Origin of the sequence: Qipengyuania aquimaris, assembly GCF_020171965.1 — a bacterium.
GTDB classification, from domain to species: domain Bacteria; phylum Pseudomonadota; class Alphaproteobacteria; order Sphingomonadales; family Sphingomonadaceae; genus Qipengyuania; species Qipengyuania aquimaris_A.
This window is the reverse complement of sequence record NZ_JAIUZK010000001.1, coordinates 1,413,765-1,524,197: the sequence shown is the minus strand read 5'-3', so window position 1 is coordinate 1,524,197 and position 110,433 is coordinate 1,413,765. Positions and strand designations below refer to the sequence as shown.

Below are 110,433 nucleotides of genomic sequence, written 5' to 3'. Positions count from 1 at the left end.
AGGCTCTTCGCACCGTGCTCCTGACCGCAGGCGTTATCGCCACGGCAGGCTGCGCGACCGGTAGCGGAAACGACTTCATGGCGGACACCAGCTGGGGCGAAGCAAATCGTCGCACGATGGCCGCCCAGGTTATCGATCCCAATCCTGTATACGAAACCGCGATCCCGCCGACGACTGCCCAGAACGCGGTCGCCGCAATCGATCGCTACTACGACGATGCCGTCAAGGAGCCCGACGAGGTCTCCACGACTGAGTCGCCGGAATAAGCCGGACATGAAACAATGGTTAGTGCAAAAAACCTTCTAAACAGGTTCCATAAGGAAGAGCGCGGCGCAGTCGCCGCGACCTATGCGCTAGCCATTATCCCACTCATCGCCATGGCCGGCGTCGGCATGGATTATGCCCGGCTTATGGGCATGGATTCCGAATTGCAGAACGGCGCCGATCAGGCCGCCCTTGCCGCCGCGACACAGCTCGATGGCAAGACAGGCGCTTGTAGCCGCGCCGCTAATGCCGCGGTTTCGCTGGTCTCCAACCTCTCACTTCTCGGCAGCGGGAACAGTGCGGTGACAGTGCCTACCGAAACGGCGTGTGACGCAACGGGGCAGGTCCGCTTCTATCGCGACAAGGCGAAGACACAGGCGGCAAACAGCGATGCCACCGCACGCTATGTGGAAGTCGACGTCAATGCAAAAACGGTCGACTATGCCCTTCTGCCGGTCACTGGTCTGCTTTCCGGCGCCACTCTCGATGCAACTGCATTTGCAGGATTGGGATCGGCCATCTGCCGTGTCCCTCCGCTTATGATGTGCAGTCCCGATCCTACCAGGCCGTTCGATGCTGCAGCAAAGCGCGGCATGGGCGTGCAAATGACCGGCCAGGGCGGCAACAGCTGGGCTCCTGGCGATTTCGGCTTCCTTGAAGTCGGCCAAGGCCAGCTTTCGGATCTCGTCGACGCGCTCGCCCTTGATATCGGTGCATTGAAATGTGCGCCGATTGACGGTGGGACGGACCCGGAAACCGGGAATGCACAGGTCTTGTTCAGCGCGATCAACACCCGCTTCGATATCGGTGATGGCAATGGCGGCCAGCTGAGTGTCTGCAATTCGGGGGCTTGTCCGCCTGCTCGCAATGTCGTGAAGGACGTGGTGAAGCAGAACGCAAACACCAACCCGAATTCCTGCCGCCTGAACAACAATGCCTGGGAATTGCCGCCTGTAGGCCGGCGTTTCCGGCCCGGTACTGGAACCGGCACAGAGCCGCGCACGGCATCTTTCGATGCCGACGGCATTATCGACGCGATGGGCCTTTCGCGCGACCTTTGCCATTACAATAGCTATGGGGTGACGTGCACGTCTCAGAATGGCGGCTTGAGCAATCGCTTCGGCAGCAAGCAGTGGGCGATTGCGGAGTATTTCGCGAAGAACCACGGGACAGGCATTCCCGCAACGCTTCCCGGCGGTGTGAACGCGACCAGGTATCAGGTTTATCGCTGGGAAATCGACAATAACGTCATTCCGCACGACATCGCAGCGGGCAGCGGCAGGCAGTACGGTCGTCCGATATGCCTCCCCGGCACCTCAACCATCGACCGTCGCGTGCTGACGATCGCGGTCGTAAAGAATTGCGACGCTCTCAGGGGCGGATCTACCGCCGTGGAGGTCGACGAGTGGGTCGATATGTTCCTCGTCGAACCGATCGTGGACGACAGTACGGAAGTGGCAAATGGCCGCATTCGTGACGGCGTCTACATGGAAGTCATCAGGGAAGCGGCCGTCGGTGGCGGTGCGGGCAATCCTACGCCCCAGGCCATCCGCAAAGACGTGCCGTATCTGATCGAATGACCTATTCCCGCGCCTTCTTGCCCTCCCAGAGCGGTGCCGCAGCTTCGGAAATGGCCTTGGTCCTGCCGCTGCTCCTGGCGATCATGTTCGGCGGGTTCGAGGCCGGTCACTACTTCTATACCGAACACAAGATCATTAAGGCAGTGCGCGAAGGCGCGCGGTACGCCGGTCGCCTCGGCTTCACCGGTGCAGGCTATTCCTGCCAGACTGCCGGCGGACCGACCGCATGGACTGCAGCTGGCAATCCCTCCCTTTCGAATACGCGGGCAGTCACCGTCTACGGCTCGACCGATACGAGCGGAAACCCCCGCATTGCGAACTGGGCGCTGACCGACGTCACCGTCGAATACCAGTGCAACTCCGCCTTCAACGGCGGGATTTATAGTGCTCAAGCTTCGGGTGGCCCGGTTGTGCGGGTCACCGCCACTGCGAGCTATCCCTCGTTGTTCAACCAGCTTGGTTTCATCGATGGCTCTGCCACGGTGAATGCAAGCGCTCAGGCACCGGTGAACGGCATATGAGCGTTCTGGCCAAATATGTCCGCGACGATCGCGGCGGGGCGGCAGCGGAATTCGCGCTGATCGTGCCGATCATGCTCGTTTTCCTGCTCGGTATTCTCGATGTCGGCTTCTACGCGTGGCAGATAAACCGCGCGGAAAAAGCGACCCAGATGGGCGCGCGTTACGCGGTGGTCACCGAAATGGTCCCCAATGGCCTGGAGACCTACAGCTTCGTCCTCGATGGAAGCACTGTGCAGGGCACCGCGGTTTCGCAAACCGCCTTCCCCGGCGTGGCCTGCACGTCGACGGCATGTACGTGCAAGGCCTCGTGTTCCTTCACACCGGGTTTCGACGCTACGGCCTTCAACAATATCGCAGACCGCATGCGCTTGTTCAAAAGTGAAATAACAAACGCCAACGTAAAGATAGATTACGATTGGTCAGGGCTCGGATACGCGGGCGATCCTAATGGTCCGGAGGTCGCGCCTATCGTGACCGTCCGGCTTGAATCCATGCAGCATCGCCCACTCCTTTCTTTCCTTCTCGGAACTGTCGATCTTCCCGATTTTGCTTACTCGCTGACGGCTGAAGACAGTTCGGGCAATGTCTCGAATTGAGAGCGCCATGACCGATTTTTCTGACACCTACGAAACGGACAACGGGATGACCCTTCCAGAAGGCGTGCATGTGTTCGCGCGTAAAGAGGCGCTGGGCAATGTCGCCATCCTCGAAGATTCGGTGACCTTGCACCGCCTGGGCACCGCCGAGGATTTTCCGGAGCAGGCCGTCGCCCAAGCAGCGATCGCGGTGGTCGAGATCGATTCCGATGATCCGGCGTCGCTTGCCCGTCTCGAACGCTTGCGGGCCAAACGTCCGAGCCTTCCCGTCATCGCCGGGTTGCAGGACGCACCGGTAAGAACGGTCCGCTCCTTGCTGCGCAAGGGCGTTTCCGATGTGCTGGAATTGCCCTTCTCCAGCGAAGAACTGATTGCTGCCATTGTAGACGTTTCGCGCGATGCGAAGCCGTCTGCGCCTGCGGTTCCGACCAAGCTGGCACCGGTTGTCGCGGTACTCGGCGCAGCTGGCGGTGTCGGGGCGACCACCGTCGCGACCCAACTGGCCACGATGCTGAGTTCGCGTTTCGGCGAAGGCGCGCGTACTGCTCTCGTCGACCTGTCATTGCAGAGCGGCGATGCCGGAGCTTATCTCGACCAGCGTCCGCGGATGACGATCAGTCACCTGTTCGACGCTATCGACAAGATCGACGACGACCTCATGCGGTCGGTTGCCGTGGACTGCGGTGACGATCTCGATCTGTTTGCCGCTCCCGACGATATCGACCCGATCGAAAGTGCATCGGCCGATGCGATCGCAAGGATGATCCGCGAAACGCGCAAGCGTTACAGCGCTGTGGTGCTCGACATGCCCGCGACCTTGCCGAACTGGGCGATGCCGATCCTGCTTTCGGCGGATGAAGTCGTGCTGGTCGGCGTGGGTCGCATCGCTGCGCTGCGTCACGTGAAACGCAAGCTGTCGCTGCTCCAGATGCTCGGCCGCGAACGACAGAACATCTCCATTGTGCTCAACCGGATTTCGGGCGGTTTATTTAAACGTTCCGATGTGTCCCAAATGGAGGACCTGCTCGGATATGACGTTGCGCAGACGCTAGAGGAAGATACGCAGTTGGTCGAAGAGGCGCAGCTGCAAGGCGTGGGTGTCTCGACGCTACAGAAGCGTGCGCGACTATCTCGCCAGATTGCCGACCTGGCCACTTCGATCAGTGCGAAGATCGGGAAGGAATACTGAGATGTGGAAGACCAAACTCGACGAGACGTCGCACGAGGCGCCGGTCACCCAGCAGAATGACGCCGACCTGATTTCTGCCGAGGATGAGGAACGCATCCTTTTTGGCAAGAAGGACGAGCATACCGAAAAGATGCTCAGGCTGAAGCTGTCGATCCATCACAGCCTGCTCGATCGCCTGAACTTGGCCATGCTCGACCAGACCCCGACCGAGCAGATCAAGGCGCAGATTTCCAGCATCCTACCCGAATTGCTGGCCGACTTCGACGAACCGCTCAATCGCGAAGAGCGTGAAAAGCTGGTGCAGGAACTGGTCGACGAACTGATGGGTCTCGGCCCGCTCGAGCCGCTTCTTGCCGACGAAACGATTACCGACATCCTGGTCAATGGCCCTGAAACGGTCTTCGTGGAAAAGCGCGGGATGCTCCAGCCGGTGCCAACAAGGTTCCAGGACGAAAAACACCTGATGCGCGTGATCCAGAAGATCGTCAGCGCGGTCGGTCGCCGGGTCGACGAAAGCTCGCCCTTCGTGGACGCCCGCCTCGCCGACGGCTCGCGTGTAAACGCCATCGTCGCACCGCTTGCGCTCGACGGTTCGCTGGTTTCCATTCGTAAATTCGCCAAGAGCCCGATCAGCATTGCCAAGATGATCGATCTGGGCAGCGTTCCCGAGCAGATGGCTCCGGTGTTCGAAGCGATCGTCAAATCGCGGCGCAACGTGCTTATCTCCGGCGGTACCGGTTCGGGTAAGACGACGCTGCTCAATGCCATGTCGTCCTACATCGACGAGGCGGAACGCATCGTCACCATCGAGGACTCCGCCGAACTCCAGCTGCAGCAGGCGCACGTCGCCCGCCTCGAAACACGTCCGGCGAACATCGAAGGAAAAGGCGAGGTAACCCAGCGCGATCTCGTCAAGAACGCCCTTCGTATGCGTCCCGACCGCATTATCGTGGGCGAGGTCCGCGCCGGCGAAGCCTTCGACATGTTGCAGGCCATGAACACCGGCCACGACGGCTCGATGACCACGGTCCACGCCAACACCCCCCGCGACGCGCTGAGCCGTGTCGAGCAGATGATCGGCATGAGCGGCATCGACATCACGTCGAAGAGCTCCCGCGCCCAGATCGCCTCGGCCATCAACGTCGTCGTCCAGGTCGGACGGCTTTCCGATGGCCGCCGCAAGATCAAGAGCTTGTCCGAAATTACCGGCATGGAAGGGGAAACGATCACCATGCAGGAAATCTTCCGCTTCCGCATGACGGGACGCGCAGATGACGGTTCGGTCCTCGGCCATTTCGAGGCCACCGGCATCCGGCCCAAGTTCCTCGACGAGGCAGAAGCTCACGGCATGCATCTTTCGCCCGAACTATTCCGTCCGGACATGAAGCTGGGCTGATGACGACCGAAATCATCCGCATCGTCTTCCTGCTGGCGATTTTCGCCGCAGCCTTCCTCCTGTTCCAGACTGTCGGCCGGGCCGTCGCGGCCCGCAGGGCACATACTGTCGCCACCAATCGACGCATGTCCCTGATCCAGAAAGGCACGGCACGCGAGGACCTGTACGGAGAATTGCTGAAGAACCGGCCTCGCGAACACGAAGCGCTACCTCCGCTGCTGCGACGCATGGCGATCGGCTTCGAGCATATGATCTACACGTCCGGCATCAGCTGGAGCATTTCGCAGGTCTTGGTCGCGATGGCAGTTGCCATCGGTCTTCTCTTCATCATCGCGTTGGGGATTGCTGTAGGTGCCGGAGCGGAAATCGGCTTCGGGGCCATCCAGCTGTGCCTTTTGTTTGCGATCGCAGCAGGGGCAGGCATCCCGTATTTCATCCTCAAGCAGGTCGCGAATAGCCGTCGCAAGACCATGGAAAAGCAGTTCCCGGTTGCGCTCGACATTTTCGTGAGGGCCCTGCGTTCAGGGCACCCTGTCGCCTCCGCAATCGAGCTGCTGACCCAAGAGATGGAAGACCCGATCGGTTCGGAATTCGGCCTTGTGAGCGACGAGATCACTTATGGTGCAGATTTGACCACTGCCCTTGATTCAATGGCTGACCGCTGGAAACTGGAAGACATGCGCATGTTCGTCGTCTCGCTCTCGGTCCAGAGCGAAACGGGCGGCAACCTTGCGGAAATTCTCGAGAACCTGGCCGGCGTGATTCGCGATCGTGCAGCCATGTACATGAAGGTCCGCGCCCTGAGTTCGGAAGGGCGAATGACCGGCTGGATGCTCAGTATCCTGCCGATCTTTGCATTTGTGACGACCTTCCTCGGGGCACCCGAATTCTATCTCGATGTCGCGGAAGACCCGATTTTCATCTTTGGCTCGATCTTCCTGATCCTGCTCTATTTCGTCGGTGTCTTCGCCATTCGCAAACTCGTCGATCTGAAGGTCTGATATGCTCGAACTCGCAGCCACAAGCCTTGTCGTGCGCCTCCTCGTCCTCGCGCTGATTTTCGCGTTGGTGACGGGAGTGATCCTGATCGTCGTGAATGGCGTCGAAGCACGTCGCCGGGCCAGCCAGCAAATCGCGCGCCTGGATTCCCATGCCGCGTCGAACGAGAAAGCAAATCTCGTCCGCTCGGATTCCGACAGCCGCTGGGCAAAGATTGCCGACAGCATCGAACGCACCGGCCTGAGCCTTACCGATCCGAAGAACCACAAGCTTGAAAAGCAGCTCAAGATGGCGGGCTATTCCAGCCCCAGCGCACCGCGAGTCTACACGATGGTTCGCATTGGAATGGTGTTCCTGTTCCCGGGTCTTTTCCTGCTGCTGATTTCTTTCAGCTCGGAACCGCCCGGGCTGCTGAACATCTACCTCTATTGCTCGATCCTGGCTGCTCTCGGCCTCTACATTCCCAACCTCTTCATTCGCGCCAAGGCGGACCGCCGGAAATCCGAAATCATCAACGGATTTCCCGACGCGCTGGACCTCGTGCTGGTGTGCGTCGAAGCGGGGCTCGGCCTTGAATCCGCGCTCGATCGAGTGGGCCGCGAAATGACGAGGTCTCACCCTCTCATCGCCCACCTGATGATCGAGACCGTCCTGATGACCCGTGCCGGTGCTTCGCGCGAGACCGCCTTGCGCCAACTGGCGGATTCCTCGGGTGTCGATGAAATCCGCTCGTTCGCGACGCTGCTGATCCAGTCAGACAAGCTGGGTACGAGCATCGCCAACACCTTGCGCGTCTATGCCAACGAGATGCGTGAAGCGCGCAGGATGCGCGCCGAGGAAAAGGCCCACCGCATCCCTGTTCTGATTTCCATTCCGCTTGTCGCTTGCATGTTGCCGACGATGATCGGCGTGCTGGTCCTGCCGGCAGTCATCATGTTCGTGCGCGACATCGGTCCCGCTATGTCTGGAGGAGGATAAGATGAAGAAAGTTCCTGCAACACTGGCCGCACTTGCGGTCGTCATGCCGCTGTCTGGCTGCCAGAGCTTCATCAACGCCTTCAACTTCGGCGACCATACCCGCTCCACCCAGCCGCTGTTCGGTCAGGCGGACCTTGAAGAAGGTCGTCGGCTTCTTGCCGAAGGACAGTACGGCAACGCTATCCCCGCCTTGCAGCGTGCTGCCCTGAATCGCCAGACCGCACCTGATGCGGCCAACGCGCTCGGCGTGGCCTATGCGCGCATCGGTCGAGGCGACCTTGCGGAACGATATTTCCGCGCAGCAGTGACGCTCGCACCCCAGGATGCAAAATTTGCAGCCAATCTGGAGCGCTTCTATGCCAGCGACCTTGCCCAGGATATGCGAACGCTCCACGCTCAACGCGAAGAAGCCCGCAAGGCCTATGCAGAATTCGCGCAGTCCGAAGCGTCGATTGCAGCACAGCCAATCAATGAGGAACGCCTGGTCCAGAGTGGGGGCGAGCAGCGCAAGATCACTCTCGAACGCGGCACGGCGACCGCTCGCATCGCGCTCGACGGCGCAGAGCCAGGCAAGGCCCGTGTAAGGGTCCGCACCGCCAAGGCAGGGGAAACCCCCGCCGCATCGAGCCCGTCGGTTCGTGTTCGCGTCAGCGGCGAGCCGGTCCGCCCGCGCGCTTCCGCACGTCCGACCGAAGTACGCATCCAGTCGTCGGGCAACTATCCGATGCGCGTCCGCATCGGGGCCGATCATCCAAATGAACGGACCGTCGCAAACGGGTATCCCATGCGTGTAAGCCTCAGGGGTCCCAAGACCGACGAGCGTAAGGACTAACGAAGGAAGATGGCCCTCGCGACTATCTCGTTCGGCGTTCTCGCCGCGCTTTCCTCTGTCGGTGCGATCACCGACATCGTCACTCGCAAACTTCCGAATATCCTTTCGCTTGTCCTGGTGTTGGCCGGGCTGGGGTTTGCATTGGCGATAGGAGGCTGGGCCGCACTGGGCTGGCATGCCCTTCATGTCGCCGTCGCCTTCGTGATCGGTTATTTCATGTTCGTCTGGAACATCTTCGGCGCGGGAGACGGTAAATTCTACGCCGGCTCGGCCGCGTTCTTCCCGATCATGGATGCTCCGGCCCTGGCGCTCTGTATCGTCCTGGCGGGCGGCGTCCTCGCCCTTTTCTGGTTTACCTTGAAGCGTTTCATCAAAGGCATGAAGCGCCGCAAAGATGACTTCGCGAAGCTGCCCTACGGTGTCGCCATCGCAGTGGGTTCCGTCGGATACGCCGCTCTAACCACGCTTGGATGAGCATGGAGGCGGATCTGGCAAATGCGCGACCGAGGGGGGCAAGGCAAAAAGCCACCTTCCTCGGTGTCGCAATAGTCCTGGTACTCGCCGGGTTTGCCATTTTCGCTGCTCCATCATGGCAATCCGCGTCCAAAGATAAGGCGGGGATATTCCGAGTTGCCCTTCAGCCCAACCAGACCAAGACGCGCCTGCCTGAAATCCAGCCTCTTTCACAGAATGGGCAGACAGTTGAGGACGAGCCGGCTCAAACAGCTGAAATCCGTGGCCCGGACGAATTGCCCACCCCTGAAGCGCCAAGAGTAGACTTGGCGAGCGATACTCTATCCCCTGACCTGATGAAGCTTTCGTACAAGCTCGAACCGGCATTCGATGGTGGGCCTGACGGCATGCTGGTGCAGAAGAACCTCGTCCGGGAAGGAAGGGGGGAGACGAGCCTGCCGATTTTCCTGATGGGCGGGACACGCATCGAAATCGATCGTGATGCCTTGGCCCACGCCCTGACTAAACTTGGCCTCGACCAGCAAGCCGTTTCGTTGCCCGAGCAAAAGCGCCTGACTTTGGAGGCTGTGCGGGGTTCCGGCGTGGATCTCGCCTATGACGCAATCCGGGACCGGCTCGTACTCAACAACGCACCGGACGAAGCCCGGCCTTAAGAAGGGTCAATCTTCTTCGCCCCAGTCGATCCGGACATCGATGCGGCTTTCGTCGACACCTGCCGCCTCCGCTATCCGGCGGCGGGCATCGCGCACTATATCCGCCAGCGATCCGGTTTCGAGGTCATCGGATGCCCGCACGGCCGGTGCGCCATAGACCAGTTCAAGCTCCGAAATACCGAGTTCGACAGCAAGCCTCTGCATCGTGGTATGGCGCGGACGTACTCTGTCGCTTTCCCATTTCCACAAGGTCGGTTTGCTCACTCCCGCCAAGCCAGCGAGCGCGCGCATGGATAAGCCTCGATTTTTGCGCAGGCGCTTGATGCGCTCGCCTAGCGTTTCATTGTCGACGCCATGCAGTTCGTCGGAATGGCCGGATGCGAAATCCGCCGCTTCGACTTCCTCGTCGGAGAGCTGTTTGGCGAAACTGCAGCCGTAGAGCTGGTCGTCGAACCAGACCACCTTGGCGATCACCGGTCCGATTTTCGGAAGGACGACCTCGAGCGGATCGTCGAGCGAAAGGCTCGCGGCTGTCTTCACCAGCATTCCGCTCGGGGAGAGGTTGAGGACTTCGGCGTCGAATGCCCGTCCCGACTGGCCCACACCAGTACGAAGCCGCAGGACAAGACGTCGCGCCCGCCGACGCGGGTCTCCTTCTTGCGCGACACTTTCCGCAGTCTCGACTTCTTCCGACACCCTAACTTCCCGCATTATCCATGGACACAGCCCATGATCGACCCAAAGCCGTAGTGTGGCAAAGCGGTGCCAGTTTGTCACCGCGTAATCGCCGGGCGCTTACAGCCATTGGTTCCCACTTTCACTTATCTTACCAGACAGCGATGCAGGACGCGCGTTCCATTGCACCCACGTCATCGGACGTCGAAGGCTGGAGCGGCGAATTTCGCGCGACCTTGAAGTTGGGGTGGCCCCTGGCAGCAGCAAACCTGCTCCAGATGCTGACCTACGCGGTAGACGTCATTTTCATCGCTCGGCTTGGTGAAGGGCAATTGGCGGCTTCGGCGCTTGCCATCGCCCTGTTCGGCCTGGTGATGTGGGCATTATCGGGGCTTACCGGCGCTGTGGCTCCGGTGGCCGCCGCCGAATTGGGAGCGCGCGCACCTGCTCTGCGGCCGGTGCGACGCAGCGTGCGCATGGCCTTGTGGCTGGCGGCAATCGCCGGGACACTGGGAATGGGATTGTGCCTATCGCTCGGCCCGCTGATGCGCGTCACCGGTCAAGAGCCGCAAATCATCGCACTCGCGATCGAATATAACGCGATACTCGTGCTCTCACTCATCCCGATGCTGTTCAACAATGTGTTGCGCAGTTTCGTCTCGACGCTCGACCGTCCGATCCTGGCCACCGCCATCACGGCGGGTGGCATATTCGTCAACGCGCTCGCCAACTATGCCTTCATTTTCGGCAATCTCGGCGCTCCCGAGCTTGGCCTTCGCGGCGCAGCAGTGGCGACCATCATCACGACGCTGACGACGCTTGCCGCCTACGTCCTGGTGATCCGCCTCGATCCGCGCCTTCATCGCTACCGCGTATTCGGCAGGTGGTGGTCGCCCGACTGGGCGCGGTTCCTGCTGATCGTCCGGATCGGCGCACCGATCGCCCTGACGATCACGGCGGAAGCGGGCATCTTCGGGGCAGCTGCATTCCTGATGGGCAATATCGGGGCGGCGCAGCTTGCCGCGCATACGGTAGCGCTGCAGATCGCGGCCCTCGCTTTCCAGGTCCCGTTCGGCATCGGCCAGGCTGCAACGATCCGGGTCGGCTATTTCTATGGGGCGCGGGATCGAGAAGGGATGAAGCGCGCAGGATGGATGTCGATCTGGGTCGGGACGGGGTTCATGGTGATAACGGCCCTCGCCATGATCCTGATCCCCAAGCCGCTGATCGCTATCTACGTCGATCCGTGGGATCCGAAGAATGCAGTCCTGGTCGGTTTTGCGCTCAAATACATCGTCATCGCCGCGGCATTCCAGCTATTCGATGGAATGCAGGCGGTCGCGGCCGGGGCTTTGCGCGGCCTGCAAGACACCCGCGTCCCGATGTGGATAGCGGCCTTTTCCTATTGGGTCCCCGGGATTGGTACTGCGCTCGTCCTTGGATTCTACACGCCGCTCGAAGGCATAGGCGTGTGGATCGGCCTTGCGACCGGCCTCGTATTTGCGGCCGTGCTTTTGGGTTGGCGCTGGCATCGCAGGGACGAATTGGGGCTCACCACCTTCGCCCGGTGAGAGGTCTGGCGTCGCGCTTGAACGGCGAAAGCGACATGCCCCTGTTGGCACTCCCCAGGGGCGATCCAAATTTAGAAAATTTCCGTTCCGCGACCTGTTGACTCGGCCGTGGCGCATCCCCATTTGCGCCCCGCTGGCACTCTCGACGTGGGAGTGCCAAATCAGGTATTCACTCTCAGTAGAAAGGTCATCACCATGGCATTTCGTCCGTTGCACGACCGAGTTCTCGTGCGCCGCATCGAAGCAGAAGAAAAGACCGCAGGCGGGATCATCATTCCCGACAGCGCCAAGGAAAAGCCGAGCGAAGGCGAAGTCGTCGCCGTCGGCAACGGTTCCAAGGCGGAAGACGGCACCGTGACCCCGCTCGACGTGAAGGCGGGTGACCGCGTTCTCTTCGGCAAGTGGTCCGGCACCGAGGTCAAGCTCGACGGCGAAGACCTGCTGATCATGAAGGAAAGCGACATCATGGGAATCATCGGCTGATCGCCGACCCTACCGCTTTCTAACGATACCCAAGTATTCCAGGAGAAACACCAATGGCAGCCAAGGACGTAAAGTTCGGCCGTGACGCGCGCGAAGGCATCCTGCGCGGCGTCGACACCCTCGCCAACGCCGTGAAGGTCACGCTGGGCCCCAAGGGCCGCAACGTCGTGATCGACAAGAGCTTCGGCGCCCCCCGCATCACCAAGGACGGCGTTTCCGTCGCCAAGGAAATCGAACTGAAGGACAAGTTCGAGAACATGGGCGCGCAGATGATCAAGGAAGTCGCATCGAAGGCGAACGACGCCGCCGGTGACGGCACCACCACTGCAACCGTTCTTGCCCAGTCGATCGTGACCGAAGGCATGAAGTCGGTCGCAGCGGGCATGAACCCGATGGACCTCAAGCGCGGCATCGACCTCGCAGTCAGCAAGGTCGTCGAAGATCTCGCCGGTCGTTCGAAGGAAGTTTCGGGCAGCGAAGAAATCGCGCAGGTCGGCATCATCTCGGCCAATGGCGACCGTGAAGTCGGCGAAAAGATCGCCGAAGCCATGGAAAAGGTCGGCAAGGAAGGCGTGATCACCGTCGACGAGAGCAAGGGTCTCGAATTCGAGCTCGAAACCGTCGAAGGCATGCAGTTCGACCGCGGCTACCTGTCGCCCTACTTCATCACCAACCCGGAAAAGATGACGGTCGAACTCGAAAACCCGTACATCCTGATCCACGAAAAGAAGCTGTCGAACCTGCAGGCGATGCTTCCGGTTCTGGAAGCGGCTGTCCAGTCGGGCCGTCCGCTCCTGATCATCGCGGAAGACATCGAAGGCGAAGCGCTGGCCACCCTCGTGGTCAACAAGCTGCGCGGCGGCCTCAAGGTTGCAGCGGTCAAGGCTCCGGGCTTCGGCGATCGTCGCAAGGCGATGCTGCAGGACATCTCGATCCTGACCAAGGGCGAAATGATCAGCGAAGACCTCGGCATTAAGCTCGAGAACGTCACGCTCGGCATGCTCGGTGAAGCCAAGCGCGTCACCATCGACAAGGACAACACGACCATCGTCGACGGTGCCGGCTCGGAAGACGACATCAAGGCCCGCGTTTCGGAAATCCGCACGCAGATCGAGAACACCTCGTCGGATTACGACCGTGAAAAGCTGCAGGAACGTCTCGCGAAGCTTGCTGGCGGTGTGGCCGTCATCAAGGTCGGCGGTGCTACCGAAGTCGAAGTGAAGGAACGCAAGGACCGCGTCGATGACGCGCTGCACGCAACCCGCGCAGCCGTTGAAGAAGGCATCGTCCCGGGCGGCGGTACCGCCCTGCTCTACGCGACGAAGGCTCTCGACGGCCTCGAAGGCGCCAATGACGACCAGACCCGCGGTATCGACATCATCCGTCGTGCGCTGCAGGCTCCGGTTCGCCAGATCGCGACCAACGCCGGTCATGACGGTGCGGTTGTCGCAGGCAAGCTGACCGACGCCAACGACACCTCGCTCGGCTTCAACGCTGCTACCGACACCTACGAAAATCTCGTAGCTGCCGGCGTGATCGACCCGACCAAGGTCGTGCGCACCGCGCTGCAGGACGCAGCTTCGGTTGCCGGCCTGCTGATCACCACGGAAGCTGCCATCGTCGACCAGCCGGAAGACAAGAGCGGCGCGCCCACAATGCCCGACATGGGCGGCATGGGCGGAATGGGCGGCATGGGCTTTTAAGCCCAACCGACCAGCCGACAGGCTAAGAAGAGGCCCGGCAGGAGCGATCCTGCCGGGCCTTTTTCTTTTGCTTGTGCCTTGGCCCCCGCGACCTGAGGGCTATCAGCTCTCCGCAGCCTCAGCGGCAGTTGCGCCCTCGATATCTGCGTCCGGCGAATTCGGGTCGACGCAGACCTTGGCGATGAGTGGCAAGTGATCGGAACCCACGTCCTCGCCGATCTCCAGCTCCTCGACCTTCACGCCGTTCTTCACGAAGATCTGGTCGAGCGGCCAACCGACGAAGGAATAGTCGGCCGGGAAAGTGGGGTAGCTGCCACGCCCGGCGCGAGGGTCGAAATAGCGACCCTCGCGTGCGAAGCGCGATGTCGTATCCGACCACGGCACGTCGTTGAAATCACCAATGGCGAGGACATTCTCAAGCTCGTCCGGTGTCATGGCGCCCGCCCTGGCGATATTCGCATCGCGCGTTGCGGTCGATTCACTCGGCAACGGGGGCCTGGGATGCAGACCGATCACTTCGAAGCGCGCGCCGTCGCCCATGCGAAGCGTCGCATAGAGCGTTGGCGTGTTGGAGCTGGTGTTCGCGACCATTTCGGCCCGATCGGTCCGCAACCTCGTGGCGAATGCCATCCCGTATTTATTCTCCAGCGGCATACCCAGGCGATAGGAATAGCGCGACAGCTGCGGGGCAAGTTCTTCGACCCACTTCTCGTTCGTTTCCATCAGCAGGAGAATGTCGGGGTCGACGCTATCGATCAGTTGCGCCGTGCGGTCATACTGATCGTTCGACTGCAGCACATTGAAAGCGAGCACGCGGGCACAGCTCATCCCGTCTACCTCGTCCGGCAGAGCGACCTGCGGCGAGGCGAGGAACGTGTAAGGCCATAGCCGCCACAGGTTGATGCCGATGGTCGCGAAAGCCAGCACCAAGGCCGTGATCCATCGGGGCCGTGCAAGGAATATTGCCGCAATCCCGAATATTCCGGCGAGCAACATCATCGGCTCGCGCAGGAAGTCGAGCATGCGGACAGTGCCGCGATTGGTATCGTAAAGCGACACCAGCGTAAGGATCAGGAAAAGCGCGAGAAATGCGAAGATCGCTTTCCCGGCAAGGCTCAGATTTTTCAAAGATAATCCCCCGCAGCCTCAAAAAATGGCTCGGGGTCTATACCTCGGCGCTACGCGATTGTTCCGCTTCGGGGGGCGATCAGCCCCCCTTGCGGCTTTCTTCTACGGCTCTGACCACCTCGTCGGGCCAGGTGACCTGCGTCTGGGTTTGCGGGTTGAACAATCCGCCCTCGAACTGCGCCGCTTCCGCCGCCGCGATCTCCTCCGCAGTGAGGAACTCGCTCGGCTCAAGCGCGAAGATGTCGAGCCCGCGGGTAATTTCGGTCGCGTAGATACGTCCGTTATACCAATAGGCCGACCAGTAACCGCCGGTGACCAACTGGTCTTCATCGATCGGTCCGCGATCGAAATAAGCGATCTCGAACGGGTTTGCCGCGTCGGTGAAGTCGATCACCGAAATGCCGCCCTGGTACCAGGCCTGCACGAAGATATCGCGGCCCGGGACAGGAATGATCGAGCCATTGTGCGCGACGCAGTTTTCCTTGTCGCTCTGCGGTGCGGGCAGCTTGTAGGTGCCGCGATATTCCAGCTTGCCGTCCTCGAGCGCATAGAATGCGTTGGCACCCCAATCCATCGGATCGCCTGCCTGGCAGCGCGGACGACCGCCCCCGCCCCATTCATCGGTAAACAGAACCGTGGTTCCGTCATTGCTGAATGTGGCGGAGTGCCAATAAGCGAAGCCCTTGTCGGTGACGTCGGCGATCCGGACCGGTTTGCGCGGATTGGAAATGTCCATGATGATGCCATTGCCCGAGCAGGCACCGGCGGCGAGATTCTTGGCCGGGAACACCGTGATGTCGTGACACTGGTTGGTCACATTGGTTTCCTGCGTGCCTTCACCGTGATTGCCGCCGCGCCACAGGCCGGCAATTTGCCCATCGGTCGCGAAGACGCGCGGACTATCGACGATGCGGGCCGCAGAAGGATTGGCGACCGGGATCTCGATCACGTCGATGCTGAACAGCGCGGTCTCGTCACCTGCGGTATCGAAGCATCCGGCCAGTTCCTCGTCATCGCGAACATAGGATGTGCCCGAATTGTAGAGGACGATCGTCTCGTCATCGGCAGAGACGATCGAATGGGTGTGACTGCCGCGACAGGTCTGGACCAGCCCGACCTGGCGGGGCCGCGTGATGTCCGAAATGTCGAAGATGCGGATACCACGGAAACGGTCTTCGCTGACCTTTCCATCCACGCCCTGAAGGCCGCAATCGACGCGGGCGCGGCTGTCCTGCACGCTCATGACCAGAAGGTCGCCGACGATGGAGACGTCACCCTGTCCGCCCGGACAGACCGTGGAGCTTACCAGCTGGGGCACGCCGTCATTGCCGAGGCGGTATGCGTTGAAGCCGTGATAGCTACCTGCAACCAACAGATCGCCCGAAAATGCCATGTCGGTGTTGGCGAAGTCCAGCAGCGATCCGCGCTTGCCGAACTGCGGCTCGTCCTCTTCCTCGTCATCCTTCTTTGCGTCGCTCTCTTCTTCGTCCTTTTCGATCAGCGGCTGCAATTGCGCCGGGTTCTTGGGGTCGAAGAAGCCCGCGGGCTTGGGCTGGGCCGCGACAAGGCGCAGGCCGGAGATTGCCTCGCCCGCGTCACGCAGGCCGGCAGTCAGTGTCGCTCTCGGATCGCTGGACAGCTGGGCGAGCAGCGCGTTCATACGGTCGATCTCGGCCTGCTGGTCGCTGACCACGTCATTGGTGAACTCGAACATCACCGGCTCGTAGGCACTGCCGGGCGCTTCGTGCAGGGTCTTGACCATGGTGAGCGCGCCCTTGTGATGCTCGATCATCAGACGCAGGAACTGGCGGTCGAAATCCGTTCCGCTCGATGCCGCGAGTTCGGCCATCTGGGCAGGCGTCGCCATGCCTTTCATGATCGAATGACCCGCGTGACCTGCGTGCATGGAATGGTCCATCGCAACCGCTTCGCCGCGCGCTTCCAGCCACTCGGTCATGAAGGCGATTTCGTCCTTCTGCGTGGCGAGGATACCGGCGGCGATCTTGCTCACCGCGTCATTGCTGGTGCGGTCCTGGGCAAGTTCCGCCATCTGGACCGCTTGACGGTGGTGGGTGATCATGCCCTGCATGAACACGACATCGCCAGGCGAGTAGGAGGTATCTGCAAGCGCAATCGCTTCTTCACGGTCGATCACGCGCGGAGCTTCGCCCGGCGCTCCGGGCAGAACGATCGGCACTTCCTGCGCCAGTGCTGCGTGCGAAGTCGTGAGCAGCATGCCCGCAGCCATGGTGCAAAGTGTCGTTTTCATGTCAGTCCTCTGCGAATCCCAAACCCTTGGCGCGCATAGTCCCGACCGCGTCGGGCGGGTCAAGCGCAAAGGCCGCGGGCACAAGTCGCTGGTCGATAATCATGGGCAGTCCGGCGAAGTGCGCCAATGATCGGCGCTTGGCGGACCAAATCGGACGCTGGCTCGTTGGTAGGGAGAGAACCTAAAAAGCATCCGAGGAGAAACCGATGAAAGTGCCCCACAAGGCGCATGTCGCAATCGTAGACGGCGAAAGCTTCACGATCATGAGGAATACCGGCAAGCCGTTCGAGCCCAAGCTCGGCGACGCCTCGAAGCCGGACCTGAGCCCAAGCAATTTCAGCGCAGGAGTGCGCCACCAGGACGATATCGGCCAGCGCACCGGCGCTACCGATCTCAGTGAACTGGCCCATGGCGCAGCCGCAGCAGAATGGCTCAATGCCAAGGCGATCTCGGGAGAGATTACCGACGTGCTGGTGATTGCAGATCCCAAGACGCTGGGCGAGATGCGTCGCCATTATCACAGCGAGCTCGAAAAACGCCTCGTGGGTGAAATCAACAAGACCGTAACCGGCGAAACCACCGAGCAAATCGAGAAGGTTATTGCTGCCTCCTGATCGCAGACACCAAGCACCAGACAGCATCGAGCGCCCGCGCGACACATTCTGTCGCGCGGGCGCTTGCGTTTCCGTCCCGGCTTTCGTTAAGCAACGCCTAACCAAGGACTTGCTACACAGATGGACATGCGGATGAGGAAACTAGGCAAGATACTTGTTACGGCGGCTCTCGCAGTCGGTGCGGCCACCGGCGCGAATGCGCAAACCACCAGCTACCAGGCACAGTTCGACCAGATGCTCGGCACGCAAGAGCGCGCGCCGCAGACGTTCGAGGCAATTTACGAAAACGCGCTCGAGCAGACCATTGCGGAACTGGCCGACGGTTCGAAGGGCCGTATTGGTGTTGCCGCAGTCGATTTGTCGACCGGCAAGACGGTTTCGGTTCTGGGCGACCAGCTTTTCCCGATGGCGAGTACCAGCAAGATCGCCGTTGCAGCGACTTTTCTCGAAGGTGTCGAGAAGGGCAAGTGGAGCCTGACCAGCGAATTTCCGCTGCTGCTCCCGCGCCGCTCCGCGAAATTCTCCAGCCCGCGTGCACCGGTCTACGAAGGCCAGTACATGAAGGCGATCGACCTGATCGAAATTATGATCACCCGCTCCAGCAACCCGGCAACCGACGCGCTGCTGCGTGTCGTCGGCGGACCCGAGGCGGTCAATGACTGGATGCGCAGGCAGGGTATCGATGAATTCAGCATCGATCGGGACATCGCCACCCTCGTGCGCGACGACGGCGAATACGATCCGGCCCAGCATATCGATCCGCGCGATGCAGCGACCCCCAAGGCGATGCTCGAACTCCTGACCGGCCTCTACCAGGGCAAGTACCTGTCAGCGGAAAGCCGCCGCGTGCTGCTGGGTGCGATGAGCCGTACGCGCACGGGCAAGCGCCGTATTCCGGCCCTCATGCCCGCCAGCGTGAAGGTTAGCCACAAGACCGGTTCGCTGAATAACACTTCGAGCGACGTCGGTATTCTCGAAACCCCCGATGGCCGGGCTGTGGCGGTCGCCATCTATGTGACGGGCCAGGGCTCGCGCCTCAACCGCGAGGCCAAGATCGCCCAGATCGCCCGTGCTTTGCACGATGGGTATTCTGCCCAGAACGGCCAACGCAAGCGTGTATGGACCAACGCGGAACACAACGGCGGTTGAGCCCCTCGTTTGCATCGAAAACCGGGCGGACACGAAAAAGGGCGGCGCCTTGCGGCACCGCCCTTCTTGTTTCGTCGGTTAACCGGCGAAGCGTGCTGGATTAGTCAGCAGCAGCTTCAGCTTCGGTTTCGCCTTCGACTTCAGCTTCGACTTCAGCAGCAGCTGCGTCAGCTTCAGCAGCAACTTCTTCACCAGCTGCTTCCATGGATTCGCCAGCGGCTTCCATGTTTGCTTCTGCGTCTGCAGCAGCCGATTCAGCGGTGTCAGCAGCTGCGTCTTCGGTAGCTTCCGAGCAAGCAGCGAGCGAGAGAGCAGCAGCCGAAGCGGCAGCAACAAGAGCGATCTTACGCATAAAGATAATTCCTTAAACAGCGAGTTTATGGGCCGGGGAGCCAGTAATCCGTCCCCCGACGCAAGGCCCGAATTCGGGCCTCACAGTGTCTAAATAATGGCGGGATTGTGGCACTGCAAGCAAATTCGCCACATTCATGCCCGATTTGCCATCCATTTGCCGGAATTCCGCCATTTCACGGCCACATTTTTTCGCGTGCTTTGCGCTCCCCAAAGTGCCGACTCGCTGCTAGTCACACTTGCGATGGCCGATAAAAACCACCTCTATCTTGTCGACGGATCCGCCTACATATTCAGGGCGTACCACCGCTTGCCTCCCCTGACCGATCCAGAAGGCACCCCGGTAGGTGCAGTTTACGGCTACACGACCATGCTGTGGAAGCTGGCCGAAGATCTCGACAAGGCGGACGGCCCCACCCACCTTGCAGTGGTGCTCGACAAGTCGAGTCATTCCTTCCGCAACGAAATTTACGACCAGTACAAGGCCAACCGGCCCGATCCGCCGGAAGACCTTGTCCCCCAGTTCCCGCTGATCCGCGACGCGACCCGCGCATTCTCGTTGCCCTGCATCGAAGAACCCGATGTCGAGGCGGACGACATGATCGCTTCCTATGCCCGCGCCGCGCAGGCCCAAGGGTGGGACGTCACTATCGTTTCGTCGGACAAGGACCTCATGCAATTGGTCGGCGAAGAGAACGGCGCGCGGATCGACATGCTCGATACGATGAAGAACGCCCGCATCTATATCGAGGAAGTCGAGGAAAAGTTCGGCGTTCGCCCCGAGAAGGTCGGCGATGTCCTCGCATTGATGGGGGACTCGGTCGACAACATCCCTGGCATCTTCGGGGTCGGCCCCAAGACCGCAAGCAAGTTGATCGCCGAACACGGCGACCTGACGTCCGCGCTCGATGCTGCCGAAGACATGAAGAAGAGCAAGCTCAAGGAACGCCTGATCGAGCATCGCGAGGATGCCGAACTCAGCCGCGTGCTTGTGACGCTCAAGGAAGACTGCGGTCTTCCGGTCGAGCTTGACGACATGAAGCTGGATGGCGTGCCGAGCGAGCCGCTTGCCGCTTTCCTCGAAAAGCACGGCTTCACCAGCCTCTTGCGCCGCCTCGAAGCGGGCAGCGGGAGCCCGGGCAAGTCGAATGATCTCAATCCCGCCAAGCAGGAAACTGCCGGAGCCGCGTCGGCGCCCGAAGGTTCCGTCCAGCCGCTGCCCGAAATGCCTGCTGTCGACCGGTCGGCCTATGAGTGCGTGCAGACGCTCGACCGGCTCGAGGACTGGATCGACCGCGCCCAGAAAGCTCGCCTGCTGGCAGTCGATACCGAGACCAGCGCGCTGGACAGCATGGCCGCCGATCTCGTCGGCATCAGCCTTGCGATCGGCCCGAACGAGGCGTGCTATATCCCGCTCGCCCATGGCGGATCCGATATGTTTGCCGAGAAGCCCGACCAGATCGGTCTCGACGAAGCGCTGGACGCGCTGCGACCCCTGCTCGCTTCGGATGCGGTCATCAAGGTCCTGCACAACGGCAAATACGACCTCAACGTCCTTTCGCGATACGACGTTGCCGTATCGCCGGTCGAAGATACCATGGTCATCAGCTTCGATCTCGATGCCGGTCGCGGGCTCGACGGGATCGGCGGTGGTCACGGCATGGACGAATTGGCGGATCGCCACCTTTCGCACACCTGCCTCACCTTCAAGGAGATCTGCGGCACGGGCAAGAAAGCGATCCCCTTCGGCGAGGTCCCGCTCGACAAGGCGACCGAATATGCGGCCGAAGATGCCGATGTAACGTGGCGCCTCTACCAGCACCTCAAGCGCCGCCTCCCACAGGAGGGCGGCACGGCGATTTACGAGCGGGTCGATCGCCCGCTGGTACCGGTCGTCGCACGCATGGAACAGCGTGGTATCAAGGTAGACCGCGCGCGGCTCGCCGGACTGTCGCAGGAATTTGCGACCGAAACAGGGCGACTGGAAGGCGAAATCCACGAGCTTGCGGGCAAGGAGTTTACCGTCGGCAGTCCCAAGCAACTGGGCGACGTGCTCTTCGATGCGCTTGGATACAAGGGGGGCAAGAAGGGCAAGAGCGGCCAGTATTCGACCGATCAGTCCGTGCTGGAGCGGCTGTCGGGCGAAGGCGCCAAGATTGCGGACAAGGTCCTCGAATGGCGGCAGCTCACCAAGCTCAAGTCGACCTACACCGATGCTCTTCAGGAAGCGATCAATCCGAAGACCGGCCGCGTCCATACCAGCTATAGCCTGGTCGGCGCGCAGACGGGGCGCCTGTCATCGACCGATCCGAACCTGCAGAACATCCCCATCCGCACCGCAATTGGCCGCCAGATCCGCGAAGCTTTCGTTGCCGAGGAAGGCAACGTCCTCCTCGCCGCCGACTATTCGCAGATCGAACTTCGCCTCGCTGCACACATGGCCGATGTCGGACCGCTCAAGGATGCCTTCGCCAATGGCGAAGACATCCACGCCCGCACCGCAACCGAGATGTTCGGCGAAGTGACGCGCGACACCCGCGCACGGGCAAAGACGATCAATTTTGCGATCCTTTACGGTATCTCGCGCTGGGGGCTGGCTGGCCGCCTCGGCGTCGAACCCGACGAAGCGCAGGACATGATCGAAACCTATTTCCAGCGTTTCCCGGGCATCCAGCGTTACATCATGGAAACGCTCGAGACGGTACGGGAGCGTGGATATTCAGAAACGCTTTTCGGGCGGAAGACGTGGTTTCCCCGGATCGGCTCAAAGAACCAGGCGGAACGGCAAGGAAGCGAGCGCGCGGCCATCAACGCTCCGATCCAGGGGACCAGCGCGGATATCATCAAGCGCGCGATGATCCGCATGGAAGATGCCTTGGCCGACGCGGGATTGGAGAAGGTCAAAATGCTGCTCCAGGTGCATGACGAACTCGTCTTCGAATTGCCTGAAGGCGATGTCGCCAAGGCGTCAGAAGTGATCGAAGAAGTCATGTCCGGCGCGGCGCGGCCAGCCGTTACGCTCGACGTTCCTCTCGGTGTCGAAATCGGCACCGGCAAGAGCTGGGACGCAGCACATTGAAGGATTTCGCCGCCCTAGTGCGCCGCGGACAGCGCTGGCCCAATGCGGTCCTTTCGCTGATCATTTTCGGCGCGATGTTCGCCCTGATTTTCCTCGTCTACCAGACGCTGGAAGGTGAGCGCCGCGAACGCGAGCAATCCCGCCTGACGGCCGATGTCCTGGCCGAATTACAGGAAGTGGAATATGCCGCACTCAATGCCGAAACCGGCCAGCGCGGCTATCTGATCACATTGGATCGGCGTTACCTCTCGTCCTACCAGCAGGGTAGCGAACAGATCGAACCTTCACTGAGGCGCCTGCGCGACCTGCTGGGCGATGAGACCACGGTTCGCCAGGCAGAACTGCTCGACCAGATCGATTCTCTTGCAAGGGCGAAGTTCTCCGAAATGGAAGAATCGGTCATGCTGATCGAGGATGGACGCCTCCTCGACGCGCGGCGTGCGGTGCTCTCCGACGAAGGCCAGGAAGCGATGGAGCGCCTGCGCAGGGCAGTCGACGAAATGCGCGTGATCGAGCGGCAGATACTGGCGCGACAAGCCGCCGACACAGCCCGCCTCGAAGCGCGCATCCTACCTCTGCTTGGCGGCCTCATCATCCTGATTCTCGTGGCGATCCTGCTCGGCGCGAGGCTCGTTTCCCGAGCAGCGCGCGCCGAGGCCGAGGCGGCGCAGGCGGCGGCAGTGGGCGAGGCGCGCGACCGCGCCGACCTGCTCGCTCGCGAACTCAATCACCGCGTGAAAAACCTGTTCGCGGTGGTGCTTGCCATCGTGCAGATGAGTGCACGCGACAAACCGGAAGCAAAGCCCGTGACGGACAGTATTGCCGAGCGTATCCGCGCGCTGCTGACCGCGCACGAGGTAAGCCAGGGTGCGCTGGACACCCAATTGGCGTCCCTGGAAGAGCTGATCGACACTTCGCTGGCGCCCTACAGGTCATCGACCCAGAAAGCGAACATCGATGGGCCGGAGGTCCTGCTGCCTGCCAAACGGATCACTCCGCTTGGCCTCGTTTTCCATGAGCTGACGACGAACGCGGTCAAATACGGCGCCTGGGCCCATGGTGGAACGATCGACGTCAGCTGGACCCGCAAGAATGACCGGATCAAACTCGTCTGGCGTGAGACTGGCGTACCCCTCGACGGTGAACCGGACCGCAAAGGTTTCGGCAGCCTGCTGATGAACAGTGCCGCGCGTCAATTCGGCGGCACGGTGGAGCGCGATTTCACCAAGGACGGCCTGATTGTCACCATCGACTTGCCGGTCGAACAGGGCGCGACTTCGCTTGCAAGCAATCCGGAGGCCCCCTAGTTGCTCTCTCGCATGCTCGAACGTTACGATCCGCGAAACTGGCCCATTTCGTACGAGGGCCTCCTCCACACGGGTATTGTTCTGACGGCGGCGGTCGTGCTGGCACTGGTCCTGCACTATCTTGTCTTCGCCGCGCTACGCAGGTTCACCAAGACTTCGGACAGCCAGATCGACGACGTTATCGTCGAACGCGTGCGCAAGCCGCTGCGGTGGGCGATAATCGGCTTTGCCATCTCCATTGCCGCGGAAAACGATCATCTCGTCGGCGATGGTTGGGACGTCTTCAGCTCGTTCCTGACGCCTTTCGTGCTTGGCTGGGTGGCCTATTCGCTGGTGAAGGGTTTTGCAGCCGGGTATTCACGACAGGTCGAACTGACCGGCGACGAGGTCGCCACGCGTTCCCTGCGCACCCGCATTTCGATCCTGTCGCGCACCGCGACCTTCGCGATCGTCATCATCACCATATCGCTGGTCATGCTGAGCATTCCCGGCGTCGCAAAAGTCGGCACAACCCTGCTCGCATCGGCCGGACTTGCAGCGCTCGCGATCGGTGCCGCGGCACAGCCGGCGTTGAAATCGCTTATCTCCGGCCTGCAGATGGCGCTGACACAGCCCCTGCGTATCGGCGACCTCGTTAAGGTCGAAGGCCAGGCGGGCCGTGTCGAGGAAATCCGCATGAGTTTCGTCACCGTGCGCACATGGGACGAACGGGTGCTGGTGGTGCCCACCTCCGTATTCCTCGAGAATGCATTCGAAAACTGGTCACGCGTGAGCGAGAAGCTGACCGGTCCCGTGATGCTGCATCTCGATCCGGCGACCAAGGTCGAGCCGATCCGCGAAGAATTCGAACGCTTCGTGAAGGCTCATCCGCTTTGGGATGGACGCAATGTCGCCCTGTTGATGACGGAAGCCTATCCCGAAAGCATCGAACTACGTCTCTCGATGAGCGCAGAGACGATCGGGGACCTGTTCAACCTGCGCTGCGCCACTCGCGAACACATGGTGGAATGGCTACGCGAAAACCAGCCGGGCGCGCTTATCCGGCACCGCCTTGAAGTAGAAGCGGCGAACCAGCGGGTGATGGGCGGCTGAACGACGCCCACCACCGCGTGGCTCAGTGCTTCTGGTCGCGTGTACTTTCGACCATGCCTTCGTGAATGAAGCCGATCGGCTGCACCTCCGCCGCCCGCTTCTTCAGTTCGCCCCGCATCTTGCGATATTCCGCTTCCATCTTGGAAGTTACGGTGGCGCGGCTGTCTTTCAGGGCTTCGGCAAAATCGGCGGCCGTTACTTCCTGCACATCGCCGCCCGCCCGCTGGAGCGCGTTGAGACCGGCACGGCGAACCACGTCTTCGAGGTCAGCTCCGGTGAAGCGCTCCGTCTTACCAGCAACATCGGTCAGGGAGACGTCCTCCGCTAGCGGCATGTTGGCCGTATGGATGCCCAGGATCTGCTCGCGCCCCGGCTTGTCGGGCGTGCCGACGTAGACCAATTCGTCGAAACGACCGGGCCGCAGCAGGGCGGGGTCAACCAGCGTCGGCCGGTTGGTGGCCCCGATGACGACGACCGACTGGAGTTCTTCCAGCCCGTCCATTTCGGCAAGAATGGTGTTCACCACGCGGCCCGTGACCTGCGGTTCGCCCTGCCCACTTCCGCGCGCGGGGACGAGGCTGTCGATCTCGTCGATAAAAATCACGCAGGGTGCGACCGCACGTGCGCGCTTGAACATGCGGGCAATCTGTTGCTCGCTCTCGCCATACCATTTCGACAGCAGGTCCGAACTCTTCATTGAGATGAAATTGGCTTTCGCCTCTTTCGCCACGGCTTTGGCGAGGAGGGTCTTGCCGGTGCCGGGAGGACCATAGAGCAGGAAGCCCTTGGCTGGCCTGATCCCGAGGCGACGGAAAGCGTCGGGATTTCTCATCGGCAATTCGATGCCTTCCTTCAGCTTCTCGATTGCGTCGCCGACGCCGCCGATATCGCTCCACCCCACATTGGGCATCTGGACCATGACTTCGCGCATTGCCGAGGGCTGGATGCGTTTGAGGGCTTCGAGAAAGTCCTCGCGCGTCACGCATAGCTCGTCGAGGACTTCCGGCGGGATAGTCCGCTCGTCGAGGTCGATCTTGGGCATGATGCGGCGGACGGCATCGATGGCCGCTTCGCGTGCGAGCGCGGCGATGTCCGCCCCGACAAATCCGTATGTCGCCTTGGCCAGCTCCTGCAGATCGACCCGATCGCCGAGCGGCATACCGCGCGTGTGGATGCCGAGGATCTCGCGGCGCCCTTGCTCGTCAGGGACACCGATCACGATTTCGCGGTCGAAGCGACCCGGCCGCCGCAGCGCTTCGTCGATCGCGTCGGGCCGGTTGGTTGCGGCAATCACCACGAGGTTCGAGCGCGCTTCCAGTCCGTCCATCAGCGTGAGGAGCTGGGCAACAAGGCGCTTCTCCGCCTCACCCGGCACGCGGTCGCGTTTCGGCGCGATGGAGTCGATCTCGTCGATGAAGACGATGGCAGGCGCCGACTTGGTGGCCTCTTCGAAAACCTGGCGGAGCGCCTTTTCGCTTTCGCCATAGCCCGAGCCCATGATTTCCGGCCCGTTGATGGTGAAGAAATTCGCATCGCTTTCATTGGCGACGGCCTGCGCAAGGCGGGTCTTGCCGGTCCCGGGCGGGCCGTGGAGCAGCACGCCCTTGGGCGGATCGACACCGAGGCGGGTAAAGAGTTCGGGATAGCGTAGGGGCAGTTCGACCATTTCGCGCAATTGCTGGATGGTCTCGCCCATGCCGCCGACATCATCGTAATTGATGATCGCGCGGGCATCGCGCGGTTCTTCGAATTCAGCGCGCAGTTCCACCTCGGTATTCTCGTCGATATGGACGATGCCCTTGGGGATGGTCGAGACGACCGACAGCCTGATCTGGGTCAGCGCATAGGCTGGCGCGTTGAACATGCGGCGCACTTCCTGCGGCATGTTCTGCACCGGCTGCTGTCCGGTCGTGGCGACGAGGTCACCGGCCATGATGGGCTTCTGGAAAAAGTTGCGCTTCAGTGCCTGAGCCGGCCCCTGAAGGCGCATCTCGCGGTTGGCCGGAGCGAAGATGACCCGTGTCGCGGGCCGCGATTCCGCAGCGACCACTTTGACATGCTCGCCCGAACCGACTTCCGCGTTGCCGCGCTGGAGGCCATCGAGGCGGATCACGTCGAGCGACTGGTCCTCGTCATAAGCAGCCATCGCAATCGCGACGGTGTCGCGCTTGCCGGTGATCTGCACGGTGTCGCCTTCGGTGATGCCGAGAGCCTGGAAAGCGGAGCGCGGCATGCGCGCGATACCCTGGCCGCTTTCTTCCTGGCGTGCTGCGGCGACCTGAAGTCTTACCGTCTTCTCATCCACCGCAGTCGCTGCATCGGCATCGGCCATCCGGATACTCTCCCTTGCATCAATTCGATTTCGTCATGCCAGAAATGGGCACAGGACACGAAACTGCAATGAGCGAAGTGCCCGAGGGGTCCGAAAAGGGACCTACTGCAGGCAAGAAAAAACCCGGCTGGTATTCCGAGGAATGACCAACCGGGTCTGAAAGTCTTGGGAGAGGATGCCTGAAAGGCAGACCTGCATATGCTCTCGTTCCACGATTTGTGCAAATGCGAAAAGAACAAGGTTTGTTGCGCAAGACGCAACTGACAGGCGGCAACCCGCATTAAAATTCTTTCTTTTCAGCAGTATGCACACTTCGCGCCGGTCTGGCCCTTTATTGCACTGCAGCATTGCGTTGGCGATCCGGCAGAGCGGAATACCACGACGTGACACTGTCGGATGAAGCGGTTAGATGGCGATGCATGAAGAAACTCTACCCAGACGCCGCCTCGGCCCTCGACGGGCTTCTCAAGGACGACATGTTGATTGCCAGCGGCGGTTTCGGCCTATGCGGCATACCCGAGCGCCTGCTCGAGGCGATCCGCGAAAGCGGCGTGAAGGGTCTGACTTTCGCCAGCAACAATGCCGGGATCGACAATGAAGGCATCGGCATGTTGCTGCGCACGCAGCAGGTGAAGAAAATGATCTCGTCCTACGTGGGAGAGAACAAGGAATTCGAGCGTCAATTCCTTTCCGGCGAACTGGAGGTCGAGTTCTGCCCCCAGGGAACCCTGGCAGAGCGCATGCGCGCAGGCGGCGCTGGCATCCCGGGTTTCTACACCAAGACAGGCGTCGGGACGCAGGTTGCCGAGGGCAAGGAAGTAAAGAATTTCGACGGCGAGGATTACATCCTTGAACGCGGGATCTTCGCCGATCTCGCCATCGTCAAGGCATGGAAGGCGGACGAAACGGGCAACCTCGTTTTCCGCAAGACCGCGCGCAATTTCAACCTGCCCGCAGCGACCTGCGGCAAGACCTGCGTGGTCGAGGTCGAAGAGATCGTACCGACCGGCAGCCTCGATCCCGACTGCATCCACTTGCCGGGCGTCTACGTCCAGCGGATGATCGTGGGGGCCCCCTACGACAAGAAGATCGAATTCGTGACGACGCGTGAGAGGGCCGAAGCATGATGCGCACAATCATGACCTCGATTGCGGCGGTTGCGCTGACCGGTTGCGCCACCACCCCCGCTCCGCAAGCGCCGGTCGCCTCGGCCGATGCGCCCGATACGATGCAATGGCTTTATGGCTCCGGTGAAGCAGCTGGTGCCTCAATCCAGGCGTGGCGCAATATCGCCGACTACGCGATCGCCCGCTCGCGTGAGCGCCGCATCCCGCAGTCGGTCACCATGGGCATCGGCGGCGAGATCGCAGGACCGGCAAGCTGTGCGCTCGGCGAAAGCTGGAAGCCGCTGGCAGTCGTTTTCGACGTCGACGAGACCGTCATCCTGAACCAGGGATACGAATACTGGACGACCGTCACTGGCAATTCCTTTTCCAAGGAAAGCTGGGAAAAATGGGAGAAGACGGGCGCCAGCTACGTCCGCCCCGTCCCCGGCGCGGTCACCGGCATCCGCCGCCTTCGCGAAGCGGGCATCACCCCGGTCTTCAACACCAATCGTGAATTCAGCCCCGAAGGTGCCGCACGCGCGATCGCGGCCGCAGGTCTTGGCGAGGCAGTCCACCGCGATACGCTGTTCCTGCGCGGCGACGACGGCGTGAACAGCGGTGACAAGGATGGGCGCCGCGCCCTCATCGCGGAGCGCTATTGCGTTGTGGCACTGGCCGGGGACAATCTCGGCGACTTCGCCGACGTCTTCAACGACGATGCGCGTACCCCGCTCGAGCGCCGCGAACTGGCTGCCCGTGGCGACCTCGCGCAACTGTGGGGCAATGGCTGGTTCGTCCTGCCTAATCCCGTCTACGGATATTCGCTGAAAGGCACGGTGGAGCAGGTCTTCCCCGAGGGCACCCGCTGGTCGCCCGAAACCGCACCCGCCGACGCCCCTGCGATCATGAATGAAGGCAATTGATATGAGCGAGACAGCAGAAAAGATCGGCTGGGACCGCGACCAGATGGCTGCCCGCGCAGCGCAGGAGCTGGAAGACGGCTATTACGTGAACCTCGGCATCGGCATTCCGACTCTGGTGGCGAACCACATTCCCGATGGCATGCATGTCACCCTGCAGAGCGAGAACGGGATGCTCGGCATCGGGCCCTTCCCCTATGCTGGCGAGGAAGACGCCGACCTCATCAACGCCGGCAAGCAGACCATCAGCGAATTGCCGCACAGCGCCTATTTCGACAGCGCGGCCAGCTTTGCGATGATCCGCGGCGGCCATATCGACCTGACCGTTCTTGGCGCGATGGAAGTGGCCGAGAACGGAGATATCGCCAACTGGATGATCCCCGGCAAGATGATCAAGGGCATGGGCGGCGCGATGGATCTCGTCGCTGGCGTGAAGAAGATCATCGTGGTCATGGATCACAACAGCAAGGCGGGCGATCCCAAGTTCATCCCGGAATGCACCTTGCCGCTGACCGGCCAGAACGTGGTCGACATGATCATTACCAACCTGGGCGTGTTCAAGCGGTCCGACCATGAGAGCCCGTTCCGCCTGATCGAACTGGCCCCGGGCGTGAGCGAAGAAGACATCGCCGCCAAGACGACCGCCCATTACGAGGTCGCCCTGGGCTGACGCCGCCATGGCCGACTGGCTCGACGATCCACGCAACGAGAACGCTCCGCTCGCGGGGTTGAAGGTGCTCGAGCTGGCGCGTGTGCTGGCGGGCCCCTGGGCGGGTCAGATTTTTGCCGATCTGGGTGCGGACGTCATCAAGGTCGAGAGTCCCGAAGGGGACAATACGCGCATCTGGGGGCCGCCCTGGATCGAGCACGGCGGCGAGAAAACAGCGGCCTATTACCATGGCTGCAATCGCGGCAAGCGCGGGATCGTGGCGAATTTCCGCGACCCGGATGACCTGGCCGCAATCAAGGCGTTGGCTGCCGGGGCGGATGTCGTGCTCGAGAATTTCAAACCCGGAGCGCTCGCCAAGTTCGGCCTCGACTATGCCTCGCTGGCCGAGGCAAACCCGGCGCTGGTCTATTGTTCGATCACGGGCTTCGGCCAGGATGGCCCGCGCCGCGATGAGCCGGGATATGATTTCGTTATCCAGGCGATGAGCGGGTTCATGTCCCTCACCGGCGAACCGGATGGCGATCCGATGAAGCACGGGGTCTCGATCAGCGATCTGGCCTGCGGGCTCTGGTCGGCCAATGCAGTGCAGTCTGCGCTGTTGATGCGGCATCGCACCGGCAAGGGCCAGTGGATCGACATGAGCCTGCTGGATTGTTCGGTCGGCCTCTTGGCAAACCAGGCGATGAGCTATTTTGCGACCGGCAAGAATCCGCCGCGCATGGGCAATGCGCATGCACAGGTCAGTGCCTATGGGGTCTTTCCGACGAAGGACGGAGCCGTCGTACTGGCTCCCGCCAACGATGTGCTCTTCCGCAAGCTGCTGGCACTACTCGACCGGCCCGACCTGCTGGAAGACACGCGTTTCGCGACCAATGAAGGGCGGGTCGCAAATCGCACAGAAATCGATGGCCTCATCGCGGGCGAGACGGCCAAGTGGTCACGCGCAGACCTGCTTGCCGCCTGTGCCGAGAAGGGCGTGCCTGCGGGCCCGATCAATACGCTCGACCAAGTGTTCGCAGATCCTCAGGTCCGGGCGCGCGGAATGCGCATTTCGCCACAAGGCGTGCCCGGCCTCCGCAGTCCCTTCTCCTTCTCGGACGCCGAGATGACGCTCGATCGTCCCTCCCCGGCAAAGGGCGAGCACAACGCCGGCTAATCCGCAGACCTTGAAACCCCTATTGACGTCTCCTGTTGTTTCTGTAATTACAGAAATCACAAAAGGAGCCGAGTCGTGGCCGAGATCATGGAAATCCCCGAAGCGCGCGCATTCATCCTGCATTGGGGTGAGATGGGCAGCGAATGGGGCGTCAACCGCTCGGTCGCGCAGATCCACGCACTGCTCTATCTGTCGGATCGCCCGCGCCATGCGGAGGATATCTGTGACAAGCTGGGCCTCGCCCGTTCGAATGTCTCGAATGGGCTGAAGGAACTGCAATCCTACCAGATCGTGCGCCGCGTCCACGTCGAGGGCGACCGGCGCGACCACTTCGTTGCCGAAAGCGATTTGTGGGACATGCTCATGAAGATCACGGCCGAGCGCAAGCGGCGCGAGATCGATCCGACGATCCAGCTACTGGGCGAGCTGTCCGAAAGCCTGGCGAAGCGGGACGACGTGCCCGAGCACCTGCGCGAACGTGTTGGCCGGATGCACGAATTTATCGGCAATCTCGCAGGCTGGTATGCCGACGTCCGGCGCCTGCCCAAATCGACCCTCATGACCTTGATGAAACTCGGCAGCCGCGTCGCGCGTCTCCTGCCGGGCGGCAAGACCAAGACCTGATCCCTAAACCAGCGAAAAGGAGCGTCATCGAAGTGCTGTAAATACCGATTTCTCAAATTTCAGAAATTAGAGGAGAAACCTCATGTACCTCGTTCCAGCATATGTCGCCTATCTCGTTATCAGCATCGGCCTCACGATCTGGGTCGCGCGCACGCTGTCGAAGAACGGAATCGTCTTTCTGAAGGAATGCTTCGGACACGACGATAATCTCGCGCATTCGACGAACCACCTGCTCGTCGTCGGCTTCTATCTCGTCAACCTGGGGTGGATCTTGCTGACGCTGCGTTTCGGCAGCGAGCCCCAAGGCGCGGCAGAGGTGCTCGAGTTTCTCTCGACGAAAATCGGCCTCGTGGTCGTTGCCCTCGGCTTCATGCACTTCTTCAACATGAACGCCGTCGCCAAGTTCGGTCGCAAGGTCGGGCAATGGCTGCGCGAAGACGACTATGGCAACCAGCGCGAACCGCAGCCCCAAGGCGTCAGGCTCGGCTGAAGCGGTTCGACTGCAAGAAAAAAGGGCGGCCTGTAGAGGGCCGCCCTTTCTCGTTTCGAATTCAGGCCAGCGCGGCCTTCAGATCGTCGATCAGGTCGGTCCGCTCCCACGGGAAGGTATCCCCGTCAGCCTGCCGCCCGAAATGCCCGTAAGCGGCGCTCTGGCGATAGATCGGCTTGTTGAGGCCCAGATGCATGCGAATGCCGCGCGGGGTCAGGCCGCCCAGCTTGTTGATCGATGCGATCGCATTTTCCAGCGCTTCGTCGGTAACGCCATCGGCACAGGTGCCGTGCGTATCGACATAGAGCGACAGCGGCTTCGACACGCCGATCGCATAGGCAAGCTGGATCGTGCAGCGACGCGCGAGGCCTGCCGCGACGATATTCTTGGCAAGGTAGCGCGCGATGTAAGCGGCGGAACGGTCGACCTTGGTCGGGTCCTTGCCACTGAAGGCGCCGCCGCCATGCGGAGCTGCGCCACCATAGGTGTCGACGATGATCTTGCGGCCGGTGAGACCCGCGTCGCCATCAGGACCACCAATTTCGAAAGCGCCGGTGGGGTTGATATGCCATTGCGTGTCGTCGGACAGCCAGCCTTCGGGCAGGATGTCGGCAACGACGCCGCGGACATAGGCCTTCAGTTCGGCTTCCTTTTCGCCCTCGTGATAGCCCTTCGCGTGCTGGGAAGAGACCACGATAGCAGTGCATTCCTTGGGAACGCCGTTTTCGTAACGCAGGGTGACCTGGCTCTTCGCGTCCGGTTCGAGGAACGGCGCCGCCCCGCTCTTGCGATCTGCAGCGAGGCGTTCAAGGATCTTGTGACTGTAGTCGAGAGTAGCCGGCATCAGGTCGGGCGTTTCGTTGCAGGCAAAGCCGAACATGATGCCCTGGTCGCCAGCGCCCTCGTCCTTGTTGCCGCTGGCATCGACGCCCTGCGCAATTTCCGAGGACTGGCCGTGAAGATGGTTTTCGAAGGTCAGCGTCTGCCAGTGGAAGCCTTCCTGCTCGTAACCGATTTCGCGCACGGTACGGCGGACAGCCTTCTCGATCTCTTCCTTTGCGCCCGGCGCCCAGCCGCCGTTCTCTGCCCATTCGGGGTTGGCTGCATCATACATCGGTGCGCAGCGGATTTCGCCCGACAGGATGACCCGCTGGGTGGTGGTCATGGTCTCGCACGCAACGCGAGCTTCCGGGTCCTTGGCCAGCATGAGGTCGACGATGGCGTCGGAGATCTGGTCGGAAACCTTGTCTGGATGGCCTTCCGAAACGCTTTCGGAAGTGAACAGGTAATCAGTGCGCATTGAGACCCCGGAAATAGAGATATAAAGAAAGCTTTATGTGTGATCCGACACGTAACGGTCTCGCACGCGCATGGCAACCAAAGAACAGGCGAAAAGAACCATTGCCCAGATAAGTGTCAGCCAGTGGCCGAAGAGCGAGAACAAGGTCGCTCCCGAAGGCGGAGGCACCATGGTGTCGATCCGGTCGGCCTCGCCCCTGCCGATATGGCTGCGCACGACGCCGCGCGCGTCGATGACGGCGCTGATCCCTGTCGTGGTGGAGCGCAGCACCGGCAGGCCTTCCTCTATCGCCCTCATCCGCGCTTGTGCGAGGTGTTGCGGCGGGCCCCAGCTTCCGAACCAGCCGTCGTTCGAGGGATTGAAGATATAGTCCGGGCGCTCTTCCCGGTCGACGACATCGCCGGAAAAGACGATTTCGTAGCAAATCTGCATGCCCGCCTTGCCGTATTGTTTCAGATCGACCGTCTGAGGCCCGGGCCCGGGAATGAAATCGATGCTGCCCGCCACCAGCCTGGTCAGGCCGAGCGGCTCCAGCAGGGCGCGCATCGGGAGGTATTCGCCATAGGGGACGAGGTGCGCCTTGGCATAGCGCGGTCCGATCAGCCCGTCGGCCGTGATTGGCGTGATCGCATTGTAGGCTCCGGTCGCCCTGCGGTATCCGTCGACCTCGCCGATTTCCAGATCGACCGCACCTGTCAGAAGTAGGCCGCCATCGCCAATCGCCTGGCCGATGCGGAAGCGGGCGAAGGCCGGATCGCCCCCCGCTGTCATCCGGTCGTAATAGCGCTGCGGATACCCCTCGCGCAAATAGTCGGGCACGCCGCTTTCGGGCCACAGGATCAGCCTCCTGTCCACTTCACGCCGCTTTTGACTGAGCGATGCTATCTGCTGGAACTGGTCCTCGAACTTGGTCGGATCGTCGATCTCTTCCTGCTTGAGATTGGGCTGTACGAGCGTGAGAGCGAGTGTTCCTTCGCGAGCGGTGCCCGCAGGCCAGAGCATGCCAAGGATGAGCAGAACGCCGACAATGCCAAGCGCCCTCCGGCGCCGTGCGGCAACCAGCCAGGCGAGCACTCCGGCAAGTGCGACCAGCAAGCCCGACAGTGCGTAGGTGCCGGTGATAGGCAGCAGGCGCGCCAGGCCGGGGCGCGTCCAATCCCCCAGGAATGCCATCGAAAATGGTCCCCAGGCATAGCCGGTGAAGACCCAGCTCTTGAACCATTCCGCAGCGATCCACAGCGCTCCGAAGGCCAGTGAGAAGACAGGTAGTTTATGCTTGGCGGAGAGCATCCAAGCGCCCCAGCTTGCCAGGGCAGGCCAGATCGCAAGGTAGAGCGAGAGGAGCGGGACGGCGAGCCAGCCGAGCCAGGCGGGCATTTCCGCCTGATAGGTGAACGCCGTCGCAATCCAGTTGTTCGTCAGGGTGAAATGCGCGACCCCGAACAGCCATCCGGCGAAGAAAGCGCCCTTGGCGCTCGTCAGTCGGTGGAGCAGCCAGACGAAACCGGCCATTCCTGCAAGCGCAAGCGGCCATAGGCCGAGCGGCGGATAGCCGAGTGCCGACACCAGCCCGAGCGAAAGCGCGCTCCAGTACGGATGCCGGTCAAGGAAGTCGGAAATGCGATCCATTGCCACGCCTGTTAACAACGGGCGCGGCAATGGCAATCGAAAGCGTCAGCCGTAATGGCCAGCCTCAGCCGACAGCGCTTTCCGCGTCGGAGTCTTCGGCCTTGCGGCGGCGGCGACGCGGTGCGGGCTTGTCGTCACCGTCATCGTCGTTCGAACCGATCGCAGGCGGCAGGGCGGCTGCGTCGATTTCGCCTTCTACGCCCTGCTCTCCCTCGATACTCTTCGGAGCCTTGCGGGGGGCGCGGCGCTTTTTCGGCTTGTCTTCGCCATCGTCGCTGCGGAACGAGTTGTCCGACCCGTTGTCGTCATCACCGGAATTGTCGCGCGACTTGCGCTGGCGGCCACCCGACTGGTCCTGGCCATCATCGCGACGCGAGCGCTGGCGACGGTTCTGGCGGCGATCATCGCCGTCGTCGTCATCATCCTCGTCATCGGAAGAATTGCCGCCGCGCTCTTCGTTGCGCTTCGCCTTGGCTTCTTCCTGTCGTGCCTTGTTGTCCGCGATCACGCGGAAATAGTGATCGGCAAACTGCAGGTAGTGTTCAGCCTGCACGCGGTCGCCATTGTGCTGGGCGTCCTGGGCAAGCTTCTTGTACTTGTCGAGCAGCTGCGGAGCGTTGCCGCGCGCGCGACTGTCGATCCGGTTCGCCGAATTGGCACCGCCCTGGTTGCGATTGCCGCGACCGCGACGACGGTTATTACGATTATTGTTCAAGGATACTCGTCCTCATCAATGGCGCGGCACGAGGCAAAGCCCGCAAGTGCCGCGAATCCCCTTGCGCACAAGACGCCTCCTGACGTCGTGCGTGCCCCTTTTCGTGCATGGTATACGGGGCCGAATGCCTCGCACCAGAACTGCAATGTCGGAGCTAGAACCGGTGGGGCGAAGTTACCCGCACACCACTGGCCTATGGCCAGATTTAGAGCCTCGAATCGCCTTTGCCAAGCCTTATCTAAGGATAAGTGCTCTCGGACGGTCAGCGAGGTCCCTGCGAAGCTCGGTTGCAAAGCCCGAGTCGTGCGCGATGGCGGAGACCTGTTCGGCCTGATTTGCACCGATTTCGAGCACTGCCGCACCGCCAGCAATAATCAGCTTGCCAAGCTGCGGGATAATCACGCGATAGTCGTCAAGCCCCTCTGCACCCGAAAACAGGGCGCTGGCGGGTTCGTAGTCGCGGACATCCGGGTCGAGCGCGGCATCGTCTTCGACATAGGGCGGATTGCAGAGGATGAGGTCGAATTGGCCCAATCCTTCCGTCCAACCGCCATCCAGCCAGCTGCGTGTCAGGAATTGTGCGCGTTCCGCAAGGCCGAGGCGCTCCCCGTTCTCTTTCGCAATCGCCGTCGCAGCCGCCGAGGCATCGATACCGACCCCGCTCGCCTCGGGCAGCTCTTCGAGCACGGCGAGCAGCAGGGCGCCCGTCCCCGTCCCCATATCGAGCACGCGCCGCGCGTCCGGCGCGGCTTCCAGCGCCGCCTCGACGATGGTCTCGCTATCACCGCGGGGAATCAGCGTGTCCGGCGTGACGCGAAATTCCAGTCCGCGAAACTCCTGCAATCCGGTGATGTAGGCCACCGGTTCACGTGCGATGCGCCTTACGACGAGACCGTCGAACGAAGGAGGTTCGTCCTCGCGCATCAGCGTGACGAGCATGCGAGAGCGCGAGACGCCCAGCGCATGCGCCATCAGCAATTCGGCATCGAGCCGCGCGGTGTCGCTGGTTGCGGACAGTCGCTCCGCCGCCTGGCGGATCGCATCGGCGACCGTCATCGCGCGCGCTTATTCATTGAGGGCGGCGAGACGCTTGGCTTCGTCTTCCGCGATCAGCGCATCGATCAGTTCGCCCAAGCCCGGCCCGGCGATGATCTGGGGCAGCTTCTGCAAGGTCAGGCCGATGCGGTGATCGGTCACGCGGCCTTGCGGGAAGTTGTAGGTGCGGATGCGTTCGGACCGGTCGCCGCTGCCGACCATGGCCTTGCGCGCTTCCGCCTCGGCACCCTGCGTCGCCTCGCGCTGGGCGTCGTAGAGGCGCGTGCGCAGGACCTGCAGCGCCTTTTCCTTGTTCTTGTGCTGGCTGCGCCCGTCCTGGCAGGTAACCACCGTTCCGGTCGGCAAGTGCGTGATACGGATAGCGCTATCGGTCGTGTTGACGTGCTGGCCGCCTGCGCCGCTGGCGCGGTAGGTGTCGATCTTGAGCTCGGTCGGGTCGATCTGCACATCGACCTCGTCGGGTTCGGGCAGGACCGCCACGGTGGCAGCCGAGGTATGGATGCGCCCGCCGCTTTCGGTCTCGGGCACGCGCTGCACCCGGTGGACCCCGCTTTCGAATTTCAGTTTCGCAAAGACGCCGGTGCCGGTGACATTGGCGACGACTTCCTTGAAGCCGCCGACTTCGGACGCGCTGAGGCTGACAGGTTCGACCTTCCAGCCTTGCTCTGCCGCGAAGCGCTCGTACATCCGGTAGAGATCGCCAGCGAACAGCGCCGCCTCGTCACCTCCCGTCCCGGCCCGGATTTCCAGCATGGCGGGCTTGTTGTCGGCACTGTCGCGCGGGAGCATGGCGATAGCGAGCTGGCGCTCGGCTTGCGGAAGGCGTTCGCGCAGCGCGGCCAGCTCCTCCTCCGCCATGGCCTTCATTTCCGGATCGGCGAGCATTTCCTCCAGCTCGGCAATCTCTGCGCGCGCCGCCTTCACTTCGGCCGCGACCTTGGCGACCGGCTCCAACTCGGCATAATCACGGCTCGCCTGGACGAACTCATCGCCCTCCAGCTGGCCCGACGCCATGCGCGCCTCGAGCTCGGCGAAGCGATTGGCGATCTGGTCAAGGCGTTCGGCGGGGACTTTCATGATCAGTCGAGCAGCTTCTCGATTGTGCCCCTGGCACCGTCATCGGCCTTGATACGCACGTGTTCGACACCGTCGCGCAGGTCGAATGCGACGATTTTGTCCGCTCCCGCTTTGACAGCCTTGTCGAAACGCTTGCGTGGGCTCCCAGTGGCCATGAGGTCGGCAGAGTGACCAGCCGCCCTGATCTTTCCAATCGCAGCAATGGCGCTCTGGATCAGTTCGTCGTTCTCGACCACCACGACCACGTCGGCATTGGGCTCATCCTTGTCGCCCACCAGCATCGCCAGCCGCTCGATCCCCGCTGCCCAGCCGACCGCAGGCGTGGGAGCGCCGCCGAGGCTTTCCATCAGCCCGTCATAGCGCCCGCCGCCGAGGATGGTGCTCTGGCTACCCAGCTTGCCGGCGGCCTCGCTGCCCTCGTCGGGAATGAATTCGAAGGCCGTGTGGCGGTAATAGTCGAGACCGCGCACGAGGCTTTCGGCGCGCTGCCATTTCACGCCCGCCGCATCGAGACCGCTGGTGACGGCTTCGAAGAAGGCCTTGGCCTCCTCGGTCAGGAAATCGTCGATCCTGGGCGCATCGGCAACGAAGCGCTGGTCGCGGCGATCCTTGCTGTCGAGGATGCGCAGCGGGTTCTTTTCCAGCCGCTCCTGCGAATCTTCGCTCAACTCGTCCTTCACGGCGCGGAAGTATTCGACCAGCGCGGCGCGCCAGGCTTCGCGGCTGTCGCCATCGCCCAGCGTGTTGAGGTGCAGCGTCACGCCCTCGATGCCGAGTTCCTTCAGCAGCTGGTCGGCCATGGCCAGCAGTTCCACGTCCGCCTGCGGTTCTGCCGCGCCGATGATCTCCGCATCGATCTGGTGGAACTGACGATAGCGCCCCTTCTGCGGCCGCTCGTAACGAAACAGGGGGCCGTGCGTCGCGACCTTGAGCGGGGCGTGCTGCTGCCAGCCGTTGGAAAGATAGGCGCGCGCGATCCCAGCGGTGAATTCCGGGCGCAGTGTCAGCGAATCGCCGCCGCGGTCCTCGAAGGAATACATTTCCTTCGACACCACATCGGTCGTCTCGCCGATGGCGCGACTGAAAACCTCGGTCTTCTCGAAGACCGGCATTTCCACGCGGCGGAAGCGATAAAGCCTGCGCACGCGTTCGAAAGTCTCGACCACGAAGGCGAAGGCTTCGGCATCGGCGCCGAAAACGTCCTGCGTTCCGCGGATAGCTTGGGGAGTTTTTGCCATGGGAGGCGCGATTAGGACTATCGTCCCCCTTCCGCAATGCTTCGCAAGCCGCTATCGGCCCCGCGAAGTCTTTCTGGGGAGAGGGGCAAGTGTCTTTTCCGCCGCGCGGCGGGACGGTGCCAGCCCGCTCCCCCACCCGGCCACCCAACGAATATAATGCCGTTGGTGGCCGGGTGGGGGAGTGGGCCGGAGCCGCAACCTTTTAGAAGAAGAGTATCCATGCGCATCGACATGATCCCCGTTGGCGACAATCCGCCCGAAAGCCTCAATGTCATCATCGAAGTGCCCACCGGCGGCGAACCGGTGAAGTACGAATTCGACAAGGAAAGCGGCGCGCTGTTCGTCGACCGCATCCTCCACACGCCGATGCGCTATCCGGCTAACTACGGCTTCGTGCCGCACACGCTCAGCCCCGATGGCGACCCGCTCGATGCGCTGGTCATCGCGCGCTCACCCTTCATCGCAGGCTGCGTCGTGCGCGCGCGTCCGATCGGCGTGCTGAACCTCGAAGACGAGCATGGCGGCGACGAAAAGCTGATCTGCGTGCCGGTCGACACCACCTTCCCGTATTATTCGGACGTGGGCGAAACCAAGGATCTGCCGAGCATCATCTTCCAGCAGATCGAGCACTTCTTCACCCACTACAAGGATCTCGAAGCCGAAAAGTGGGTTCGTGTGGGCGCTTGGGGCGATGCTGCCGAAGCGCGCAAGATCGTGAAAGAAGCGATCGAACGCTACGAAGCGGACAAGTAAGTCATTCCACAGGCCGTGAGTGGTCGAGCAGGTCCTTGTCCTGCTCGCCGCCGGTCTGGCGCCGTTCTTCCTCGACCATCTCCACGATCTCGTCGACGGGCCGCACGTCCTCGTCGGCTTCGGTGACGGTAATCGGCGGCGCCTTCTGGCTTGCCGCTTCCTGTTCTTTTTCGCGCGTTCCTTCCGCACGGTTCTCGAACGGCAGGGTGGCGGAGCGCGGATCGAAGCGCAGGCGATAGATCGGCTCGGGCAGTCCGAAGCCTGCTTCTTCTAGCGCTTCCTTCACTGCCGGGATGGCTTGGCTCTGCGCCTTCCACCAATCGGTCTCGTTCTGGTCGATCCAGCCGAGGAAACGGATCACCACGTTCGAATCGCCGACTTCGATGATACGTGCCTCGGGCGCGGGTTCGGGTAGAATGAAATCGAGCCCTTCCAGCACTTCGCGTCCAAGCTTGCGCGCGGCGCGCGCATCGTCATCCGCATCAACGCCCAATTCGAACTGGAAGCGGCGCTGCGGGTTGCGCGTGAAATTGGTGATGACCGCCTTGAACACCTGGCTGTTGGGAATGCGCAGGTGGTTGCCATCGAGCGTCATGAGGATGGTCGCGCGGCTGGTGAGGCGGATGACGCGTCCTTCGAGATCGCCGATAAGGACCCAGTCGTTGGCGCGAAAAGGTTGCCGCAGACTCAGCATGAGCGAGGCGACGTAATTCTCGATCGTGTCGCGTAGCGCAAAACCGAGAGCGAGACCGATTAGCCCTGCCCCGCCGAGCACCGCGCCGAGCAGGGCCGCCGCGCCGATCATGTCCAGCGCCACGACCAGGCCGCCGACGACGAAGACGAACCGGATCGCGCTGGCGATAAGCTCGGCAAGGAAGCTGTTCGGCGCGATCCTGTGCCACAGCGCCCCGAGGCCTGCGATCAGGTAGCCGACCAGGGCAATGCCCGCCCATACGGCAAGCGCCAGGCCGATGAGCGGCAACATGGCGAGAAATTGCGACCAGCGATCTGCCAGCGCGTTCAGGCCTTCGCCCTGCGCCGCGATCGAGACGTCACGCTCAAGGTCGTTCTCGACCGTGACGACGCCGCTTACGCGCCCGGCAATGGCCTCGGCGCGGGAGATGGCATCCTGGTCGGGCACGACTCCGGCAAGGGTCACGACGCCAGAGCTCACGCCCACTTCGACTTGTCGGAAGGCAGGAAGCTCGGCGAAGATTCCCTCGATACGCTCCGCAATGCGTTCATCCGACCCTTCATCGACGGTGGCGTCGATTTCCTGCGCCGGCGCTTCGGGCGGCGCCTCCTCGGCGGCCGGTTCTGGAGCGGATGGGAGGATCGCAAAGGCAGGCGTGGCGAATGCCAGTAAAAAGGCGGCGAGCCAGCGCATCAGTCGCCAGCCACCGTCATGCCGTCGACGCGGATTGTCGGAACGTTGATCGATTTATGCATCTCGAGGTCGTTTGCAGGCGTCATGGCGCGGAACATCTCCAGCAGATTTCCAGCAATGGTGATCTCTGCCACCGGTCCGGCGATCTCGCCATTGCGGATGCGAAAGCCGGTTGCGCCGCGGCTGTAATCGCCGGTGACCATATTGACCCCCTGCCCGAACAGGCCCGTGACATAGAGGCCATCGGCAATATCGGCCATCAGTGCTTCGGGCGTTACATCGCCGGCCTCCAGATGGCCGTTGCTGGCGCTGACGCCAGGCGAGCCGCCGCCCGAACGCGCCGCATGGCCCGTCAGGCCGAGGCCGAGCTGTCGGGCAGAGGCGACATTGCTCAGCCAGCCGAAAATCCGTCCGTTCTCAACCAAGGCGCGCGGTGTGCTGGCGACGCCTTCGCCATCGAACGGGCGCGAGCGCATGCCCCGCACCCGCAAGGGATCTTCTATGATCCGGATGTTGCTGTCGAACAATTCATCGTCTTCGCGGCCGAGCAGGAAGCTGGCCTTGCGCGCGATTGCGGGCGCGCCCATCGCGCCGATCAAATGGCCGAGCAGGCCGCCCCCGATCCGCGGATCGAACACGACCGGCATCTTGCCGCTTGGCACCGAGCCCGGCTTGACCTTGGCCACCGTCCGCTCGCCCGCTTTCGTGCCGATTTCTTCCGGCGTGAGCAGGTCAGCGTAATGACGGGCACTGCGCGAAGCATAGTCGGTCTGCATGTCGCTCCCCTCACCCGCGATGACATTGGCGGACAGCGAAAATCCGGTCCCGGAGTAGCCGCGCGCGAAGCCTTCCGAAGTGACGAGTGCAACCACCGCCTGGCCGGAGCTGGCCGAACCACCATTGCTGTTGGTAACGCCTTCGACCGCGCGCGCCGCTTCTTCGGTGGCGCGCGCTGCTTCGCGAAGGGCCGCGGGTTCGATGTGCGTATCGTCGACCAGGTCGAGATCCGGCATCTCGCCAGTGAAGAGGTCATTTTCTCCAGCCAACCCCGCATAGGGGTCCTCGGGCGCATGACGCGCCATTTCGACCGCGCGCTGGGCCAGTGCCTTCAGCCCCTCGGGTGCGAAATCGCTGGTGTGGATCGAGGCGGAGCGCTTGCCCACGAAAACGCGCAGGCCGATTTCCTCGCTCTCGGTGCGCTCGACCTCTTCCAGTTCGCCGAGGCGGACGGTCACGCTTTCCGAGGAATCCGCCCGCGCCACGGCATCCGCCGCATCCGCTCCAAGGGAGCGGGCCAGCGCCACGAGGTCGTCGCAGCGCGCCAGCGCGGTTTCGGTATCGATCATCTAGGAATAACTCCGCTGAACCCAGTTGGGGTCCGGCTAGAGTGCGAAGGCTGCGCCTGCAAGCTCAGGCAAAGGCCAGCTTGAACGCACCGGTCAGCAGGACGGGCAGGCCGATCGCCAGTGCCCACAGCATGATCTGGTCGCGGCGGAACGCGCCCTTCATTTCGGGATCGGCCGCTTCGGCGTCCGACAGATTGACCCAGCGCTTCTCGAACCAGCGGCAGGCGGGAATGATACCGGCCACCAGCACCACGAGCGCGAGATAGGGAAGGATGGAGGACACGCCCTGCTTCATCGCGTGGACGGTCATGAAAATCTGCAAGGCGGTGTAGACGATCAGCGCGTAGGCGACATTGTCGCTCATCGCCCGGCGCAGGTCGCGGTGGTGTACCGTGTCGTGCGTCTCGGCTGCGGCTGCGTCGTCGATTGCCTTGCCCATCAGGCGTCTCCCCGTATTTTCTCTCCGACTCGCATTGTTTCAAAATTGCGAAACTCTGGCAAGCGGCTTCCGATATATTACCCGACCGTCTCGTCCGGGGCGTTTCATGGCGTCCGCATGACGTCCCCAAGTCGCCCCCATGACGTCCATGCATAAATCCTGCCAGTTCGTCGATTCCCAAGCTGCGCGGGGTTTTCAGGGACGTCACGCATGCTATGGCCAGCCCATGGCAGATCTCACCATGAGCCCTGAGAACGATGCGGTGCACGATGCCGCTCCGCCCATTCCGCAGGGCGGCCTCGAAGTCATTTCTATTGCGAAAAGCTACGACAAGCGCGCGGTACTGACCGATATTTCGCTGTCGGTCGGCAAGGGCGAAGTGCTCGGCCTCCTGGGCCCCAACGGCGCGGGCAAGACGACGTGCTTCTATTCGATCATGGGCCTCGTTCGCCCTGATGCGGGCCGCATCCTGATGGACGGCGAAGACGTGACCAAGCTGCCTATGTATCGCCGGGCGATCCTGGGACTTGGCTACCTGCCGCAGGAAACCAGCATCTTCCGCGGGATGACGGTCGAGCAGAACATCAATTGCGTGCTCGAGATGGTGGAACCGGACGCCGGGACGCGCGAGCAGGAACTGGAGCGTCTGCTGGACGAATTCGGCCTCACCCGCCTGCGTTCAAGCCCTGCAATGGCGCTGTCGGGCGGTGAACGCCGCCGCGCTGAAATCGCCCGAGCGCTGGCGGCGAAACCTTCGATCATGCTGCTCGACGAACCTTTTGCAGGTATCGACCCGCTCTCGATCAGCGACATCCGCGATCTGGTGAAGGATCTGAAGACCCGCGGTATCGGCGTGCTCATCACCGATCACAACGTGCGCGAGACGCTGGAAATCGTGGACCGCGCCTGCATCATCTATGGCGGGCAGGTGCTCTTTGCCGGAACGCCTGAGGCACTGGTGGCGGACGAAAACGTCAAACGCCTCTACCTCGGCGAAAACTTCACGCTGTGATCGCGGCGCGCGCCCGGAGCTGACTTATGGCGCTCGGTCCGAGGCTAGACCTACGGCAGACGCAATCGCTGGTCATGACGCCGCAATTGCAGCAGGCGATCAAGCTGCTGGCGCTGTCCAATCTCGAGATCGAAACCTTCGTTGCCGAAGCGCTGGACAGCAATCCGCTGCTCGAAATCGGGGAAACGCGGCGCGAGGCCGGAGAAGACACGCCCGAGGCATCACCCGATGAACATGACAGCGCGCCGGGTCCCGACGGCGAAGGCGCGCTTGACATCGCCCAGCACGCGCTCGATCCGGAGGCCGCGCCGGGCGACATGGGCGATTGGGGGCAGGCGGCCAGCAGTGGCGGTTCGGGCGAAGACATGCCCGACTTCGAAAATCGCACATCGGACGGGGTCACGCTGGCCGAGCACCTGATGGAGCAGGTCGGCGCGCAGGCGCACGACGCGCGAGAGGCGCTTATCGCGACCCGCATCATCCACGAGCTGGACGACGCCGGATACCTCCAGGCGGAACTCCGCCACATGTCGGACGAACTGGGCGCGCCGCTTGCGGAAGTCGAGCGCGCGCTGGAGCTGGTCCAGTCGCTCGATCCCACCGGCGTCGGCGCGCGGTCAATCAGCGAATGCCTTGCCCTGCAAGCCAAGGAGGCCGACCGCTACGATCCCTGCATGGCGCGGCTGATCGACAATCTCGACCTCCTGGCCAATGGCGATATCGCCCGGTTGAAGCGGTTGTGCGACGTCGACGATGAAGATTTCGCCGACATGCTGGCGGAACTCAAAGGATACGATCCCAAGCCGGGCTGCCAGTACGGCGGCGCGAGCGAGGCGGCGGTCGTACCCGACGTTCTGGTCACACCAAAAGGCAAGACCGGCTGGTCTATCCGCATCAACGAGGCGAGCCTGCCGCGCCTGGTGGTGAACCGCGAATATTACACCGAGCTGGAATCGGGGGCGCGGGACAAGGCGTCGCGCAAATGGCTTAACGAACAGCTGGGCGAGGCCGACTGGCTGATCCGCGCCCTCGATCAGCGGCAGAAGACCATCCTCAAGACCGCCAGCGAGATCGTTAAGCGGCAGGAGGGCTTCTTCCGCGAAGGCGTATCCGCCATGCGTCCGCTGACCCTGCGCGAGGTCGCGGAAGAAATCGAGATGCACGAAAGCACCGTCAGCCGCGTGACGAGCAACAAGTACCTCCACTGCCCGCGCGGCACGTTCGAAATGAAGTACTTCTTCTCCAGCGGCGTCGCAGCCGCCGACGGCGAAGGCGCCAGCAGCGAAGCGATCAAGGCGCGCATCAAGGCGCTGTGCGACGGGGAGGATGCGAAGAAGGTCCTGTCCGACCAGAAGCTGGCCGACCTCCTCAATGAAGAGGGCTTCGACCTCGCCCGGCGCACCGTGGCGAAGTACCGCGAGGCCATCGGCATCGGCTCTTCCGCGCAGCGCCGCCGCGAGAAGAAGCTGAAATCATTGTGAGTCCCATCTGCAACACTGAAAAATGTTAACCCTTTTTACTCCACGTTAACCTTTTCCGTTCAGACCTGCTGTGGTTAACAACGGGCAACACCTCTTTACAGGGGGTTACCGCAAACAGGGGCAAGGGGGGACCAGACCCATGCGTGTACTGCTGATCGAAGACGAGCCGACAACCGCCAAGGCTATCGAGCTCATGCTCACTACCGAAGGCTTCAACGTCTATTCGACCGATCTGGGCGAAGAGGGTTTGGATCTCGGCAAGCTGTATGATTACGACATCATCCTGCTAGACCTCAACCTGCCGGACATGCACGGCTATGACGTGCTCAAGAAACTGCGCGTCGCCAAGGTGCAGACTCCGGTCCTGATCCTTTCGGGCATTGCCGAAATGGACAGCAAGATCCGCAGCTTCGGTTTCGGCGCCGACGATTACGTCACCAAGCCGTTCCATCGCGAAGAGCTGATCGCCCGCATCCACGCCGTGGTGCGCCGTTCGAAGGGCCACAGCCAGTCGATCATCCGCACCGGCAAGCTGGCCGTGAACCTCGATGCGAAAACCGTCGAAGTCGACGGCGCCCGCGTCCACCTGACGGGCAAGGAATACGCCATGCTGGAGCTGCTTTCGCTCCGCAAGGGCACCACGCTGACGAAGGAAATGTTCCTCAACCACCTTTATGGCGGCATGGACGAACCCGAACTCAAGATCATCGACGTCTTCATCTGCAAGCTGCGCAAGAAATTGAGCCATGCTTGCGGCGGAGAGAACTACATCGAAACCGTCTGGGGCCGCGGCTACGTCCTGCGCGACCCGAACGAGGAGGCAGAAGCCGCCTGACAAAATCAACCGCTTGGACAGCGAGTGAAGGCCCGGCCCCCGCAAGGGATGCCGGGCCTTTTCGTTATTGGTGCGGCCTGTTCAGCAGGATGCGAAGATAGGGTGAAAGGCGGTGGCCCATGCGGGTCATCGGCGAGCTGCTGTATCGCGCCACGAAGCGCCGCCAGTCGCGCCCATGGATTGCACCGGCCTCCCACCAGCGCGCGCGCAGTCTCGCGAGCCTGGACAAGGCGGGGTCGAGCGAACTTCCCGCGACCGGATTGGCATCGCAATAGCCGACCGGCTTGCCCGCAAGCACGCAAGGGACACCGGCAGCCCTGGCACGCAGGCCATAGTCGAGGTCGCCGTAAATATGCTCGAACATCGGATCGAGCGAACCGAGACGCTCGAACGCTGCCGCCGACACCAGCACCGCATTGCCGCTGATCGTGTCGATCGTCTTCGGCGTGCCATCGGGTGTGGCCAGTCTCATCCGCAAAGGGCGACGACGCGGATCGGGCCTGAAATGTCCGCCGTAAGTGACCTCCCCCTCCGGCCCGCGCGAGATCGTCGCTCCTGCGCAGATCACCGCACCGCGCCCATCCCGCGATCGTTCGGCATCGGCCAGCATGCCCTCCAGCGCGTGCGGCAGGAGTTCGACATCGTCGTTCAACCAGAAATACCAGTCGTAGTGCATGGCCGCCGCGCTCGCCCGCTCCCACGCCAGCCGCATTCCGCCGTTCCAGAACAGCGTCCCGTCACCTTCGATGACATTGGCCTGCGGCAACAGGTCGAGCACCGCCCTGCCCGTCCCGTCCCGCGATCCGTCATCGACGAGGAAAAGATCCTCGGCCCGAAACTCGGCTTGGGTAGCAAGCGCGCGAAGACAATCGAGAGTCGTCTCGCGCCGGTTGTGGCACGTCATCAGCACCGCGATGCGCGGACCATGTGCTTGATCGAATGCAGTGACGGCCATTTCGGCTAAACGCCTAGCTTGCGTTTCCCGCCCGCTACAAGCGGCAAGCGCTCGCCTGCCTCTGGACAAGTCGTGCGCAATCGGCTTAGCGCCGCGCCCCATGTCAGCATTCAAGGAAGGCGATCCGACCACGCTCAACCGGCTGTATGGCCGCAGCCAGGGCAAGCCCCTGCGCGCCGCCCAGCAGGAACTGGTCGACAAGCTGCTGCCCCAGATCGCGGTCCCAGCCGAGGGACCGGTGACGTCCGAACGCCTGTTCGGTTTCGACCGCCCGCTGCATTTCGAGATCGGCTTCGGCGCGGGCGAGCATCTTGCCTATCGCGCCGACCTGCTGCCGGACCACGGTTTCATCGGGGCCGAGCCCTTCCTCAATGGCGTGGCGCAGGCGCTGACCCATATCCGCGATGGCGGCCTCGCCAATGTCCGCATCCAGCACGGCGACGCGCTGGAGGCGCTGGCCCGCGTTCCCGATGGCGGCCTGACGATGCTCTACCTCCTCCATCCCGATCCCTGGCCCAAGAACAAGCACGCAAAGCGCCGGATGATGAACGACGGGCCGGTCCGCATGATCGCCGACAAGCTCAAGCCCGGCGGCGAATTCCGGTTCGGGACCGACCACCCGGTTTACCTGCGCCACGCGCTCATGGTCATGCGCCGCTTTACCGATGAATTCGAATGGCTTGTCGACGGACGCGAGAGTTGGGAGAACCGTCCCTCCGGCTGGTGCGAGACCCGCTACGAACACAAGGCGCGCAACACCTACGGCCACGAGGTCTGGTACTTCCGCTTCCGCCGGAAATGAGGCGAAGGTAATGATCGGACCGAAAGCGCTCGTCGGCTTCCCGTTTCTTATTCTTGGGCTGATCAGCGCAGGCGCATTTGCAACCTTCAGCTACCGCAGCCTTGAGACTGTGTGGACCGGCCAGAGTGCCGTGGGCGAAATCGTGCGGATGGAAAAGGTCAGCGGCGGCTATCAGAGCGGCCGGTCCTATCTCCCAATTGTCAGCTTCGTCGACGGCGAGGGATCGAGACGTGTTTTCCGACAGAAACCGGGAGGGCGAAAAGACGCGTATGCAATCGGCGAGCAGGTTGCCGTCCTCTACCGTCCTGATGATCCCGATCTCGCAGTGATCGACAGTTTCTGGGGCCGGTACGGCTTTATTTTCGGTACGCTTTTCGCGCTATTTTTCGTGGCCCTCGGGGGATGGCTGATCCGTCGGGACCGCCAAGAGAACGCGATTTTCGATCGTTAGGAACGCATGGCAGGGCGCGGCGATTGAACGGGTATACGCCCAAAGGAGCGCCCGCTTGATTACAACGACCAATCCCGCCACCGGCGAAACCATCGCCACTTACGAAACGCTCGACGACAACGGCATTGACGCGAAGCTGGAAACGGCCACGCGCACTTACCGCGAATGGCGCACCAGCCCGATCGAGCAGCGGGTCGAATTGCTCTCCGCCCTCGGCGATCTCTACGAAAGCAACAAGGAAGAACTGGCTCGCCTCGCTGTCACCGAGATGGGCAAGCCGATCACGCAGGCGCGCGGCGAGGTCGAGAAGTGCGCCAGCCTGTTCCACTATTTCGCCGAAGCCGGCCCGCCGATGCTGGAATCGGAATTCTGGGACCTGTCGGACGGCGGACGCGCAGAAGGACGCTGGTTGCCGCAGGGCCCGGTCCTCGCCGTAATGCCCTGGAACTTCCCCTTCTGGCAGGTGGTTCGCTTCCTTGCGCCGACCATCCTTGCGGGCAATGTCGGCGTCCTGAAACACGCCAGCATCGTGCAGGGCGTGGCGCACCGGATGGAAGAACTGGTGCTCGAGGCTGGCGGGCCGGAAGGCCTGTTCCAGAACCTGTGCGTTTCCTCCGATCCCATCGGTGATGTGATTGCCGACACGCGTATCGTCGCAGCTACGCTGACCGGCAGCGAAGGCGCCGGCAGCGCGGTGGCCCAGCAGGCGGGCAAGCATTTGAAGAAGGTCGTGCTGGAACTCGGCGGCAGCGATCCCTTTATCGTCATGCCCTCCGCGGATCTCGACCAGGCGGTCGAGGACGCGGTTTTCGCGCGCATCCAGAACAATGGCCAATCCTGCATCTGCGGCAAGCGGACCATCGTCCATGCCGACATCCACGATGCTTTCGCTGAGAAATTCATCGCGGCGCTGAAGGACGTGAAGCTTGGCGATCCGATGGATGACGAGACCGAGCTCGGCCCGCTGTCGAGCGAGGGTCAGCGCGATACCGTCCTCGACCAGGTCGCCAAGGCGAAGGAAGAAGGCTGCACGCTCCTGTTCGGTGGCGAGAAGCTAAACCGTGAGGGCGCATGGATGACCGCCGGGCTGCTGACCGACGTCCCGCTCGCCAGCGAGACCGGGACCGACGAAATCTTCGGCCCCGTCGGCCAGATCTACAGGGCGAAGGGCATCGAGGAGGCGATCACGATCGCCAACGCCATTCCCTTCGGCCTCGGCTCGGCCGTCTGGACCAATGACGACGAGGAGCGCGAGATTTTCGCCAACCGGATCGAGGCGGGCATGACGACTTTCAACGCCGTCAATGGCTCCAAGATCGAAGCGCCCTTCGGCGGCATCAAGAAATCGGGTTTCGGGCGCGAATTGTCGCACCACGGCCTGCATGAATTCATGAACCTGAAAACGCTGGTCTATCCGGCGAAAGGATAATCGAAATGAGCAAGACAATCCTCATCGTCGGCGCATCGCGCGGCATCGGCCTCGGCCTCGCCAAGGAATTCAAGAGCCGCGGCTGGGACGTCATTGCGACCGAACGCTCCACGAGCGACGAGCTCCACGCACTCGACGACGTGCGCATCGAGAACATGGATGTGACCAAGCCCGAAACCTTCGAAGGCTTCGACACCAAGGTCGATGCAGTGATCGTGAATGCCGGGATCACCGGCGCCAAACACCAGTCGGCGGTCGAAGCGACTGCGGACGAGGTGGCCGAAGTGATGATGACCAATGCCTTCGGCCCGGTGCATCTCGCCAAGACCGTGCTGCCGCATATTGCGGACGGCGGCACGCTTGCCTTCATGACCTCGCTCATGGGTTCGATCGAGGACAGCTCGGGCGGGTTCGAACTCTACCGCACCAGCAAGGCCGCGCTCAACATGCTGGCCAAGGGCGTTTCGGAGCAGGATGCGGGGCCGCGCGGCATCGCCACGCTCGCGCTGCATCCAGGCTGGGTCCAGACCGACATGGGCGGTCCCAATGCCAAGATCACCGTCGATGAAAGCGTGAAGGGCCTTGCCGATGTGGTCGAGGGCGCCGCGGGGAAGAGCGGCTTCCGCTATGTCGACTACACCGGCAAGGACCTGCCTTATTAAGGCTTAGAAGCGCACGCCGAGGCCGGCGACGACCTGGTCGGTCGTGGCATCGCCCTGGTCGATATCGGCCAGGTTGTTGTAGTTGGAGCGGCGATATTCGAGCCGCGCCTCGAACGGTCCGGGAAGCTGGACCTGCAGGCCGCCGCCGAAGCGGAAACCGTCGGCGTTTTCATCGAGATCGGACAGCGATCCGCTCTCGGTGAAGGCGGTGGTGTCGAGCGCGGTATAGCCCGCCTTGCCGTAAGCGGTGATGCCCGGCGTCACGGCGAAACCGGCACGCGCACCGATGTAATACTGGCCGTTCGTTTCCAGGCCCTCGCGCGCACCGCCGAAGCTGTCGGGGAAGCTGGTCGTGCCATTGCTGGTCGAAAGTTCGCCTTCCACGCCGACGAAGGCGCTGCCGAGCGAAAGGTCGTAACCGGCGGTAATGCCGTAGACCGCATTGTCGGCGCTGGCCGTCGCGCTGCCGTCTTCGGCGTCCACGTCGAGGCCTTCATAACCGCCGATGACGCCGATATGCAGGCCGCCCGGAGCAGCGTTCTGCGCCTGCGCAACGGACGGGACGGCGATCATGCCTGCGCCAAGCGCAGCCATTGCGAATATTGTCTTCATGGGAATTTCCTTGTTCTGCGATCCCTGTCGAACCGCCCCCTGTCGCCGCGCGGATTGCGCGCGCGTGAACCGCGGCGTCAGGATTGCAGAACGCTCGACGAACGGTGCCCGCAGCTAGGCGAGGACCTTGCGCAGGGTCGCCAGCACCGCGTCTTCGTCGGCCTCGGTATTGTAGAGGTGCGGCGTCACGCGCAGCGACTGGCCGCGCGCGGAAACGAAGACCTTCGCTTCGCCCAGCTTCTCGGTGAGGCCGTCCGGCAGGCCGTCGGGAAATTCGAGCGAAAGGAAGTGCGGGCCGCGTTTGCCGACAGGGGCGGAGGTAAGACCCAGTTCCGCTGCCTTTCCGGCAAGGCGGGTGGTCTTGTGCGCCAGGGTCTCGGCGACCTGCCCGACGCTGTGATCCAGCAGGAAATCGAGGGCGGCGCCTGCTCCCATCATCGAGGGCGCATTGGACTTCTCGCCCATGTCGAAACGGCGCGCCCCCGGCTGGTAATCGCCGCGATAATCGACCAGCCGGGTGAAATCCTGCGATCCGGCGCGGTTGATCCAGTTCTGCTCGATCGGCCGTCCGCCGTGGTGCTTGGGATCGACGTAAAGAATGCCGAGGCCATAGGGCCCCATCAGCCATTTGTAGCAGGCGGCCACTGCGAAATCGGGCTTCACGGCAGCGAAATCGATCGGCATCGCCCCCAGCGATTGCGTGAGGTCGAGGACCAGTGCTGCGCCGTACTTGCGGCATTTCTCGCCCACCGCGACGAGGTCGACCACGCGCCCGTCGGCCCAGTGGCAATGCGGCACGGCGACGATGGCGCTGTCCGCGTCGATCGCGTCCAGTACGGCTTGGGTCCAGCAGGCATCGGCCTCACGCCGGACGGCGATCACCGCCCCTCCCTTGCGCTGGGCCAGTTCCTGCCAGGGATAGACGTTGGACGGGAATTGCTCGCCCAGCGTGACGACGCGCCGCCCCTGCCCGACCGACAGGTTCGCGGCTGCAATGGCGAGGCCGTAACTGACCGAAGGCACCACGGCGAGATTGTCGGGCGCTGTGCCCACCAATCGCCCCGCTTTTTCGCGGAAGGTTTCGACCAGCGAGAAGAAGTCCTGCGGGTGGAAATTCCACGGCTGCTCCTTCAGCCGCGCGCCCTCCACCATCGCCGCGCTGACCGCGTGCGACAGCGGCGCCATGTAAGCGCAGTTGAGGTAGTGGATGTCCTCAGGAATCGAGAACAGGTGCCGCTGGGAAGCGATCACCGGATCAGCCCAGCACGCCCGCGCTCGCCAGCACCGCCAGCGTGAGGATATCCGGCGCGATCGCCGTCATCGGCGCGATCTGGACCGGCTTTTCCATGCCGATCATCATCGGGCCCACGGTCGTTTCCCCGCCTAGTTCGCGCAGCAGCTTTGCCGACAGGTTCGCCGATTGCAGGCCGGGCATGATGAGCACGTTTGCCGGACCGGACAGGCGGTTGAAGGGATAAAGCTCCATCACCTTGGGGTTGAGCGCGGCATCGGGCGCCATTTCGCCTTCGTATTCGAAGTTCACCGTATCGTCGGCATCGAGGATCGCCACCGCGTCGCGGATATTGCCGAGCCACTGGCCCGACGGATTGCCGAAGGTGGAATAGGACATGAAGCCGACGCGCGGCTCGTGGCCCATGCGGCGTGCGACCGCAGCGGTCTCGCGCGCGATATGCGCCAGCTGCTCTGCCGTGGGCCGCTCGTTGATGGTGGTGTCGGCAAGGAAGGTGGTGTGGTTCTTGCCGATCATCATGTGGATGCCGAAGGGCACCGCACCGGGCTTTTCGTCCAGCACCCTGCCCACTTCGCGCGCGGTCTGGGCGAAGGTTCGCGTAAGGCCGGAAATCATCCCGTCGCCATGTCCCAGCGCCACCAGCAGGGCGGCGAAGACATTGCGTTCCTGATTGACCATGCGAGTAACGTCGCGCTCGGTATAGCCGCGGCGTTGCAGGCGCTTGTAGAGATAGTCCACCATGGCCGGGACCTTGTCCGACACCTTGGAATTCTCGATGATCCAGTCGTCCGGATCCTCCACCGCCAGCTCGATCAGCTTTTCGCGAACCTTGTCGGTCCGGCCGACCAGGATCGGCTCGCCATAGCCGAAATCGCGGAACTGGATCGCAGCGCGCAGGGCCACTTCCTCTTCCGCTTCGGCAAACACCATCCGCTTGGGATTGGCCTTGGCGAGGTCGTAGATATTGGTGAGCGCCGCCGTGGTCGGGTTGAGCCGCGCCTTCAGCTTGTGGCGGTATTCGTCCATGTCCTCGATCGGGGCCTGGGCGACACCGGAATCCATCGCCGCCTGCGCCACCGCGCTGGAGACGACTTCCATGAGGCGCGGATCGAAGGGGGCGGGAATGATATATTCCTCGCCGAACTGGTGCGTCACGCCATAAGCGGCAGCGACTTCTTCGGGCACGCGTTCGCGGGCAAGTTCCGCAATCGCGCGCGCGGCGGCGACCTTCATTTCCTCGTTGATCGCGGTAGCCTGCACATCGAGCGCGCCGCGGAAGATGAAGGGGAAGCCGAGCACATTGTTGACCTGGTTGGGATAGTCGCTGCGCCCGGTCGCGATGATCGCATCGGGGCGGACCGCCTTAGCGTCTTCGGGCATGATTTCGGGCACGGGGTTGGCCATGGCGAAAATGATCGGCTTGTCGGCCATCTTCTCCACCCATTCCGGCTTCAGCGCACCGGCAGCCGACAGGCCGAGGAAGATGTCCGCCCCGTCGAGCGCTTCTTCTAGGCTGGTTGCCGAAGTCGCGACGGCATGCGCGCTCTTCCACTGGTCGACGCCTTCGCGGCCCGGAGTGATCGGGCCGGACCGGTCGCACACAATGACGTTCTCGTGCGGGATGCCGATTGCCTTGATCAGCGCGGTACAGGCAAGCGCAGAGGCTCCCGCACCGTTCACCACCATCTTGCAGTCCTTCAGCTCGCGCCCGCTCAGATGGCAGGCGTTGATGAGGCCCGCAGCGGCAATGATCGCGGTGCCGTGCTGGTCGTCATGCATGACCGGGATGTTCATGCGTTCGCGCAGCGCCTGCTCGATGATAAAGCATTCGGGCGCGGCAATGTCTTCGAGATTGATGCCGCCGAAGCTCGGCTCCATCAGGGCAACCGCTTCGATGAACTTGTCCGGGTCTTCGGTGTCGAGTTCGAGGTCGATCGAATCCACGTCGGCGAAGCGCTTGAACAGCACCGCCTTGCCTTCCATCACCGGCTTCGACGCAAGCGCGCCGAGATTGCCAAGGCCGAGGATCGCCGTGCCGTTTGAAATCACCGCCACAAGGTTCGAGCGCGCGGTATATCTCGCCGCATCCTGCGGATTGGCCGCAATCGCTTCGACCGGCGCCGCCACGCCCGGCGAATAGGCGAGGCTGAGATCGCGCTGGCTCGCCATGGGCTTGGACGCGATGATCTCGATCTTACCGGGACGGATCGTCTCGTGATAGAACAGCGCCTCGCGCGTGGTGAATGCGGTCGGTTTTTCGTCGGCCATGAAAGTCCCTGTGTCGGCTATTGCCTTCGCCCTAAGGGCATTTGGCGACAAGTCATAGGGGGAAAGACGCTTTGCGCCGCTTCCCGAATCGCGCGGCTCCCAGCTACGGCATGGGCATGTCCGGCAAACCCACCCCGATGATGGAGCAATACCTCGCGCTCAAACGCGAAGCAGGCGATGCGCTCCTGTTCTATCGCATGGGCGACTTCTTCGAACTGTTCTTCGACGATGCGCGCGTGGCGGCGGGCGTGCTCGACATCGCGCTGACCAGCCGCGGCGAACACGGCGGGGAGCCGGTGCCGATGTGCGGCGTGCCGGTCCATTCGGCGGAAGGTTACCTCGCGCGGCTCATCAAGGGCGGGTGCCGGGTCGCGATTGCCGAGCAGACGGAAACGCCCGACGAAGCGAAGGAGCGCGCCAAGCGCGAAGGCAAGCCGGTGTCGAAAGCGCTGGTGGCGCGCGATATCGTGCGCTTCGTCACGGCCGGGACGCTGACCGAAGAAGCCCTGCTGGAACCGCGCCGCGCGAACCTGCTGGTCGCGATAGCCCCGGTCCGCGATGCGATCGGGCTGGCGTCCTGCGACATCTCCACCGGTCGTATGGAACTGGAAGAATGCGCGCCCGACCGGCTCGATGCGGCGCTGGCACGCTTGGGCGCGAGCGAAGTGGTCGCCCCCGAGGATTGGGAGCCAAGCTCCGAGGACGTGATTGTCCGCCCCCGCACCGATTTCCGCAGCGAGGATGGCGAGGCGCGGTTGAAGGAGCTTCACGGCGTCGCGACGCTGGACGGCCTCGGCGATTTTACGCGCCCCATGCTGGCGGCCGCAGGCGGGCTGATCGCCTATCTCGACCATGCGGGGCGCGGCCAGCTGCCCTTCCTCCTGCCGCCGGTCGCGCGCGGATCGGGCGCGCATCTCGCTATGGATGCGGCAACCCGCACCAGCCTCGAAATCCTTGCCGCGCAGAACGGCGGGCGCGAGGGGAGCCTCATTGCCTGCGTCGATCGCTGCGCCACGGGGGCCGGTGCGCGGCAACTGGCCGAAGACCTTTCCGCACCGCTGGCCGACCTTGGCGCGGTCGAGGAGCGGCTCGCCGCCGTCCATCACTTCCACGCCGACCCGCTCCTGCGCGCGGACCTGCGCGCAATCCTGCGGCAGGCCCCGGATATCGGGCGTGCCCTGGGCCGCATCGTGGCAGGGCGCGGCAGCCCGCGCGATCTCGGGCAAATCCGCGACGGACTGTCCGAGGCGCGCCGCGTGCGCGATATGCTCTCGCACAGCGCGGACCTTCCCCCGCTGCTCGAAAGGATGCTCGGCGCGCTTGGCGGGCATGGCGCGCTGGTCGACCATCTGTCGCGCGCACTCGTCCCCTCCCCGCCGACGGAACGCGGCCAGGGCGGTTTCATCGCCGAAGGCTACGACCACGCGCTCGACGCGTTGCGGGAAACCAGCGGCGATGCGCGGCGCGCGATTGCCGCGCTGGAGGCGAAGTATCGCGAGGAGACCGATACCGCCTCGCTGAAGATCAAGCACAACAAGGTGCTCGGCTATTTCATCGAAGTGCCCGCCAAGCACGGCGACAAGCTGATGGCATCCGACAGCGGCTTCACCCATCGCCAGACGATGGCCGGCGCGGTCCGCTTCAACTCCGTGGGCCTGCACGAAGAAGCCAGCCGCATCGCCGAGGCGGGCGCCCATGCCCTCGCCGCCGAGGACGCGCATTTCGAGCAGCTGGTGGGCGAAGTATGCGCCGACCGCGAAGCAATCGCCGCGACTGCTGCCGCGCTTGCCCGGGTCGATGTATCCGCTGCGCTGGCGGAACGCGCGGTAGAGGGCGACTGGTCGCGGCCCGAGATGCTCGACGAGCCCTGCCTCGAAGTGACCGGTGGACGGCATCCGGTGGTGGAGCAGGCGCTCGCGAAGGCGGGCGAACGCTTCGTCGCCAATGACTGTGCGCTGGGACCGGACGACCGGCTGTGGCTGATCGGCGGCCCGAACATGGGCGGTAAATCGACATTCCTGCGCCAGAACGCGCTCATCATGCTGCTGGCACAGGCGGGCAGTTTCGTCCCTGCGACCTCGGCAAGGATCGGCCTTGCCGACCGGCTGTTCAGCCGGGTCGGGGCGAGCGACAACCTGGCGCGCGGTCGCTCCACCTTCATGGTCGAAATGGTCGAGACGGCGGCGATCCTGAGCCAGGCAACGGACCGCAGCTTCGTCATCCTCGACGAGGTCGGGCGCGGCACGTCGACCTATGACGGCATGGCGCTGGCCTGGGCCGTGGTCGAGGCCGTGCACGAACAACTCGCCTGCCGGTGCCTTTTCGCAACGCACTATCACGAGCTGTCGCGCCTTGCCGACACCTGCGACGCGCTCAGCCTCCACCACGTCCGTGCGCGCGAATGGAAGGGCGACCTTGTCCTCCTTCACGAGCTTGCAAAAGGTGCGGCGGACCGCAGCTACGGCCTTTCGGTGGCCAAGCTGGCGGGTGTCCCTGCCCCTGTCATAAAGCGCGCGAAAGCCGTGCTCGACAAACTGGAAAAAGGGCGCGCCGAGACCGGCGGGCTTGCCGCAGGGCTCGGCGACCTGCCCCTTTTCGCCGCCAGCGTGGAAGCTGCCGAAGAGCAGGACGACGGCCTCGGCGCGCTGATCGATGCCATCGACGTCGACGCGCTCAGCCCGCGCGAAGCCCTTGAAAAACTCTACGAGCTGAAGGCGCAGGCGGCGGAAAGAAAGGTTTAACCGGGACGGCGCTATAGTTGCTTCCCATGGAAACCAGCGTCTTTACCAAACAGCGCAAGAAGCTCATCATGATAGGGCTGTTCCTGCTGTCCGTCGTCTTCATGGTCGGCCGCGAGGAAGACCCGGGGATGCTCCAGCAGATTGCAGAGCAGACGGGCGAACAGACGCAAGGTCCGCCGGTCGCACAACCCGGCGCACCCGTGCAGCAGCAAGTGTCTGCGCCGCGCCCGCAGGTCCGTCAGGACCCCGCGCTGGACGATTGGTATGCGCAGGCAGGCACGCTCAATGCGCCGATGGAACCCTCGCCGCAGGACAACAGCTGGCTGATCAACGACACCGAGCCGCTCGTTTCCACCGAACCGGTCGGTTAAGCGACCGGGGAACCTGCGCCTTCGCCATTCGCTAAATCTGAATGGCACAGGACGATCCACCCAAAGATACCGACAAAAGCACCGAGTGGGCAGAGTTCCGCACGGACCTTGCCGAAGACCGCAACATCATGGCGATGGAGCGCACCTTCGCGGGCTGGATGCGCACGGCATTCGCGGCAATCGGTATCGGGTTGGGTTTCCGCGCCGTGTTCGGAGAATTCCAGCCGCCCTGGCTCGCAAAAGCGATCGCGACCATGTTTATCTTCGGGGGTGGCTGGCTTGCCGTGACCGCAGAGCGGCGCGCATGCAAAACGCTAGCACGTCTCGATCCGCACAAGTTCGAGGCGATCAGCACGCCGAATTTCAAACTGATGGCCTACGCCGTCGCCACAGGCTCCGCGATATTGATCGCGGGCCTGTGGATCCTCAATGACGGCGATCTGGGAGGTTAGGTGCCGTCGCCGCGCAGGCCGTCGGGCTTGTGCTCCTCGCCGTATTTATCGACGTTGTCGTCATGGTTCGGTTCGCCGCGATAGGCGTCCATGTCGATCCGGCCCGAACTTTCCATGTCGCGCATATGATCGATGGTGTCCTGCGTGGAATCGCCCATCAGGCCCGACTTGTTGTCGCTCTTTTCGCTTTCGGTCGGCGAAGTCGTTTCCGTCGTCACCTGCCGCGCCTGTTCGGCCACTTCCTGGGCCTGGCTGCGGTGATCGTCCTGTTCGTCATTATGCGTTTCGGGCGCGAGGCCCGATTGGCGCATTTCCTGGCTCTCTGCCTTGGTATCGGTCATGCAAAATCTCCTTTGCACAACCAACGGGCGGCGAGGCTGGGAGGTTCCTAGCGCGTGGGGACCGGAGCCTCGCCCGCATAGTCGTAAAAGCCCCTACCGGTCTTGCGGCCGAGCCAGCCGGCCTCGACATATTTCACCAGCAGCGGAGCCGGACGATACTTGCTGTCGCGCGTGGTGCGATAGAGCACCATCAGTATGTCGAGACAGGTGTCGAGACCCACGAAATCGGCCAGCTGCAGCGGACCCATCGGGTGGTTGAGGCCGAGGCGGCAACCTTTGTCGATATCTTCGATACCCGCAGTCGACTGGCCGAGGACGAAGATCGCCTCGTTGATCATCGGCAAGAGGATGCGGTTGACGACGAAGCCCGGCTCGTCCTGGCTCAGCACCACTTCCTTGCCCAGCGCTTCTGCGAAGCCGCGGGTGCGCGCGGTAGTTTCCTCGCTGGTGGCAAGGCCGGGAATGACTTCGATCAGGCCCATGACAGGGACCGGATTGAAGAAGTGCAGGCCGATGAAACGCGCCGGGTCGGGCGAATAGTTCGCCATGCGGGTGATCGGGATCGAGCTGGTGTTCGACGCCATGATCGCATCGGCGCGCAGTTTCTCACCCGCCTTTTCGAAGATCGCCTTCTTGATCTCTTCTTTCTCGGTCGCCGCCTCGATGATCATCTCGGCCTCGTCCATGCGCGCATAGTCGCCGACGGGCGTGATCCGGGCCATGGTCGCTTCAGCATCCGCGATTTCGATTTTGCCGCGCCCGACCAGCTTGCCGAGCCCCTTGTCGATCTTGCCGACGGCAGCCTCTGCCACCTCCAGGCTCACGTCGGCGAGCAGCAACTGCATACCGTGCTGCGCAATGGTCTGCGCAATGCCGGAGCCCATCTGGCCCGCACCGATGATGGCGATCGTCTTGCTCACGTGATTTTCCCTTCGCAGATGCAGCAAAGGCGCTGCACTAGCGAGAAGGAGCGCCGCTGGCTAGCGCGGCATCAGCGATTTGCGCCGGGAACCCACTTCACATCGTCCGCGCCATTGGAATTGGCCACACGGGCGAGCACGAAGAGATAGTCGGAGAGCCTGTTGATATAGGCCAGCGCCTGCGGATTTACCGCCTCGGTGGCGGCAAGCGCAACGCAGGCACGCTCTGCCCGGCGGACGGCCGCGCGCGCCACGTGAAGGCGCGCCGAGGCTTCGTTACCGCCGGGGAGCACGAAACTGGTCAGGGGTTCGAGATGCGCGTTGGCCGCGTCGATAGCCTCTTCCAGCCATGTCACCTGCGCGGCGACCATTCGCAGCACCATTTCCGAAGGCGCGAAGTCGTCGCCCTCTCCGGCAGGGGTCGCAAGGTCCGCGCCGAGATCGAACAGATCGTTCTGGATGCGGAACAGCGCCTGTGCATGCTCGCTATCCGCCAGGGCGACGGCTGCGTGGCCGAGCGCGCTGTTCGCCTCGTCCACCACCCCGATCGCTTCCATGCGCGGCGCGTGCTTGGCAACGCGCGACCCGTCGACGAGCCCTGTAGAGCCGTCATCGCCGGTGCGCGTGTAGATCTTGTTGAGCTTGACCACCCCTGAGCCCGCCTGGCCGGATCAGGCGGCGACGGCGAGCATGATCGCCATGATCACGATGGCCACCGCCTGCCATTTGACGCGCGCCATCATCGCCTTGTTCTGCTTCAGCTGCATTTCGGTGGCATCCACCTGCTCGCCGCTCTGCAGGTCGATCTTGGTCGACTGGAGGAAGGCCACCACGCCGCGAACGAGGGACACGACGACCATGATCATGGCCGCGAGGATGAGGATGACGAAGACAGTGTTCATGGGCCCTACCTAGGTACTGACGAGCGAAATTCCAGTTGGAAACTCTTCAGCGCGCAGCGCGTCGGCAAGTTCCCGACCGTCCTCGCCCGCAAGGCGGCGATCGGCTAGGCTCGGCGATCCGCGCCGCTTGGCCAGCTTCTGCCCGGTGTCGTCGACCAGGATCGGATGGTGGTGCCAGTCGGGCACCGGCAGGTCGAGCAGCGCCTGCAGCACCCGGTGCACATGGGTGAGCGCAAACAGGTCCTGCCCGCGTGTGACCAATGTCACCCCGTCCGCCGCATCGTCGAGCGTCATGGCGAGGTGGTAGCTGGCGGGTGCGTCCTTCCTCACCAGTACGACATCGCCGAAGGGCCGCGGGTCGGCCATGATGAGCCCGGCCAGCTCGTCCTCCCAGAAAATCTCGCCCACTTCGGCCATCGCGCGGTCCACGTCCAGCCGCAGCGCGGCCGGCTTTTCGGGATCGAGCAGGCGGCCCTTGCAGGTGCCGGGATAGATCGCGCCCTCCGGCCCGAAGCGCGGTTCCGCCGCCTGGATATCCGCGCGCGTGCAGGTGCATGGATAGAGCAGCCCGCGATGCAGCAGCTCGCGCGCGGTCGCTTCATAACTAGCCAGCCGGGTCGATTGGGCGGGCACTTCTTCCCATTCCAGCCCCAGCCATTCGAGGTCGGCGCGGAATTCGTCGGCCAGTTCGGGGCGCGAGCGTTCGCCGTCGATATCCTCGATCCGCAGCAGGAAACGCCCGCCCCGCTCGCGCACCAGATCGTGCGCCACGATCGCCGCATAGGCGTGGCCGAGATGCAGCGAACCATTGGGGCTTGGGGCGAAGCGGGAAACGATCAAGTGACGGGACTCGCTGGATAAGCTTGTGGATAGCCTGTCTGTAACAGTCTTGACCCTTTTGTTTGCAAGTGCATTCTCAACCTCATCGGGGAGGGACGCGCACGTGTCTACGACTGATGTTCAAGGCTGAGTTACTCGAACGCGCGGCTCGTTTCCGCAGCGCCGACGAGGATCCGACACGAAATCTGGAATCGTGTCCCTCGCTCGTGCTCAATGCGGATTACACGCCGCTATCCTATTATCCGCTGAGCCTGTGGCCCTGGCAGACCGCGATCAAAGCGATCTTCCTCGACCGGGTGGACGTGATCGAGACCTATGAGCGCGAGGTCCATTCGCCCAATCTCGACATGAAGATCCCCAGCGTGATCGCGTTGAAGCAATATGTGAAACCGTCCGAATTCCCGGCCTTCACGCGCTTCAACCTGTTCCTGCGCGACCGCTTTTCCTGCCAGTTCTGCGGCGACATGAACAATTTGACGTTCGACCATGTCGTGCCGCGCCGCCTGGGCGGGAAGACGACGTGGGAGAACATCGCGACCGCCTGCGCGCCCTGCAACATGAAGAAGGGCGGCCGCACGCCGAAGCAGGCTGGGATGACGCTCTATCACGAGCCGATCCGCCCGACGCACTGGCAGTTGCAGCAGCACGGCAAGATGTTCCCGCCCAACTACCTGCACGAAACCTGGCGGGACTGGCTTTATTGGGACATCGAGCTGGAGGCGTGAGCCTGGCGACACTGCCAAACCGCTGGTCGCTGGCTGCGGCCTGTGCCGCCCTTGCCCTCGCCGCGCCGGTTGAGGCGCAGGAAGGTGCGGCGCCGCCAGAGCCGGAAACCCCCGCCGCCTATGTCGAGCATGCGCTGGACCTGCTCCAGCGGTTCCACATGAACCGCGAGCAGGTCGATTGGGATGCCATGCGCAAAGCCGTCATGGTGCTGTCCGCACACGCACAGACCCCGCGCGACACGCATTCCGCCCTGCGCGCAGCGGTGGTCGCGATGGGGGACAATCATGGCTACCTCTACGTACCGCAGCCGCGCCTGCAATCGAATGGGCGGTCCGGCAAGGACGCCGGCGCACCGCCCATGCCAGAGGGCGAAGCGCTGGATGGCGACATTGGCTATCTCATGCTCCCCCGCCTGACGACGGTGGGCGGGAACGAGGATGTCGGCGCGCAATATCGCGATGTGCTGGTCGAGACCGTGCAGCGGCTCGATCCGTCCGCCCGCTGCGGCTGGGTGATCGACCTCGCCCGCAACTCGGGCGGGAATATGTGGCCGATGCTCAACGGGCTGGACCCGCTGCTGGGCGAAGGGCCGTTCGGCTATTTCGTCGGCATCGAAGGCCGCGCAGCCTGGGTCAGGGGCGAAGAGGCGATCTCGTCCCAGAGCGGCGCCGAAGTCGATACGGGCGAACCGAAATACGCGATCGCCAATTCCGACACGCCGATTGCCGTCATCTTCGGGCCGCGCACTGCCAGCACCGGAGAAATGGTCGCCGTTGCGCTCGCCGGGCGCACCGACAGCCGCAGTTTCGGGGCGCGGTCGGCCAATTACACCACGGCGGTCCGCCCCTTCGAACTCAGCGACGGCGCCGTTCTAGGCGTCACCTCGAGCAAGGTCGCCTATCGCGACGGCACGGTCATCGAAGGCCCGCTAATCCCCGACGAGGAGGTCGAGGGCGACGCCCTCGAACCGGCGCTGGAGTGGCTACGCGGGCAATGCGCGATATCGGGCGCTTCGGAGAAATGACCGCCCGCTAAGGCGTCTGCGAGGCCAAGGCAGGCGCAGGCAGCTCCGGTCCCCCGATTTACCGCCACTCACCCAATTGCGGGGTTAGGCAATCATGCCTTTGTCGAGGGTTAGGGAGAAGGGCGACCGCCTTCCAAGCAATTGATCTCGATCAATGTCGCCTGATTGTGACGGTGTAAGCTGCGATGATGTCGCCGCACCCTGACTGGTCAGGCGAGAGCCGGCCACGCGTGATGACCCTGATGTTATAGATCTGGATCTCTCGGATCATCGAGGAGGCAATCATGTCCGATATTCAACAAGCCGATTGGGACGCTATCGTTGTCGGTTCCGGTATTGGCGGGATGGCTTCCGGTGCGGCCCTCGCCCGGGTCGGGCAGAAGGTGCTGATCCTGGAACAGCATCGGATCCCAGGCGGCCTTACCCATAGCTTCGAACGCGACGGGTTCAGTTGGGACGTGGGGCTTCATTACCTCAGCTACATGGCGCCGGGAGAGCGCGAACGCGCAATTCTCGACTGGCTATGCGACACGCCGATCGAACTGGTGTCGCTGGGGGCGGTCTACGACGTAATTCACATCGGCTCTTCGGAGCCGCTGGCCTTGTCCAGGCCTTACGAGGCGCAGGAATGGGACCTGAAGGATCGCTTCCCGCACGAAAAGGAAGCGATTGAAGCCTGGACCGTGGCGCTGCGTAAGGGCCGCGAAGCCATGCTCAAGATTTTCCCGACCCGGGCAATGCCGGAGTTGGCTGGTGACATCCTCGATTGGTGGAACAGCCACGAAATCGAAAAATGGTGCAAGCGAACGACCAAGGAAGTTGTCGACGATCTGGTCGAAGATCGCGAACTGGCTGCAGTGCTGACCGCGCAATGGGGCGATCATGGCGGGCGCCCGAACAAGGCCAGCTTCGCAATGCATGCCCTGATCGCTGCATCCTATCTGAAGGCCGGATCGTGGTATCCGAAAGGCGGTGGCTCAGCCTTCGCAGACCATATCCTGCCCACCATTACCAAGGCAGGAGGCGATGTCCGAACCGGAGTGAGAGTTACAGAGCTCGTATTCGAAGGGAGCGCGGTAGTCGGCGTGCGGACAGCTGGCGGTGAAGAAATCCGGGCGAAGTCGGTCATTTCAGATATCGGAGCGCGCGAGACCGTCGACGCATTCGTACCGGCCGGTTCGCAACACGAGGACTGGATTGCCGAAATCCGGGCACTGCCTTCCAGTATCGCGCACTACACACTCTTCCTGGGCTTTGAAGGCGATATCGAAGCTGCCGGGGCTACCAAGAGTAATCACTGGTTTTATCCAACGGGCGAAACCGATGTGATCTGGACAGGCGCGCCTGATGAGGACCCTCCTTTTGTCGCGATTGCCTTTGGCTCGCTGAAGGATCCGGCCCACGATCCGGGACCACGCCAGCAACACACCGGACAAGTATTGACCTGGGCCGATTGGGAGCCCGTCAAGCGATGGTCGGGCATGCCTATTGGTGAGAGGGGCGACGATTATGCCGATTTCAAGCGGAGGGCAGAAGAAGCGCTGTTCAGGCAATTCGAGCGCCGTTTCCCCGAGCTTGCGAAGCTGGTCGTGTATCGCGAATTGGCTACCCCGCTCACTACTGTCACTTTCACCGGCCATCGCGATGGCGCTTTCTATGGTCTCGATGTAACGCCGCAGAGGGTCGTGTCCGATGCATTGAGGGCAAAGACCCCGATACCGGGCCTCTTCCTATCAGGGCAGGACGTCGCGAGCCCGGGCATTCCCGGCGCGCTGTGGGGCGGCGTTCTTGCGGCGGCGAGTGTCGATCCGAAAGTGTTCAAGCAGTTACAAAAGTGAGGTCAGCTCACCATCCTGTTGCGGATTTCAGGTAACTGCCGCGCGCTCCTGGAATTCGGCCCGTTGCCATTCGCCGCTGTCCAGCACTTCGGCCAGGTGCCTGGCAGCCTCGGCAATGTCTTCGAAGCGTAGGTAAGCCGGAGCGAAGCCGAAGCGCAGGATGTCGGGATCGCGGAAGTCGCCGATCACGCCCCGCGCGATCAGGGCCTGGCAGATGGCGTAGGCCTCTTGATGCCGGAACGAGAGCTGGCTGCCCCGCTCCGCCGGGTTGGGCGGGCTGACGAGTTCCATCTCCACACCGTTTTCCGCGAGGCATTGGCGGAAGAATTCGGACAGCTTTTGCGACTTGGCATAGAGCCGCTCGATCCCGATTTCGGCGATGAGGTCGACGCCGACCTCCAGCGCCGCGAGGCCGAGAATTCCGGGTGTGCCGCACAGCAGGCTGTCGACCCCGGCTGCTGGCGTATAGTCGTCGCTGAACGCGAAGGGCCTTGCATGCCCCATCCAGCCCGAAAGTGGCTGGCGAAGAGCCGAGTCCTCTACATTATCGGCTATATGGTGTGCAGTTGCGACGAAGGCATATGCGGGGGCGCCCGGCCCTCCGTTCAGATATTTGTACCCGCAACCGACGGCGAAATCCGCTTTGCAATCAGCAAGATGCACCGGAAGAGCCCCGCCGGAATGCGAAAGGTCCCACAGCACCAGCGCGCCCTTGTCATGCGCTGCGCGGGTCAGCGCCTCCATATCGAATAGCTCGCCGGTCTTGTAATGTGCATGGGTGAGCAGCAGCAGGGCCACGTCCTCGTCGAGCGCCTCGAGCAAACTTTCGCGCTCGACCAGCCGGCGTTCCGCAAGCCCCTGTTTTTCAAGCCCTTCGATCATATAGACGTCGGTCGGGAAATTGCCCGGCTCGCTCAATACGACCTTGCGCCCGGGCCGCATCGCGAGGGCTGCAGAAATCAGCTTGTAGAGGTTCACCGAGACGCTGTCGCACGCGATGACCTGGTGTGGCTGCGCGCCGATCAGCGGTGCTATCTTGCCGCCGACACGCTGCGGGAGGTGGATCCAGTCGGCGCTGTTCCAACTGCGGATGAGGTCGCGACCCCATTCCTCGCGCACCACCTGCTCCAGCCGCGCCGGCGTGGCGCGTGGCAGGCAGCCGAGGGAATTGCCGTCGAGATAGACAACACCTTCGGGCACATCGAACCGCTCGCGAAATTGCGCCAGCGGATCGGCGGCATCGAGACTGCGTGCGCGCTCAAGCATCCGGGATTTCCCGCAGAATTGCGCGGGTCAGGCCCGCATCGCCGCCTCCGACCTTGAGCGGCAGGGCGATCAATTCGTATCGCCCTTCCTCCACCCCGTCGAGCACGAGGCCTTCGAGGATACGCATCGCATTCTTCGCCACCGCCTTGTGGGCATCCATCGTCTTGGAATCCTGCGGATCGACGCTCGGCGCGTCGGTTGCAATCAGCTTTACGCCCTGCAGCGCCAGCCACTCGACCGCCTCTGCCGAAATCGGCGTCCAGTCGCTTCGCCATTCGTCATGCGGGAAGCTGTCCCAGGTGCGGAAGAGCACGCGGTCGACGCTGTCGAGGTGCGGAAGGTCGGCGACGTCGATTTCGCCGGAAACGCGGCGGGCATCCACAACAAGACATTCCCCGATGAAGGGGTCGAGCTCCATGCTCGCGGCATCCATTCCGTCGGCGGAGTAGTGCAGCGGCGCATCGGCATGGGTGCCGGAGTGGGTGGTCATCGTCATCTTCCCGACATTGACGGGAGAGCCGTCCTCCATCCGCCACGTCCGCTCGAAACCGAACTCGGTATCGCCCGGCCAAACCGGCAGTCCGGGGCGCAGGACCTGGCTGATATCCCAGATGCGGAGCGAGCTGCGCCAAGAACTCATATCGCGGTCCTCACGCTCAGCAATTCGGGGAAGAAAGCCGCTTTCAGCACGCCGGCGAGGTAGGGAACGCCCGGCGTGCCGCCAGTGCCACGCTTGAAGCCGATGATCCGCTCAACCGTCTTGAGGTGGCCGAAGCGCCAGCGCTGGAAATGGTATTCGAGATCGACCAGCTTCTCGGCCAGTTCGTAAAGGTCCCAGTGCTCCTTGGGCGAACGGTAGATTTCGGCCCATGCCGCCTCGACTTCGGAGGAGTGCTCCCATGCGGCTCCGACATCGCGATCAAGTACTGCGTCCGGAACGGCGAAGCCGCGCCGGGCGAGCAGCGCAACGACCTCGGCATAAATGCTCTTGCGCTGCATTTCCGCGCGCAAATCCGCCGCCACTTCGGGCGTCGCTTCGTGCATGGTGACCATGTCCGGATTGCGCCCGCCGAGAAGGAATTCCATCATGCGGTATTGCGCACTCTGGAACCCGCTCGACCCGCCGAGATGGGGGCGGATGGTCGAATAATCGTGCGGCGTCATCGTGCTGAGCACATCCCAGCTCTGGATCAGCTGGCCCTGCGCCCGTGCCACCCGCGCCAGCATCTTGAACGAGGGCCTGAGGCGATCCTCGACAATGCAATCGCGCGCCGCGAACAGTTCGTGCAGGCACAGTTTGAGCCACAGTTCGCTGGCTTGGTGGACGATGATGAACAGCATCTCGTCATGCGCATCCGAGGATGGATGCTGGGCGGCGAGTATCCGATCTAGGTCGAGATAGCTGGAATACGTTACGTCCTGCGTCATGCGCCCTGCCTTATGGCTGGGACGCACAACGCGCAATGGTCGCAACCGAAACTACTGGTCGATGATCCGCGTTTCGGGGTGGTGTTTGTCGAGGTGCTTGCGGATGGTGCGCAGGTTCTTGGTATTGGACCGGTAGAGCACGTCGAAGGCGTCACCAACCAGCGGCACTGCACCGACTGCGGTGTCGAAACCGACCCGGCCGAGCATGTGCCACAGCTTCCACTTCGGCAGGCCGAGATTGCGCGCCTCCCACACGATATAGCTGCCCATTGCAGCGGTAATGATATCGCCCACCACCGGGACAAGGCCCACGATCGTGTCGAGACCGATGCGGTAATTCGTGCCCGGCAGGACCATGCTGCGTTCAAGGATCATTTCGAGCGCTTCGACCCTGCGCCGGATCGATTGCGGATCGCTGCCGGTGGGCAAATCGAAGGTGAAACCCTGCGCATATGCGCGATTTTCGGTGCGATCCTGGCCGCCCTGATAGGGCTCTATCGGAGTGAGGCGATTGTCTTCCATTACCCCTAGATGGGCGCGCGGGTGAGCGGGAACAAGGGATGGTAGGCCCAGGGGTTCTCGGAAAAGCCTTCTACATCAGAGCGCACCTGCGCCCAGCGGATCGGCGCACCGAGCGGAATATAGTAGTTTAGCGAGGTCAGACTTTGCTCCGCTTCGATGAGGTAGGACGCTTCCTCGTCCGGGCTTTGGGCATCGACCGATAGCGAAACGAGGAAGTCGACATCTTCCGAGCAGACCTGCGGCGAAACCTTGCAATTGAACTGGTTGAGGAACCAGCGGGTACCGGCGAACCGCGCAACGCGGTCCCGCAGGACGAGATCTGCCGAACGGCGGTTCTCGGCGCGCTGCGCAGTGATGCCGACCTGGCCGAGGTCGGCTTTAAGACGCTCGAACAGAATATCCGAACCGGGCCCCTCGGGCAGGGCGATCGAGATGCTCGGCGCGCGGCCGTTGGCATTGGTCCACGCCGAGGTGCGCTGAGCCGCCCTGCTGCGGCGCTGGTCGAGCGACAACCCGTCCCATCGCGCCGGGGCTCGGGCGACAGTCGCGGGCAAATCGTCCGGCACGATGCGGTTCGACGCATTCCAGCCCTCGATACTCAGCGCCCTTGCAATCGAGCTGCGGTCGATGGCGAGCGCGAGTGCTTCGCGGTTCTCGCTAGATGCGAGGAAACCTTCGCGGCGGACGACGTCAAAGCCAAGCAGTCCGACCGCAGAGTCCAGCCTCACGCTGGCGCGGGCAAAGGTGCTGGTGGATGCAAGTGGCAGGTCCTGCATCCGCCCGCCAAGCATGAGGTCGTACCGGTTTTGCGCGAAACCCTGTGCCGCCTCTTCGGCACCTACGGATTGGAAGCGGATAGAGCGCAGGCCTTCTTCCCAGTCCTGCTGCGGCGGCAGGCCGCGTTGCTCGGGCGGCATTACTTCGAGATTGACCGCATCGTCCGATCTCGCGGCCACCAGCGGTCCCGTGCGCGCGAACTCTCCGGCAATCCCGAGTTCGGGCTGCGCGAGCAGTTGCAGGAGGCCGGGCATAGCACTCTTGAGGCGAATTTCGACCACCCTCCCGGTCATCGCACGCACATCGGCAACCTTGGCAAGGTCTAGCCCCAGGCTGGTCCCCTCGAGCCGGGATAACGTGCGAACCAGCGAATCCCTGACGCTATTGGCGGTGAGGCGCGAGCCATCCGGCAAATCGAACTCGGTGATCCTGAAGATATAGCTTTTGCCATCGTCGGTGACGATCCAGCGTTCGGCAATGGCGGGCACCACCTGCCCGTCGGAGTTCAGCCTGACCAGGCCCTGATGCGTAGCGGCACGGATATGCTGGGCTGCCGGTCCGATCCGCAGGCCGGTCTCGAAAGCATCGGACGGCGCACCGATAAATGCGACGTCGACGACGCCGTCATCCTCGCGATTGTCGCAGGCGGCCAGTGCCAGAATTGCGATAAGGGCTGCCGGGAAACGCATGACGCTGGGTTAGCAGCGACACGGTTTCGCGCAAGCCGGTCAGATTTTACGCAGTCCGTTGCCGTATTGCGCGAACTTGCCAACCAGACGAGCGTAGCGGGGCGCTTCGGACTCCGACTGGACAGGCTGCGCCCGCGCGGCTTTCGAATCGATATCCTCCTCGAAAGCAATGCCCATGCGGTTGCCCTGCACCCACGCGACAGTGCCTCTCACGGGCCGGATGTTGCGCAGTTCGACGACCACACGGTCCCCGCGCGACAGCATCAGGAGGCCTTCTGCCATCATGCCTCCGTCCGACAGGTTGCGCACCTTCACGCGCGACAGTTCGTTCGCGCTGTCGAGGCGGATTTCCGCCGTCAGGAAAAGGCTATCCCGATTGAGATGTCGCGTGTCGATCGAAGACAAGGCCAATCGCTCCAAGGCTGCTCGTTCCAGGCACGGCGAAGTGCCATGCGTCGTAACGTCGCAAGCTAGCGATTGCCCGTGAAGAAATGGTTACCTCGCCCGCAAGATTTGCGCGGCTGGTCAGGTGTCGCGCGAGATCTTTTCGCGGCGCTCGTGGGCGGTCTGCGCTTCCACGGTCATGGTAGCTACCGGCCGCGCGATCAGGCGACGCAAACCGATGGGATCCCCCGTCTTTTCGCAATAGCCGTACTCACCCTCGTCGATCCGGCGCAGCGCAGAATCGATCTTGGAGATCAGCTTGCGCTGGCGGTCGCGGGTGCGCAGTTCGATGCCCCAATCGGTTTCGGACGATGCGCGGTCGTTGAGATCGGGTTCGCGGATCGGCCCGTCCTGGAGCGACTGCAGCGTCTGTCCCGCCGCATCGTGGATGGACTTCTTCCAGTCGAGCAGCAGCACGCGAAAGAAGTCGAGCTGCCGTTCGCTCATGTACTCTTCGTCATCGGACGGGACATAATTGTCGTCGACGGCGGCTTTCGCCTTTGCAAGTTTTTCGGAGACACTCGAAGCCGAAGTGGCCATTGATCCCGTATTCCTTCTACCCAAGGTACTCGAAGCTGCTCCTACCCGCCGGGCCGAATTTTTCCGGTCCCGTGTCGCTTCCTAGATGGCGCGGCCTATAGGTCGCAGCTTGGCGCCGCACAAGGAGCAATCCGGAGACTTCCAGAGCCCTGTGGCAAATTCGACGCATCGAAAGCGCAGATGTACGAATCCGCGTTAACCTTTTATTGACCATAAAGGGCGAGGACTGTCCTCACCCGGCGGGGGGCCGGGGCAATGGGGGAAGTTCGAAATGACCGTACTCACGAGCATCGAAGGCGGCGCAGGCCGTATCGACCAGACCAATGAAGGCGAAGCCACGATCGCCGAATGCCTCGCGCAGTATGCCAAGGGTAGCATCGACGCGCTTTACGATCTGGGAGTTGCTTTCTCGACTGGAAGCCACGGTGTCGTGTGCGACATGATCGAAGCGCACAAATGGTTCAATATCGCTGCATCCAAGGGCCACGAAGAAGCGGCCTGGTGCCGTGCGGACGTGTCCGACGAAATGACGGCGCGAGAAATTTCCGAAGCCCAGCGCCGCGCCCGCCAGTGGCTCAACGAAGGACAGCGCAAGGTCGCCTGAACGCCGGTCAGCCGCGCTTGAACGGAGTGCGGCGACCAAGGTAATTGCGATCCGCGGCAACGCCCTTGCGCTCGCGCTCGAGGAAATCCGCGATGGCTTCGCGAAAGCCGGGGTCGGCGATCCAGTGAGCGGAAGTGGTCTCCACCGGCTCATAGCCGCGAGCCAGCTTGTGACCGCCCTGCGCACCCGCCTCGACGCGCGACAGGCCGAGTTCGATCGCGGCATCGATTGCCTGGTAATAACACAGCTCGAAATGCAGGAAGCGCACGTCTTTCGTGCACCCCCAATACCGTCCGTATAGGGCCTCGCCGCCGATGAAATTGAGCGCACCGGCAATCGGATTGCCATCTTCCAGCGCCAGAACCAGTATCAATTGCTCGCCCATCTGCTCGCCGAACAGGTCAAACGCATCGCGGGTGAGATAGGGACGCCCCCATTTCCGCGCGCCGGTATCCTGGTAGAATACCCAGAATGCATCCCAATGCTCGGGCCGGATATCGTCTCCCGTCAGCCTGACAATCTCTAGACCGGCTTGCGCGGCTGCCCGCTCCTTGCGCAGATCCTTGCGCTTTCGCGAGGTGAGCGAGGCGAGAAAATCGTCGAAACTCCCGTAGTCGCGGTTCATCCAATGGAACTGGATGTCCTTGCGCAGCAGCCATCCGGCAGCTTCGAAAAACCGGATCTGGTCCGGCTCGATAAAGGTCGCATGAGCACCCGAAAAACCGTTCTGCAGGCACAATTGCTCGGCAGCTTTCAGGAGCGGAGCTGCAAGGCTGTCGTCGGACAGCAACAGCCGCGGACCCGTGGCGGGTGTAAAAGGCGCGGTGATCTGGAGCTTGGGGTAATATTCGCCCCCTGCCCGCTCGTATGCATCGGCCCAGGCGTGATCGAAGACGAATTCGCCTTGGCTGTGGCCCTTGAGATAGGCGGGCAAGGCAGCAAGCGGCGGGCCATTCTCGGACGAAATGATGACCGGCGCGCTCTGCCAGCCGGTCCCAGCGCCGACACTGCCCGAATCTTCAAGTGCTGTCAGGAATTCATGACGCATGAAGGGATTGTCGCCTGCAAGCGCATTCCAGGCATCTTTCTCGATCGCGCCGACCGATCCTGCAACCCTTGCGGCAAGTTCGCCTTCGCTCACGCCAGCCCCGCTCCTTCCGCGATGAGGGCATCGGCATGGTTTTCTCCGACCGCGCGGCTCTCGGGCGAGTTCACCGTCCAAGTGAGGACCGGCATGCCGCGCGCCTTCAGTTCCGCGACCATCGGGTTCGGCAGGGCTGCGACGTGGTAGGCGATGAATTCGGGGCGCGCGGCCCACAAAGCGAGATGGCGGCTGGCCGCCGACTGCGTGTAGCCGTGATCATCCTCGCGCATGACGAGGCCGTGCACCGTTTGCGGATTGTGCCTTGCGAACCAGCGCGAAACGCGCGGATCGAAACTCATCACGGCATGGAGGCCGGCATAGCCTTCCAGCGCATCAGCCACGCGGCGGCAGGTGAGTTCGACATCGTAGCCGCGCCGCGACTTGATCTCGATCAGCAGCGGGACGCGGCCTGCGACCATCGCCAGCAACTCGGGCAGGTCCATCGGCCGGTCCTCGCTTTCGAGATAGGCGAGTTCGCGCCATTCCTCACGGGTCAGCGCCTCGGTCTTCTCCGGGCGCCCGACCAGCCTAGCGAAATCCCAGTCATGGAAGACCATCGGCCAGTCGTCGGCACTGCGCTGAATATCGCACTCGAGCCCGAGGCCCGCTTCCACGGCGGCGCGAAAGGCGCTCGGCCCGTTTTCGATCCGGCCCGGGCCGTGAAGGCCTCTGTGCGCATAAGTCCAGTCGCGCAGCCACCCGACCCGCGCAGGATCGGGGGCTGGTACGATCAGCCGGTCAAGCGGGGCGAAGAGCGACAATCGCGTCGACCTCTACTGCTGCATCGAGCGGGAGGACCGGCACGCCGACAGCGCTGCGCGCATGACGGCCCGCGTCTCCGAAAACCTCGAACATGAGGTCGCTGGTGCCATTCACCACCTTGGGCTGGTCGGTGAAGTCCGGCGTACTCGCGACGAAGCCGCCCAGCTTGACGACCTGTTCGACCCGCTCGAGCAAGCCTGCAGCCTTGAGCTGCGCCATGATCATCAGGCCGCAGGCGCGGGCCGCTGCCTGACCCTGTTCGAGCGACACATCCGCCCCCAACTTGCCGGTCACAAGCTTGCCATCGACGAAGGGAAGCTGGCCGGAAATGTAGGCGGTCTGCCCGGACACGACGAGCGGTTGGTAGCTGGCTACCGGTGCGGCCGCTTCGGGCAAGGTAATGCCCAATTCTTCCAGCCTTGCTTCGATGATCATGCGGTTTCCTTTTCGAGTTCGTCCTTCAGCCACGGAAGGGCGTGTTCCCAGGTGTCAATCCGCGCATCGGCATGGCCGGAGGTATGCGCGCAGTCGATATGCGGTGCCAGCATCGGCTCGCCGCACAGGTGCAGCGTCGTAATCTGGCCGATCGTTTCGCGCGCGGAACGGTGATGCTGGGCAAGGTCATCGATGAAGATCGCCTTGGTCGGATTGTATTCGTCGAGAATGCGCTGCAGCGCTGGACCCTTGGGGCCCTGGTTCGTGAAGACGCGGGCGTTGAGGCCGTGGTCGGCAAGCTGCTGGGTTCGCATCTGCTGGCGCTTGTCGACGAGGTTCGTGAGGATGACCACGTCCGCCTGCTCGCCCAGTTCGTTGATGCCTTCGATGGCGCCCGGGATCGGCGACTGGCGGTGCATTTCGGTATCGAAGAACTTGCCCAGCATCCGCCAGATGTCGTCGGGCGCAAGTATCTCGCCGGTTTCCTGCCACCTCAATGCTTGGGAGAAATCATTACCGTTCATGCGAAACTCGACGCCCTGCGTCTCGTCCAGCCAGTCACGGAAAGGCGAGACCATGTAGAGCAGGACTTCATCGCAATCGGAGATGATCAGGGGGCGGCTCATGCAGACAGGCTCCTGTGGGCAGCGACAAGCGCTTCGGGCGTCGTGCCCAGCGCATCGGCAGCCGAGATAAGGTCGGGTTCGTGATTTGCGAGGAATTCAAGCACGGCCGCCTGCACTGCGCGCTCGCCAATACCATGGCGCAGGCGTTCGGGCGTCAGGCCGGTAAGGGACAGCAACCGCTCGGCACGCCGGTCGTCGACCAGCGCCCAGCCGAGTGCCTCAAGCGCCAGGACTTCGGGTGCGCGGGTTTCGCCGGATTTGTCGTTGGATAGAATTGTCAGCCCTTTCGCTTGTCACTATGCCCTGGTGCCAGATCGCAGGAGACGGCAAGCACGTGGCAAAGAGAATACTCGTTGTCGAGGATAACGACCTCAACCGGAAATTGTTCTGTGACGTGCTGAAAGCCAACGGCCACGAGGTCGTGCCGGTCGCCGATGGCAACAATGTCATCGCCACCGCCCGCAAGTTCGCGCCCGAACTCGTCATCATGGACATCCAGCTGCCCGGTGTGAGCGGGGTAGATTTGATCGCCGAGCTCAAGGACAATGGCGATCTCGCCAAGGTGCCGGTGCTCGCCGTGACGGCCTATGCGGGCAAGGGCGACGAGGAGCGCATCCGTGGCGCGGGCGCGGAAGATTACCTCGCCAAACCGGTATCGATCGGCCCTTTTATGGCCGCCGTGCGGCGCCTTGTCGGCGAATGAGATAGCGCGCCCACGCTTGACAAGCGGGTCCGGAAACCGCTTTGCCGCCCATTGATTATCTACTGCAAGCGCCGCGGGTCGCCCCTGCCGCTGTAACATAACAAGGACTGGACCCTTCATGGACCGTGCCGAAGTCGACGCAAAAATCCGCGAAATCGCAGAACCCTTCAACAAGAAGGGCGTCACCATCACCGAAGACACCAGTTTCCAGAACGACCTGGAATTCGACAGCCTGACCGTCATGGATTTCGTCGCCGAGATCGAGGACGAATTCGACATCATCATCAGCATGAACCAGCAGGCCGAGATCGAGAAATACGGCCAGCTCGTCGATGCCGTGACCAAGATGCAGGCCGACTGATGAGCGAGGGTATCTCCCAGCCGGACCAGCCGCAGGCGCTCGAAGGACACGCGGGCGACAAGGATCTCTTCTCCAAGTTCGACGACATCATCGCGATGCGCCAGGGCCTGCTCGACAGCGGCGTCGAGGACCCGTTCAACCTCGTCATGGAAAAGGTTCTCTCGCCGACCCGCGCGATCTGCAACGGGCGCGAGACGATCCTGCTCGGCACCTATAACTACATGGGTATGACCTTCGACCCGGACGTGGTCGAAGCGGGCAAGCAGGCGCTGGCCGATTTCGGATCGGGCACGACCGGCAGCCGCGTTCTCAACGGCACCTACCAGGGGCACAAGGACGTCGAAGAAGCGCTGAAAGACTTCTACGACATGGACCATGCGATGGTCTTTTCCACCGGCTACCAGGCCAATCTTGGGATCATCAGCACCATAGCCGGAAAGGGCGACTACATCGTCCTCGACATCGATAGCCATGCCAGCATCTGGGACGGCTGCGCGATGGGCAATGCCGAAGTCGTGCCCTTCAAGCACAACGATATCGAAGCGATGGAAAAGCGCCTCCGGCGCATCCCCGAGGATGCCGGGAAGCTGGTCATCCTCGAAGGCGTCTACTCGATGCTGGGCGATATCGCACCGCTCAAAGAAATGGTCGCCGTCGCCAAGAAATACGGCGCGATGGTGTTGGTCGACGAAGCGCACTCCATGGGCTTCATCGGCGAAAACGGACGCGGCGTGGTCGAAAGCGCCGGCGTGATCGACGATGTCGATTTCATCATCGGCACCTTCTCCAAGAGCGTCGGCACGGTTGGCGGTTTCTGCGTTTCGAACCACCCGAAGTTCGACATCATGCGCCTCGTCTGCCGCCCGTACGTCTTCACCGCCTCGCTCCCGCCGAGCGTGGTGGCGACCGCCTGCACCTCGATCCGCAAGCTCATGCACGGATCCAACAAGCGCGCGCATCTCTGGGAAAATTCCAAGAACCTGCACAAGGGGCTGAAGGATCTGGGCTTCCAGCTCGGCACCGACGAACCGCAAAGCGCGATTATCGCGGTCATAATGCCCGACCTCCAGCAGGGCGCGGCCATGTGGGAAGCGCTGATCAAGAACGGGCTCTACGTGAACCTCGCACGGCCGCCGGCAACGCCTGCCAACATGACCCTGCTACGCTGCTCCCTCTGCGCCGAACACAGCGAAGAGGAAGTGGGCGAAATCCTCGAAATCTTCGAGAAATCGGGCAAGGCCGTCGGGATAATCTGACCCGGCGGGAACGCGCATCCCCGCCTGCTCGTCTCCTTCCATGAAGGAGAACGATCAGATGAAGACGACCAATAGCGGCAGCGCAACCTACGAAGGCCTTGGCAAGGGCGGCAAGGGACACGTCTCGACCGGATCTGGTGCGCTGGCCGCGCAACCCTATGGCTTCAACACCCGCTTCGAGGATGCGCCAGGGACCAATCCCGAAGAGCTCGTCGCCGCGGCGCACGCAAGCTGCTTTACCATGGCCCTGTCCTTCAAGCTAGCGGAAGCAGGCTTCACCGATGGCCGAGTGGTCACCAGTGCAGAGGTCACGCTGGAAAAGCAGGATGGCGGCTTCACCGTCACCCGATCCGCATTGTCCACGAAGGGCAAGGTCGAGGGTATGGACCAGGCCAAGTTCGAAGAACTGGCCGCCGATGCGAAGGCCAACTGTCCGATCTCGAGACTGCTGAACTGCGACATTACTCTCGAAACCAAGTTCGAAGGCTGAGCCCGGTTCTTCGCGAGAAAGGCCGGCCGGGGGTTGCGAACCGGCCGGCCTTTCCCGTCAGGCGACCTTGGCGGTCGCCTCCTCTCCAACTGAAGGTTCCATTTCCCGGTTCTCGGGGAAGATCGGCCACATGAGCTGCTGGCCCAAAGTCGCGGGCGCGAGGTTTTCGACGCCATAGCTCTTGGGGAAGCTGCGCGTAATCTTCGCAGTGCCGAACAGCACGTCCCAGAAGAACAGCAGGTTCCCGTAATTGCCCTTGTATTGCACCGCCGGATCATCGGCGTGTCGGCCGTGGTGCGCATGGTGCGTGGCGGGAGTCGAGATGGTGCGTTCGACCACCCACATGACGGGAGAGAGCCAGCTGATCTTGTAGAGCGGCTTGTCCCAGGCGACGTCGGAATGCGCGCCGGTGATGACCAGCAGCTTCACCACGATATAGCCGGCATAGACCCAGCCAAGGCCGAGGTAGATCAGCACACCCGACAGCCAGATGCCCGGCATCATCGCGTAGTAGAATATGTTGTTCCGGTACACGAGCCTCACGCTCATGTATCTCGCGTTATGGTGCGCGCGATGGAGGTTGTAGAGCCAGTGGAAACTGTGGCTCGCGCGGTGCCACCAGTACTGCATCATGTCGTCGAGGATCAGGAACAGCCCGATCGCCAGGAAGATATTGATGCCCGACAAGGCTCCTTCCCATTGCGGTGCGATGATGCCTGCCAGTGTGGCCGAGGTGAACAGCACGGTAGGCTGGGTCAGGCCGAGCAGCATGACCATGCTGACCGCTTCCACGATTCCATCGTCGCGGGTCTGTTCCGATTTGCGGAACAGGTTGGTCCGCCACAGCTCCAGCAGGGCGAAGCCGAGGTAGATGCAGATGATCGCAATGGTCGAAGCAGGCATGGGTCTCTCCCTTGTCGAATCCGGGCCTAGCGTTTACCAAAGCGAAATAATGTCAAATGTTTTACATTCTGACCCGACTCGGCGCTCGCTGGTGTCGCCCATGCTGTTTTCCAGCCTCGATCCAGCCTTGCAGGCCCACCTGCTGCGCGGTTCGGCGGAGCGGCGCTACGAGGACGACCAGATCATCCAGCAGCGCGGAGAGATGGCGGATGGTTTCTGGCTGATCGAGGCCGGCGAGGTCATGGTCGGCCAGTTCCTGCGCGAAGGAGATTTTCGCGCGGTCGCCCTTCTCGGCAAGGGCGATTCCTATGGAGAGCTCGCCGTATTCTCCCACCGCCCCCGCATCGTCGATGCCGTGTCGCGCGGGCAAAGCACGCTGAGGCACATATCGGCACACCGCTTCCTCGATGCGCTGGGCAATTACCCCGCCTCGATGAGAGCGCTCTTGGGCGCCCTCTCCCACCAGTTGCAGGACACGCTGTCGCTGCTGGCCGGGATGCGGCGCGGGACCAATCCGGCGAGAATGGCCGAACTTCTCGTCAACCTGGCAGGGGAGGTCCGGCGCGAAGCAAGGGTCGAAATCACGCAGCAGGAACTTGCCGAGCTGCTCGGCATAACACGTGTCACGGCCAACGCCGCGCTACGGATCCTGCAGCAGGCCAAGCTGATCGAGCGCGGGTACGGCACGATCATCGTGCGCGACCGCGACCGGTTGATGCAGTTCGCGCTGGACTAGATCAGCTGGCGTCGATGGCGGGCGGGTTGCTGCACACGCCGCCTTCCTCGTCCTCGCTGCCGCCCAGCTGCGTGAGGACCAGCACGCCGCCTACCACCAGGACGACGAAGGCCGTGGTGACGAGGCCAAGGTACTTGTCGATCACCTGCTTGATCGGCGCGCCGAAGACGCGGAACAGAATGCCCACCGTCATGAAAATGAGGGCGCGGGCAAACAGGCTCGACAGAACGAAGGTGACGAGGTTCATGCCGACGAAGCCCGCCGTGATGGTCAGCAGCTTGAACGGCACCGGCGTCGCCCCGGCGATCAGGATCGCCTCGAAGTCGTATTCGCGCAGATGGCACGCCGCGACGGGGAATGCCTCGGTCAGGCCAAGCGCGCCGATAAGCCAGACGCCGACCGTATCGTAGAGGCCCCACCCGATCGCATAGCCGAGCAAGGCACCCGCGACCGATGCCAGCGTCGCGACGAGAGCGAACTTCACCGCCTTCTTCGGTTCGGCAAGGCACATGAGGCCGAGCAGAGGATGCGGCGGGATCGGGAAAAAAGACGATTCCACGAAGCAGAAGAATGCCAGCCACCAGACCGCATGCGGGTGCGCGGCCTTGTCCATCGTCCAGTTGTAGAGGCTGCGCAGCATGTTCGTTTGACCCTCGAAATCGAAGCCAGCGACCTAAGGCACCCGGACTGCGTAGGCAAGCGTCACCGTATAACCTATTTGGTTCTTTTTCCTTGACATCGTGACGCTATTTGGCTAGAGAAATGAAACATCGCGATAGTGTGATTCACTCGAAAGGGCGGCCGGCAGGTCGCCCTTTTGCGTTTCATGCGTCCGCCGGATCGGGAGGGAGCCATGGGAAAATCACGATCTTCTGCCCGCCACGCCTGGGAAGCCGCATTCCTCAAGGCATTGCGCGAATACGGCAAGGTCAATGCAGCTGCGCATGCCGCCGGAATAACCACCGGGCCGCCCTATAACCGGCGCAAGGTCAGCGCCTCCTTCGATGCGGAATGGAAACAGGCGCTGGCCGCCTACAACAGCGGGAAAAGCAAGCGCATCCGCAACAGCGAGGAGCGCCCCGCCCCTCGCCAGTGGAAACGCGTCTTCCTCGATGCGCTTGCGGAAACCTCCAATGTCGCAGGCTCGGCAAGACAGGCGGGTATCGCCCCGCGCGTGGCCTATCGCACCCGCCGCAGCTGCGAGGACTTTGCCAGCGACTGGCGCGCCGCGCTTTTCGAAGGGTATGCCAATCTGGAAATGGAAGTGCTCGGATACCTTCGCGATCCGGCCCCTGCCCACAAGATGGATGTTACCGCAGCGCTGCGCCTGCTCGCTGCGCACAAGGAGACGATCGCGCAGGAACGCGCCACCCGCGCCAATGTCAGTGCCGCCGAGGTTCGCGCCTCCATCGAACGCAAGGTCGACGAGCTTCGCAAGAAGGTCGCGGGACGCGACATCCAGCCGGAGCGCCCGCACCCATGAACCGCCCAATGTCGCGCCCCGAGGTCTGGGCGAGGCTCAAGGAGGAGGAGCTGGCCGATCATGTCGACGGCATGAGCGAGGGAGAACTTGGAGAGTTTGCCTATGACTTCCAGAACCACGCGCATGACGGCCAGCTTCCGCCGGAGGGCGACTGGTACATCTGGCTCGTCATGGCTGGCCGCGGCTTCGGCAAGACGCGCGCGGGATCGGAATGGGTACGCAGCATCGCCGATAACGATCCGCAGGCGAGAATCGCGCTGGTCGCTGCAAGTCTCGGCGAAGCGCGCGCCGTCATGGTCGAGGGCGAAAGCGGGATCATCGCGTGCTGCGCGCCCGACAAAAGGCCGACCTTCGAGCCCTCGCTGCGGCGGATCAGCTGGCCCAACGGGGCCATGGCCACCCTCTATTCGGCCGCGGAGCCCGAAGCCTTGCGCGGTCCGCAGCATAGTCACGCCTGGTGCGACGAGGTGGCCAAGTGGTCGAACAGTCACGAGCGCGCGACGCGCAGCTGGGACAATCTCCTGCTTGGGCTGAGGTTAGGGCGGGACCAGCGCGTCATGGCGACGACCACGCCGCGCGCCGTGCCGCTTCTGCGCCGCTTGCTCGATGAAAAGCGCACCCAAGGCCTGGTGCTGACCAGTGGCACCACGAGAGACAATGCGGCCAATTTGCCGACCAAGTTCCTTGCGGCAATGGATGCCGAATTCGGCAACAGTGCCCTGGGCCTACAGGAACTCGACGGAATGCTGCTCGACGATATCGAAGGCGCGCTGTGGAACCGCGCGCTGATCGAACGCTGCCGCAACGATGCCTTGGGCGATCCGCCGCTGCGCATCGTGATCGGCGTCGACCCGCCAGCCTCCTCGCGCGGCGATGAATGCGGGATCATGGTCTGCGGGCTTGGCGCGGGCGGCGTGGCACAGGTGCTGGCCGATTGTTCGGTCGAAAAGCCGACGCCCGAACGCTGGGCTCGGGCCGTGGCGCAGGCCGCCCAGGTCTGGAATGCGGACCGGGTCGTGGCCGAAGCCAACCAGGGCGGCGACATGGTGGCGAGCGTATTGCGCGCCGCCGATCTCGCCCTGCCACTGAAGCTCGTCCATGCCAGCCGGGGCAAGGCGGCCCGCGCAGAACCCGTCGCCGCGCTCTACGAAAGCGGGCGGGTGGTGCATGCGGACATGTTCGCGCTGCTCGAAGACCAGCTGTGCGGCCTCATGGCAGGCGGCACATACGAAGGCCCCGGCAACAGCCCCGACCGCGCCGACGCGCTGGTCTGGGCGCTCAGCGAATTGATGCTGGGCAAGAATGCGCGTCCCAGAATCCGAAACATCTGACCCAAGGAAAACCCATGTCCTTCCTCACCAGTCTCGCTTCCGCCTTCAAGGGCGGGGGCCAAAGCACCGTGCCGATTGCGCGCAGCATCATTTCGCCCTGGGCAACCGCGTTCGACGGCGGCGGCGTTGCAGCGTTCGATTACCGGCAGGCGGTGGCCGATGCCTATCTGGCCAATCCGGTTGCCCAGCGCGCGGTGCGGATCGTGGCCGAAAGCGTGGGCCATGCACCGATCGTGTGCGAGGACGAGCGGCTGGCGAAACTCTTCGCCTGCTCCTGCGCCTCGCAGCCCTTGTTCGAAGTGCTGGCTGCCCAGCTCGCCCTTCACGGCAATGCCTATGTGCAGATCCTGAAGGACGGTGTGGGCGTGCCGGTCGAGCTCTTCCCGCTGCGCCCCGAACGGGTGCAGGTGGTTGCGGGGGAAGACGGGTGGCCCACCGCCTATCGCTATGTCCTCGCCGATCGCACGGTCACCCTGCCGCGCGACGACGAGAACGGCTGGCCCAATGTCATCCACCTGAAGGGCTTCCACCCGACAGACGATCACTATGGCGCTGGATGTCTCGCTGCAGCCGCGCCGGCCGTGGCGATCCACAATGCCGCGAGCGAGTGGAACCGCGCGCTGCTGGCCAATGCGGCGCGGCCATCGGGTGCGCTGGTCTATGACGGCGGCGATGCCGCGGGCCTGACGGCGGAGCAATTCGAGCGGCTCAAGGCAGAGTTGCAGGCGGCGTTCCAGGGACAGGCGAATGCAGGGCGGCCCATACTGCTCGAAGGCGGGCTCGACTGGAAGGCGATGAGCCTGTCGCCCGCCGACATGGATTTCGCGACGCTCAAGGCGGCGGCTGCGCGCGATATCGCGCTCGCGTTCGGCGTGCCGCCCATGCTGCTCGGCCTGCCGGGCGACAACACCTATGCCAACTACCGCGAGGCCAATCGCGCGCTCTGGCGCCTCACCCTGCTGCCGCTCGCGAGCATGATCTGCGCCGGATTGCACAGCGGTCTGTCCGACTGGTTCGACGAGGCTCCGCGCGTCGACCTCGACCGCGTGCCCACCCTTTCCGAAGACCGCGAGAAGCTGTGGGCGCAGGTCAGCGGAGCCGATTTCCTCAGCCGGGCCGAGAAGCGCGAGATGCTCGGCCTGCCAGCCTTGGAGGGCGAATAATGACCCGTGAAGACATGCTTGCGCGGCTGATTGCGCAGGCCAGCACCGAAGGCGGCGAACTGGTGACCCTGCGCGCCATCGTCGAGGAATCGAGCGAACTGGGCGCCAAGCGCGTGCTCGATCGCCTCGGCCTCGGGGATCCCGGTGCGCAGGACGACCTCGACGAGCTGCGCGAACTGCTCTCCGCCTGGCGCGATGCCAAGGCGAGCGCTTGGAAGGCGGCAGTTGAATGGCTGGTGCGGGGTATCCTCGCGCTGCTGCTGGTCGGCATCGCAGTGCGCCTTGGCGCTGGCGAGATGCTTTCGTGAGCGCGCTCAGGATAGCCGGCTACGCGGCCCTGTTCGACAAGCCCGACGGGATCAGCGACACGATCCTGCCTGGCGCCTTTCGCGACACGCTGCGCCTGCGCCGCGACCCGCTCCCGCTCTATTGGCAGCACCGCCCCGACCAGCGCATCGGCTGGGTCGAGCAAGCGGGCGAGGACGAACACGGCCTGCGCATCATCGCCACGATCGACAATCCCGACAGCCGCGCCGCCAAGATGCTGCGTGAGCGCGCGGTGAGCGGCCTGAGCTTCGGCTATCGCGCGCGGGCCTACCGCCGCACGGACAAAGGCCGCGAGCTGGCGCTGGTCGACCTGTTCGAGGTGAGTGTCGTGACCCACCCGCTCCAGCCCGAAGCCCGCATCCACCTCACCGCCTGACCCCGTCAAACTCATCACTCCCCTCGCCGCCTTCCGGGCGGCTTTTTTGTGCCCCGAGAAGAAAGAGAAATTTCAATGGACACTTCCACCACTCCCGCCGACATCGCCACCGACCAAGCCGAAGCCAGCTTCGACATCGTCGCACGCCAGGACAAGACCGAAGCCGACGTTGCCGCGCTGCGCAGCGATGTCGACGAGGTGAAAGCCCGCGTCGACAAGATCGGCCGCGCCGCCGCCCGCCCCGCCCTCGGCGCAAGCACCGACAGCGCCCCGGAAGTGAAAGGCTTCGTCGATGGTTATCTGCGCCGGGGCTCTACCACCGAGGTGAAATCGATCAGCGGTGCGATCGCCAGCGACGGCGGCTATGCCGTGCCGCGCCAGATCGATGCGATGATCGCCCGCGAACTGCAGGAGATCAGCCCGATCCGCGCCATCGCCCAAGTCGTGCAGACCGGCAGCGCCGGCTATCGCAAGCTCGTTTCCACCGGCGGCACCGCGTCCGGCTGGGTCAGCGAAACGACCGCGCGTCCGGAAACCGACACGCCCAGCTTCAGCGAAATCGCTCCGCCGACCGGCGAGCTCTATGCCAATCCGGCAGCATCGCAGGCCATGCTCGATGATGCGGGCTTCGACATCGAAAGCTGGCTCGCCAGCGAAATCGCGATGGAATTCGCCCGTGCGGAAGGCGCCGCTTTCGTCAATGGCACCGGTTCGGACCAGCCCGAAGGCTTCCTTTCGGCACCGGTTTCGACGGCCGAAGACGGCGTGCGCGCATTCGGCACTCTGCAATACGTCGGTTCGGGCGATGCGGACGGGTTCGATACCAACCCCGATGCAAAGCTGATCGACCTCGTCCACACGATGAAGGCCGGCCATCGCCAGGGCGCGAGCTTCGTCATGAACTCGGCGACGCTCGCAGAAGTCCGCAAGCTCAAGACCGCCGATGGTGCATTCCTGTGGCAGCCGGGCCTCGTCGAAGGCCAGCCCGATCGCCTGCTCGGCTATCCGGTGGTCGAAGCGGAAGACATGCCGGACATTGCTGCCGGCACCTTCCCGATCGCTTTCGGCAATTTCCGCCACGGCTACCTGATCGCAGAACGCAGCGCGACGCAGGTCCTGCGCGATCCGTTCACCAACAAGCCCTTCGTCCACTTCTACGCGACCAAGCGCGTGGGCGGTCAGGTGCTGGATTCCAACGCGATCAAGCTCCTCAAGATCGAGCTCTGATCGGAGCGCGGGGGCACCCCTTCCCCGTCACTCCCGCCCGCGCCGCTTCCCCCTGGCGGCGCGGGCACCCCTCGCTTCTTGCACCAGGAAACCAATAATGCAGACCGACCTGTCAGGTCAGCCGCTCGACGAGCTCAAGCAGTGGCTGGCGATCAGCACAAACGAAGACGATGCGCTGCTCATCCGCTTGCTGGAGGCTGCATGGCAGGTCTGCCGGCAGTTCACCGGCATGAGTGCGACCAGCTGGGACGAGGCGGAAGAGGCCTTGCGCCAAGGTATCGTCCGGCACGCCGCCCACCAGTATCGCGAACGCGATGGGGGTGGCGAAGGCGAAAGCTATCCACCGGCAGCAGTCGCCGCGCTCTGGCGTCCCTGGCGCACGCTGCGCCTGTCGTGACCGGCTTCGACGCCTTCGCCGCCAGGCTCGAGCGCTACGCACGCACTCTCGCCCAACGACGCCGCAAAGGAAGGCGCACCGCCCATGGCGCCAATTGGCACGATGCAATTGCGCTCTGGCCCCACTTCACCCGGAGTAACCCATAATGGAAAGCGCCCTCAGGATTGCGCTGGTGGAAGCCCTGCGCGGCGATGCGCAGCTCGCCCCGATGATCAATGCCGTGGCCGAGGAAGCGCCGTCCGCGGCGCCGCCCCCGGCGCTCGCGCTCGTCGCCAGTGCGGCTGCCGACTGGTCGAGCAAGACCTCCACAGGCCGCGAAATCCGCATCGCCATCGAACTTACGACACGCGGCAGCGACCCGGCGCCTTCCGCAGAAATCGCGAGCCGGATCGAACACTGCATCGCAACCCTTGCGCCCCAGCAGGACGGCTTCCGGCTGGTGACGACGCGCTTCCTGCGCAGCCGGACCGAACGCCGCGAGCGCGCAATCCGCGCCATCCTTCTCGAATATGCCTTCCGCGTAATCGCGGAATAAACCCCCTGCCGGAGACATCCCAATGACTGCCCAGAAAGGCTCCGCCTTCCTTCTCAAGATCGGCGATGGAGGAAATCCCGTCGCCTACGAAACCGTCGCCGGTCTGCGGACCACGCAAATGACCATCAACGGCGACAGCGTCGTCGTGACGCACAAGGACAGCGGCGGATGGCGCGAGATCCTTTCCGGCGCTGGCGTGCGTTCCGTATCCGTCAGCGCCTCGGGCATATTCCTCGGCTCCGGTGCGGAGGCGACTGTGCGCGCCAATGCCCTCGATGGAACACTGGACGATTACGAACTGTCGTTCGAGGACGGCGAAAGGATGCGCGGACGATTCCTCGTCCAGAGGCTCGACTACGCCGGGGACTTCAACGGCGAGCGCACTTACACGCTCCAGCTCGAAAGCTCGGGCGAGGTCGCAAGCGCATGAGCAATCCCGCCCGCGGCGAAGCCTCCATCCATGTGAACGGGCGCGAACTGGTCCTGAGACCATCCTTCGATGCGCTGGTGAAGGCCGAAGCCGAAATCGGATCTTTGTTCGCCCTGGTCGAACGGGCGAGCGAAGGGCGACTTACCCTGACCGAGATCGCGGCTCTTTTCTGGTTCTGCCTCGCCATCCCAAGTGCGGCGACACGCGAAGAGGTGGGCGAGGCGGTGATAGCCATGGGCCTTTCCACGGCCGCCGCCCCCCTCAAGCTCCTGCTCGGCCAGGTGCTGCGCGGACGCTGACATGGCCGACAGCTTTGCCGAAGGCGCGCTGGTGCTGGCCGGTCACGCTGCCCGCGCGATCGGCTGGACGCCGGACACCTTCTGGAATGCCACCCCCGCAGAGCTCGCCGCCTGCCTAGGTGCTCACGAACACGTCGATGCTCCGCCCACCCGCGACGAGATCGCGGAATTGATCGAAAGGGATTGCAATGGATGACGAATTTGAAGACCTGGTGGTGACCGTTCGCGCCGATACTGCAGCTTTCTCGCAGGATGTCGCGCAAATGAAGCGGGATTTCGACAGCACCCTCGTCGACGGGTTCGACAGCGCCGGCAAGGTACTTGAACGGGGCCTGATGCGCGCGCTGCGTAGTGGCAAACTCGGGTTCGAAGACCTGGGCCGGATGGCCTTGCAGATCATGGACCAGATCGCGAGCAAGGCACTGGGCGCCGGGATGGATGCCCTGTTTGCCGGGCTCGGCGGAGGCAGCGGTCAGGGCGGTGGCGCAGGGCTTCTCTCGGGCCTTCTGGGCGGTCTTGGCCTGCCGGGTCGCGCAACCGGCGGCAGTGTGTCCCCGGCGCGGCCCTATCTCGTCGGCGAGAGAGGGCCGGAATTGTTCGTGCCGACCTCTGCCGGACAGGTCGAACCCACCCATCGCCTCGGCAGCGGACAGACCAGCGTGAGCGTCGCGATCAATCTGGCCCAGCCACGTGGATCGAGCGCGCCTGCAGCTCTGCAGCGATCCTCGCGGCAAGTCGCCAGCGCCGTGCGCCGCGCACTGCAGAACTGAAGGAGGGGACCATGGCATTCTGGCTCGCCAAGGAGCGAACCGACCAGCACAAGGACTGGATCCAGCGGTTCGACCCTCGTTTCTGGACCGTGAATTTCCCCCGCCCGATGATGGCCAGTGTGGTCACCACTGGCCCCGATGCGCTGCGGGTCGATTGCGAATTCCTGCATGAAGGCGAGCTTGCGGGGCTGATCTGGGAGAGTGAAGATACGCTCGATCACCCGCTTTTCGCCTACAAGACCGAGCGCGATTACTCGCATTGCATCCTGCGCTTCCGCTGGCAGAGCAGCGGTGTCCTGCCGCTCGATGCCGTAAACGGACCGACGCTGACGATCGAAGGTCGCGATGCCGCCGGACAGGCGCGAAGCTGGTATGTCCGCTTGTGGAACTATGCCGCCGGATCCCCGCAGGACGCGCAGGTCGAACTGAAGTTTTCAAGCCTCGAGGCTGGCTGGTCGCTTCCCGGCGAAACAGTCTGGCCGAAAGACATCGATCGGATGTTCATTTCAATCGCGCCGTCCGGATATGTCCAGGGCAGCAGCGAGCAACTCGCAGAAAAGGCAGTCGGAGCAGTTTCGCTCACCGCTATCGAGGCGGAAGGAGACCGTGCCAGTATCGAAATCGGCGATGCCATGGTCCCGCCCCACGGAGAACAGATCGCCACTGCCTATGACGACAGCTACAACCAGACCCCGGCGCGCCTCCTGCGCACCGCGGAGAACCTCGGCTATCGCGGCAGGATCGTCCATTATGTCGGCATGAGCCATTTCATGTCGCTGCTCCCTTCCGGGACCACGCATTTGGCTGATCCAACCGGCGAGCTCGCCATACCTGCAAGGCGCTGGCACGAATCCTTTTTCGCCGAAGCGCTGGCGATGGATTTCGCACCGATCGTCTCACTCAGCTTCGAGCTCTTCGATGCCTATTGCCCTCCCGAATGGAAACAGCGTGCCCATGACGGGGGCGAGGCCCTGACCGGATGGGAACCGCCATCGACACTCCTGTCACCGGCAAATCCCGAAGCCATGCAGTTCCTGCAAGGCGTCGCGACGCGCTTCGTCGACCTGCTGACTTCAGCCGGAGGCGCCGCGCTGTTCCAGATCGGTGAACCCTGGTGGTGGGTAAGGCCTTCGGACAGGGCGCCCTGCCTCTACGACCCGCTTGCAATTACAGCGCTTCCGTCGGGCGCGGACGCGATCACCGATATGCGCGCTGCCATGGATAACGGCCAGATTGGCTATCTCGACGCGGCAGGTGCGCTGCTTGCCCAGGCGACCGCAGACCTCGCCCAGGCGGTAAGGGATGCCGCGCCTGCCTCGGCCGAAATCCTGCTGCTGGCCTTCACGCCGACGGTCCTCGACCCTGAAATGCCGGAACTACACCGCGCCTGCTTGCCTGCCGGCTGGGCCGCTCCGGCCTTCGACCGGCTGCAGCTTGAGGATTACGACTGGCTGACAAGTGGCCGCGATGCCCTGCGCAGGTCGGCTTATGCTTTCGTCGACCAGAAACTGGCCTACCCTCCGGCCGACACGGATTATCTCTCCGGTTTCGTTCTCGATCCGGCAGATGCCAAAGCATTCTGGCCTTCTATCGATGCCGCTCTGGACGAGGCGCGCGACAGGGACGTGGACCAGCGCTTCGTGTGGGCGCTGCCACAGATCGCACGGGACGGATACGTCCGCCTTCCCCCTTTAGAGGATAGTGAAATGCAAGCCTTCGACGATGTGGCCTTTCCGCTTTCGCTTGGACGCGAGACGCGGATCAGCCCCGAGTTTTCGACGACGATAGCCGTGACCTCCTCGGGCCACGAGCGGCGTAATGCCCTGTGGTCCGATGCCCGCATGCAATATGATGTCGGTCCGGGCGTCCGGTCGCAAAAAGAACTCGTCACGCTCATCAATTTCTTCCGTGCACGGTATGGACCTGCGCGGGGATTCCGCCTGCGCGATCCTTACGACTTCAGTTCTCGCGATGGCGACGGAGACCCCACCATGACCGACGAGCTGATCGGCCAAGGTGATGGAGTGCAGGCTTCGTTCCAGCTGGTGCGAAACTACGGCGACCAGACGCGACTGATTTCACGACCGGTTGAGGGCTCGATAGTCGTCAGCATCGATGCCAGTCCGGCGAGCGGATGGGCCCATGTCGGCAAGGGCGAGATCCGGTTCGACACCCCTCCCCCCGCAGGCAGCGTGATCAGGGCAGGCTTCCTCTTCGATGTCCCGGTGAGGTTTGCGGAAGATCGCCTGGACATCTCCGGCGCCACCTTCGCCGCGGGCGAGGCACCCTCGGTGCCGCTGATCGAAATCAGGGAAGACGCATGACACGCGTTTTCTTCGATCGAGAGCTCGATACAGTTGCTGCGTATTGGCGGATCTTTCGTCAGGACGGCGTGACGCTGGGCTTCACCACGCACGACCGCGATCTCTATTTCGTAGGCATCCGGCATCGCAGCGCTCCAGGCCTGCTCCCCTCTGCCATTCGGCGCAGCATCGATCTTTCGGACGACGAGGCCGAAGTGAACGGGGCGCTGGATCACGACACGATACGCAGCGAGGACATCGCGCAAGGCCGCTTCGATGGCGCCCGGATCGAGACGGGAGTGGTCGATTGGGAAACGTTGGACACTACGCGTCTCTATATCGGATCGATACAAGCGCTGGCACGAGAAGACGGGCACTTCGAGGCCCAGCTTAGCTCCATCAAGCGCAAACTCGACAGGGATCCTGTTCCTCGGTCCAGCCCCACCTGCCGCGCAAGTTTTTGCGGGCCCGGATGCAACCTGTCACCGGCAAGGTTCGAGGTTAGGCTTCCGGCCTTGTCCGTCGACGACGCGACCGACACCGTTCAATTCGCTGTTGAAGATCCCGCCCGCTTCATTGCAGGCAGGCTGCGCTGGCTGGACGGACCGTACACGGGGATGGAGGCCAGGATAATCGACCGCCAGGGACAGGCGTTCATACTGGACCGCGCCCTTTCCGAAGGACAGCGCCCCGGCGATCGTGCGCTGCTACGGGAAGGTTGCAACGGCACCATTTCGACATGCTCCGGCAGGTTCGGCAACGCTATCAACTTTCAGGGCGAACCGTTCCTGCCGGGCAACGACCATCTTACCCAATATCCGCAAGCACGATGACCACGCTGCGCGAGCGCTTCGCTCGGGAAGTGGAAGCGCTTGTGGGAACGCCTTTCCGGCTTCACGGAAGGGATGGGAACACCGGCGTGGACTGTGTCGGGCTGGTCTTGTGCGCACTGTCGCGCGCCGGTCTAAGCCTGGAAGTCCCGCGATACCGACTGCGCAACAAAGATCTCTCCGGGATCATGGCCTTCGTGGACCGGCTCGGATTCCACCGCGTCGATGACGGGCCGATGGCCGGCGATATTTATCTCGCCGAGGTCGGCCCGACCCAATTTCATGTCCTGGCGATAGGTCCGGGAGGACACATCGTGCACGCCCATGCCGGATTGCGACGCGTCGTTTGCCAGACCTCATTCCCCCCTTGGCCCATCCGGAAACGATGGCGGATTCCAGAGAATACGGAGGATTTATGGCCACTCTCGTCCTGACGGCCGCAGGCAGCGTATTCGGACCAATTGGCGCGGCTATCGGTGCTGTCGCCGGCCGTTCAATCGACGCGCAGATCTTCAATTCCGGGACAAGACAGGGCCCGCGATTGAAAGAACTATCGGTCTCAACGTCCAGCTACGGCACCCCGATACCGGGGCACTATGGGACCGTCCGCACACCGGGCACCATTTTCTGGGCAACCGACCTGGAGGAGAATTCCTCGTCGGAAGGGGGCGGCAAAGGTAAGCCGGAAACGACCAGCTACAATTATTCGGTCAGTTTTGCTGTCGCGCTCTCAAGTCTTCCGATCGACGGCATTGGCCGGATCTGGGCCGACGGCAATCTCTTGCGCGGCAGCGCGGGGGACCTGAAAGCCGGCGGTAGCCTTCGCATTCATCGGGGCGCGCGCGATCAGGATAAGGACCCGCTGCTAGAGGCCGAATTGGGATTGAATTGTCCGGCTCACCGTGGACTGGCCTATGCGGTCTTCGAGGACCTCGATCTTACCAATTTCGGCAATCGCATCCCCGCGCTCAGCTTCGAAGTATTTGCAGGCCATGGCAACCGCTTCCTGGATCGGTTGCTCGAGACCACTACCGTCAGTGCAGGCGGGCAAGCCGATTTTCCCGAATTGATGGGCTTTTCCCACGAAGGCGGCAGCATTCGCGAGATCATTTCACTGATCGACCGGCTCAAGCCTGTGCGCCCAGTAATCGGAGATGGGGTATTCGAAATCCATGGCGCCGAGGAACCGGTCGCGCCGGTCCTCAGGCTTCCGCCAGCGTCTGCCTGGGACGACGGTGACTTTGCTCCTCGCTCGGGTCACAGCTCGTCGCGTAGCGATCGAACCCCCAGTACCTTCTCGGCACTGCGATACTATGACGCCAATCGGGACTTCCAGCCCGGGCTTCAGCAGGTTTCGACGACGGAGAGCGATTGGGTAGTCTTCGAATTTCCGGGCGTGATGGCTGCAGCTGACGCCAGGCACGTTGCCGATGCCGCCAATCGTCGCAAGGGCTTCATGATGGAGACGCTGGCCTATCGCACGGCAGAGCTCGACCCGCGCATGTTACCTGGAAAGGTCGTGAGTGTCCCAGGCCGATCGGGACTATGGCTCATACTGAGTTGGGAATGGCGGGAAGCGGGATTCGAATTCCATCTCGCGCGGCACCGCAGCGATTTGGCTGAGCCGCAACCGACCGATAGTGGTGACGCGTGGAAGCCGCTGGATCGGCTCGGCGCCGACACTTCCTTGCGTGTCTTCGAATTACCGTGGGATGGTAGCGGTTCTTCATCTGAACGTGTCGCCTTTGCCGCAATCGGCGCAGAAACCGGAAGGTGGGCAGGCGCCCGCCTGTATGCAGACACTGGCTCCGGCCTCCTCGATACGGGCTTGGCTACGTCCCGTCGGGCAGGGAACGGCAAGCTGAAAAGCGCCCTGTCGCCCTCATCGGGGCTCCGTTTCGAACCGACTTCCTATTGTGAAATCACATTCGAGGATATCGGGCAGCATCTATCGAATACGGATATCGATGGCATCGCTTCGGGCGCAAACAGGGTGCTGGTCGGCGGGGAAATCATCCAGTTCCTTTCGGCAGTGCCCTTGGGGGGCCGAAGCTGGAGGCTCTCTGGTCTCTTACGCGGCAGAGGGGGAACTGAACTCGAAGCCGCCCAAGGTCATGCCGCCGATGAAGCCGTTACCCTGCTTGATGACAAGCTGGTCAAGATCGGATCCGATGTGCTTACACAAGCAGGATCGGAGTTCGTCGCCCTCGGGCTCACTGATGATGAACCCGCGGCCGCGATGCTGGAGAACCCCGCTGCAAGCCTGCGCCCACCGTGTCCGGTTCACGGCACCTGCGAGACCGACACCTCAGGTGCGATTGCCCTATCTTGGACAAGGCGCGCGAGGGGCGGATGGAATTGGCTCGATGAGGTCGATCAACCCCTCGTAGAGGAAGTCGAAGCCTACGAAATTGGGTTGGGTTCGCTGCAAGCGCCGGCCGCAATCTGGAATTGCACGCAACCGAATTTTGCAATTCCCGCGATCGACGCAGCAGGGCTGCGGCAGCAGTTCCCCGGTCAGCAGCTCTGGGTCCGTCAATGTGGCAGCCACGCAAAATCGCACGCCCTCAAGCTCAGCGATAACCTGTAACGATTTACCCAAGGAGTGATCCATGAGCCAGGCAACCGGCTTCACAAACTGCACCCCCCGCAATGAACTGCCCTATCTCTTCGCCGGGCAAGCGCAGAAGGAATTCTTCGTCAACGAAGCGCTTTCACGGCTCGATATGATGCTGCACCCGACGATCGAAACAATAATTTCTGCACCTCCGGCCTCGCCGGAGCCAGGAGCTTGCTATATTGTCGGCGCCCAGCCGAGCGATGACTGGACCGGGAAGGAAGGCTCGATAGCTGGATGGATCGATGGTCAATGGACCTTCGTGGCCCCGAACAACGGACTGATCGTCTATGATCGGCAAACCGCGGGATCGCTGGTGTACCGAGATGGATGGGTGCGCCATCAGGCACCCTCGCTCCCTTCCGGTGGCAGTACGATAGATACAGAAGCAAGGGACGCTATCGAGGAGCTGGTCGCGATACTGAGGCAGCACGGCGTATTCCCTTGATTGTTCGGAACCGTCTTTGCAGGATGTCGTTTGAGTGGTGTCCGAGGGTGAGATATCGCTCGGACAGCTTTGTATTTCGACGGGAATCGCGACATTCTTGCAACAGTTCCCGTCCAATGCCTGCTTGCCACGTGTGAACGGGAAAGTTAGATAACCACCACTCGGTGGCTCCAATTCGCAAAAAGGGGAAATAAATAATGCGGAATTTCGTCCTAGGAATGGCGATGGCCTCTACGGCCCTTGCATCGCCTGCCCTCGCACGAGACAATTCGTGGTACATCGGTGCCGAATTCGGTCCGATGATCGCTGAAGATCTCGATCTCAACCTTCTTGATGAAGACGGCGCAACGGTGGATACGCTCATCGTTGACACCGACACCGGCTATGACGGTGGTGGTTACGTCGGCTACGACTTCGGCGCGTTCCGCCTCGAAGCTGAAGTAAGCTATCGCGATGCGAACGCTGAAAGCGTCGACGTTGGTGCCACTGGCCTTGCTTACGGCAGCGGTCAGCTCGCAGCTACCGGCGAAAATGTAGCATTCGGCAGCGTCAACTCGCTCAGCTTCATGCTGAACGGCCTGTTCGACTTCGGCCCCGATGATGGCCTCCAGCTCTACGCTGGTGGTGGTATCGGTGTTGCTCGTACGAGCGTCGAAACCCGCCTGACCGACAACGGCAGCCCGTCGATCGACGATTCGAGCAGCGACATCGCTTGGCAGCTTCTTGCTGGCATCAACGCTCCGCTGAACGACAATCTCGACGTTGGCCTGCGTTATCGCATGTTCACCGCTGAAGATGTGCAGGTTGTCGATCTCGGCGGCCGCGCTCTCGACGGCAAGCTGCGCACGCACTCGCTGATGGGTACGCTCACCTACAACTTCGGTGCGCCTACTCCTCCGCCGCCCCCGCCGCCTCCGCCGCCGCCGCCTCCGCCGCCCCCGCCGCCTCCGCCGCCGCCGCCTCCGCCGCCGGCTCCGGTCTGCCAGCAGGGCCCGTACATCGTCTTCTTCAACTGGGACGAGTCGGACATCACTCCGGAAGCGGCAACGATCCTCGACAACGCAGTCTCGGCATACGCCAACTGCGGTATGGCTTCGGTCATGCTGGCGGGTCACACCGATACGTCGGGTTCGGCTCAGTACAACATGGGCCTCGCCGAGCGTCGCAACTCGTCGGTCCGTGACTACCTGACCGCACGCGGCATTCCCGATGGTCGCATCAGCAGCGAAGCCTTCGGCGAATCGCAGCTGCGCGTTCCGACCGCCGACGGCGTTCGCGAACTCCAGAACCGTCGTGTGGAAGTCACCTACGGTCCGGGTTCGGGCATGTAATTTCACTCACCGAGTGAAAACAGGATTAGGGGCCGGAGCAATCCGGCCCCTTTTTCGTTGGTCTCTTGTCCTTCCAATGAACAAGGGATCCCGGAATGATGTACGCAAAAGTCCTCGTCGCAATATCCGCAGCGCTCCAGCTCGGCGCGTGCTCGAGCTACGGCAGCCTGCCGACCGAACGGGTGGGCAGCGCTACACTCACTTTCGCAAACGGGCTGCCCGCCGGAACAGTCCAGCTTTTCTCTGACAGTGATGGAGTTACCATGGGAGTAGCGGTCACCGGCCTCGAGCCGGGCCCGCACGGCTTCCACCTTCATACCACCGGCAAATGCGAAAGCCCCGGCTTCCAAAGTGCAGGGGGCCATCTCAACCCTGCGGGACGCGAGCACGGGAGTGACAATCCCGCCGGCAAGCACCTTGGCGATCTACCGAATCTGGTAGCGAACGAAGCAGGGCGAGCGACCGCCCAATATGACCTGTCAGGTTCGGCCAGCGACGTCCTTGGCGATATATTCGATGCAGACGGCACCGCAGTCATGATCCACGCAGGACCTGACGATTATCGCAGCGATCCGGCAGGCGATGCTGGTTCGCGCATCGCCTGCGGTGTCATCAAAGCCGCCAGCTAGAATACCTCTCAGACTGACTCGCCGGCCGCGCGGGCGCGCTCGAGCACCGAGGCGCCCGCCGCCGGCACAAGCTTAAGCGCGGCGAGCAACAGCACGAAGCCAAAGGGTGCAGCCACCAGCGTGGTCAGCATCCCGGTGCTCAGCCCACCGGGGCTCACGGCAGAAACATATCCTGCAAGAAACGGTCCGATGCCCAGTCCGATCAAGGTGGTCGACAGGAAGAAAATGGCTGTCGCCATTCCGCGCATGCGGGGCAGGACCAGCGCCTGGCTACTGGCAGCCGCAGCGCCGAGCGCCGAAGCGCCTGTCATCTGCGCAAAGAAGCTAGCCACATAGAAAACCGTCAGACTGTCGGTAGTGTACGCGACGATGATCGGCGGAAGCGAAGCGAGCAGTCCAAAAAGAATGACCATCACTCGCCCGTTCTGGAATTTCTCGAGCAAATAGTCTGCCATGCGTCCGCCCAAGATCACTCCGAGAAAGCCTGCAACCGCAGACGGCGCGCCGAGAAACCAGCCAAGGTCGGTCTTGTCGGCCCCGAGGACGCGCTCTGCGTAGGGCGCGCCCCAATAGGACGCTGCATAGGCCATGAATGCCACCGTACCGTAGCCCAGCACGACGCTGAGGAAGGCTGGCGACCCCCAGGTCAGGCGGAAGGTCGGAAGATCACGTGTGTACAGCGCGGTCGCCCAGCTGAAGACAGCGTAATATCCAACTCCAAGGAAGAGCCACTGGTCGCTTACGGGCACACCGGCCGCGGTCAGTCCTACCGCGTCCGACAAATAGGCCGAGGCCCCGGGGGTGATTGATGTCAGGAAGACCGCAATGACAGCGAAGGCGACGAGCCCGGCGACATTGACGGCGAAGGCGCCGATGCCACGCTGAAATGCTCCAAGCAGTGTGAAGGGCGGGATGACCTGGAAGAGTTCCTGGAAGAACCCGCGGAAAGGGTGCGGATTCTCCGGTGTGGGCAGGCCGTCGATTTCTCCGCGCACCGGTTCTCGCAGGGTCAGGACCCAAAGCGCGAGCAGAAGTCCGGGAATACCCACCGACAGGAACGCTGCCTGCCAACCGACGAGACCCAATGGCCCACCATCGGGATAAGCTTCGTTCCAGTTCTCGACGACAAGACCGCCGATAAGCAGCGAAATACCGCCGCCGATGTAAAGGCCGCTCGAATAAATCGCGAGCGCAGTTGCACGCAGCCGCGCCGGAAACCAATCGGAAATCAGAGAATATGCCGAAGGGCTGGCCGTAGCCTCGCCCACGCCCACACCTACACGCGCAGCTGTTAAGGCCCCGGCATTCTTGGCGAAACCCGATAGTGCGGTCATCGTCGACCACAGTGCCAAGCCGATCGTCATCAGCCGAACGCGTTTCCAGCTGTCGGCCAATTTGCCGAGGGGAATCCCGAAGAGCGCGTAGAAGACGGCGAACGCAGTCCCGTAAAGAAATCCGAGATAATCGTCCTCGACACCAAGGTCGGCCTTGATGTCATTGGCCAGGATCGAAAGGATCTGCCGGTCGATGAAATTGAGAACGTATACGAGGACGAGAACGCCCAGCGCATACCAACTGTAGGCGGGGACCTTGGTATCCGGTTGAGGCGACGCTTCGATCGGCTTCTCGCTTGTAACGTCGCTCTGGCTCAAATTCCTACTCCCTCAAATCAGGCGCTTCCGGCGCATAGGCAGTCGTATCGATTAGCCCCGCTTCGTCAAAGCCCTTTCGACGAAGTCGGCAGGAATCGCACGCGCCACAGGCCGTTCCGTCTTCGGTTGGATCATAGCAAGACCAGCTCCAGGAAGGGTCGAGATCGAGGCGATAGCATTCGCGCGCAATGTCGGCCTTGCTCATGTGCTGGAGCGGCGCGTGGATCGAGAACGGCTCGCCTTCGACACCCTGCTTGGTGCCGAGCCTCGCGGTTTCGGCAAAACTGGCAATGAACTCCGGCCGGCAGTCGGGATAGCCCGAGTAGTCGAGCGCATTAACGCCGATAAAGATATCGCGGGAGCGCACGCTTTCGGCAAAAGCAGTCGTGAGCGCGAGAAATACAAGATTGCGGGCCGGAACGTATGTGACCGGAATGTCGTCTCCGACGCCTTCCTTCGGTACGTCGATATCGTCGGTCAGCGCCGATCCGCCGAAACGGCGCAGATCAAGAGGGAGCTCGACGTGGCGCGACACGCCCAGAAGTTTCGCAATCTTCCGCGCCGATTGGAGTTCGCGAATGTGTCGCTGGCCGTAGTCGATGGTTAGCGCGTGAACCGCATATCCCGCTTCCCGCGCGAGAGCTGCGCTGACCATCGAGTCCAAGCCGCCCGACAGCAGTACGACTGCTGGCGGCGAATCCGCATTGTTCACTTCATTCATAAAACGCCAGCTAAAGCCTTCACCCTGCGCGGGCAATGCTCACTGGCAGGTACCGATGCGGCGCGCCTCGGCTGAAAACTGGAATGGACGCCCACCCACAATACCCTGGCTATCAATCTGCACCAGGGAAGGACCTTCCTTGCGCACGTTGGTGCGGCCATAGCCGTCGCCCGGGCACGTGTACTGGACAGTCACTTCGTTGCGGCCATCTTCGACCACGAAGCGATTGCATCCGCTGGCCGAGTGACGCAACTGGATCAGTTCACGGCCGGAACGGACACAGACCTTGCGGGCCGGAGAACCGTCGCGAAAGCGCAGCTGCCACTCGCCTTTATCGAGCGAATCAAGCATGGCGAGCGATGACTGGGCGAGAGTTGGCGACGCAACGGCACCGGCGCACAGCAATGCAAATGCGCCTCCGATCACACCAAGTTTCTGTTTTCCGGTCACTTTTGCCAATTACCTCGATTTATGTGCCTGATACTTTGTATCTAGTGCAAAATTATGAACATTCTGCGCTGAACCACTGCAGAACAAGCGGGTTCCCAGTATCGACAGGCACATAGTGTATCAGGCTAGGCCTCAATCGGGAACTGGCGCGAACAGAACGCGCAATCGACTTGGATAATTCCGTTCTCGTCACGCATTTCGGCCCGATCCGCTTCCGCGAACTTCGCGAGTACGCTTTCGTAGTGCTCCACCGAACACCTGCAGCCCTTCTCGATTGTATCGCCGCTGCTGATCCGGATCTCGTCTTCTTCGTGGAAAAGACGCCAGACAATCGCTTCGAGTGACAGTTCCTGGTCGAGCAATTCCTCATGGCGGAGCGAACCTGCCAGGACCGAGACATGCTCCCACTCCGGGTGGTCGAGCCTCGCGTGAAGGCGCTCGCGCCCCTCTTCTCCATCAGGCAAATGCTGCACCAGCATGCCCGCGGCCATGCAACTGCCCGCGTTCGATCTGACAGCGGTACGGATCAGGGTCGGGACCTGCTCGGACTGGTAGAAATAAGCCTCGCAAGCCTCGGCGAGGGAGTCTCCCTCGAGAGGGACGATACCCTGATAGCGTCCGCGTCCGCCGGTCATATCGAAGGTAATGGCGAGGTAGCCCTTCCCGAACAGCGCAAAGAGCGACGGGTTAGCGCCAAGTTCGACGAGCTTGTCGGCATCGAAATCGACGTAGCCGCGAAGCGCGCCGTCCCTGTAATCGCAAACGAGCAGGTTGATGGCGCCGGCTTCGGTCTGAGCCTGCATGGTAACCTGCGACCCCTCGCCTTTGAGCAACCCACCCATGAGCGATGTGAGCACGAGCGCTTCTGCCAGCAAGTGCGTAATCGGCGCAGGGTAATCGTGGGCGGAGAGGATTTCGTCGAGAGCCGTATCCAGCCGCACGACGCGGCCGCGCGCATCCCGCGACGGGATTGCGAATGAAAGGGTCTTGCCGGCGAAAGTTTCGTCCTGGTCGGGCTGATTATCGGTCATGCGGCGCAATATGGTGCGGCGCGCCCGGATTTACAGACCCCCGATGGCTAGCCCAGCAATCCGTGACACCAGAGCAGGATTGCTTTTTGCGCGTGGATGCGGTTCTCCGACTCGTCGAAAACGACCGATTGGGAGCCTTCGAACACGTCCTCGCTCACTTCTTCCCCGACATGGGCAGGCAGACAATGCAGGAATTTTGCGTCCTCCTTCGCCAGCGTCATCAGGTCGGCATCGACTTGAAACGGCGCCATCGCCGCAAGCTTGGCTTCCGCATGATCCTGACCCATCGACACCCAAGTGTCGGTGACAATCACGTCCGCTCCGCGCGCTGCTTCACGGGCATCGTTGGTAAGAGTGACCTTGGATCCGGCCACCCGCGCCACTTTGACGAATTCGGATTCAGGCTCGTAACCGGCAGGCGTACCGACGCGAACGTTGAACTTGAACAGCGCGGCAGCCTCCAGGATGGAGTGCAGCACGTTATTGCCATCGCCGAGCCACGCAAGCTCGAGACCGGGCAGGGCCTTGCCGTGTTCGACCAGGGTCAACAGGTCGGCCACGATTTGGCAGGGGTGAGAGCGGTCCGTCAGGCCGTTTATCACCGGGACGCTTGCGTGATGGGCAAGCTCCTGCGCCTTGGCATGGTCGTCTGTGCGGATCATGATCGCATCGACCATCCGGCTGAGTACGCGCGCAGTGTCGGCGATGCTTTCGCCCCGGCCAAGCTGGCTCGTCCCTGCATCGAGAATGAGGCTGGAGCCGCCCAGCTGGCGCATCGCGATATCGAAGCTCACGCGCGTACGGGTCGAATTCTTCTCGAAGATCATGCCGAGGACATGGCCTGCGAGCGGAGCATCGGCGTCGGGCTTGCCCTTGGGCCAGGCTGCGCGGGCCGCCTTGCGGTCCTGAGCATCGGCGAGCATGGCGGCGATCGCATCCCCACCCGCATCCGACAGGTCAAGGAAATGCTTCACCGCCATTCTCCTCAGCTTTCCGGATCGAAGCTTGCCGCGCCTGCGGAAAGCTTGTCGAGGAATTCGTCGAATTCTGCATCGCCTGCCACCAGCGGCGGCAGGACGCGCAGGGTCTGGTCACCGGCCGCAACGCACAGCAGCTGGTGATTGTCACGCAGGTGGACGAAGAACGGCCGGCTTTCGACCTTCATCCGGATACCGAGCATCAGGCCCTTGCCGCGCACGAAATCGAAGAGGTCGGGATAGTTGCCGATGAACTGCTCTAGGCGGCTGCGCAGGCGTTCGCCCTTTTCCGTCACTTCGGCGAGGAATTCGTCATTCGCGACGGCGTCCATCACGGCCATACCGGCAGCCATGGCCAGCGGATTGCCGCCATAGGTCGATCCGTGGGTGCCGAAGCCCATTCCCCGCGCCGCTTTTTCCGTCGCAAGGCAGGCGCCCAGCGGGAAGCCGCCACCGATGCCCTTTGCACTCGCCATCACGTCGGGTTCGACGCCATAATGTTCATAGGCATAGAACTTGCCCGTACGGGCGACGCCGCACTGCACTTCGTCGAAGACGAGCATAAGATCGTGCTCGTCGCACATGGCCTTGAGGCCCTGGATGAATTCGTCCGATGCCGGACGGATGCCGCCTTCGCCTTGGATGGGTTCGACGAGGAAGCCTGCCGTCTTGTCGCTGACCAGTGCCTTCGCGCTTTCCAGATTGTCGAATTCGGCATACTGGAAACCGGCGAGCAAGGGGTGGAAGCCCTTGTGCATCTTTTCCTGGTTGGACGCGCTGATGGTGGCCATCGTGCGGCCGTGGAAAGCGTTGGTGAAGGTGATGAGCTCGGTGCGGTTCGAGTCGCCATCTTCATGCTGGTGATAGGCGCGCGCAGTCTTGATAGCGGTCTCGACAGCTTCGGCGCCGGAATTGGTGAAGAACACCGTGTCGGCGAAAGTCTTGTCAACGAGCCGCTGCGCCAGTTCCTCGCCCTGCGGACTTCCGTAGAGATTCGAGACGTGCATCAGCTTTTCGGCCTGCCGCTGGATCGCTCCGATCAGCCCCTTGTGGCTGTGGCCGAGCAGGTTGACGGCGATCCCGCTGGCGAAATCGAGATAGCGCGTGCCATCTTCATCGATCAGGTGGCAATGGTCGCCCTCAACAGGACGAACGCCGCAACGCGGGTAAACGGGCATCAGCGGGGTAATCGACATCGGGCCTCCGGTATTCTTGAAAAGCGAAACGACAAATGGCGGCCCCGAACGGGAACCGCCATCTGCGTAGTGATCGACGATCTATTGCTTCTGTATCGCCGGGTCAAACCGGCGCTACGGAAACCGGCGGAAATTATTCCGCAGGTACGAGATTGACCGCCGAATACTTGCCTCGTCGGTCGACCTCGAGATCGAACTCGTAGCGTTCGCCCTCGTTGATGGCCGACAGACCCGAACGCTCGACCGCGCTAATGTGCACGAAAGCATCGGGTTGGCCGTCGTCACGCGTCAGGAAGCCGAAACCCTTCATCGAGTTGAAGAACTTGACCGTGCCGGTCGCCTTCTCACCGGTCAGTTCGCGGCGCGGAGCTTCGCTGCGCGATTCGACCGCGATGACGTCGCCGACAACCTGCAGATCCTGCGCCGACACCTTGCCGCCGCGATCCACGAGGTTGAATTCGAGTTCCTGTCCTTCTGCCAGGCCTTCGAGGCCGGCGCGCTCGACAGCGCTGATGTGAACGAAGATATCTTCGCCGCCGGTATCCTGCTGGATGAAGCCGAAGCCCTTCTGCGAATTGAAGAACTTTACCTTGCCCTTGCCGGTGCCGACAACCTGGGCAGGCATGCGGTTGCCACCGCCGCCACCGCCACCACCGCGCGGACCGCCGCCGAAGCCGCCACCGCCGCGATTGCCGCCGCCGAAGCGGTCACCACCGCCACCGCCGCCACCGAAGCGATCGCCACCGCCACCGAAGCGGTCACCGCCGCCGCCGAAGCCGCCGCCCTGCTGGTCGAAACCGCCGCCCGGACCACCGAACGGATCGTAGCTGTCTTCCCCGAAACCGTCCCGCTTGTCCCGTCCGCGGCGGCGCCCTCTGTCGTAACCCATAACCCTGCAAATACCTTGTCGTTCAGCTCGAAACTCACTGCAAACGGCGCGGGAGCTGAAACGCGCCGGACGCGGGCAGACACGAGCGAAATGCACGAGACCTACCCCTCAAACCATTACGCATAGCGCGAAACCGCGCGTCAAGCGAATGATTTAGCATTTACACCAAGTGTCGCGAGCGATTGTGACATTTTCGCATGAAATCACGCAGGTTTCTTCGCTTGCATGGGCGGTTCCGCTTCGGCATCGGGATGGAATGGAAATCATGCAGCTTCTCAGCGACCCGGCAGCCTGGCTTGCGCTGCTCACCCTGATCGCTCTCGAAGTCGTCCTTGGCGTCGACAATCTCATCTTCATCGCGATCTTGTCCAACAAGCTGCCCGAACACCAGCAACAGCGCGCGCGGCGTATCGGCCTTGCGCTGGCGCTAATCATGCGGATCGGCATGCTGCTCCTGATCGGCTGGCTCGTCACCTTGCAGACCCCGCTGTTCGATCTGGGAATCGTGGGCCCTCCGGTCGAGGGCACCAATAAAGCGAGCTTTGAGACTGCCTTTTCCGGTCGCGACCTGATCCTCCTGGCAGGCGGCCTTTTCCTCCTGTGGAAGGCCACCAAGGAAATCCACCATTCGATGGAGCCGGAAGACGATTCGGGCGATCTCCTCGACAAGACCCCTGGCGTCGGCGCAGCCGCCACCGCAACCTTTGGCGCGGTCATCGCACAGATCGTCGCCATCGACTTGGTGTTCTCCGTCGATTCGATCCTGACTGCCGTCGGGATGACGGACGACATCCCGATCATGGTCACGGCGGTCGTCATCACTGTCGGCATCATGATGGTGGCAGCCGACCCGCTGGCCAAATTCATCGAGAAGAACCCGACGCTGGTCATGCTGGCCCTCGCCTTCCTCGTGATGATCGGCCTCGTGCTGATCGCGGACGGCTTCGGCTTCCATGTGCCGAAGGGCTACATCTACGCCGCCATGGGCTTCTCGGTCGGCGTGGAAATCCTCAATATCGTACAGCGCCGCCGCCGGGCAAAAGCCGCTGCGCTCGCCAAGGGAGACGTCGCATGAGCGATTTTCGCAAGATCACCGACACCTTCTACGCCAGCCCCCAGATCGACCCCTCCCAGGTAGGGGAAGCCAAGGCGCAAGGCGTCACGCTGATCGTCAACAACCGGCCCGACGGCGAGGAAGCCGGACAGCCGGAAGGCGCAGCAATCGAAGCTGCCGCACACGAGGCCGGCCTCGACTATGTTGCGATCCCGGTCAGCTCGGCGGGTTTCAGCCAGCCGCAAGTCGAAGCCTTGCGCGACGCGCTGGGCCAAGCCGAGGGCAAGGTCCTGGGCTTCTGCCGGTCCGGCACCCGGTCGACCTTCCTGTGGTCGCTTGCGCAAGCTGCCGATGGTGCGGAACCCGACACGGTGTCCGCAGCAGCGCTGAGCGGCGGCTACGATGTCTCGCCCATTCGGCCGGCCATGGATGCGCTGTACGCCAACGCCCGCGGCTGATTACTCGCGATAATCGAGCGGGGGATCGCGGTCCCCTAGCAACGAGACATATTCGTAGTCTTCGCCCCGCGCAGCGTCGAATTCCGCGCGGGCCGCAATGCGCATTTCCTCGTTCGTATAGAGTTCCGCTGCCATCAGGGTCAGCGCCTTGGCGGCCAGCTGGGCACCCTTGTGTCCGATCGAATGACCGCTTGCTGCCACAGCCTGCCAGCTGTGTGCGCTCGTGCCGGGCACCCAGGTCGCGGTGCGCACGCCGACAGTCGGGGTCGCCCAGGACACGTCGCCTACGTCGGTAGAGCCATAGCCTAGCGTCTTGGCATAGGGCTGCACCTTGCCCGCCTCCTCAAGCGGTTCGGCATTCTCACCGAAGCTCTTCGAGATTTCCTCGGCCCAGGCACGTTCTTCCGCAGTGTACTCGATCCCGCCAAGGCTACGCAGCTTGCGATCCATCGCGCGGGCCAGCGTTTCGTTGACGAGCAACGGGTTGTTGCCATGGATCACCTCCCACTCGACCTCCGTGCCGGTGCCCATTGCAGCGCCTTTTGCCGCCGCTTCCAGACGGGTCCACAGCGCTTGCACCTCGGCAGCATCCGAATGCCGCACGTAATAGAATACCTCGGCAAAATCGGGAATGACGTTGGGGGCCGATCCACCCTCGGTGATGACGTAGTGGATGCGCGTGTCCATACTGGTGTGCTCGCGCATCATGTTGACCATCATGTTCATGGCCTCGACCCCGTCGAGCGCGCTGCGTCCGCGTTCGGGAGCGCCGGCAGCGTGGGCGGAGATGCCGCGGAACCTGAATTTGGCGGAGCGGTTGGCGAGGCTGGTCCGGGCCGCTGCACTGTTTTCATCGGCCGCGTGCCAGTGAAGAGCAATATCGACATCGTCGAACAGCCCTGCGCGGGTCATGTAAACCTTGCCCGATCCGCCTTCTTCGGCCGGCGTGCCATAAAGCCGGATGCGCCCGGGCGTGCCGGTCTTTTCCAGCCAGCGTTTGACTGCAATCGCCGCAGTCAGCGAACCGCCTGCAAACAGGTTGTGACCGCAGGCATGTCCCGCGCCATGTTCCGACTGCTCGCGCGTGGGCGCAGCGGTCTGGCTGATACCGGGCAAAGCATCGTATTCTGCAAGGATCGCGATAATCGGGCCGCCTTCGCCCCATTCGGCGAGGAAGGCGGTGGGAATATCTGCGATGCCGGCCTCAACCTTGAAACCCTCGCTTTGCAACTCATCCTGCAGCAGCCCGCTCGAGCGGTTCTCAAGATAGCCGAGCTCGGCCCAGTCCCAGATTTGCTGCGAAACGCGCGCCGTGCGGTCACCCTGCGCTTCGACCTCCGCTACCGGGTCCGCAGTTTGTGCAGCAAGGGGCGTGGAAAGGCAGGCGGCGACCAGAGGTATCAGGGCGAGCTTTTTCATTGTGCATCTCTCCGTTTGGACAAGCTTGCCGCAAAGCGAAGCGCGTGCCAATCGGTATCGCCATGAATATACCACCCGCTCTCCTGCAGTTCCTCGGATCGCTGGTTGCCATCCTTGCGCTGGCAGGCTTGGCCTTCGCCTTGCGGCTGGGGCCAGCGCCGCGCCTTGAGGACGAGCAAGCGGCTCGCGCGGCCGCAGACGAAGCGGTCAGCGGTTTCGATCCGGTGGACATCGCGCTCGATCGGGGCGGCGCCGGCGCACTCATGCGCGATGCGGCAGGGCGCATCCTGCTGCTCCGGCAGCACGGCAGCCATTTTGCAGGACGCGTGCTGACAGGCGCTGCGGAAGTCTCTCTCGACGGCGATGCCCTGCTGATCGACACGGCAGAGAAACGCTATGGTGCGGCGCGCCTTGAGGTCTCCGATCCTTCAGCTTGGATGCAGGCGATCGAGGCGATACAGTAGCGCATAGCCATGCCCGATTTTTCACCCACCGAACTGGCCGTTCCAGGCTTCGTCGCCCTCGTCCTGATCGAGATGATCTGGGCGTGGCGCAAGCGACCGGAAAGCTATGAGCCTAAGGATACGCTCACCAGCCTTGCATTCGGCCTTGGCAGTACGGTCGCCGGACTGCTGTTCGGGGGCCTGTTTTTCGCCCTGTTCCTGTGGGTCTGGCAGTTCCGCCTGTTCGACATCGAATGGAGCTGGTGGGCGTTTGCGCTGTGCTTCGTGCTCGACGACCTCAAATATTACTGGGTCCATCGCTTCGGCCACCGGGTGCGGTGGTTCTGGGCGAGCCATGTGAACCACCATTCGAGCCAGCATTACAACCTGTCCACCGCGCTCCGCCAGACCTGGACCGGGTTCCTGACGCTCGGCTTTGCATTCGCGCTGCCGCTGGTGCTGATCGGCTTCCACCCTGGCATGATCGCGCTCGCAGGCGGGTTCAACCTCATCTACCAGTTCTGGATCCACACCGAGGCGATCGACAAGATGCCCCGCTGGTTCGAGGCAGTGATGAATACGCCCAGCCATCACCGCGTCCACCATGCCACCAACCCGCGCTATCTCGACCGCAACTATGCCGGCGTGTTCATCGTCTGGGACAAGATGTTCAGGACCTTCGAGCCGGAGGTGAAGGACGAGAAAATCCGCTACGGGATCGTCAAGCAGCTCGGCAGTTTCAATTTGCTGTGGGCGGTCTTCCATGAATGGATCGGCATAGCGCAGGACATGTGGCGCGCGCCTTGGGGCAGCAAGCTCGGCTACCTGCTGCGCGAGCCCGGCTGGACCCATGACGGTAGCCGCGAGACGAGCGACCAGATCCGCGCCGCCTGGCTCGAACGGCAGGGGGCGGCCCCAAAACAGGTTTCAAGTGAAAACCCGATTGCAGGCGACGCCGAGGCTGCCTAACCTCTCGAATCGAGAGGAGTAATCATGGACGAATTCGATGTAGTCGTTGTCGGTGGCGGCAGCGGGGGCAGTGCAGTCGCGGGGCGTCTGGCGGAAGCGGGCAAGCGCGTCTGCCTGCTCGAGGCAGGCCCGCGCAACAATGGCATGCTGGTGCGCACCCCGGGCTTCATGCCCTTCCTGCGCAACGCATCGAATTATCGCTATGACACGGTCCCGCAAAAGGGGCTCAATGGACGTATCGGATACCAGCCGCGCGGACGGGGCCTTGGCGGATCATCGGCTATCAACGCGATGGTCTACATCCGCGGCAATTCCTTCGATTACGACCAGTGGGAAAGCCTCGGCTGCACCGGCTGGTCCTATGACGACGTGCTGCCCTACTTCAAAAAGGCCGAACACAATGTGCGCGGCGAAGACGAATTCCATGGCGACGACGGCCCTCTGTGGGTGAGCGACCAGAAATGGCCGAACCCGGGCAGCCTCGCCTTCGTGGAAGCCGCTGCGCAATTACAGCTGCCGCGCAATGCCGATTTCAACGGCGCGAAGCAGGAAGGCTTCGGCCTCTACCAAGTCACCCAGAAGGACGGCGAACGCTGGTCCGCCGCCCGCGCCTATGTCGAACCCAAGCGAGGCTCGAAGAACCTCGACATCAGGATCGGGGTCACCGTCCAGAAACTGGAGATCGCGGACGGCCGCGTGACCGGCGTGACCTATTCGGCCGGCAAGCGCCGCCGCACGGTTACCGCAAAGGGAGGCGTGGTCCTTTGTGCAGGCGCCTTCAATTCTCCCCAGGTGCTCATGCTGTCCGGGATCGGTCCTGCGGAGCATTTGAAGGAGCATGGCATCGATGTCGTGATCGACAAGCCGGCCGTCGGGTCGGACCTCCAGGATCATATCGACTACGTTTCCAGCTGGGAAACCGGGAGCAAGGAATTCATCGGCAGCAGCCTTGCCGGCACCGCCCGTATGGCGAAAGCCATCATCGAACATCGCCGCAAGCGGACCGGGATCATGACCACGCCCTATGCCGAGGCGGGCGGTTTCTGGAAGGTCATGGACGATGCCCCTGCCCCCGATATCCAGTGGCACTTCGTCCCGGCCATGCTTGAGGATCACGGCCGCGAGAACGTGAAGGGCCATGGCTTCTCGCTCCATGCTTGCGTGCTGCGCCCGGAAAGCCGGGGGACCGTACGCCTCGCCAGCCGCGAGGCGAGCGATGCGCCGGTGATCGACCCGAACTTCCTCGACGACGACCGTGACATCGCTGTCCTGCGCAAGGGCGTTCGCCTCTCGCATCGCATCGCGGAATCGCCGAGCCTTGCGAAGTACAATCCGCAGGACCGCTATCCCATCGATCTCGACGATGACGACCAGCTGGACGAGCTGATCCGCAACCGCGCCGATACGGTTTATCACCCGGTCGGAACCTGTCGGATGGGACCGGACGATAGCGATGTCGTCGATCCCACGCTCAAGGCGCGCGGTGTCGAGGGTCTGTGGATCGCGGATGCATCGATCATGCCGCGTCTCGTCAGCGGCAACACCAACGCGCCGAGCATCATGATCGGCGAACGGTGTGCGGATTTCGTGAAGGCGGAACTGGGCGCCTAGCGCGCGAGCCGTTTGGCCATGGTTGCAAGGGGGACGGGCACGGCGCCGTTGGTGTCCTCCCACTCGCTTTCCACCACATAGCCGCAGCGCTCGTAGAACGGCTTTCCGGCCATGGTGGCCGCCATCTCGATTTCGGCGAAACCTTCCTTCGCAGCAGCGGCTTCGGCTGTCGTCAGGATGAGGCGCCCGACACCCTTCTTCGTATGATCCGGATGGGTATACATCGCCCTGATCCGGGCCCGATCGGTGGCGGGATCGAGAAGGCGCGGGTCGCGTCCCGCCGAATGATTGCCGCCATATAGCGTAGCCCGGCGCGACCATCCCCCGCACCCGACCACAATGCCGTCCTCGACGACGCAAAAATAGGTCCCGTCTTCGATCAGCAGGCGGTCGAGGCCCATTCCAGCCTTCGACGCCTCGATCTGCTCGTCTGTCAGATATCCGACCTGCAATCGCTCGATCGCGAGGTCCATGAGTTGGCAGATATCCTCTTCGTCCTGATCGGTCGCAATTCTGATTTCGAGCATCATCAGGTCCTCAAACAAAAAGGGGCGACCATCGAGGCCGCCCCTTTCAATGACTGTGTCTACCCCAGGCTTACCACTGGAAGCGGGCGCGCAGGTAGTAGCTGCCGCCATTGAAGCCGAAGGGCGAACGTTCGCCATACTTCGCACCGACGATGCCCGAATAAGGGTTCAGCGTCGGATAGTTGTCGAACATGTTCTGCGCACCGACTGCCAGTTCAAGGCCGTCGATCACTTCATAGCCAAGTTCCGCATCGAAGGTCAGCTCTGCCGATGCATCGATCGGAAGGGTCGAATCCTCGAGGTGGGCTTCGTAATAGCTGCCGAAGTAGTTGGCGCGCAGGAGTCCGCGGAAGCGGCCCTGTTCATGGGTGATGTTCAGGAAGCCCTTCCACTTGGGCAGGCTTTCCTCCAGCTGGCGGACACGGGTGGCCGAGATGGTTTCGCCAACATCGGTCACTTCCGTTTCGGTGTAGTTGATTGCCAGCGTCGCACGCGTCGTGCCGCCTTCGATCGGGTAAAGCCTTGCATTCGCCACGAAGTCGAGGCCCTGCGTGCGGGTATCGAAGTCGTTGTTGAAGAAGGTGAAGGCCACGAGGTCTTCGAACCCGGTGAAGTCGTTGCGGTCGATCACCCCCGCACCGTCGAGCTGCGTGAGCAGTTCTGCCGGAGCCGGCGTGAAGGTATCGGTGCAATTGTTTGCCACGCCTTCACGATTGGCGAGATAGCAGAGCGCTGCCGGGAAATCGATCGTCGAGGAACGCGAGATGCGATCCTTCAGCTTGATGTTGAAGTAATCAAGCGTGACCGAGAAATCGCCCATGTCGCCAGCGACACCGAGGGTGAAGCTGTCGGCTTTTTCGGGCCCGAGGGTCGGACGATCGAGGCCGAGGCCGCCATTGGCAACCGTGTCCGCGATGTAGTCCGAAGCGATCAGGCCGGCAGGGCTGAACAGCGGGAAGGTGCCTTCGTCCTGCAGTTCGCCGTTGGAGAACTGCGTGGTGACGTTGATCACGTTCGCCTGGCCTGCGGTCGGGACGTGGAAACCGGTCGAATAGGTACCGCGAAGGCGCCATGCGTCCGACAGCTTGAACAGGCCGCCCAGTTTCCAGGTCACGGTATCGCCAAAGCTCTTGGTGTCTTCGTAGCGAACCGCACCCTGCAGGGTGAGCGCATCGATGAGGTCGGCTTCGATATCGATGTATGCCGCCTTGTTGTCTTCCTTGCTTGTGCCGGCCGAATTGGTGGCGAAGCCGGGGAAGCCGTTCGAGCTGGTCGAGAAGCCCTGTCCGGTCGGATAGGCAGCGCTCGGCTGGGCGAGCGGACCGAGTTCGAACGAGGCCGGATCACCGGCAGTGATGCCGAATTCCTCGTCGCGATATTCGGCACCGGCCGCGATGTATACGCTGCCCTCACCCAAGGCGAGATTGTAGCCGAGATCGAGGTTGACCACATTTTCCGTCTGCGAATAACCGCCGGGGCTGAATTCGGTCGGCGTGTTCGGACCAAGCGAAGCGTTCACGGTGTTGCGGATCGAGAAGCTCGATTTGTTGCGGCCGTGGCGATAGCTGAGGTCGAAATCGAGCGCGTTGAACAGCTGGCCGCGGATACCGACGGCAGCCGAATAATCCTCGATGTCGCCGCCGAAACGCGGGGTGAAGCCGCCCGGGAACAGCTCGACGAAAGAGAAGCAGTTCGCGTCTGCCGAAACCTGCGCCAGGATGGTGGGATCGGGGATCAGGCCGCCCTGCGTAAGCGGGATACCGGCCGGGCAATCGCCTGCCGTATCGATCGAAAGGTCG

General features: G+C 62.7%; 117 protein-coding genes (3 of these 117 only partly in view). 69 read left to right on the top strand and 48 right to left on the bottom strand.

Translation table 11 applies throughout. From position 1 onward, the window contains the following. Nucleotide 1: a 1-nt sliver of a type II and III secretion system protein family protein gene (locus LCM24_RS07565; protein ID WP_224803422.1), read on the top strand. 1,469 nt of this gene lie to the left of the window's left edge; only 1 of the gene's 1,470 nt is visible here; its start codon lies beyond the left edge, outside the window; its stop codon straddles the left edge of the window (only 1 of its three bases is visible, at nt 1). Continuing rightward, nucleotides 1-266 carry the 3' portion of a hypothetical protein gene (locus tag LCM24_RS07560; RefSeq protein WP_157799457.1) on the top strand. 16 nt of this gene lie to the left of the window's left edge, so the window shows 266 of its 282 coding nt (coding positions 17-282); its start codon lies beyond the left edge, outside the window; its stop codon occupies nt 264-266. Before LCM24_RS07565 ends, LCM24_RS07560 begins: the two co-directional genes overlap by 17 nt. 15 nt (nt 267-281) lie before the next feature. Further along, complete coding sequence (locus LCM24_RS07555) at nt 282-1,844, top strand: TadE/TadG family type IV pilus assembly protein (RefSeq protein ID WP_224803421.1); 1,563 nt, start codon at nt 282-284, stop codon at nt 1,842-1,844. Then, complete coding sequence (locus LCM24_RS07550; protein WP_224803420.1) at nt 1,841-2,365, top strand: TadE/TadG family type IV pilus assembly protein; 525 nt, start codon at nt 1,841-1,843, stop codon at nt 2,363-2,365. The genes LCM24_RS07555 and LCM24_RS07550 overlap by 4 nt, the downstream gene beginning before the upstream one ends. Then, a complete protein-coding gene (locus tag LCM24_RS07545) occupies nt 2,362-2,961 on the top strand; it encodes a TadE/TadG family type IV pilus assembly protein (protein WP_224803419.1) in 600 nt (199 codons plus the stop codon). The genes LCM24_RS07550 and LCM24_RS07545 overlap by 4 nt, the downstream gene beginning before the upstream one ends. Before the next feature lie 7 nt (nt 2,962-2,968). Continuing rightward, nucleotides 2,969-4,150, top strand: a complete 1,182-nt coding sequence (locus tag LCM24_RS07540; RefSeq protein ID WP_224803418.1) for an AAA family ATPase — start codon at nt 2,969-2,971, stop codon at nt 4,148-4,150. Nucleotide 4,151: 1 nt separating this feature from the next. Then, nucleotides 4,152-5,546 carry a CpaF family protein gene (locus LCM24_RS07535; protein ID WP_224803417.1) on the top strand — a complete coding sequence of 465 codons (1,395 nt, stop codon included), beginning with the start codon at nt 4,152-4,154 and terminating at the stop codon, nt 5,544-5,546. Further along, on the top strand, nt 5,546-6,547 hold the full coding sequence (locus LCM24_RS07530) for a type II secretion system F family protein (RefSeq protein ID WP_224803416.1): 1,002 nt from the start codon (nt 5,546-5,548) through the stop codon (nt 6,545-6,547). The genes LCM24_RS07535 and LCM24_RS07530 overlap by 1 nt, the downstream gene beginning before the upstream one ends. A 1-nt stretch (nt 6,548) precedes the next feature. After that, nucleotides 6,549-7,523: a type II secretion system F family protein gene (locus LCM24_RS07525; RefSeq protein WP_224803415.1), complete on the top strand. Its 975-nt coding sequence runs from the start codon at nt 6,549-6,551 to the stop codon at nt 7,521-7,523. Between the two features lies 1 nt (nt 7,524). Beyond that, nucleotides 7,525-8,355, top strand: a complete 831-nt coding sequence (locus tag LCM24_RS07520) for a tetratricopeptide repeat protein (protein ID WP_224803414.1) — start codon at nt 7,525-7,527, stop codon at nt 8,353-8,355. Between the two features lie 9 nt (nt 8,356-8,364). Then, nucleotides 8,365-8,829, top strand: coding sequence for a prepilin peptidase (locus tag LCM24_RS07515; protein ID WP_224803413.1), 465 nt, complete (start codon nt 8,365-8,367; stop codon nt 8,827-8,829). Between the two features lie 2 nt (nt 8,830-8,831). Continuing rightward, nucleotides 8,832-9,482, top strand: coding sequence for a hypothetical protein (locus LCM24_RS07510; RefSeq protein WP_224803412.1), 651 nt, complete (start codon nt 8,832-8,834; stop codon nt 9,480-9,482). A gap of 6 nt (nt 9,483-9,488) precedes the next feature. On the opposite strand, the gene LCM24_RS07505 is transcribed toward LCM24_RS07510, so the two are convergent. After that, nucleotides 9,489-10,193, bottom strand: a complete 705-nt coding sequence (locus LCM24_RS07505) for a helix-turn-helix domain-containing protein (RefSeq protein ID WP_224803411.1) — start codon at nt 10,191-10,193, stop codon at nt 9,489-9,491. A 128-nt stretch (nt 10,194-10,321) separates the two neighbouring features. Between LCM24_RS07505 and LCM24_RS07500 the strand changes: the two genes are divergently transcribed. The 3 genes from LCM24_RS07500 (at nt 10,322) to groL (ending at nt 13,914) form a co-directional block, all read left to right on the top strand. Next, nucleotides 10,322-11,728, top strand: a complete 1,407-nt coding sequence (locus LCM24_RS07500; protein ID WP_224803410.1) for an MATE family efflux transporter — start codon at nt 10,322-10,324, stop codon at nt 11,726-11,728. 195 nt (nt 11,729-11,923) lie between these two features. Further along, nucleotides 11,924-12,211, top strand: a complete 288-nt coding sequence (groES, locus tag LCM24_RS07495) for a co-chaperone GroES (RefSeq protein ID WP_090477425.1) — start codon at nt 11,924-11,926, stop codon at nt 12,209-12,211. 53 nt (nt 12,212-12,264) lie between these two features. Next, complete coding sequence (gene groL / locus LCM24_RS07490) at nt 12,265-13,914, top strand: chaperonin GroEL (RefSeq protein WP_224803409.1); 1,650 nt, start codon at nt 12,265-12,267, stop codon at nt 13,912-13,914. A gap of 102 nt (nt 13,915-14,016) precedes the next feature. Here the strand turns inward: groL and LCM24_RS07485 are convergent, their stop codons facing one another. Both LCM24_RS07485 and LCM24_RS07480 read right to left on the bottom strand, forming a co-directional pair. Further along, nucleotides 14,017-15,042 carry an endonuclease/exonuclease/phosphatase family protein gene (locus LCM24_RS07485; RefSeq protein WP_224803408.1) on the bottom strand — a complete coding sequence of 342 codons (1,026 nt, stop codon included), beginning with the start codon at nt 15,040-15,042 and terminating at the stop codon, nt 14,017-14,019. A gap of 79 nt (nt 15,043-15,121) precedes the next feature. Then, nucleotides 15,122-17,311, bottom strand: a complete 2,190-nt coding sequence (locus LCM24_RS07480; RefSeq protein WP_224803407.1) for a DUF305 domain-containing protein — start codon at nt 17,309-17,311, stop codon at nt 15,122-15,124. 206 nt (nt 17,312-17,517) lie between these two features. On the opposite strand from LCM24_RS07480, the gene LCM24_RS07475 reads away from it, so the two are divergent. Then, nucleotides 17,518-17,925: a host attachment protein gene (locus tag LCM24_RS07475; protein ID WP_224803406.1), complete on the top strand. Its 408-nt coding sequence runs from the start codon at nt 17,518-17,520 to the stop codon at nt 17,923-17,925. Between the two features lie 126 nt (nt 17,926-18,051). After that, the gene (locus LCM24_RS07470; RefSeq protein ID WP_224803486.1) at nt 18,052-19,074 is read left to right on the top strand and encodes a serine hydrolase; all 1,023 of its coding nucleotides are present in this window, start codon (nt 18,052-18,054) and stop codon (nt 19,072-19,074) included. 100 nt (nt 19,075-19,174) lie between these two features. Here the strand turns inward: LCM24_RS07470 and LCM24_RS07465 are convergent, their stop codons facing one another. Further along, complete coding sequence (locus tag LCM24_RS07465) at nt 19,175-19,426, bottom strand: hypothetical protein (RefSeq protein WP_224803405.1); 252 nt, start codon at nt 19,424-19,426, stop codon at nt 19,175-19,177. 243 nt (nt 19,427-19,669) lie between these two features. Between LCM24_RS07465 and polA the strand changes: the two genes are divergently transcribed. From polA to LCM24_RS07450, 3 genes are read left to right on the top strand one after another with little or no spacing between them, the layout of a single operon-like run. After that, nucleotides 19,670-22,504, top strand: coding sequence for a DNA polymerase I (gene polA, locus LCM24_RS07460; protein WP_224803404.1), 2,835 nt, complete (start codon nt 19,670-19,672; stop codon nt 22,502-22,504). Then, complete coding sequence (locus tag LCM24_RS07455) at nt 22,501-23,811, top strand: sensor histidine kinase (protein WP_224803403.1); 1,311 nt, start codon at nt 22,501-22,503, stop codon at nt 23,809-23,811. The genes polA and LCM24_RS07455 overlap by 4 nt, the downstream gene beginning before the upstream one ends. Before the next feature lie 12 nt (nt 23,812-23,823). Further along, on the top strand, nt 23,824-24,903 hold the full coding sequence (locus LCM24_RS07450) for a mechanosensitive ion channel family protein (protein WP_224803402.1): 1,080 nt from the start codon (nt 23,824-23,826) through the stop codon (nt 24,901-24,903). Nucleotides 24,904-24,925: 22 nt separating this feature from the next. Here LCM24_RS07450 and LCM24_RS07445 read toward each other — a convergent pair whose 3' ends face one another. Further along, nucleotides 24,926-27,235 (bottom strand): CDC48 family AAA ATPase, encoded by a 2,310-nt coding sequence (locus LCM24_RS07445; RefSeq protein ID WP_224803401.1) that lies wholly within the window; start codon nt 27,233-27,235, stop codon nt 24,926-24,928. 419 nt (nt 27,236-27,654) lie between these two features. On the opposite strand from LCM24_RS07445, the gene LCM24_RS07440 reads away from it, so the two are divergent. The 6 genes from LCM24_RS07440 to LCM24_RS07415 all read left to right on the top strand — a co-directional run bounded on the left by LCM24_RS07440 (nt 27,655) and on the right by LCM24_RS07415 (nt 32,201). After that, nucleotides 27,655-28,362, top strand: a complete 708-nt coding sequence (locus LCM24_RS07440; RefSeq protein WP_224803400.1) for a CoA transferase subunit A — start codon at nt 27,655-27,657, stop codon at nt 28,360-28,362. Beyond that, the gene (locus LCM24_RS07435) at nt 28,359-29,264 is read left to right on the top strand and encodes a 5'-nucleotidase, lipoprotein e(P4) family (RefSeq protein ID WP_224803399.1); all 906 of its coding nucleotides are present in this window, start codon (nt 28,359-28,361) and stop codon (nt 29,262-29,264) included. The genes LCM24_RS07440 and LCM24_RS07435 overlap by 4 nt, the downstream gene beginning before the upstream one ends. Nucleotide 29,265: 1 nt before the next feature. Continuing rightward, nucleotides 29,266-29,931: a CoA transferase subunit B gene (locus LCM24_RS07430; protein ID WP_224803398.1), complete on the top strand. Its 666-nt coding sequence runs from the start codon at nt 29,266-29,268 to the stop codon at nt 29,929-29,931. 7 nt (nt 29,932-29,938) lie between these two features. Next, complete coding sequence (locus LCM24_RS07425; protein ID WP_224803397.1) at nt 29,939-31,087, top strand: CaiB/BaiF CoA transferase family protein; 1,149 nt, start codon at nt 29,939-29,941, stop codon at nt 31,085-31,087. Between the two features lie 87 nt (nt 31,088-31,174). Beyond that, nucleotides 31,175-31,711: a GbsR/MarR family transcriptional regulator gene (locus tag LCM24_RS07420; RefSeq protein WP_224803485.1), complete on the top strand. Its 537-nt coding sequence runs from the start codon at nt 31,175-31,177 to the stop codon at nt 31,709-31,711. A gap of 82 nt (nt 31,712-31,793) precedes the next feature. Next, the gene (locus LCM24_RS07415) at nt 31,794-32,201 is read left to right on the top strand and encodes a hypothetical protein (RefSeq protein ID WP_224803396.1); all 408 of its coding nucleotides are present in this window, start codon (nt 31,794-31,796) and stop codon (nt 32,199-32,201) included. Between the two features lie 61 nt (nt 32,202-32,262). On the opposite strand, the gene metK is transcribed toward LCM24_RS07415, so the two are convergent. The 6 genes from metK to hisS all read right to left on the bottom strand — a co-directional run bounded on the left by metK (nt 32,263) and on the right by hisS (nt 39,216). Then, nucleotides 32,263-33,501, bottom strand: coding sequence for a methionine adenosyltransferase (metK, locus tag LCM24_RS07410; protein WP_224803395.1), 1,239 nt, complete (start codon nt 33,499-33,501; stop codon nt 32,263-32,265). 33 nt (nt 33,502-33,534) lie between these two features. Further along, nucleotides 33,535-35,130, bottom strand: coding sequence for an apolipoprotein N-acyltransferase (gene lnt, locus LCM24_RS07405; protein WP_224803394.1), 1,596 nt, complete (start codon nt 35,128-35,130; stop codon nt 33,535-33,537). A 64-nt stretch (nt 35,131-35,194) separates the two neighbouring features. Next, nucleotides 35,195-35,845, bottom strand: coding sequence for a DUF4167 domain-containing protein (locus LCM24_RS07400; protein WP_224803393.1), 651 nt, complete (start codon nt 35,843-35,845; stop codon nt 35,195-35,197). 234 nt (nt 35,846-36,079) lie between these two features. Then, nucleotides 36,080-36,901 carry a peptide chain release factor N(5)-glutamine methyltransferase gene (prmC, locus tag LCM24_RS07395; protein ID WP_224803392.1) on the bottom strand — a complete coding sequence of 274 codons (822 nt, stop codon included), beginning with the start codon at nt 36,899-36,901 and terminating at the stop codon, nt 36,080-36,082. Between the two features lie 9 nt (nt 36,902-36,910). Beyond that, nucleotides 36,911-37,978 carry a peptide chain release factor 1 gene (gene prfA / locus LCM24_RS07390; protein ID WP_224803391.1) on the bottom strand — a complete coding sequence of 356 codons (1,068 nt, stop codon included), beginning with the start codon at nt 37,976-37,978 and terminating at the stop codon, nt 36,911-36,913. A 2-nt stretch (nt 37,979-37,980) separates the two neighbouring features. Next, nucleotides 37,981-39,216, bottom strand: coding sequence for a histidine--tRNA ligase (gene hisS / locus LCM24_RS07385; RefSeq protein ID WP_224803390.1), 1,236 nt, complete (start codon nt 39,214-39,216; stop codon nt 37,981-37,983). Between the two features lie 219 nt (nt 39,217-39,435). Here hisS and ppa point away from each other — a divergent pair, with 219 nt between their 5' ends. Continuing rightward, nucleotides 39,436-39,969, top strand: coding sequence for an inorganic diphosphatase (gene ppa / locus LCM24_RS07380; RefSeq protein WP_090477388.1), 534 nt, complete (start codon nt 39,436-39,438; stop codon nt 39,967-39,969). A gap of 1 nt (nt 39,970) precedes the next feature. Here the strand turns inward: ppa and LCM24_RS07375 are convergent, their stop codons facing one another. The 3 genes from LCM24_RS07375 to LCM24_RS07365 form a co-directional block, all read right to left on the bottom strand. Further along, complete coding sequence (locus LCM24_RS07375; protein ID WP_318247363.1) at nt 39,971-41,356, bottom strand: mechanosensitive ion channel family protein; 1,386 nt, start codon at nt 41,354-41,356, stop codon at nt 39,971-39,973. Further along, nucleotides 41,356-42,702, bottom strand: coding sequence for a TldD/PmbA family protein (locus LCM24_RS07370; RefSeq protein WP_224803389.1), 1,347 nt, complete (start codon nt 42,700-42,702; stop codon nt 41,356-41,358). The genes LCM24_RS07375 and LCM24_RS07370 overlap by 1 nt, the downstream gene beginning before the upstream one ends. Before the next feature lie 64 nt (nt 42,703-42,766). Beyond that, on the bottom strand, nt 42,767-43,141 hold the full coding sequence (locus LCM24_RS07365) for a hypothetical protein (RefSeq protein ID WP_224803388.1): 375 nt from the start codon (nt 43,139-43,141) through the stop codon (nt 42,767-42,769). A 241-nt stretch (nt 43,142-43,382) separates the two neighbouring features. Between LCM24_RS07365 and lptB the strand changes: the two genes are divergently transcribed. The 3 genes from lptB to ctrA all read left to right on the top strand — a co-directional run bounded on the left by lptB (nt 43,383) and on the right by ctrA (nt 46,469). Then, entirely contained in the window at nt 43,383-44,153 is a 771-nt protein-coding gene (gene lptB, locus LCM24_RS07360) for an LPS export ABC transporter ATP-binding protein (RefSeq protein WP_412093798.1), read from the top strand. A 26-nt stretch (nt 44,154-44,179) separates the two neighbouring features. Next, entirely contained in the window at nt 44,180-45,634 is a 1,455-nt protein-coding gene (gene rpoN / locus LCM24_RS07355; protein ID WP_224803386.1) for an RNA polymerase factor sigma-54, read from the top strand. Between the two features lie 139 nt (nt 45,635-45,773). After that, on the top strand, nt 45,774-46,469 hold the full coding sequence (ctrA, locus tag LCM24_RS07350) for a response regulator transcription factor CtrA (protein WP_090477376.1): 696 nt from the start codon (nt 45,774-45,776) through the stop codon (nt 46,467-46,469). 64 nt (nt 46,470-46,533) lie between these two features. On the opposite strand, the gene LCM24_RS07345 is transcribed toward ctrA, so the two are convergent. After that, nucleotides 46,534-47,424 carry a glycosyltransferase family 2 protein gene (locus tag LCM24_RS07345; RefSeq protein WP_224803385.1) on the bottom strand — a complete coding sequence of 297 codons (891 nt, stop codon included), beginning with the start codon at nt 47,422-47,424 and terminating at the stop codon, nt 46,534-46,536. A 100-nt stretch (nt 47,425-47,524) separates the two neighbouring features. On the opposite strand from LCM24_RS07345, the gene trmB reads away from it, so the two are divergent. Genes trmB through LCM24_RS07325 form a run of 4 tightly spaced genes read left to right on the top strand, consistent with a single transcriptional unit; the run spans nt 47,525 to nt 50,768 of the window. Beyond that, nucleotides 47,525-48,226, top strand: coding sequence for a tRNA (guanine(46)-N(7))-methyltransferase TrmB (trmB, locus tag LCM24_RS07340; RefSeq protein ID WP_224803384.1), 702 nt, complete (start codon nt 47,525-47,527; stop codon nt 48,224-48,226). Between the two features lie 10 nt (nt 48,227-48,236). Continuing rightward, on the top strand, nt 48,237-48,677 hold the full coding sequence (locus tag LCM24_RS07335; RefSeq protein WP_224803383.1) for a DUF3592 domain-containing protein: 441 nt from the start codon (nt 48,237-48,239) through the stop codon (nt 48,675-48,677). A 55-nt stretch (nt 48,678-48,732) separates the two neighbouring features. Then, nucleotides 48,733-50,106 (top strand): NAD-dependent succinate-semialdehyde dehydrogenase, encoded by a 1,374-nt coding sequence (locus LCM24_RS07330; RefSeq protein ID WP_224803382.1) that lies wholly within the window; start codon nt 48,733-48,735, stop codon nt 50,104-50,106. A 5-nt stretch (nt 50,107-50,111) separates the two neighbouring features. Next, nucleotides 50,112-50,768 carry an SDR family NAD(P)-dependent oxidoreductase gene (locus tag LCM24_RS07325; protein WP_224803381.1) on the top strand — a complete coding sequence of 219 codons (657 nt, stop codon included), beginning with the start codon at nt 50,112-50,114 and terminating at the stop codon, nt 50,766-50,768. A 3-nt stretch (nt 50,769-50,771) separates the two neighbouring features. On the opposite strand, the gene LCM24_RS07320 is transcribed toward LCM24_RS07325, so the two are convergent. From LCM24_RS07320 to LCM24_RS07310, 3 genes are all read right to left on the bottom strand, one after another. Then, nucleotides 50,772-51,380, bottom strand: a complete 609-nt coding sequence (locus LCM24_RS07320) for an outer membrane protein (RefSeq protein WP_224803380.1) — start codon at nt 51,378-51,380, stop codon at nt 50,772-50,774. 114 nt (nt 51,381-51,494) lie between these two features. Then, nucleotides 51,495-52,631, bottom strand: coding sequence for an aminotransferase class V-fold PLP-dependent enzyme (locus LCM24_RS07315; protein ID WP_224803379.1), 1,137 nt, complete (start codon nt 52,629-52,631; stop codon nt 51,495-51,497). 4 nt (nt 52,632-52,635) lie between these two features. Continuing rightward, nucleotides 52,636-54,900, bottom strand: a complete 2,265-nt coding sequence (locus tag LCM24_RS07310; RefSeq protein WP_224803378.1) for an NADP-dependent malic enzyme — start codon at nt 54,898-54,900, stop codon at nt 52,636-52,638. 116 nt (nt 54,901-55,016) lie between these two features. Between LCM24_RS07310 and mutS the strand changes: the two genes are divergently transcribed. The 3 genes from mutS to LCM24_RS07295 are packed head-to-tail and all read left to right on the top strand — an operon-like array spanning nt 55,017 to nt 58,464. Then, entirely contained in the window at nt 55,017-57,641 is a 2,625-nt protein-coding gene (gene mutS, locus LCM24_RS07305) for a DNA mismatch repair protein MutS (RefSeq protein WP_224803377.1), read from the top strand. Between the two features lie 26 nt (nt 57,642-57,667). After that, nucleotides 57,668-58,012 carry a hypothetical protein gene (locus tag LCM24_RS07300; protein WP_224803376.1) on the top strand — a complete coding sequence of 115 codons (345 nt, stop codon included), beginning with the start codon at nt 57,668-57,670 and terminating at the stop codon, nt 58,010-58,012. A 41-nt stretch (nt 58,013-58,053) separates the two neighbouring features. Beyond that, nucleotides 58,054-58,464 carry a YidH family protein gene (locus LCM24_RS07295; protein ID WP_224803375.1) on the top strand — a complete coding sequence of 137 codons (411 nt, stop codon included), beginning with the start codon at nt 58,054-58,056 and terminating at the stop codon, nt 58,462-58,464. Here LCM24_RS07295 and LCM24_RS07290 read toward each other — a convergent pair. The 5 genes from LCM24_RS07290 to gluQRS form a co-directional block, all read right to left on the bottom strand. Beyond that, a complete protein-coding gene (locus LCM24_RS07290; protein ID WP_224803374.1) occupies nt 58,461-58,805 on the bottom strand; it encodes a hypothetical protein in 345 nt (114 codons plus the stop codon). The two genes, LCM24_RS07295 and LCM24_RS07290, sit on opposite strands and share 4 nt — an antisense overlap. A 47-nt stretch (nt 58,806-58,852) precedes the next feature. Further along, nucleotides 58,853-59,725, bottom strand: coding sequence for a 3-hydroxyacyl-CoA dehydrogenase NAD-binding domain-containing protein (locus tag LCM24_RS07285; protein WP_224803373.1), 873 nt, complete (start codon nt 59,723-59,725; stop codon nt 58,853-58,855). 71 nt (nt 59,726-59,796) lie between these two features. Next, entirely contained in the window at nt 59,797-60,375 is a 579-nt protein-coding gene (locus LCM24_RS07280; protein ID WP_224803372.1) for a cob(I)yrinic acid a,c-diamide adenosyltransferase, read from the bottom strand. A 21-nt stretch (nt 60,376-60,396) separates the two neighbouring features. Further along, on the bottom strand, nt 60,397-60,627 hold the full coding sequence (locus LCM24_RS07275) for an HIG1 domain-containing protein (protein ID WP_090477353.1): 231 nt from the start codon (nt 60,625-60,627) through the stop codon (nt 60,397-60,399). A 9-nt stretch (nt 60,628-60,636) separates the two neighbouring features. Continuing rightward, the gene (gluQRS, locus tag LCM24_RS07270) at nt 60,637-61,467 is read right to left on the bottom strand and encodes a tRNA glutamyl-Q(34) synthetase GluQRS (RefSeq protein ID WP_224803371.1); all 831 of its coding nucleotides are present in this window, start codon (nt 61,465-61,467) and stop codon (nt 60,637-60,639) included. Nucleotides 61,468-61,583: 116 nt separating this feature from the next. Here gluQRS and LCM24_RS07265 point away from each other — a divergent pair, with 116 nt between their 5' ends. From LCM24_RS07265 to LCM24_RS07255, 3 genes are all read left to right on the top strand, one after another. Then, nucleotides 61,584-62,192, top strand: a complete 609-nt coding sequence (locus LCM24_RS07265; protein WP_090477349.1) for an HNH endonuclease — start codon at nt 61,584-61,586, stop codon at nt 62,190-62,192. Then, nucleotides 62,189-63,217: a S41 family peptidase gene (locus tag LCM24_RS07260; protein ID WP_224803370.1), complete on the top strand. Its 1,029-nt coding sequence runs from the start codon at nt 62,189-62,191 to the stop codon at nt 63,215-63,217. The genes LCM24_RS07265 and LCM24_RS07260 overlap by 4 nt, the downstream gene beginning before the upstream one ends. 284 nt (nt 63,218-63,501) lie before the next feature. Beyond that, a complete protein-coding gene (locus tag LCM24_RS07255) occupies nt 63,502-65,055 on the top strand; it encodes a phytoene desaturase family protein (protein WP_224803369.1) in 1,554 nt (517 codons plus the stop codon). 27 nt (nt 65,056-65,082) lie between these two features. Here the strand turns inward: LCM24_RS07255 and kynU are convergent, their stop codons facing one another. The 7 genes from kynU to dksA all read right to left on the bottom strand — a co-directional run bounded on the left by kynU (nt 65,083) and on the right by dksA (nt 70,721). Further along, nucleotides 65,083-66,321, bottom strand: coding sequence for a kynureninase (gene kynU, locus LCM24_RS07250; protein WP_224803368.1), 1,239 nt, complete (start codon nt 66,319-66,321; stop codon nt 65,083-65,085). After that, nucleotides 66,314-66,961, bottom strand: a complete 648-nt coding sequence (gene kynB / locus LCM24_RS07245) for an arylformamidase (RefSeq protein ID WP_224803367.1) — start codon at nt 66,959-66,961, stop codon at nt 66,314-66,316. Before kynB ends, kynU begins: the two co-directional genes overlap by 8 nt. Continuing rightward, the gene (locus LCM24_RS07240) at nt 66,958-67,749 is read right to left on the bottom strand and encodes a tryptophan 2,3-dioxygenase (RefSeq protein ID WP_224803366.1); all 792 of its coding nucleotides are present in this window, start codon (nt 67,747-67,749) and stop codon (nt 66,958-66,960) included. Before LCM24_RS07240 ends, kynB begins: the two co-directional genes overlap by 4 nt. A 51-nt stretch (nt 67,750-67,800) precedes the next feature. Beyond that, nucleotides 67,801-68,271 carry a DUF4112 domain-containing protein gene (locus LCM24_RS07235; protein WP_224803365.1) on the bottom strand — a complete coding sequence of 157 codons (471 nt, stop codon included), beginning with the start codon at nt 68,269-68,271 and terminating at the stop codon, nt 67,801-67,803. A 5-nt stretch (nt 68,272-68,276) separates the two neighbouring features. After that, complete coding sequence (locus LCM24_RS07230) at nt 68,277-69,737, bottom strand: ABC transporter substrate-binding protein (protein ID WP_224803364.1); 1,461 nt, start codon at nt 69,735-69,737, stop codon at nt 68,277-68,279. A gap of 39 nt (nt 69,738-69,776) precedes the next feature. Further along, on the bottom strand, nt 69,777-70,142 hold the full coding sequence (locus LCM24_RS07225; RefSeq protein ID WP_224803363.1) for a PilZ domain-containing protein: 366 nt from the start codon (nt 70,140-70,142) through the stop codon (nt 69,777-69,779). Nucleotides 70,143-70,262: 120 nt separating this feature from the next. Next, nucleotides 70,263-70,721, bottom strand: coding sequence for an RNA polymerase-binding protein DksA (gene dksA / locus LCM24_RS07220; protein WP_160596075.1), 459 nt, complete (start codon nt 70,719-70,721; stop codon nt 70,263-70,265). Nucleotides 70,722-70,992: 271 nt separating this feature from the next. On the opposite strand from dksA, the gene LCM24_RS07215 reads away from it, so the two are divergent. After that, complete coding sequence (locus tag LCM24_RS07215; protein ID WP_224803362.1) at nt 70,993-71,325, top strand: hypothetical protein; 333 nt, start codon at nt 70,993-70,995, stop codon at nt 71,323-71,325. 7 nt (nt 71,326-71,332) lie between these two features. Here the strand turns inward: LCM24_RS07215 and LCM24_RS07210 are convergent, their stop codons facing one another. The 5 genes from LCM24_RS07210 to LCM24_RS07190 are packed head-to-tail and all read right to left on the bottom strand — an operon-like array spanning nt 71,333 to nt 74,495. Then, nucleotides 71,333-72,466, bottom strand: coding sequence for a GNAT family N-acetyltransferase (locus LCM24_RS07210; RefSeq protein WP_224803361.1), 1,134 nt, complete (start codon nt 72,464-72,466; stop codon nt 71,333-71,335). Continuing rightward, nucleotides 72,463-73,230: a glycerophosphodiester phosphodiesterase family protein gene (locus LCM24_RS07205; RefSeq protein ID WP_224803360.1), complete on the bottom strand. Its 768-nt coding sequence runs from the start codon at nt 73,228-73,230 to the stop codon at nt 72,463-72,465. Before LCM24_RS07205 ends, LCM24_RS07210 begins: the two co-directional genes overlap by 4 nt. Continuing rightward, nucleotides 73,208-73,666, bottom strand: a complete 459-nt coding sequence (locus LCM24_RS07200) for a RidA family protein (protein WP_224803359.1) — start codon at nt 73,664-73,666, stop codon at nt 73,208-73,210. The genes LCM24_RS07205 and LCM24_RS07200 overlap by 23 nt, the downstream gene beginning before the upstream one ends. Further along, on the bottom strand, nt 73,663-74,292 hold the full coding sequence (locus tag LCM24_RS07195; protein ID WP_224803358.1) for an HAD family hydrolase: 630 nt from the start codon (nt 74,290-74,292) through the stop codon (nt 73,663-73,665). The genes LCM24_RS07200 and LCM24_RS07195 overlap by 4 nt, the downstream gene beginning before the upstream one ends. After that, the gene (locus LCM24_RS07190; protein ID WP_412093797.1) at nt 74,289-74,495 is read right to left on the bottom strand and encodes a DUF3572 family protein; all 207 of its coding nucleotides are present in this window, start codon (nt 74,493-74,495) and stop codon (nt 74,289-74,291) included. Before LCM24_RS07190 ends, LCM24_RS07195 begins: the two co-directional genes overlap by 4 nt. A 131-nt stretch (nt 74,496-74,626) precedes the next feature. Here LCM24_RS07190 and LCM24_RS07185 point away from each other — a divergent pair, with 131 nt between their 5' ends. The 4 genes from LCM24_RS07185 to LCM24_RS07170 all read left to right on the top strand — a co-directional run bounded on the left by LCM24_RS07185 (nt 74,627) and on the right by LCM24_RS07170 (nt 77,102). Next, entirely contained in the window at nt 74,627-74,995 is a 369-nt protein-coding gene (locus LCM24_RS07185) for a response regulator (protein ID WP_224803357.1), read from the top strand. 118 nt (nt 74,996-75,113) lie between these two features. Beyond that, the gene (locus LCM24_RS07180; protein WP_160596069.1) at nt 75,114-75,356 is read left to right on the top strand and encodes an acyl carrier protein; all 243 of its coding nucleotides are present in this window, start codon (nt 75,114-75,116) and stop codon (nt 75,354-75,356) included. Beyond that, nucleotides 75,356-76,612 carry a serine palmitoyltransferase gene (gene spt, locus LCM24_RS07175; protein ID WP_224803356.1) on the top strand — a complete coding sequence of 419 codons (1,257 nt, stop codon included), beginning with the start codon at nt 75,356-75,358 and terminating at the stop codon, nt 76,610-76,612. The genes LCM24_RS07180 and spt overlap by 1 nt, the downstream gene beginning before the upstream one ends. A gap of 58 nt (nt 76,613-76,670) precedes the next feature. Continuing rightward, nucleotides 76,671-77,102: an OsmC family protein gene (locus tag LCM24_RS07170; protein WP_224803355.1), complete on the top strand. Its 432-nt coding sequence runs from the start codon at nt 76,671-76,673 to the stop codon at nt 77,100-77,102. Nucleotides 77,103-77,159: 57 nt separating this feature from the next. Here LCM24_RS07170 and LCM24_RS07165 read toward each other — a convergent pair whose 3' ends face one another. Further along, a complete protein-coding gene (locus LCM24_RS07165; RefSeq protein ID WP_224803354.1) occupies nt 77,160-78,005 on the bottom strand; it encodes a sterol desaturase family protein in 846 nt (281 codons plus the stop codon). A gap of 100 nt (nt 78,006-78,105) precedes the next feature. Here LCM24_RS07165 and LCM24_RS07160 point away from each other — a divergent pair, with 100 nt between their 5' ends. After that, entirely contained in the window at nt 78,106-78,741 is a 636-nt protein-coding gene (locus tag LCM24_RS07160; RefSeq protein WP_224803353.1) for a Crp/Fnr family transcriptional regulator, read from the top strand. Between the two features lies 1 nt (nt 78,742). Here LCM24_RS07160 and LCM24_RS07155 read toward each other — a convergent pair whose 3' ends face one another. Then, entirely contained in the window at nt 78,743-79,381 is a 639-nt protein-coding gene (locus LCM24_RS07155) for a YqaA family protein (protein WP_224803352.1), read from the bottom strand. Between the two features lie 213 nt (nt 79,382-79,594). On the opposite strand from LCM24_RS07155, the gene LCM24_RS07150 reads away from it, so the two are divergent. From LCM24_RS07150 to LCM24_RS07085, 14 genes are all read left to right on the top strand, one after another. Further along, nucleotides 79,595-80,224, top strand: a complete 630-nt coding sequence (locus LCM24_RS07150) for a hypothetical protein (protein ID WP_224803351.1) — start codon at nt 79,595-79,597, stop codon at nt 80,222-80,224. Between the two features lie 8 nt (nt 80,225-80,232). Further along, nucleotides 80,233-81,555 carry a DNA-packaging protein gene (locus LCM24_RS07145; RefSeq protein WP_224803350.1) on the top strand — a complete coding sequence of 441 codons (1,323 nt, stop codon included), beginning with the start codon at nt 80,233-80,235 and terminating at the stop codon, nt 81,553-81,555. A 14-nt stretch (nt 81,556-81,569) separates the two neighbouring features. After that, entirely contained in the window at nt 81,570-82,718 is a 1,149-nt protein-coding gene (locus LCM24_RS07140; RefSeq protein WP_224803349.1) for a phage portal protein, read from the top strand. Further along, nucleotides 82,718-83,026, top strand: a complete 309-nt coding sequence (locus LCM24_RS07135; protein WP_224803348.1) for a DUF6127 family protein — start codon at nt 82,718-82,720, stop codon at nt 83,024-83,026. The genes LCM24_RS07140 and LCM24_RS07135 overlap by 1 nt, the downstream gene beginning before the upstream one ends. After that, nucleotides 83,023-83,421, top strand: coding sequence for an HK97 family phage prohead protease (locus tag LCM24_RS07130; RefSeq protein ID WP_224803347.1), 399 nt, complete (start codon nt 83,023-83,025; stop codon nt 83,419-83,421). Before LCM24_RS07135 ends, LCM24_RS07130 begins: the two co-directional genes overlap by 4 nt. Nucleotides 83,422-83,496: 75 nt before the next feature. Beyond that, nucleotides 83,497-84,648, top strand: coding sequence for a phage major capsid protein (locus LCM24_RS07125; protein WP_224803346.1), 1,152 nt, complete (start codon nt 83,497-83,499; stop codon nt 84,646-84,648). A gap of 97 nt (nt 84,649-84,745) precedes the next feature. Continuing rightward, nucleotides 84,746-85,045: a head-tail connector protein gene (locus tag LCM24_RS07120; protein ID WP_224803345.1), complete on the top strand. Its 300-nt coding sequence runs from the start codon at nt 84,746-84,748 to the stop codon at nt 85,043-85,045. A 145-nt stretch (nt 85,046-85,190) separates the two neighbouring features. Then, entirely contained in the window at nt 85,191-85,580 is a 390-nt protein-coding gene (locus LCM24_RS07115; RefSeq protein WP_224803344.1) for a DUF3168 domain-containing protein, read from the top strand. A gap of 22 nt (nt 85,581-85,602) precedes the next feature. After that, nucleotides 85,603-86,010 (top strand): phage major tail protein, TP901-1 family, encoded by a 408-nt coding sequence (locus LCM24_RS07110; protein WP_224803343.1) that lies wholly within the window; start codon nt 85,603-85,605, stop codon nt 86,008-86,010. After that, nucleotides 86,007-86,309 carry a gene transfer agent family protein gene (locus LCM24_RS07105; RefSeq protein WP_224803342.1) on the top strand — a complete coding sequence of 101 codons (303 nt, stop codon included), beginning with the start codon at nt 86,007-86,009 and terminating at the stop codon, nt 86,307-86,309. The genes LCM24_RS07110 and LCM24_RS07105 overlap by 4 nt, the downstream gene beginning before the upstream one ends. Before the next feature lies 1 nt (nt 86,310). Further along, the gene (locus LCM24_RS07100) at nt 86,311-86,505 is read left to right on the top strand and encodes a phage tail assembly chaperone (protein WP_224803341.1); all 195 of its coding nucleotides are present in this window, start codon (nt 86,311-86,313) and stop codon (nt 86,503-86,505) included. Continuing rightward, a complete protein-coding gene (locus tag LCM24_RS07095; protein ID WP_224803340.1) occupies nt 86,498-87,079 on the top strand; it encodes a tail tape measure protein in 582 nt (193 codons plus the stop codon). The genes LCM24_RS07100 and LCM24_RS07095 overlap by 8 nt, the downstream gene beginning before the upstream one ends. An 11-nt stretch (nt 87,080-87,090) precedes the next feature. Beyond that, the gene (locus tag LCM24_RS07090) at nt 87,091-89,403 is read left to right on the top strand and encodes a DUF2460 domain-containing protein (protein ID WP_224803339.1); all 2,313 of its coding nucleotides are present in this window, start codon (nt 87,091-87,093) and stop codon (nt 89,401-89,403) included. Then, complete coding sequence (locus tag LCM24_RS07085) at nt 89,400-90,215, top strand: DUF2163 domain-containing protein (RefSeq protein WP_224803338.1); 816 nt, start codon at nt 89,400-89,402, stop codon at nt 90,213-90,215. Before LCM24_RS07090 ends, LCM24_RS07085 begins: the two co-directional genes overlap by 4 nt. Nucleotides 90,216-90,346: 131 nt before the next feature. Here the strand turns inward: LCM24_RS07085 and LCM24_RS07080 are convergent, their stop codons facing one another. Next, the gene (locus tag LCM24_RS07080; RefSeq protein WP_224803337.1) at nt 90,347-90,538 is read right to left on the bottom strand and encodes a hypothetical protein; all 192 of its coding nucleotides are present in this window, start codon (nt 90,536-90,538) and stop codon (nt 90,347-90,349) included. A gap of 41 nt (nt 90,539-90,579) precedes the next feature. Between LCM24_RS07080 and LCM24_RS07075 the strand changes: the two genes are divergently transcribed. The 4 genes from LCM24_RS07075 to LCM24_RS07060 all read left to right on the top strand — a co-directional run bounded on the left by LCM24_RS07075 (nt 90,580) and on the right by LCM24_RS07060 (nt 95,237). Continuing rightward, nucleotides 90,580-92,802 carry a phage tail protein gene (locus LCM24_RS07075; protein ID WP_224803336.1) on the top strand — a complete coding sequence of 741 codons (2,223 nt, stop codon included), beginning with the start codon at nt 90,580-90,582 and terminating at the stop codon, nt 92,800-92,802. Nucleotides 92,803-92,824: 22 nt separating this feature from the next. Next, nucleotides 92,825-93,277 (top strand): DUF2793 domain-containing protein, encoded by a 453-nt coding sequence (locus tag LCM24_RS07070; RefSeq protein ID WP_224803335.1) that lies wholly within the window; start codon nt 92,825-92,827, stop codon nt 93,275-93,277. Nucleotides 93,278-93,474: 197 nt separating this feature from the next. Next, nucleotides 93,475-94,608, top strand: coding sequence for an OmpA family protein (locus tag LCM24_RS07065; RefSeq protein ID WP_318247362.1), 1,134 nt, complete (start codon nt 93,475-93,477; stop codon nt 94,606-94,608). Nucleotides 94,609-94,703: 95 nt separating this feature from the next. After that, the gene (locus LCM24_RS07060; RefSeq protein ID WP_224803334.1) at nt 94,704-95,237 is read left to right on the top strand and encodes a superoxide dismutase family protein; all 534 of its coding nucleotides are present in this window, start codon (nt 94,704-94,706) and stop codon (nt 95,235-95,237) included. 8 nt (nt 95,238-95,245) lie between these two features. On the opposite strand, the gene LCM24_RS07055 is transcribed toward LCM24_RS07060, so the two are convergent. From LCM24_RS07055 to LCM24_RS13100, 7 genes are all read right to left on the bottom strand, one after another. Next, the gene (locus tag LCM24_RS07055) at nt 95,246-96,889 is read right to left on the bottom strand and encodes an MFS transporter (protein ID WP_224803333.1); all 1,644 of its coding nucleotides are present in this window, start codon (nt 96,887-96,889) and stop codon (nt 95,246-95,248) included. A gap of 4 nt (nt 96,890-96,893) precedes the next feature. Further along, nucleotides 96,894-97,610, bottom strand: coding sequence for a 7-cyano-7-deazaguanine synthase QueC (gene queC, locus LCM24_RS07050; protein WP_224803332.1), 717 nt, complete (start codon nt 97,608-97,610; stop codon nt 96,894-96,896). Nucleotides 97,611-97,649: 39 nt separating this feature from the next. Then, entirely contained in the window at nt 97,650-98,060 is a 411-nt protein-coding gene (locus tag LCM24_RS07045) for a hypothetical protein (protein ID WP_224803481.1), read from the bottom strand. A gap of 125 nt (nt 98,061-98,185) precedes the next feature. Beyond that, on the bottom strand, nt 98,186-99,091 hold the full coding sequence (locus LCM24_RS07040; RefSeq protein ID WP_224803331.1) for an Hsp33 family molecular chaperone HslO: 906 nt from the start codon (nt 99,089-99,091) through the stop codon (nt 98,186-98,188). 47 nt (nt 99,092-99,138) lie between these two features. Then, on the bottom strand, nt 99,139-100,071 hold the full coding sequence (gene argF / locus LCM24_RS07035) for an ornithine carbamoyltransferase (RefSeq protein WP_224803330.1): 933 nt from the start codon (nt 100,069-100,071) through the stop codon (nt 99,139-99,141). A gap of 5 nt (nt 100,072-100,076) precedes the next feature. Then, nucleotides 100,077-101,264 (bottom strand): aspartate aminotransferase family protein, encoded by a 1,188-nt coding sequence (locus tag LCM24_RS07030; RefSeq protein ID WP_224803329.1) that lies wholly within the window; start codon nt 101,262-101,264, stop codon nt 100,077-100,079. A gap of 133 nt (nt 101,265-101,397) precedes the next feature. After that, complete coding sequence (locus tag LCM24_RS13100; protein WP_090477293.1) at nt 101,398-102,153, bottom strand: cold-shock protein; 756 nt, start codon at nt 102,151-102,153, stop codon at nt 101,398-101,400. A gap of 256 nt (nt 102,154-102,409) precedes the next feature. Between LCM24_RS13100 and LCM24_RS07015 the strand changes: the two genes are divergently transcribed. Then, entirely contained in the window at nt 102,410-103,228 is an 819-nt protein-coding gene (locus LCM24_RS07015; RefSeq protein WP_090478458.1) for a TerC family protein, read from the top strand. After that, nucleotides 103,225-103,665, top strand: coding sequence for a TIGR01244 family sulfur transferase (locus LCM24_RS07010; protein ID WP_224803328.1), 441 nt, complete (start codon nt 103,225-103,227; stop codon nt 103,663-103,665). Before LCM24_RS07015 ends, LCM24_RS07010 begins: the two co-directional genes overlap by 4 nt. Here the strand turns inward: LCM24_RS07010 and LCM24_RS07005 are convergent, their stop codons facing one another. Further along, nucleotides 103,666-105,084, bottom strand: coding sequence for an amidohydrolase (locus LCM24_RS07005; RefSeq protein ID WP_224803327.1), 1,419 nt, complete (start codon nt 105,082-105,084; stop codon nt 103,666-103,668). A 62-nt stretch (nt 105,085-105,146) separates the two neighbouring features. Between LCM24_RS07005 and LCM24_RS07000 the strand changes: the two genes are divergently transcribed. From LCM24_RS07000 to LCM24_RS06990, 3 genes are read left to right on the top strand one after another with little or no spacing between them, the layout of a single operon-like run. Beyond that, nucleotides 105,147-105,548 (top strand): hypothetical protein, encoded by a 402-nt coding sequence (locus LCM24_RS07000; RefSeq protein ID WP_224803326.1) that lies wholly within the window; start codon nt 105,147-105,149, stop codon nt 105,546-105,548. Nucleotides 105,549-105,557: 9 nt separating this feature from the next. Beyond that, nucleotides 105,558-106,496: a sterol desaturase family protein gene (locus tag LCM24_RS06995; RefSeq protein WP_224803325.1), complete on the top strand. Its 939-nt coding sequence runs from the start codon at nt 105,558-105,560 to the stop codon at nt 106,494-106,496. Nucleotides 106,497-106,520: 24 nt separating this feature from the next. Continuing rightward, on the top strand, nt 106,521-108,107 hold the full coding sequence (locus tag LCM24_RS06990) for a GMC family oxidoreductase (protein WP_224803324.1): 1,587 nt from the start codon (nt 106,521-106,523) through the stop codon (nt 108,105-108,107). On the opposite strand, the gene LCM24_RS06985 is transcribed toward LCM24_RS06990, so the two are convergent. Continuing rightward, entirely contained in the window at nt 108,104-108,637 is a 534-nt protein-coding gene (locus tag LCM24_RS06985; protein ID WP_224803323.1) for a GNAT family N-acetyltransferase, read from the bottom strand. The genes LCM24_RS06990 and LCM24_RS06985 overlap by 4 nt on opposite strands. A 67-nt stretch (nt 108,638-108,704) precedes the next feature. Continuing rightward, nucleotides 108,705-110,433 carry the 3' portion of a TonB-dependent receptor plug domain-containing protein gene (locus tag LCM24_RS06980; protein WP_224803322.1) on the bottom strand. 1,040 nt of this gene lie beyond the right edge of the window, so only the last 1,729 of its 2,769 coding nucleotides appear in the window; its start codon lies off the right edge, out of view; the stop codon is at nt 108,705-108,707.

What these genes read in the sequence shown, in the direction of transcription:
- LCM24_RS07555 (WP_224803421.1), top strand. Translation starts at nt 282, where the DNA reads ATGGTTAGTGCAAAAAACCTTCTAAACAGGTTCCATAAGGAAGAGCGC.
- LCM24_RS07550 (WP_224803420.1), top strand. Translation starts at nt 1,841, where the DNA reads ATGACCTATTCCCGCGCCTTCTTGCCCTCCCAGAGCGGTGCCGCAGCT.
- LCM24_RS07545 (WP_224803419.1), top strand. Translation starts at nt 2,362, where the DNA reads ATGAGCGTTCTGGCCAAATATGTCCGCGACGATCGCGGCGGGGCGGCA.
- LCM24_RS07540 (WP_224803418.1), top strand. Translation starts at nt 2,969, where the DNA reads ATGACCGATTTTTCTGACACCTACGAAACGGACAACGGGATGACCCTT.
- LCM24_RS07535 (WP_224803417.1), top strand. Translation starts at nt 4,152, where the DNA reads ATGTGGAAGACCAAACTCGACGAGACGTCGCACGAGGCGCCGGTCACC.
- LCM24_RS07530 (WP_224803416.1), top strand. Translation starts at nt 5,546, where the DNA reads ATGACGACCGAAATCATCCGCATCGTCTTCCTGCTGGCGATTTTCGCC.
- LCM24_RS07525 (WP_224803415.1), top strand. Translation starts at nt 6,549, where the DNA reads ATGCTCGAACTCGCAGCCACAAGCCTTGTCGTGCGCCTCCTCGTCCTC.
- LCM24_RS07520 (WP_224803414.1), top strand. Translation starts at nt 7,525, where the DNA reads ATGAAGAAAGTTCCTGCAACACTGGCCGCACTTGCGGTCGTCATGCCG.
- LCM24_RS07515 (WP_224803413.1), top strand. Translation starts at nt 8,365, where the DNA reads ATGGCCCTCGCGACTATCTCGTTCGGCGTTCTCGCCGCGCTTTCCTCT.
- LCM24_RS07510 (WP_224803412.1), top strand. Translation starts at nt 8,832, where the DNA reads ATGGAGGCGGATCTGGCAAATGCGCGACCGAGGGGGGCAAGGCAAAAA.
- LCM24_RS07505 (WP_224803411.1), bottom strand. Translation starts at nt 10,193, where the DNA reads ATGCGGGAAGTTAGGGTGTCGGAAGAAGTCGAGACTGCGGAAAGTGTC.
- LCM24_RS07500 (WP_224803410.1), top strand. Translation starts at nt 10,322, where the DNA reads ATGCAGGACGCGCGTTCCATTGCACCCACGTCATCGGACGTCGAAGGC.
- groES (WP_090477425.1), top strand. Translation starts at nt 11,924, where the DNA reads ATGGCATTTCGTCCGTTGCACGACCGAGTTCTCGTGCGCCGCATCGAA.
- groL (WP_224803409.1), top strand. Translation starts at nt 12,265, where the DNA reads ATGGCAGCCAAGGACGTAAAGTTCGGCCGTGACGCGCGCGAAGGCATC.
- LCM24_RS07480 (WP_224803407.1), bottom strand. Translation starts at nt 17,311, where the DNA reads ATGAAAACGACACTTTGCACCATGGCTGCGGGCATGCTGCTCACGACT.
- LCM24_RS07475 (WP_224803406.1), top strand. Translation starts at nt 17,518, where the DNA reads ATGAAAGTGCCCCACAAGGCGCATGTCGCAATCGTAGACGGCGAAAGC.
- LCM24_RS07470 (WP_224803486.1), top strand. Translation starts at nt 18,052, where the DNA reads ATGCGGATGAGGAAACTAGGCAAGATACTTGTTACGGCGGCTCTCGCA.
- LCM24_RS07465 (WP_224803405.1), bottom strand. Translation starts at nt 19,426, where the DNA reads ATGCGTAAGATCGCTCTTGTTGCTGCCGCTTCGGCTGCTGCTCTCTCG.
- polA (WP_224803404.1), top strand. Translation starts at nt 19,670, where the DNA reads ATGGCCGATAAAAACCACCTCTATCTTGTCGACGGATCCGCCTACATA.
- LCM24_RS07450 (WP_224803402.1), top strand. Translation starts at nt 23,824, where the DNA reads ATGCTCGAACGTTACGATCCGCGAAACTGGCCCATTTCGTACGAGGGC.
- LCM24_RS07445 (WP_224803401.1), bottom strand. Translation starts at nt 27,235, where the DNA reads ATGGCCGATGCCGATGCAGCGACTGCGGTGGATGAGAAGACGGTAAGA.
- LCM24_RS07440 (WP_224803400.1), top strand. Translation starts at nt 27,655, where the DNA reads ATGAAGAAACTCTACCCAGACGCCGCCTCGGCCCTCGACGGGCTTCTC.
- LCM24_RS07435 (WP_224803399.1), top strand. Translation starts at nt 28,359, where the DNA reads ATGATGCGCACAATCATGACCTCGATTGCGGCGGTTGCGCTGACCGGT.
- LCM24_RS07430 (WP_224803398.1), top strand. Translation starts at nt 29,266, where the DNA reads ATGAGCGAGACAGCAGAAAAGATCGGCTGGGACCGCGACCAGATGGCT.
- LCM24_RS07425 (WP_224803397.1), top strand. Translation starts at nt 29,939, where the DNA reads ATGGCCGACTGGCTCGACGATCCACGCAACGAGAACGCTCCGCTCGCG.
- LCM24_RS07420 (WP_224803485.1), top strand. Translation starts at nt 31,175, where the DNA reads ATGGAAATCCCCGAAGCGCGCGCATTCATCCTGCATTGGGGTGAGATG.
- LCM24_RS07415 (WP_224803396.1), top strand. Translation starts at nt 31,794, where the DNA reads ATGTACCTCGTTCCAGCATATGTCGCCTATCTCGTTATCAGCATCGGC.
- metK (WP_224803395.1), bottom strand. Translation starts at nt 33,501, where the DNA reads ATGCGCACTGATTACCTGTTCACTTCCGAAAGCGTTTCGGAAGGCCAT.
- lnt (WP_224803394.1), bottom strand. Translation starts at nt 35,130, where the DNA reads ATGGATCGCATTTCCGACTTCCTTGACCGGCATCCGTACTGGAGCGCG.
- prmC (WP_224803392.1), bottom strand. Translation starts at nt 36,901, where the DNA reads ATGACGGTCGCCGATGCGATCCGCCAGGCGGCGGAGCGACTGTCCGCA.
- prfA (WP_224803391.1), bottom strand. Translation starts at nt 37,978, where the DNA reads ATGAAAGTCCCCGCCGAACGCCTTGACCAGATCGCCAATCGCTTCGCC.
- hisS (WP_224803390.1), bottom strand. Translation starts at nt 39,216, where the DNA reads ATGGCAAAAACTCCCCAAGCTATCCGCGGAACGCAGGACGTTTTCGGC.
- ppa (WP_090477388.1), top strand. Translation starts at nt 39,436, where the DNA reads ATGCGCATCGACATGATCCCCGTTGGCGACAATCCGCCCGAAAGCCTC.
- LCM24_RS07375 (WP_318247363.1), bottom strand. Translation starts at nt 41,356, where the DNA reads ATGCGCTGGCTCGCCGCCTTTTTACTGGCATTCGCCACGCCTGCCTTT.
- LCM24_RS07370 (WP_224803389.1), bottom strand. Translation starts at nt 42,702, where the DNA reads ATGATCGATACCGAAACCGCGCTGGCGCGCTGCGACGACCTCGTGGCG.
- LCM24_RS07365 (WP_224803388.1), bottom strand. Translation starts at nt 43,141, where the DNA reads ATGGGCAAGGCAATCGACGACGCAGCCGCAGCCGAGACGCACGACACG.
- lptB (WP_412093798.1), top strand. Translation starts at nt 43,383, where the DNA reads ATGAGCCCTGAGAACGATGCGGTGCACGATGCCGCTCCGCCCATTCCG.
- rpoN (WP_224803386.1), top strand. Translation starts at nt 44,180, where the DNA reads ATGGCGCTCGGTCCGAGGCTAGACCTACGGCAGACGCAATCGCTGGTC.
- ctrA (WP_090477376.1), top strand. Translation starts at nt 45,774, where the DNA reads ATGCGTGTACTGCTGATCGAAGACGAGCCGACAACCGCCAAGGCTATC.
- LCM24_RS07345 (WP_224803385.1), bottom strand. Translation starts at nt 47,424, where the DNA reads ATGGCCGTCACTGCATTCGATCAAGCACATGGTCCGCGCATCGCGGTG.
- trmB (WP_224803384.1), top strand. Translation starts at nt 47,525, where the DNA reads ATGTCAGCATTCAAGGAAGGCGATCCGACCACGCTCAACCGGCTGTAT.
- LCM24_RS07335 (WP_224803383.1), top strand. Translation starts at nt 48,237, where the DNA reads ATGATCGGACCGAAAGCGCTCGTCGGCTTCCCGTTTCTTATTCTTGGG.
- LCM24_RS07325 (WP_224803381.1), top strand. Translation starts at nt 50,112, where the DNA reads ATGAGCAAGACAATCCTCATCGTCGGCGCATCGCGCGGCATCGGCCTC.
- LCM24_RS07320 (WP_224803380.1), bottom strand. Translation starts at nt 51,380, where the DNA reads ATGAAGACAATATTCGCAATGGCTGCGCTTGGCGCAGGCATGATCGCC.
- LCM24_RS07310 (WP_224803378.1), bottom strand. Translation starts at nt 54,900, where the DNA reads ATGGCCGACGAAAAACCGACCGCATTCACCACGCGCGAGGCGCTGTTC.
- mutS (WP_224803377.1), top strand. Translation starts at nt 55,017, where the DNA reads ATGTCCGGCAAACCCACCCCGATGATGGAGCAATACCTCGCGCTCAAA.
- LCM24_RS07300 (WP_224803376.1), top strand. Translation starts at nt 57,668, where the DNA reads ATGGAAACCAGCGTCTTTACCAAACAGCGCAAGAAGCTCATCATGATA.
- LCM24_RS07295 (WP_224803375.1), top strand. Translation starts at nt 58,054, where the DNA reads ATGGCACAGGACGATCCACCCAAAGATACCGACAAAAGCACCGAGTGG.
- LCM24_RS07290 (WP_224803374.1), bottom strand. Translation starts at nt 58,805, where the DNA reads ATGACCGATACCAAGGCAGAGAGCCAGGAAATGCGCCAATCGGGCCTC.
- LCM24_RS07275 (WP_090477353.1), bottom strand. Translation starts at nt 60,627, where the DNA reads ATGAACACTGTCTTCGTCATCCTCATCCTCGCGGCCATGATCATGGTC.
- LCM24_RS07265 (WP_090477349.1), top strand. Translation starts at nt 61,584, where the DNA reads ATGTTCAAGGCTGAGTTACTCGAACGCGCGGCTCGTTTCCGCAGCGCC.
- LCM24_RS07255 (WP_224803369.1), top strand. Translation starts at nt 63,502, where the DNA reads ATGTCCGATATTCAACAAGCCGATTGGGACGCTATCGTTGTCGGTTCC.
- kynU (WP_224803368.1), bottom strand. Translation starts at nt 66,321, where the DNA reads ATGCTTGAGCGCGCACGCAGTCTCGATGCCGCCGATCCGCTGGCGCAA.
- kynB (WP_224803367.1), bottom strand. Translation starts at nt 66,961, where the DNA reads ATGAGTTCTTGGCGCAGCTCGCTCCGCATCTGGGATATCAGCCAGGTC.
- LCM24_RS07240 (WP_224803366.1), bottom strand. Translation starts at nt 67,749, where the DNA reads ATGACGCAGGACGTAACGTATTCCAGCTATCTCGACCTAGATCGGATA.
- LCM24_RS07235 (WP_224803365.1), bottom strand. Translation starts at nt 68,271, where the DNA reads ATGGAAGACAATCGCCTCACTCCGATAGAGCCCTATCAGGGCGGCCAG.
- LCM24_RS07230 (WP_224803364.1), bottom strand. Translation starts at nt 69,737, where the DNA reads ATGCGTTTCCCGGCAGCCCTTATCGCAATTCTGGCACTGGCCGCCTGC.
- dksA (WP_160596075.1), bottom strand. Translation starts at nt 70,721, where the DNA reads ATGGCCACTTCGGCTTCGAGTGTCTCCGAAAAACTTGCAAAGGCGAAA.
- LCM24_RS07215 (WP_224803362.1), top strand. Translation starts at nt 70,993, where the DNA reads ATGACCGTACTCACGAGCATCGAAGGCGGCGCAGGCCGTATCGACCAG.
- LCM24_RS07200 (WP_224803359.1), bottom strand. Translation starts at nt 73,666, where the DNA reads ATGATCATCGAAGCAAGGCTGGAAGAATTGGGCATTACCTTGCCCGAA.
- LCM24_RS07195 (WP_224803358.1), bottom strand. Translation starts at nt 74,292, where the DNA reads ATGAGCCGCCCCCTGATCATCTCCGATTGCGATGAAGTCCTGCTCTAC.
- LCM24_RS07180 (WP_160596069.1), top strand. Translation starts at nt 75,114, where the DNA reads ATGGACCGTGCCGAAGTCGACGCAAAAATCCGCGAAATCGCAGAACCC.
- spt (WP_224803356.1), top strand. Translation starts at nt 75,356, where the DNA reads ATGAGCGAGGGTATCTCCCAGCCGGACCAGCCGCAGGCGCTCGAAGGA.
- LCM24_RS07170 (WP_224803355.1), top strand. Translation starts at nt 76,671, where the DNA reads ATGAAGACGACCAATAGCGGCAGCGCAACCTACGAAGGCCTTGGCAAG.
- LCM24_RS07165 (WP_224803354.1), bottom strand. Translation starts at nt 78,005, where the DNA reads ATGCCTGCTTCGACCATTGCGATCATCTGCATCTACCTCGGCTTCGCC.
- LCM24_RS07160 (WP_224803353.1), top strand. Translation starts at nt 78,106, where the DNA reads ATGCTGTTTTCCAGCCTCGATCCAGCCTTGCAGGCCCACCTGCTGCGC.
- LCM24_RS07155 (WP_224803352.1), bottom strand. Translation starts at nt 79,381, where the DNA reads ATGCTGCGCAGCCTCTACAACTGGACGATGGACAAGGCCGCGCACCCG.
- LCM24_RS07150 (WP_224803351.1), top strand. Translation starts at nt 79,595, where the DNA reads ATGGGAAAATCACGATCTTCTGCCCGCCACGCCTGGGAAGCCGCATTC.
- LCM24_RS07145 (WP_224803350.1), top strand. Translation starts at nt 80,233, where the DNA reads ATGTCGCGCCCCGAGGTCTGGGCGAGGCTCAAGGAGGAGGAGCTGGCC.
- LCM24_RS07140 (WP_224803349.1), top strand. Translation starts at nt 81,570, where the DNA reads ATGTCCTTCCTCACCAGTCTCGCTTCCGCCTTCAAGGGCGGGGGCCAA.
- LCM24_RS07135 (WP_224803348.1), top strand. Translation starts at nt 82,718, where the DNA reads ATGACCCGTGAAGACATGCTTGCGCGGCTGATTGCGCAGGCCAGCACC.
- LCM24_RS07125 (WP_224803346.1), top strand. Translation starts at nt 83,497, where the DNA reads ATGGACACTTCCACCACTCCCGCCGACATCGCCACCGACCAAGCCGAA.
- LCM24_RS07120 (WP_224803345.1), top strand. Translation starts at nt 84,746, where the DNA reads ATGCAGACCGACCTGTCAGGTCAGCCGCTCGACGAGCTCAAGCAGTGG.
- LCM24_RS07115 (WP_224803344.1), top strand. Translation starts at nt 85,191, where the DNA reads ATGGAAAGCGCCCTCAGGATTGCGCTGGTGGAAGCCCTGCGCGGCGAT.
- LCM24_RS07110 (WP_224803343.1), top strand. Translation starts at nt 85,603, where the DNA reads ATGACTGCCCAGAAAGGCTCCGCCTTCCTTCTCAAGATCGGCGATGGA.
- LCM24_RS07105 (WP_224803342.1), top strand. Translation starts at nt 86,007, where the DNA reads ATGAGCAATCCCGCCCGCGGCGAAGCCTCCATCCATGTGAACGGGCGC.
- LCM24_RS07100 (WP_224803341.1), top strand. Translation starts at nt 86,311, where the DNA reads ATGGCCGACAGCTTTGCCGAAGGCGCGCTGGTGCTGGCCGGTCACGCT.
- LCM24_RS07095 (WP_224803340.1), top strand. Translation starts at nt 86,498, where the DNA reads ATGGATGACGAATTTGAAGACCTGGTGGTGACCGTTCGCGCCGATACT.
- LCM24_RS07090 (WP_224803339.1), top strand. Translation starts at nt 87,091, where the DNA reads ATGGCATTCTGGCTCGCCAAGGAGCGAACCGACCAGCACAAGGACTGG.
- LCM24_RS07085 (WP_224803338.1), top strand. Translation starts at nt 89,400, where the DNA reads ATGACACGCGTTTTCTTCGATCGAGAGCTCGATACAGTTGCTGCGTAT.
- LCM24_RS07080 (WP_224803337.1), bottom strand. Translation starts at nt 90,538, where the DNA reads ATGGGCGTGCACGATGTGTCCTCCCGGACCTATCGCCAGGACATGAAA.
- LCM24_RS07070 (WP_224803335.1), top strand. Translation starts at nt 92,825, where the DNA reads ATGAGCCAGGCAACCGGCTTCACAAACTGCACCCCCCGCAATGAACTG.
- LCM24_RS07065 (WP_318247362.1), top strand. Translation starts at nt 93,475, where the DNA reads ATGCGGAATTTCGTCCTAGGAATGGCGATGGCCTCTACGGCCCTTGCA.
- LCM24_RS07060 (WP_224803334.1), top strand. Translation starts at nt 94,704, where the DNA reads ATGATGTACGCAAAAGTCCTCGTCGCAATATCCGCAGCGCTCCAGCTC.
- queC (WP_224803332.1), bottom strand. Translation starts at nt 97,610, where the DNA reads ATGAATGAAGTGAACAATGCGGATTCGCCGCCAGCAGTCGTACTGCTG.
- LCM24_RS07040 (WP_224803331.1), bottom strand. Translation starts at nt 99,091, where the DNA reads ATGACCGATAATCAGCCCGACCAGGACGAAACTTTCGCCGGCAAGACC.
- argF (WP_224803330.1), bottom strand. Translation starts at nt 100,071, where the DNA reads ATGGCGGTGAAGCATTTCCTTGACCTGTCGGATGCGGGTGGGGATGCG.
- LCM24_RS07030 (WP_224803329.1), bottom strand. Translation starts at nt 101,264, where the DNA reads ATGTCGATTACCCCGCTGATGCCCGTTTACCCGCGTTGCGGCGTTCGT.
- LCM24_RS13100 (WP_090477293.1), bottom strand. Translation starts at nt 102,153, where the DNA reads ATGGGTTACGACAGAGGGCGCCGCCGCGGACGGGACAAGCGGGACGGT.
- LCM24_RS07015 (WP_090478458.1), top strand. Translation starts at nt 102,410, where the DNA reads ATGGAAATCATGCAGCTTCTCAGCGACCCGGCAGCCTGGCTTGCGCTG.
- LCM24_RS07010 (WP_224803328.1), top strand. Translation starts at nt 103,225, where the DNA reads ATGAGCGATTTTCGCAAGATCACCGACACCTTCTACGCCAGCCCCCAG.
- LCM24_RS07005 (WP_224803327.1), bottom strand. Translation starts at nt 105,084, where the DNA reads ATGAAAAAGCTCGCCCTGATACCTCTGGTCGCCGCCTGCCTTTCCACG.
- LCM24_RS07000 (WP_224803326.1), top strand. Translation starts at nt 105,147, where the DNA reads ATGAATATACCACCCGCTCTCCTGCAGTTCCTCGGATCGCTGGTTGCC.
- LCM24_RS06995 (WP_224803325.1), top strand. Translation starts at nt 105,558, where the DNA reads ATGCCCGATTTTTCACCCACCGAACTGGCCGTTCCAGGCTTCGTCGCC.
- LCM24_RS06990 (WP_224803324.1), top strand. Translation starts at nt 106,521, where the DNA reads ATGGACGAATTCGATGTAGTCGTTGTCGGTGGCGGCAGCGGGGGCAGT.
- LCM24_RS06985 (WP_224803323.1), bottom strand. Translation starts at nt 108,637, where the DNA reads ATGATGCTCGAAATCAGAATTGCGACCGATCAGGACGAAGAGGATATC.